This is a genomic window from Bacillus sp. 0102A (genome assembly GCF_036765155.1).
Lineage (GTDB): Bacteria > Bacillota > Bacilli > Bacillales > Bacillaceae > Bacillus > Bacillus subtilis_G.
Window position 1 is genome coordinate 115021 of record NZ_JBAIZW010000006.1, and the last position, 115343, is coordinate 230363.

Here is a 115343-nt window from a genome sequence, read left to right on the forward strand (position 1 = left end):
ATCGAGTGGCTGAAACGCTACCTGCAGGAATACGAGAACGCGTTTATCCTGATTTCCCATGACATTCCGTTCTTAAACAGCGTCATCAACCTGATTTATCATGTTGAAAATCAAGAGCTCACACGCTATGTCGGCGACTACCATCAGTTTATGGAAGTCTACGAGGTGAAGAAACAGCAGCTTGAAGCAGCCTACAAAAAACAGCAGCAGGAAGTCGCAGAGTTGAAGGATTTCGTTGCCCGCAACAAAGCTCGTGTCAGCACGAGAAACATGGCGATGTCCCGCCAAAAGAAACTCGATAAGATGGATATGATCGAGCTTGCTGCAGAAAAGCCAAAGCCGGAATTCCACTTCAAGCCGGCGAGAACGTCAGGCAAGCTGATTTTTGAAACGAAGGATCTGGTGATCGGTTACGATTCCCCGCTGTCACGTCCGCTCAACCTCCGCATGGAGCGCGGCCAAAAAATCGCCCTTTACGGCGCGAACGGGATCGGAAAAACGACCTTGCTGAAAAGCCTGCTTGGCGAAATCCAGCCGCTTGAAGGCTCGGTTGAACGCGGCGAGCACCTTTTTACCGGCTATTTCGAGCAAGAGGTCAAGGAATCAAACAACAATACGTGCATTGAAGAGGTATGGAGCGAATTCCCTTCTTATACGCAATACGAAATCCGGGCCGCTCTGGCAAAATGCGGACTGACGACAAAACATATCGAAAGCCGCGTATCCGTATTAAGCGGGGGCGAAAAAGCGAAAGTCAGATTGTGCAAGCTGATCAATTCAGAAACAAACCTGCTGGTGCTCGATGAGCCGACAAACCACTTGGATGTCGACGCGAAGGAAGAGCTCAAGCGCGCGCTCAAAGAATACAAAGGCTCCATTCTGCTCATCTCCCACGAGCCAGAGTTTTATATGGATATCGCGACAGAAACGTGGAACTGCGAGTCTTGGACGACGAAAGTGCTTTAAATCGAAGAAAACCCGCCTGCTGAAGTGCGGGTTTTTTACTGCCATTTTTTCTGAACGATTCTCAAATGCTCTCTGTCTTTTAAAATGAGCTGCAATGGCGATGTAAATTCATCAAGTGTCAGCTCTCTTCTGGCAGACAGCTCAAAGTCCTCCTCATCAGCCCAAGCGGTGAACCACTCGACAGAAAAGCTGTTTTTCATGACGCTGTGTATGTATTGATACAGTGCCTGTAAACACTTCTGATCATATTCGTGAGGCTGTGCCTTATCCATAACAAACGTCCCCTCTACAGCATGGACCATCACTTGATATGGCAATCGTAAATGAACGGATACATTCTCAGCTTCTTCAAAATAAATCCCCGCCGCGTCGATGCCTGACCGAAGCGGATGCCCTTTCCGCGAATGCCGTTCTTGCTGCCTGAAAAAACCGGTTTCTAAAGGCGTTTTAGCCGTTAAATAGTAAAATTGTGTCATAAAGGCTGTCCTTTCCTGCACCATTTCGATTATGATGCCATTATAACGAATAACACATACTGACAGTAAAGGGGTATAACATGATCATCGAAAAAAAGAATTCAATGTAAATGGGCTTCAGTATACTATTCGATCAGCTCGTGTAGAAGACGCACAAAAGCTGTCTGCCTTAAGGTTGAAGATTGATGGTCAAACGGAATACATGGATCGATAGAAGGGCGAGGATTTTATAGATGAACCGGATTTTGAACAACGGATAAAGGAAGATACTGAGAAAAAGAGAAACTTATTTTTAGTGGCTGAAGTGCAGGAAAGGCTCGCGGGGTTTTCCAGATGTGAGGGAACTGATTTAAAGCGATCCTCTCATAAAGCGGAGTTCGGAGTATGCGTGTTAAAAGAATTTTGGGGCTATGGCATTGGGAAGCATCTTTTACAGCAGACCCTCTCTTGGGTGGATACAAACGGAATGAAAAAAATCTCACTGAATGTTCTAGAAACAAACGAGAGAGCCATTTCACTTTATAAAAAATACGGATTTGAAACAGAAGGAATCTTAAAAAAGGAGAAATTGCTTTCTGACGGAAACGACTACAACACGATTGTAATGGGAAGATTCCACGATTAAAAAAAGACACTGCCTCACGAGCAGTGTCTTTCGTTTTAATGTCCCGTCTTAATTCCGGCAAGATGTTTGCGTCCTATGAAAAGGACAAGCATGCCGACAAAAACGACGATTCCGCCTACTGTATATGGTGTGCTTGCGGTGAAGTGTTCTGAGAGCATTCCCGCAATCCACGGAGCAAGCGCGCCGCCGATGAAGCGGACTGAGCTGTAGGCTGAAGACGCGATTGATCGTTCAACCGGTGCAGCCCCCATCACAGCTGTTGTCATGATGGTGTTGACCATACCGAGGACAGCACCGGCGACAACGATACATGTAATAATCAGTGTCTGATGATCTGTCCATATTCCCATGATCATGAGAATAACCGCAAAGGCGATAAAGAGAACGACGAGCGAACGCACTGTGCCCAGCGCTTTGTGCACGAGCGGCGCCGTAAAGACTGACGTAATCGCCAACAGAAGTCCCCAGCCGAAGAAGACATAACCGAGACCGTGTTCATCTAAATCAAGTACGAACGGAGAATAAGCAAGCAAAATAAAAAAACCAAAGTTGTATAAGAACGCCGATGTCGCCATCGTCAGCAGGCCTTTATATTTGAGCGCCTTCATCGCATCAAACATACCGACTCGTTTCGCCGGTTTCGGCAATTTCGGCAGCATCAAAGAAATCGCGATTAACGCAATAAACATCAGGACAGATACGCCGAAGAACGGTGCGCGCCATGAGATGCTTCCGAGTTCTCCGCCTGCAAGCGGCCCGACTGAAATCCCGAGTCCGAGCGCCGCCTCATACAAAATAATCGCTTGAGCGCTGCCCCCGACAGACACACCGACAATAACCGAAAGCGCTGTTGAAATAAACAATGCGTTTCCTAATCCCCAGCCGCCGCGATAGCCGACTAGCTGAGCAATTGAGCTTGAGCTGCCGCCAAGCCCCGCAAACACAATAATAAAAATAAGTCCGAGAATTAACGTCCATTTCGCGCCGATACGGCTGGAAATGGCTCCTGAGAAAAACATCATAAATCCGGTTACAAGCAAATAACTTGTAAACAAGAGTGATACTTCACTAGGTGAAGCATGTAATTGTGCGGCAATTGCCGGAAGAATTGGATCGACCAGCCCGATTCCCATAAAGGAAATCACACAGGCGAACGCGACAGCCCATACCGCTTTCGGCTGGCTGAGCAAGCCCGGCTTCTGATTCACTTGTGTTGTCTTATCCATTTGACTTGACCTCCATTTTTATTCCATTAAAAGAAACGCTACAAAATAGCGTTTGGAATTTTTTTATTCGATTGATTGAATGGCACGTTCCGCCTTATTTTTCATGCCCTGCAGGCGTTCTTTAAAGCTTTGGAATGTACGGATTTTCTCATCAATCAAATCCAGCTGGTGATTCAGGCTTTCCTGAATTTCCTCCAGTTTTTCTTTCCGTTCCTTAGGATCCAGTGACAGCAAATACCCCTCTTTGTTTAACTCTAACTGGCGGCTGGTTTCCATGAAATGCTGAAGCTCCTGAAGGGAAAACCCGAGCACCTCTTTTGTGCTGATGACTTTTTCAAGCTCCTCCATATCATCCTCTGAATATAGCCTTACGCCGCCGTCTGTCCGTTTCGGCGCGGGAATCAAGCCGATTTCTTCATAAAATCGGATGGTACGCTTAGTCAGCCCGCTTCTTTTGGCTACTTGATCAATCTTCATCCATTCCAAGGTAAATCCCCCTTCGCCGTTTCTGTTACCATTATACACCTTTCAAACCTTAACGTAAACGTTAAGGTTTGAAAATCAATAAAAAAACGAGTGCATAAAGCACCCGTCTTTCACTGTCCTGTTTAAGCTAAACTTTCTGTCACTGATAGAGACTGCTTTTGAAGGCTATCAGAAAGCAATTGATACGCAATGACTTTCTTCTTGTACTGTTTCACGACGTCGATATGGTCGTCATAGCTATATACAAACATCTTCACATCTTTTTTGCCTTTTTTCATATCTATCACCAGCGGCGTGCCGCCGTTTTCCGGGTATAAATAACGCTCTTCGTCACCTGGGTAGATATAATATTTTTCCAGGAAGACAGCTTCGTTGAATTGGGCAATCACTTTCTGTTTCTCTTCATCTTCGAGACGTTTTCCATCTAGAGAGAGAACGGCATTTTCGTCACTCAGCTTGGCGTGCACTGCGAATTTGCTGAGCAGCCATTCCATGACGCCTGTTGGAAGACAGGTTAATACGATTTTCACCAGACTCATGAGGATTAACATCACGATCGTCCATGTCATACTTCATCATCTCCGTTGGTTTTCCGTGTGCCGCTGACACACAATTCCATCCTATCATAAGCTGGCCGGTTCGTTTTTGTACATTATGTGAAAAAAGCGCGGCACTGCGCGCCGCACTTTTTTCAGCTTTCCAGCTCTTCTATCATGAGGGACAATTCTGTCCACCGGTCCATGGCAGCCTCAAGCTCTTCCGCTGTTTTTGCTTGCTCGGCCATCAGCTCTTGGATTTTTCCAAAATCGCTTCCTGCTGCGGCGATGTCAACTTCGAGCTGCTCATGCTTTTCTTCTAGCTGGGCAATTTTATCTTCAATGCCGTCCCATTCAAGCTGATCTTTGTAAGAAAGCTTTTTTCGTTTTTTCTTCGGCTCGGCTTCAGCAGGTTTTGCTTCAGCAGCCGGTTTTTCAGCTGTTTTTTTCGTTTTTGACTCCTCCATATAATCGCTGTAGGAGCCTTGGAAGCGGGATATGACGCCATTTCCTTCAAACACAATCAAACGATCGACGACACGGTCAAGGAAGTAGCGATCATGGGATACAGTGATGACGACACCGGGGAACTGGTCAATATAATCCTCGAGAACGCTTAATGTTTCAGTATCCAAATCGTTCGTCGGCTCATCGAGAAACAGAACATTCGGCTCCTGCATGAGAACCTGAAGCAAGTATAAACGGCGTTTTTCTCCGCCGGACAGCTTGCGGATATACGTCTGCTGCATCGAACGCGGGAAGAGGAAACGCTCGAGCATTTGTTCAGCTGTAATGATATCACCTTCCGCTGTTTTGACGACTTCCGCCGTTGCTTTTATATATTCAATGACCTTTATCTCGCCTTTCATTTCACTATGATCCTGCGTATAGTAGCCGATTCTGACCGTCTGTCCGATCGTAATATGGCCGCTGTCAGGAGTATGCCGGCCGGCAAGGGTGTTTAACAGCGTCGTTTTTCCGATGCCGTTCGGCCCGATAATCCCAATCCGCTCACCCGGTATGACCAGTTCATGAAAGCGGTCGACAAGCTTGCGGCCGTCATAAGCGATCATCACGTTCTCCGCTTCAATGACCTGTTTGCCAAGACGATGGGAGCCAATCGCAAAGTCGAGTGAGCCCGATGACTGAGTGCCTTTCTGCTCCTTAAGCGCCTCCACTCGGTCAATTCTTGCCTTTTGTTTTGTGGAACGGGCTTTCGCTCCCCGTCTCAGCCAAGCCAGTTCGCGGCGCAGCAGGTTTTGGCGCTTCGTTTCCTTTTGCTCAGCCTGCGCTTCCCGTTCCGCGCGTTTTTCTAAAAACACTTCATAGTTGCCTTTGTACGTGTAGAGGCTGCCTCGTTCGAGCTCATAAATGCGGTTCGTGACACGATTTAAGAAATACCTGTCGTGCGTCACCAGCATGACAGAGCCGGGATATTGACTTAAATATCCTTCAAGCCACTCAATTGTTTCATTATCCAAATGGTTCGTCGGCTCGTCTAAAATGAGCAGATCAGCGGGCTGAATTAAGTTTTTGGCAATGGCCACCCGTTTTTTCTGACCGCCTGAAAGCTCGTTGACCAGCTTTGTTACGTCGTTGACGCCCAGCTTAGACAATACGGTTTTCGCCAGGGTGTTTGCATCCCACGCGTTGTTCGCGTCCATTTTTGCCTGCGCCGCCAGCAGGTGCTTCTGGCGCTGTTCATTTTCCGGATCTTCCCCCAGTTTATACAGCGCTTTTTCATATTCACGCAAGGTTTTCATCACAGCCGATTCACCGGAATAGATATGCTCCAGCACAGTTTGTCCCGCAGGCAGCTCCGGGTCTTGATGAAGAAATTCGACGTGCACGCTGCCGGATTTCGTGATGTCTCCCTCTTCGATAGATTCCAAGCCGGCGATCACTTTCAGCAGCGTTGATTTTCCTGTTCCGTTCGGTCCGATCAATCCGATTCTCTCATTCTCTTCAATATGAAAGGAGATACGGTCAAATAATGTTTTATCTCCGTATGTTTTATACAGATTTTCCGCTTTTAATATACTCATGATTCCTATCAATCCTCACGTAAGTTCATGTGTACATTTTAAATCAGCCGCTGGAATAAAACTAGTAAAACGTCAGACAAATTTCATGGAAATGCAGGATAGAAAAAGACCGGGGACGTTTGTCCCCGGTCTCTTATTCTTCCTCAAGCGCGTTTTCTGCCATTTTTGCGAGATGCTGCGCGCTTCCTGAAATCTCCTGCATCGTGGCGGAAATTTGTTCAACGGCAGCAGCTTGTCCATCTGTATGCTGATTAATCGACTCAATTGATTCCTCCAGCCCTTTCAGCAGGCTGTGGATTTTTTTCGTGATCTGGTCAATCTGGCCGACATTTTCTTTCGAATGCGTTGCGAGCTTTCTGATCTCATCTGCGACGACAGAAAAGCCTTTTCCGTACTCGCCCGCTCTCGCCGCTTCGATCGCGGCGTTTAAGCCGAGCAGATTGCTTTGGTCAGAGATGCCTTTCACGGTTACTGAAATATCGGCGATTTCACCCGCGCTTTCGCTGACCTTTTTCGCCTGGGAGGAAATCCCCGTCATTTGAGATGAAAATCCGTTGATTGAATCAGAAATATCGGAAATGGCTGCGGCTGTTTGTTCAACAATGGCTGATAAGCTTTCCGCCACATCATGCAGCTTAGACGACTCCTCAAGGCTCGTTCCGAGGCCGACGCCCCCAATCACTCTTCCATTTTCGTCGTGGAGCGGGATGGCGCGTGCGATCAATGGAAATCCGAACAATTCTTTCGGAACCATGCTCGTCTTCTTCTGATTGCTGCGGATGGCGTCTGTGATAATATCCCCTTCCTGCAGTGGATCACCGGCTTTTACGTTTAGAGAAAAGGTTTTGGCCGGTATATTCACGAGCAGTTTTTCCGTATCGTAAATGCCGATTGTGATATCATCCTGTATCAGGCTGTTTAAATATGGGGCTACTTTGACAAACGCGTCCAGAAGGTCTGCGGTTTCTTTTTCCGTTCTTATGCTCAATTCCATTCACTCCTTTTCTTAATAAGGGAAGCTGCGTTTTTCGTGCTGGACCGAGATCCATTTCAGTGTCGTAAATTCTTCAAGGCTCCATTCTCCGTTCAAACGGCCGAGACCGGATTGCTTTTCACCGCCGAAGGCCACATTCGGTTCATCATTGATGGTCGTGTCATTGACATGAATCATGCCTGTTTCAACTCGCTTCGCAAAAGCCACGCCGCGCTCAAGATTTGATGTATGTACAGCACCGCTCAAGCCAAACGGGGTTTCGTTTGCGATATCCACCGCTTCATCTTCTGAATCAAACTTCATAAAGGAGACGACAGGTCCGAACAGCTCTTCCTTGGCGATGCTCATGAACGGTTTCACGTCTTTTAAGATCGTCGGCTCCACGATCGTCCCGTTAAATCCGCCAAGTTTCACTGGAACAGCGCCTTCTTCAATCGCTTGCTCCACAGATTTCATCAGCCCGTCCGTCTGTCTGCTGTTGATTAATGGTCCAATAATCGTGTCAGGGTCCATCGGGTCGCCGACTTTCAGCGATTCTACTTTTGCCTGATACAGCTCTAGGAATTTGTCATAAATAGAAGAATGAACAAGCACGCGGTTGGCTGACATGCAAATCTGTCCTTGGTGTGTAAATCGGCTGAACACCGCCGCATTGACCGCATATTCAATATCAGCATCCTCAAGCACGATGAAGGCGCTGTTGCCGCCGAGTTCAAGAAGCGGCTTTTTAAAATGCTTCATCGCAAGCTGGCCGATGTAGCTGCCGACTTTCGTAGAACCTGTAAATGAGATGATACGCGGCACGGGGTGTTCGACAAAGCTGTCTCCGATTTCTGCAATGTCGGTGACAACGACATTCAGCAGCCCCTCTGGAATTCCTGCGTTCTCAAAGATTTTTGCAATCAGCGTACCGCCGCAAATCGGAGTTTCCTCATGCGGCTTTAACACGACGCCATTGCCGGCTCCGAGTGCGGGCGCCACTGATTTCATAGATAAAAAGAATGGGAAGTTAAATGGACTGATGACGCCGACAACACCTGCCGGCACGCGATATAATCTATTTTCCTTGCCATCTATTGTTGACGGAAGAATTTTCCCTTCCATACGGACAGGGAACGTTGCCGCTTCTTTCATGATGTTTTTGACAAGCCCGATTTCAAAGGCCGCTTTAAGCCTTGTTCCGCCAAGCTCTTCCATAATTAAATAAATGATGGCTTCTTCGTTCTCTTCAATATACGTGACGGCTTTTTCTAAAATGGTTCTTTTCTCGAACGGATTCACCGCATCCCATTTTTTCTTCGCCAGCGCCGCTGCCCGATACGCTTCATCTACATCGTCAGCAGTCGCTTTTTTGAAGGCTGTGAATGTTTTTTGAGTATAAGGATTTTTGTTTTCCAATACATTTGGGCTGCTGCCTTCCTGCCATTTCCCGCCGATAAACTGTTTATTCAACTCTTCATATTGAAACATGGTCAGCATCTCCTTTTTAACCGCAAGTCAAAATATGGGCGAATCTATTGTTTCTATCGGTTCAGCCTGCATAAAATTGAATATCTAATTAGTAAAAATCACTATCCTGCGATACACCAACGCTTTTTCGCTTCTATCTTTTAAAGTGGAAAAATATTTTATTGACTGCGCCAAATTTCGACAATATAATACAACAAGAATTGGATATAATGATTAGAATATTTCGAATTTTCTGGGAGGAACTTTTGATGAGTTCATTATTTAGAAAAAAAACGCTCGAAACATTGAGTGCGCAGAGCAAGTCAAAAAGCCTTGCTCGTACGTTAAGCGCATTTGATTTAACCTTGCTCGGTATCGGTTGTGTCATCGGTACAGGGATTTTTGTCATAACAGGAACAGTGGCCGCGACCGGCGCAGGTCCCGCCCTCATCATATCGTTTATTTTAGCGGGGCTCGCCTGCGCGCTCGCTGCCTTCTGCTATGCTGAGTTTTCGTCTTCGATTCCGATTTCGGGAAGCGTGTACTCATACTCCTACGTGACACTCGGAGAGCTGCTTGCCTTTTTGATCGGATGGGATCTCATGCTTGAATATGTCATTGCGCTATCGGCTGTTGCCACCGGCTGGTCTTCATACTTTCAATCACTGCTTGCCGGCTTCAACCTTCATATTCCGGCCGCATTGGCAGGGGCGCCGGGGAGCACGCCGGGCGCCGTGTTTAATCTTCCGGCCGCAGTGATCATTCTCATCATCACTGCGATTGTCAGCCGAGGCGTCAAAGAAAGCACACGGTTTAACAACGTCATCGTGCTGATGAAAATCGGGATCATTTTATTGTTCATTATTGTCGGCATCGGTTATGTCAAACCGGATAACTGGTCTCCTTTTATGCCGTTCGGGATGAAAGGCGTCATTGTCAGCGCGGCAACTGTATTCTTCGCGTATCTCGGATTTGACGCGGTTTCTAACGCTTCAGAAGAAGTGAAAAACCCGCAAAAAAACATGCCCGTCGGCATTATTTCAGCTCTTGCCGTCTGTACGGTTCTATACATCACGGTATCGCTTGTGCTGACAGGCATGATGCCTTATACCAAATTGGATGTCGGAGATCCGGTTTCCTTTGCGCTTAAATTCGTCGGCCAAGATGCTGTTGCAGGAATTATTTCTGTCGGTGCCATTATCGGGATTACGACGGTTATGCTCGCTTTGCTGTACGCTCAGGTCCGCTTGACATTTGCCATGAGCAGAGACGGCCTTCTGCCTGGGTTGTTCGCAAAGGTTCATCCGTCGTTTAAAACCCCGTTCCGCAACACATGGCTGACAGGTATCGTTGCGGCGGGAATCGCCGGCTTTATCAACCTCGGAACGCTGGCTCATCTGGTGAACATGGGAACGCTGGCCGCGTTTACGGTCATTTCCGTCGCTGTCATCGTATTAAGAAAAAAACATCCGGAAATTAAAGCATCCTTCAGAGTGCCGTTCGTTCCGGTTGTACCAATTATCAGCGCTGGCATCTGCCTATGGTTCATGTACAGCCTTCCCGGCGTCACATGGCTTTCATTTGCCATCTGGATCGCAGTTGGAACGCTGGTTTACTTCCTGTATTCGAGAAAACATAGTTTATTAAACAAATAATCTCTTTTCAGCCGGCGGTGCCTCACCAGCCGGCTTTTTCCTTTTTTTATGTGCTATACTTTGAAGGATATATGCAGAAAGGGAGACAAACCGATGAAACAATACCGCACTTTATTATTTGATGTAGATGATACCATCCTTGATTTTAGAGCGGCAGAAGCATTAGCGCTGCGTTTGCTGTTTGAAGATCAGAATATTCCTTTAACAGATGAAATGAAGACACAGTATAAAACAATCAATCAAGGTCTCTGGAGAGCCTTTGAAGAAGGAAAAATGACACGGGATGAAGTCGTGAACACCCGTTTTGCCGCTTTGTTCAAGGAATACAGTTATGAGGCGGACGGCGCCTTGCTTGAGCAAAAATACCGTAGCTTTCTTGAAGAAGGGCATCAGCTTGTTGACGGCGCCTATGATCTCATCTCAAACCTGCAGCATCAGTTTGATTTGTATATCGTGACAAACGGCGTGTCTAAGACGCAGTACAAGCGTCTCCGTGATTCAGGATTATTTCCGTTTTTCAAAGATATTTTCGTATCTGAAGACACAGGCTACCAAAAGCCAATGAAGGAATATTTCGATTACGTGTTTGAACGGATTCCCTCATTTTCAGCAGAGCACGCATTAATTATCGGTGATTCGCTGACTGCCGATATCAAAGGCGGACAGCTCGCCGGGCTTGATACTTGCTGGATTAACCCTGACATGAAGCCGAATAAGTCAGAAACAGTGCCAACTTATGAGATTCGTAAGCTTGCAGAGCTGTATCACATTTTGCATATCAAAAATAACGTCAGCTGCTCATTAGGCTGATGTTTTTCTTTTTAGAAGAGTCTTTTTACCTCTTGATAAATTCTTCACCTTATGAATAATATGGTGATATGCTTTGGTTATATATGTAAGGAGGAGACTCAATTGGCTATCGCCGCCCCGTTAAAAGAAAAAACCGTTCAAAAACCAGGCACCACGGTGTATCCGATTTTGGTGATCATTGGAATCTGCCATATGCTCAACGATTCGCTGCAAGCCGTGATTCCGGCTATGTTCCCTATTTTGGAACGCTCCATGAGCCTGACGTTTACACAGCTCGGCATCATCGCTTTCACATTAAACATGGTGTCATCTGTGATGCAGCCTGTCGTCGGCTGGTATACCGATAAACGGCCGCTGCCTTACGCACTGCCAATCGGCCTGACCGCCAGCATGCTCGGCATTTTAGGCCTTGCATTCGCCCCCTCATTCATCACGATCTTATGCTGTGTGTTTTTCATCGGATTAGGTTCGGCCATTTTCCATCCGGAAGGCTCCCGTGTGGCGTATATGGCCGCCGGCACAAAACGCGGGCTCGCCCAATCGATCTATCAGGTGGGCGGAAACTCAGGCCAGGCGATGGCGCCCCTGATCACCGCGCTGATCCTTGTGCCTCTCGGGCAATTCGGCGCCGTTTGGTTCACGCTTGTCGCCGCGCTCGCTGTTATGTTTCTGCTGTATATTGCGAAATGGTACGCCGCACGTCTCGGAAGCCTTGCCCAAAAGTCAGGCAAACAAAGGAAAACAGCTGAAAACATAGCTATTACCAAGTCTGTCATTTCTGCTCTTATCATGATTATCTTTCTCATTTTTGCGCGTTCTTGGTATATGAGTGCGATTGGCAATTTTTACACGTTTTACGCGATGGATACATATCACGTAAGCATTCAGCAGGCACAAAGCTATATTTTTGTCTTTTTGCTGTTCGGCGCTGTCGGCACGTTTCTCGGCGGCCCGCTCGCAGACCGTTTCGGAAAACGCTTTGTGATCCTCTGTTCACTGCTGTGCTCGGCGCCGCTGGCGATTTTTCTTCCATTTGCAGGACCTGTGCTCGCCTATGGCGTGCTCGCATTGATCGGCTTTGTGCTGATGTCGAGCTTTTCCGTAACGGTTGTCTACGCACAGGAGCTAGTTCCCGGAAAAATCGGCACAATGTCCGGTTTGACTGTCGGGCTCGCCTTCGGGATGGGCGCGATTGGCGCTGTAGCGCTGGGCGCTCTGATTGACGCCGCGGGACTGACCCCGACGATGATTGCCACCGCCTTTCTCCCTGTGCTCGGCATCCTAGCCTTCCTATTGCCGAGCGATCAGAAGCTGAGAGAATGGCACCACTAAAGAAACCCTGCCGCTGGGCAGGGTTTTTAATCGAGCTGTACAAAATGAGTATCCGGCACCGCGTGCTTCGGAATAAAACCGTCCGCAAAGTCCGGGAACGCGGCCTGAATTTCGTCAATCCATCTTTTCAGGTTTAACACATACGGCATATAAATCATTTCAACTGCCGCTTCGTCTTCAATCCGATAATACCAGCAAAGATTAAACTCTTTTTCCGTCACCAATGTAAACCCGGAGAAATGATAGAACACCAGCGGCGTTTCATCGACATACACGCGGCCGTCCTTTTGCCCGACCTTATAGTTTTCGATATTCCAAAGCGCTGTATTGGCCCCGATTGATTTGACAACATGCACATCCTTATACTGCGACGGCCACTTCTCCACATACCTTTGGTCACCGTATGTCTTTCGTTCCGTATTCATTTCTACTGTACAAAATGCAATGCAGTCCTGTCTCCACTGCCACACCGCTTCATATGCTTCTTTCGTATTCGCGGCACCGACAAAGCCTGTGTTAAAGCGGCCGGTCCGCTCATAGTAGGACAGGAACCGCGGCGAGTTCCGGTGATCAGTCAAATATAGAGAAGCCGCTGGGTTTTCGGCAAAAATACATGCTGGATCAGAAAAGAAAAACAGATCGGTATCCATATGGGCAAAGTATTCCGCATCATTCCATTTGCTCATAACATGGAACAAAAAAGCGGGTTTTAATGTCCAGCAATATTCGTGAAACGTTCGATTGCTTTTCGCTTTCAGCAGCTCAGGGTCTTCCATTTCATGCAGCTGCACAAAGGTCACATGCTCCCATGGCACGTGCTGAAGCAACTCATACGCTTTTTGATCGACACACAGCACATACAAATGAAAATCATCGCAATGCTCATGGAGCGAATGAATCATCGGCATGAGCTTAAAGATATGCGTCCTTGACACTATTGTTGAAAAATGAAATGTACTCACCATACCACATCCAATTATCTAAGATCCACGTGCAGCAAATCGTTGACAAGCGCATACAGCGCGTTGGCGAAATCATTTACGCCAAGCTTTTTCTTCGCTTTTGGCAGAAGCTTACGGACAGTTTGTAAATCAAAGTTTTTCGCCGTCACCCTAGGGGCTTTCTTTTGCCAATCCGGGTCAATGTTACGTTCTTTGACAACATGAAGCAGCTCAAGAAACAGACTCAGCAGCATGTCGTATTTGCGAGCTTCCAAAAGCTTTTGAATATCAGCCATGATGCCGTTCGTCATGTCAGGCGGGAACGGCCCGTTAAAAGCGAGATGAACGTCTAAGGAGCGGATGTTGTTGTATTTATCGCACATGTAGGCAATATTTGCCCGAATATCGTCTACCGACTTACAATTGCTCGGGTGCTCTTGATGAACACTGACAATATCGCGATGCAGCCTGAACGTCAGTCCGGCCTGATGAAGCCTGATTCCGAGGTCATAATCCTCAAATCCGTACCGTACAATGCCTTCATCAAATAAACCGAGGTCAGTCACATGCTTGCGTTTGACAGAGGAATTATTCGTGATAAAAAAGCGCCATGGCATATGGTAGCCTTTCAGGTCATCGCCGTACTCATCTAAAATCCGCTTGAGCACGTCAATAAAGTCGGTATCAAGGTCGAAGCTTTTGTCCAGAAAGCTTCCGTTTTTGATGTCCTCTTCCTTCAACAGCTTTTGTTTGTCTTTCTTCGGCATTTCGTCTACGAGCTTTGCGAGCTGTTTCTTATGTTCAGCTTCAAAGCGTTCATAATAAAAACTGTAGATCCGTTTCCAAAACAAACCGCACACCACAAGATTCTCTTCGTTCTCATGGGCTTTAATATGCTTTGCCACAAGGTCCTTTGCCGCAAGCATATCGCTGTCATGAAAAATCAGGATATCTCCTCTGGCGTTGCGAAGCGCTTGATTTCGTCCATACGCAATGCCCCTGTTTTCTTTAATCCGTGTAAAGATCAGCGGAAAATCTGCTTGAAATGTCTCAAGCATTGGGAGCGTCCCGTCCTCAGAGCCATTGTCTGCTACAATGACTTCAAATTCTTCATCGCACTCCTGCTGGTTTAATGACAGAAGGCTGTTATAGAGACGCTCCTTTGAATTATATGCAGGAATAATAACGCTTGCTTTCACTTCATTTTCACTTCCTGTATTTAATCATTTATTTGTTATCATCTTTTGAAGCAAAACCGTTAAATTCAGGGTCTAACGTATTGATGTGCTGAATGATATGCGGCAGTGTTTCTTGATACAGCTCATGCACAAACGGCAGGTCTGTGCGTGTTGTTTCATGAATCTGTTTGATTTCATTGATGCTGACGATTCGGTATCCGCTGAAATGGTAAAAAATCAGCGGGCTGCCATCCTCCAGCACGATACGTCCATCCTCCCAGGAAAACGTATGCTGCCCGTAGTTCCAGTGGCCGACGTTGACACCGGGTGTCGTGATGTCACATACGTTCGGAAACAGCCCAGACATATAATCCAAATAGCCTTGATCACCGAATTTCCCTTCACCCGGGGCATTTTTGCACTCCTCAAGACAGCGTTCCTTCCACCATTCCAAGCAGTCCGTGCCGTCATCATCACGCTTGAAGCTGATAAAGCCGGAGTTATATCTGCCTAAAAGGCGCTGCAGCATGACAATCTGCTCTTTTTCGAAGGAAGGGATGACGATATCACCCCGCGAAAGCAGCACCGAGCAGTCCGGCTGGTTTTCAAAAATCGGAAATGGATCGGCATAGAAAAAGAGATCCCCGTCAATATACGTCACACGCTCCAGCTCGGGATTGCTGTTCAGCACAGCTTGCAGGAAGATCGGCTTCATCGTCCAGCAGTACTCGCTTTGATCTCTTGTTTCCTTGAGCTTCAGAAGCCGTTCATTTTCGAGCGCGGCCACCGGCACAAGGTTCAGCTGCTTCATCTTCAGTTTCTGTAAGACACGGTGCGTATCTTCATCCATGCATAATGTAAATATAGGGCTGTTTGGATCAACTTGCTCCAACGACTTAAATAAGGCGACTGCCTGATATAATCTCCCTTTTGATAAAACGGTGCAATATGCGCTGGTCACAGTCATGTTCACCTCGTTTCATATTACTTTTTGAAGAATTCCGTATACCACTCAATCGTTTTTTCAAGTCCCTCATCAATGGTGTAGACCGGTGTCCAATGCAGCAGCTTTCTCGCTTTTTCCGCGGATAAATATTGATGTTTGATTTCATTGCTTCCCTGATTCAGCACCTTTGGCTTCAGGCTGCTGCTCATTTTCTTCAATATTTTTTCTACCAGTTCAAGTACGGTCAGCTGAATCTCATTGCTGAAGTTAAAGGCCTCTCCGGCAAGATTGTTTTCTTCCATTTTTTCTGCCAGAAGCAAATAAGCCTGAACGGCATCTTCGATATAAAAGTAGTCGCGGACAAATGTGCCGTCGCTGCGGATTTCCGGCGCTTCCCCGTTCAGCACAAGCTGAATCGTTTGCGGAATGATGCGGTTGAAGTTCAAATCTCCGCCGCCGTACAGGTTTCCGCAGCGCGTGATGCAGACCGGAACCCCGTATGTGTGATAATACGTGTGGCTGATCAGATCTGCGCAGCTTTTCGAGACGTCGTACGGATGTTTGCCTTGCAGCGGCATATTTTCATCGTACGGAAGGTTCTCTTGGTCGCCGTAAGCTTTATCACTTGAAGCGACAATGACCCGCTTGATTAATGGGTGCTTCCGGCAGGCTTCGAGAACATTCCACGTACCAAGGATATTCGCTTCAAACGTGGAAATCGGGTTGCGGTTTGCCACGCCGACAATCGCTTGTGCGGCGAGGTGAAAGACTGTGTCAATTTCATACTCGCCAAGCGCGCGTTCAATCACAGGCAAGTCTTCAAGAGAGCCCCGCACGATGTTCATTTTCTTGATATGTTCTCCCTGATAAAGATTGGATTGCGGCACATGATCTCTAACAAGCCCCGTCACGTTGGCGCCCTGTTCGATCAGTTCTTTCACCAAATAGCTTCCTAAAAGACCTGTACACCCCGTGACAAATACGTTTTTATTTTTCCAGAAACTCAAATCAGTTCACCATACCTTCCATACTTGTTGTCCTTGATCCCACAGTTTGTTGACTTCTAAGAGATTTTTATACGTATCGATGGCCGTCCAAAATCCGTAATGGCGGTACACGGCAAGTTCTCCGTCTTTGGCAAGGTTCTTCAGCGGTTCATCTTCGAACATCATGTTCCCGTCCTTCGGCAAATAATCGAAAACCTTGGGACTGAGAACAAAGAATCCGCCGTTGATGATTCCGTCACTCGATGTTTTCTCAGAAAATGTTTTCGCCATGCCGTCTTCAACCGTCAAGGTGCCGAACTGCGAGACTTTGTCAATGCCGGTGACAGTCGCGGCAGCACCTTTTGCCTGATGATAGCTGATGAGATGGAAAAGATTGATATTGGCCAGCCCGTCCCCATAGGTGAGCAGAAACGTTTCATCGCCGATATAGTCTTTTGCCTGCAAAATTCTTCCGGCTGTCAGCGTGTCTTCCCCTGTCTCCAAAAACGTAATTTTCCACGTTTCAGGCTGCCCCAGCATCTGCACCTCTCCCGTAGAGCTGTCGAGAGTCAGGCTGTTGTGCTTCCATTCATAATCGAGAAAGTATTCTTTGATTTTTTCTCCTTTATAGCCCAAAAGCAGAATAAACTCGTTTACTCCGTAGTACTGATAGATTTTCATAATATGCCATAGAATCGGTTTGCCGCCTATCATGGCGAGCGGTTTAGGAATGTCGTTCGTGACTTCACTCATTCTCGTTCCTTTTCCGCCGCAGAGAATGACCGCTTTCATCTCTACCCCTCATCTCTATGAATATTGAGTTCGAAACCTGGTAATCTTTACAATCTACCAAGGCGTTTCCCCGATAATTTGTCCACTTCAATACCGGTTTCAAATTCTACTGTAATGATATGAGAGAAAGCCGGCCTTGGTGACCAAATGGAATCTATTTTTTTCAAGTTGGTTATGTAACCAAAAAAAGAGCCTTGAGCGAAGGCAATGTGCCCGCTCAAGGCTCTTTCTCGTCTTATTTGATTTCTTTTTCCTTGCCGTAATGATAGTCAGATGGATCAACGGCTTTGAAATCACTCAGTTTGTGGAATCTCAGCAAGTCTTTGTACAGGACACTGTCTGAAAGGCTCAGCTGCTGGCTCACTCTTGTTTTCAGATTCTTCGTTTCTTCATTCGCTTCCAGTTTTTCACCTGTCTTCGTATCGTAAATGATATTGTCGACTGATGTGTACTTCGGCGTCACGAAGTCGCCGTTTCTGAACGCCACTGTATCATCGTGGTCTTTAGACAATAAATCAGTGCCGAAGTTGATATATTTCTGCGAATCAATACCTTGCAAGTGCAGAAGTGTCGGCATAACGTCAATTTCGCCGCCATACGTATGGTTCACTCCGCCTTTTTTGCCAGGCACGCGGATCATCAGAGGCACGCGCTGGTTCTGCGCGTTTTGGTAATCTGTAATTTCTTTTCCGAGAATCTCTTTCATCGCGCGGTTATGGTTTTCAGAAATACCGTTATGGTCACCGTAAAGCATAATGACTGAATTGTCATAAAGGCCGGCTTCCTTCAGTTCCTTGAAGAATTGCTCAAGCGACTCGTCAAGGTAACGGGCTGTCTGGAAGTAATTATCAACTGTTTTATCACCCGTTGTCGCTTTCTTAATGGTTGCATCTTTTTCATCCAGGTTAAACGGATAATGGTGTGTCAACGTAATCAAATGCGCATAAAACGGCTGTTTAAGAGATTCAAGTTTTGGAATCGATTCTGTAAAGAACGGCTTATCCTTGAGTCCCATATTCACGAGGTTTTCTTCAGACATGTCATAACTGCTTGCGTCGAAGAACTCGTCATACCCAATATGTTTATAAACCTGGTCACGGTTCCAGAATGATTTGTAGTCACCATGCATAACAGCGCTTGTGTAGCCTTCCTTCTGGTCTAAAATCGCCGGAAGCGACTGGTATGTGTTTTCGCCCTTCGTCACAAACGCGGAGCCTTCAGGAAGGCCGAAGATGGAGTTGTCCATTGTCAGCTCGGCATCGGATGTTTTTCCCTGGCCGGTCTGATGGAAAAAGTTATCAAAATACATCATATCTTCTGCGCCGTGTGCGAGTTTATTTAAGAAAGGCGTCACCTCTTCACCGTTCAGCTTATAATCAATCAGGAATGTCTGGAAGCTTTCCAGGTGAAGCTTAATAATATTTTTGCCTTTGGCAGAACCGAAGTACTCGGCATTCGGTTTCGCATAATGAGACGTCGTGTAATTCTCGACACTTGTTAAATCATCGCTGCTCGCGTAGGCTCTTTGCGATTCCGTTTGAGCCGTCTGCACACCGTCATAAATGGTGTAATTGTAAAGACCTAAATATTTCACGATATAATTGCGGTCAAACGTTCTTGTCAGCAGCTGCGGGCGGTCTTTTTCCGCATAGTGCAGGTTGATGAAAAACAGTGCGACCCCGGAAAGGATCACCAAAGACGCAAAGCGTTTTTTCATTTTGTATTCTTTTAATTCAGGTCTCCAGATCAATACCGCAATCAAAATCATAATATCTAAGAAATAGAAAATATCATGAGCGGCCATGATGCTGAAAATCCCGTCTCCCATGTTTCCGACGTTGCCGGACTGTTTAATGTTCGGGAACGTCAAGAAATCGTCAAAGAAACGATAGAATAAAATATTCGCGTATAACACAAATGTCATCACAAAATCGATTATCAGCATGATAATGGCTGATTTGCGCCCTTTCGCAAGCAAAGCCAGTCCTAAAAAGAAGACAGCGCTTGAGAACGGGTTAAATACCAGGAGGATCTCCTGGGTTGTGCCTTTTACCCCTAGGTTAAACTCTGCCTTGTAGGATAAATACGTTTTTGCCCAAAACAGTATAACAGCCAGCACAAAAAAGCTAAGTTTGTAAGAGAAAAGTTTCTTCATAGCAACCTCTACTTTCTTAAACACTTTAAGTCTTTATTCATATTTACCTGCTCTTTATCCTGTCTTCCAATTCCTTCTTTCCAAACAAAATCAAGGCATCACACAACAAATAAATACACCGTGGTAAGACCGGAATATTTATGTTTTGCACCATACCATTTTTATTGCACCTATTTCAGACCAACCATTGGACGAACGAAGCCTTCGTTTCGTTTCACATTTTTTCTCGGAAATAAAAAAGACTTCTTTTGCCATGTGTGCCTTTTAAAAAAGAAATAGATACCGAGTATAAGAATAACATAAACTAGCAAAAACGAAAAATAGGTCTTACGGACAGCCCGCCCTTCAGACGGGCTGTGGTGATTGTATGCGCGATCACAATTTTTTTACAAGGGCGAAAAAAGACTGGATGTCTCCAGTCTTCATGATCTATATCCCTGACCAGACATCTTTAGCATACGCGCCTGTATCCTGCAGATGTTTCAGCCAGTTTTGCGCTTCTTGTTCGCCGGTGCCATGAACAGCCTGATACGCTATTTGCAGTGCGGCCTCCACATCTGGGGCCATTTTGCTGCCGTCGCCGCATACGTAGAGCCTGCCTCCGCGATCAAGAATTGAAATTAATGTTTCTGCATGATCAGCCATGAGATGCTGAACATACGTTTTCGGCATGCCTTCTTTTCTGGAAAAGGCTGTGTGGACAGTGGCGATTCCGTCTTTTTCAAACTGCTCAAGCTCATCCCGGTAAATAAAATCACGATCGTTCCTGCATCCAAAATAGAGATGAGCTTCGCCGAGCGTTTTTCCCTCTCGCTTTAAAGCTGCGCGCGCTTGGAGAAAACCGCGGAATGGCGCTACCCCTGTGCCCGGACCGACCATAATGATCGGGGTTTCCGGGTCTTCCGGAAGCTGAAACCGGGATTCCGGTGTGCGGATAAACATCACGACATCATCACCCGTATGGCGCTCAGCTAAGTCATTTGAAGCCACGCCCCTGTACTCGCCAAGGCCGCTCCATGCAGGACCGCGCACAACACCGACTGTAATGGATGCTTGCTCCGGATTCACCCTTGGCGAGCTTGAAATCGAGTAATATCTTGGTTTTAATGGCCGTAAAAGCTCTAAAAATCGTTCAAACGGCATGTCGCACGCTTCATATTGTTCAAGCAGATCTAGCATGGAAATCCGTTTTTTCAATATGTGTTCCTGGTAGACACCCTCTGCCGCCAGTTCTTCCAATTCGCGTTTATGAGGCGGACAGACAGTAAACGCCGCCAGCTCCCGGATTTGCGCCCTAGTGGCGGCTTCCTGCACCTCGACGCTGTAGCTAAGAAGGTCTTGCAGGCTGACAGGTCGGCCTAAAGGCAAATGCCCCGCACTGCGCCCGCTTGCCGACAGTGTCACTTGGTCGGTTCCCTTCAGACCGAAGCGGTAAAGAATCCGGCTGACATTGGTTTGGCTGTTCCTCGGCAATACGCCAAGATGATCCCCCTCACGATATTCAACCTCCGGCGGCAATGCGATTTCGATATGGCGAGTGCTGCGATCGCTGTCCGCGGACTGGAGTTCACGATTTTCGGCGATGGATGCGTGAACCGCTTCGTACGATCGGGCCAGCGGGGACTCTCCAAGCTCTCTGACAAACTGGAGGCTCAGCGTGCTTCGTTCCTTATCGGCGTTTTCATTAAGCTCCAGTCCGAATGCTTTGATGGCGTCCGCCCACATGCTTTTTTTCCACTCGTCAAGCTGCCCTTCAAAATCACCGCTTACATCACCCTCTCCGCGCGCAGAAAACCGAGTCGCGCCTTTCTCCGCAAGCTGCTCATCAATGAATCTCGGCACGTCCTGATACGTGCTCGCCCAGTTATGATCACCGCAGCCAAATACCGCGTAACGGACGCCCTCAAGCTCACCCGGTTTGATTTCTTGAAGCCACTGCACAAACTGCCTCGCATTGTTTGGCGGTTTTCCGTTATAGGAAGAGGTCACAATGACTACCGCTCCATCTTTCGGGAGCTTTCCAATCTGGTCATTCAGAGGCGCCACTTCAGTTCTTACGCCGTGAAGACTGGCTGTATCGGCAAGCTCCCGGGCGACGCCTTCCGCGGTGCCGGTATCAGAGCCATACAGAACGAGAAGCGGCCGGTTATTTAGGCCGATGACCGATGCGCCCTTTGCTTCCGCTTTCTCTTTTTGCTCATCAGACGCCGCCTTGTCAGCTGCCGGGACGTCGGCATGAATGGCTTCCTGGTTCCGTGTTTGAACCCCGATACGAAAATCGCCCGGCTTGAGTGTCAAGGTTTGCTTGATATCAAGCTCATAATTCTCATGATCAATCAACGTGAAATATTTTAATATCATGCCCAGCACAAGTGTGGCTTCATGAAGGGCAAACTGCATGCCGATACAGGCCCGCTGTCCATTTCCGAACGGTTTGTACGCATGATGGGGCACTTGGTCCTGCTGTTCGAACCGTTCTGGACGGAATTCCTCGGCATCCTCTCCCCAAGCGTCTCGATCTCGGTGAAGCTGCGGAATCAGCACAGAAATTCTGTCTTTCGTCGTAATCGGGTACTTTCCGCCAATGACTGTGTCTTCCTTTGGATAAAGGCTGAAAGCCGGGGCTGTCGGCCATAAACGCAAGGATTCATTTAATATCATCCGGATGTATTTCAGCTCAAGCACTTGTTTGTAGGTCGGCGCTGCATCTGTCAGCACCCGGTCGACCTCTTCATACGCCTTTTTCAGTTTGTCGGGATGATTCAATAAAAAGTAGATCGCAAAGGATAGCAGGCCGCTCGTTGTTTCGTGCCCTGCAATTAAAAACGTAATGATCTGAAAACGGATATTTTCATCGTCAAGCTTTTCTCCGGTCTCAGGATCTTCCACCTTCAGCATGCGGGCGAGCAAATCTTTTTCATCCTGATCCCCATCCGCCTTGCGCTCCGCAATAATGCTGTCGACTAACGAAAACATCGTTTGAATATCATGATGAAATTGTCGCTTTGTCCTCACCATGAGCTTATCTTGAAAATCAAGCCGCTGCATCTGGTGCATCGCTTCATCAAGCGCGCGCGTCATGCTGTTGATAAACGGATGGGGCGTTTCTCTGTAGTAGCTGTTAAAGCGATAGTTAAATCCGCACAGCCCAATCGTGTCCAGCGTCAGCCGCGTCATATCAGCGGGGACATCGACTGCTTCATTCGGATTGAGCCTGGCCCACTTTTGGATGAGCTGAACAGCGATATCGACCATTTTTTCATGATAATCCTTCATGGCCCGCTGGCTGAACGTCGGCATCAGAATGTTGTGCGCTTTTCTCCAGTTAGGCTCATGCGTCCAGCTTGTAAACAATCCGTCACCCGAAAACGCGCGAACCTTCTCCAAGGCGCCTTCAATGCTTTTATCAAATCGCTCTTCATCACAAACCTCCTTCACCAATTCATGACCGGACACCACAATGGTCGTGCCCGCAGGTGTGTGCATTTGAAAAATTGGGCCCTGCTCTTCCGCCAGTTTGATCAGCGAAATCGTCGGTTTGTCTTTATCAATTAAAGGCAGGTTGCCAAGCGGCCCAAACGTCTTCGGCTGAGGAATCGGACTTGTTTCCTTCATCGAACCATTCCTTTCCGTATGAAATGCCTTCTATTTGACTACATTTCCCTTTCATGGTGATGATTATTCCATTCCTCTGATTGACGTATGAACATCGTTTTTTCTATACTTGAGAAGCTGTACAATACGCGAATAAGGTGAGTTCATTTATGGATTTTGAAATTCGATTTTTATCCTTTTATGTCATACAGGTGGAAGGCAAGGATGAGCAGGCGAACAAGCAGTTCAAGCACTTCCAGACCCTTGATACGGGTGAATTTGAAGAAAGCGAGCTGAAGGACTTTCTAGACGGAGAGCTGAAAAAAATCGTCAAACGGAAAGCCGACCGCCATCCGCAGTCTGAGCAGGTGCCGACGAAAATCGGCCATTTTATCGTCGAACCCGGCCACGAGCTTGATTCCAACCCGAACTACAACATGTTCAACCGGGCGCGCCTGGCGGAAACAAAAGAAGACTTTAACGAGCTGAGCGAGCAGTTCGTCCGCACGTACCTCGACACGAGCGCGGTCCGCGGCGGCGTGTTCCTTGTGGCTTCGGCCGTTCCGAGAAAATACTTCGACGAGTCGTTTGTCTTTATTATGAAATGTGATTTCGAGCCGAAAGTCGCTCGCATTTCAGACGCGTCTTCTCTCATTAAAAAAGTCGAAATGGCGATTACGACAAAAAACATGAAAAGCATCCAATACCCGTACATGCCGGAGGAAGGAATGATCGAGGAAGGCGAGCTGAAAATCCACCAATCCTCGCACGCCCGCTATTTCGAGGACTTTCTCAAATTCGTCGAGTACGGCGAATCAATGCCGGAAATTATGAAAAACCAGGTCATGAACATGGTGCAGGAGCACGTCTACGAGACTTTTGAAGACAACAGCGAAGAGCTGAAGCAATTTGAACAAGACATCGAAATTTGGGAAGCAAGCGAAAAACGCGAAATCCAAGAGCGCCTCGACACCCATCAGGTCATCGAAGCCTCCGCCCAAATCATCGAGCACACACCGGAAGCCCAGCTGAAAATGAAAGTCGGAGATACCGAGATTAAGGGATTGCTAGCGGATTTTGGCGAGTCGATTCATCTCGCAAAAGTGAACGGGCGCTATGTCGCGCTGATTGAAGCCGAGACGATTTCGTTTGAGAAGGGCAGTTCCCCGGTGGAGTTTTATAAGCCTGAGGGGCTGCATGAGGTGATTGAGCGGATACGGAGGAACACAGAACAGCAATGATATAAATCTATCAAATTATTTAAAGAAAACATTTTCTATCAAAGATCTATTAAAAAAGGCCGTTAATAATATTTGTTTAATACTTTAAAAGTTAGAAATACTGAATATTTTAGTATAACGCTGCCAGCATTAAAAATGCAGGCAGCGTTATACTTTATCGTTTGACTATAAAAGCTGGGGTTTTAATGTTAAATTTTGCTCCAGAGGCTCTATCAGTGGCTATAAGTCTTACTCTGGCACTATTTTTCCCCTTTTTTAATGACTTCTGATTTTTCAACTTAAACACCTTTGCCGGCGTTGAGTGACTAAAGTAACCCTTTTTCACTTCATTTACAACCCAATCATGACCATTCCACACTTCTACTCTCATTGAGTAGTCAAATGTCGCAATTGAACCTCCACCATATGATGCTACACAATCAATAGATGTTGCCCTCTCTGAATAAGAATCGGCATCTGTACAAATTTTTAGCACATAATCTGCATAATAAGTATTACACGGCATACAAATTTCCCCTTCCTAAGATTATAATTCCACAGCACTACTAATGTATAAATAAATACTGTGTTCATCTATAAGTGGCAAACGTATGACAATTCTAATACCCTTCCCTCAACACCGCATAGCACTCCCCCATCAGCTCTTCCGCTCCCGGCTCTCCTTTCAGCCCGCGGCGGACGATTTCTGAGGATAGGTTCTGGACTTTGAGCGCTCTGGGAGCTCTTCTTTCGTAGTACGCCTGAAATGCGGTTTCGTGGTCGGCGTTGTTTTTGAGTTCTTCGGCGAGGACGATCGCATCCTCGATGGCCATTGCCGCTCCTTGCGCCAAGGTCGGCGCTCCGGCGTGGGCGGCGTCTCCTCCGATGACGACGCGGCCTTTGTACCACGGGTCCTGTACTGCGACCTGCTCCAGCTTGTTAAACATAACAGGATGCTCTTTTGACATATGCTTCGTGACAAAATCCAGCCCCGGAAAGCCAGAGAGAATCTCTTTGACTCTATCAAACCGGGTGTCTTCCTCATCCCAATAATCGCTCGCGCAAGGCTGGAGGACGAAAATATAGCCGGCATGTTCCCCCAAAGGCACAACGCCGATTTGTGTCTCTCCGCTTCTGTACATCAATGTCGCGTCCTCAAATGTGTCATCGGGAAGTTCGATATAAAAGCGGCACGCCCCCATGCCGAGAAACTCTTTTTCTATTTCTTTTTGCAGCATGGCATCCCGTACAATGGAATGAATGCCGTCAAAGCCCGCCAGAATGTCGGCCTGCATCTTTTCTCCATCATCAAATACAGCGGTAACCGCTTCAGGCGTTTCTTCATAAGCCACAATCTTTTTCCCCCACAAGATCCTTGCACCCGAAGCTTCGGCATGCTTGATGAGAATGTCATTTAACGTTTTTCTCAGAATATTATTGCGGCCCGGAAGCTTATCATCTAAGAAAGACTCACTGACTTTGAATAATAGATCCCCCTGCTTATCGAATGTTTTAAACCATGCTGTTTGAAATCCATGCTCGCAGCACTCTTCAAATACGCCCAGCTCCTTTAACACCGCCAGTGCGTTTTGCGGCTGGAGAATCCCTGCGCCGGTCTTGCGGTTTTCTGCAGCCGCTTCACATAAGGTGACGGAAAAACCTGCTTTCCCGAGGGAAATTGCCGCTGACAATCCGCCAATTCCGCCTCCCGCTATCAAAATATGTTTCATATGAATAACCACCTTTTCAGCTCTATATATGTAGTTAGGCACCTAACCATATTACCTTACTATGCCCCAAGAAAATCTGTCAATCATCTCCAAGCCAAGTTGCGTTATGATTTTTCCTCCTATATAATCGTGTCACAACGAATGTACGGGAGCTTATTGTGATGGAATTAAAACATTTACCGAAATATAAGCATATAACAGAACATGCCGAGACGTATGCCCATATAGACGCCGGTTCTCTTGAATTGTTTTTATCTCTTTTTGACATCTCCAAAAAAATGAATCATGTGATGGAGCATTACTTCGCGGGCAGCGGGCTGTCTGAAGGAAAATTTAAAATCCTGATGCTTTTGTTCGACGCAAAGGACCACACGTTAAGCCCGACGGAGCTCGCCAAGCAATCAAACGTCACGAAAGCTACGATTACCGGCTTGCTTGACGGACTGGCCAGGGACGGATTTGTCCGCCGCAGGCATCACACCGAGGATAAACGAAAAATGAGTATCGAGCTGACAAAGGAAGGCAAAGAACGGCTGGAGCAATTTCTGCCCGGCCATTTCAGCAAGATTTCCGCTGTCATGGAAAACTACAGCGACGAGGAAAAAGACATGTTCATGAAGATGCTGGGTGATCTGTTTGAAAAGCTGAGCGTGTTTAAAGACTAAAAAACCCGTCCGACCGGACAGGCTACAGCGTCTTTTCTTTTGAAGCCGGATACGTATCCGGCTGTTTTTTCTTTATGACCGTAACAAATATGCCGCTGATGACACATACAATGCCGATCAGATGCACTAGCTCAAACGGCTCCTTCAATATCACACCTGACAAAATGACAGCGGAGACTGGAAGAACGGATGTGAAAATGCCCGATACCCCCGCCGTCACCTTCGTCACTCCGCTATACCATAAGTAAAACGCCAAAACGGTGACAAAAAGCGCGTAATACAGCACATACGACCACTCCAAAACTGACGGAACGCTGAAATCAAATGAAGAGGCCTCAACCAAAGCAAACGGGAGAAAAAACAGGAAGCCGAAGAGCGATACGAAGGTTGAAATCGCCAATGCCGAAATATGCGGAGACAGCAGCTTGGCCATCAATGTAAACAACGCTTCGCCTATGACTGCAGCAATGATCAGCATGTTGCCAAATAAGGCGTGCGGCGTCCCGTCTTGGCTCCCTGTCCCAAACAGATTAATCGCCATTACGCCGCAAACAGCCAGAAAAATGCCGATCAACGTCTTTTTCTCTATTTTTTCTCTCAGGAGGAAAAAGGATAAAATACCGATTACCATCGGTGTTGTGCTTGTCAAAATGCCGCTTTCCGTTCCAGTCGTATATTGAACCCCATACAGCAGGAAAATACTGAACAAAAACACGCCTGTGAATGATTGCACCAGCAATACAAGCACATCTTTTTTCGTCAAAGCCGGAAACCCTTTTTCAATGCAAAACAGCAGCGTCAGCAATACGATATCAGCCAGCAAAAAACGCAGCCCCGAGGATAGAAAGACCGGAATGCGCTCGACCATCAGCTTGCCGACGACGACAGAGCTGCCGACGATTGCCATGGCTGCTGCCAAGGAGACATAAGCGCCTAGTTGTTTTTTCATCATCACTTCACCTGCCTTTTTGATGTATGGAAAAAGCGCCAATCAATGACAGGCGCTCTCTGATTAATCATCGCTGCTCAAAATGCCGAAGAAGCGAAGCAGGTTGATGAATAGATTGATAAAGTCAAGGTACAGCGATAATGCCATAACCGGAATTAAGTCTTCCGTAATATGGCGGTGTTTGATTTGGTTCAAATCATACAAAATGTAAAGGGAAAAGACGATGGTTCCGATCACGGAATACGCCATCATCGCCGCTGAGTTTAACGGACTGAAAATGTTGAAAATGCCGACCGCTACAAGTGCGAGCACGGCAACCAGCAGAAATGACGACAGGAAGGATAAATCCTTCTTCATTTTCGCGCCGATTGTGCCCAGAACAGCAAAAATGACAAATGTAGAACCAAAGGCTTCAAGCACGACATAGGCGCCGGCGATGGAAGCGTAGTGGCTGACGATCGGAAATAAGGTAATGCCGGAAACAAACGCGAATGTATATACAAACGCATACCCAACCGCTTTTTTTCTGCGCATCCAGAAGGCCAGAATAATCATTCCCACTTCAAGAATAGAAAGCGGCAGCATCAAAGCGGCAGGAACAAATTGGCCGATAAAAAGACCGACAGTCGCGATTAATAATGTGAAAACAAAGACTGTCAAAATACGCTGCATGATCGATTGCTTACTCTCGTGAACCGTAGCTTGCATGTCAAAAATCCTCCCAAAATATGATCTTAAAGGTCTATTATATAAAAATTGGATGAAATATGTATGTGTTTTAAGGAAAATTTAAAGAAACCAAACGCCTTTACGCCAAGACTTCCTTCTTTCCTTTTCAGCGAAAAACAGTGCTTTTGATTCGAATTTAGAGAATTATGCTGTAACATTGCCAAAATCGAGCGCCTCCATCGGGCTGATGATTTTTTGCACTCCTTTCGGATCAATGGTTGATTTTGAAAGCCAAAAGGCATATGATCATCCGTTGGCGGACAATCATATGCCTGAACAACTTCCTATTTGTTTTCTTCTAATTGCTCCACAATACAGCGGACGCCCATGTTTTCTAATGCCTGCTTCAGCGTGCCGTACGTTTCGTATTCACTGAAATCAAGCCCCAATTGAATCGATGTCTGGGCCACATCCGGGCGAATCCCTGAAAATACAGCTTTTACGCCTAGTAAGAAAAGTGTTTTTGACAAGTTGTACAGCTGCTGCGCCACCATGGTATCCACAATCGGAACACCCGAAAGATCAACGACAAGGCTTGTGATTTTTCTCTCGATACAGCTGACCGGCACTGTTTCTAAAATGACCTGTGCCCGTTTTGTATCAATCGAGCCGATAAGCGGCAATATCCCGATTCCATCAGCAATGGAAATCACCGGGCAGCCCAGCTCAGAAATCAGTTCCTGCTGAGACGTGAGCCTCAGCAGCATAAATTTTTGATACTGCTCGGAAAACTCAATAATCAGCTTATCGAACGACTGATTCACAATCCGGTTCCATCGGTCGGCATCCTGATTTGTGACGATATCCGGATTCTCTTTTATAAACGAAACGACTGCGCCCCAGAATGAGACTCTGGAGTTTGAGATGGCTTCTACAACCTCATGCACCTGAACATCTTGCTCTACCCTGTTTTTCGCAACGGTTAGCGCCCATTTTGCCAGATTTTTTTGAAACTCGGTTTGATCCTCCAAAAACGCGCTTGCGATTGTGATATTGGTAAACGTATGCTGCTCGGTTAACTGCTTTTTCATTTCTTCACTTAAATTGTCGGCGGAATATAGCTCACCTTTCAGCTGACATCGTAAACTGAACCATTTCTCAGTAATATCCGCAGTGTTGTCTATGATATATTGATATAATAATTGATCGATATTCACGGTCTGTCTCCTTTTTCATAGTAGAAGCTCTTTTATTATAAAAGTATAAATCGGAATTGTGAATGGGACTAGGGAAAAATGATATGATTCTACTCCCGGAGCGCATTCCAATTTTATCCATAGGCGAATGCACCAATCTAAGTCCGCATGCATAAACTGCAAATGTACAGTTTACAATGAGAAAGGACGTTATCACATGTATTATACTGATCCTTATATGTTTGCCGGGCATTTTTATGAACCTTGGCCTGTTTTTGAATATGAATACCGTTATCCAGATGGTTATCCATGGTCTGGCATTGGCGGGGGCTCCGTTCCCGGCATTGGCGGCGGTGCTGTGCCTGGTATCGGCGGTGGCTCCGTTCCCGGCATTGGCGGCGGTGCTGTGCCTGGTATCGGCGGCGGCTCCGTTCCTGGCATTGGCGGTGGTGCTGTGCCTGGTATCGGCGCCGCGCCGCAGGGTCCCCCCCCTTCAAAAAAGCCGGCGAAACCGAAAAAGCCGCAGAGCGCTCAAGTAGGCACTTATTTAGTTGAGCCCGTTGCCATTCAGCCATGCCTCTTCCGGTTTACCTATGTTTGGTTAACCAACGGCAGCTCATTCTGGTTCTACCCGATTATCCTTGGCAGAAGATCCGTCGGCGGCTTTTATTGGGATTCTTACCGGCGGCGCTGGATTTATTTCGCCTTAGATACAAATTTAATAGATGTTGTAAGCTGCTCGTATTAATCGAAAAATCAGCCTGTTTTGCCGGCTGATTTTTTATGTTGTTCATCTGGTAACAGGTATCGTATAACGATCTTACAAATGAGAGGTTTCCCTATGATCAAACAACTGTATATGTTGAAGACCGCAAAAGGCGAAGCAAATTTTGGCGGAGAAGGTTGGCTTCGATATGGCGGCGGACCACCCGATGCAAACTGGCTTGAAAGAATAGCGATGCGGCGGGGGTTCTATTCGGCCGTGCTCTTTCTTTGACATTGAGAATGAATTTCATTTACAATCATTCATATATGAGAATGATTGGAGAGAGACAGATGTTTGTTCAGTTGAGAAAAATGACGGTAAAAGAAGGCCATGCAGACAAAGTAATCGAACGTTTCAGTGCTGAAGGAATCATTGAAAAACAAGAAGGTATAATTGATGTAACAGTGCTTGAGAAAAACGTCCGCCGCGGTGATGAGGAAGTTGTTGTCATGATTCGCTGGGAATCTGAGGATCACTGGAAGCAATGGGAAAAAAGCGATGCGCATATCGCCGGCCATAAAGCGAACAAGGGCAAACCAAAGCCTGATTATCTGATCAGCACTGAAGTGAGCATGTATCATGTAAGAGCTGTTAAACAAGGGACTCATGAATAATGAAAAAAGCTTGCACGAGCTGCAAGCTCTTTTTTACGGTCATGACGAACTGCCTTCTCTATATGTGGTGACATAAAGCGGCTGGTCGGCTTGCCACTCCGCGTATAGGACGTCCTCAGCCTTTTCAACTCCTTGCTTTTGCAGCGATTGCTTCAGCCATTGTTCATCCACGCCTGCTTCCGCCAGGTTATCATACACAATCTCCCCATCAAGAATTAACGTAATCGGCAAAGACACTTCCTTTATCGGAAGGTTCATATCTTTTCTGGTCGGTTTACCGAAATCGGCTTTCGGGAGTACACTGATCATTCCGTTTGTTTCCAGAATCGCATATTCCACTTCCTGAATCGAAAAACAGCCTTCCTGCCTCAGAAGGCTTTGCAGCTGGTTAATATCGAGCTTGTTTTTCTTCAGCATCTTGTATTTCACTTTTCCTTTATGAATCACAATATTCGGTTCGCCTTCCAGAAACTTTCTGGTTCCTTTTAGTTTTTGTGTAATCAATTCAATTAAATAGATAAGAAAGCCCCATAGGAGTGAAGCAAAAATAATTTCTTTAATTTTGATTTCATGATCATAGACGGCATTTCCGACCAGTTCCCCTAAAATTAAAGCGGAAATAAAGTCAAACGGGGTGAGTTGAGAGAATTGGGTTTTCCCAAGAAACTTCAAGATGACAAATAAAATACCGAGACCGCAAACTAATTCTATTGCTACATCTAAATAATCTCCCACTGTTGATAGCACCTACTTCTTAAAAGCTACTACCATTATAGTCAAGTGCCATCTTTCTAAACCGGAACTGCTGATTTCGATAAAAAAATCAACCCATTCGCTGGCTGACGTTTTTCACATTATTTGGTGCTTTTCCAGCATGTTATCAAAAAGCTGTTCTGCATCACTGCGGTCAATCGTGACAAGCGGGTCATTGAGAAAGGCCTGGAAAGCAAGCGCGCGATTCCTTGTTAAACCGGCTTCCGCCACCGCCTCCTGATTGGATACGTGCCTCGTCGCAATCATTTTCACACCCTTTGGCAGCGCTCCAGAGAAAATCGGCTGGACGCTGTTGCGGGTAATCAAGGCGTTCGTTTCGACAATCGCTTGTAAAGGCAGATTGGAAACTTGGCCTTGGTTCGGCGCATTTACATTCGTGACAAGTTCACCCAATCCGAGAAGAGCCGCTACGATGTTCACCCCTTCTTCTCCCGAGGCCTTCCCGTTAACGCCCCGTTTTTGCGCGATCAATCGTTCTGTTTCTTTTCGTTTCTCCTCTCTGTCTTGTTTTCTGAATGATATAGGTGTGAGATGAAATTTCCATGACTCAGGCTGTTTGAGGTAAGGGCCGGGAAGAAATTCCGCCAGATGCCTATCACCCGCAGCAGGGATGGCGCCATACGTTTCAAATAAATCAAACGCCACACGGTGCGCCGACCGAAAGACGCTATCCCTCCAGCTTTCCCCCTCCAGCTCATATCCTGATTCTCCATAATGTGCGCTGAATTCATGAAATATAGGCAGCAGGTCAATATGGCGGTAAGAAGCTTCCGTGATCCATGTGAAATGGTTAATGCCCAGGACATTGACGCGGATATCTTCACGCCGCAGCACCTCTACTCCGAGCCTTTCTTTGACCATTTCCGCCAGCAGCTTTTGCGTGCCAAATACCTCGTGACAGCAGCCAATCGCTTTGATGCCGGGAAACACTTTATACAGCACTCTTGTACAGACAGACATTGGGTTTGTATAATTTATGACCCATGATTCTGGCGCGTAGTCTCTTATTGCCCGGGCAATTTCCGCAAACATCGGAACAGCCCGCAAGCCTCTGATAATCCCGCCCGGCCCGACAGTATCTCCGACAGACTGATAAATGTCGCAGCGCTCAGGCAAGTGGACATCGATTTCCATATCATTCAGTGAACCCGGCAAAATCGAAATCATGACGATATCCGCGCCCGATAACGCCTTTTTCAAAGTGGAAACCGCTTCGTACCTCCATCTGCCGTCTCCACTGTGATTGCCGATCACTTCATTTTTCTGAGCCGCTTCAAAATCAAGGTCATAAAGCGCCACCGTGCCTGACATCCGTTCATCAATCGACAGATCACTCATCAGGCTTCTGGCCCAGCCTTGGGATCCCCCGCCGATATAGGCGATTTTAATTTGATCTAACGTACTGATAGGAAACACTCCCTTTCTCAACCTTTCACCGAACCAATCAGCATTCCTTTTGCAAAGTGTTTTTGTAAGAATGGGTAGACCGCCAAAATCGGAAGTGTCGCAATGACAATGACGGCGAGTTTAATCCCCTGCTCCGGCGGGACGGTATTTTGCATCGTATCGCCATTGGTCGCCGTTAAATCCGATAAGATTGTGACTTGGCGAAGCACCATTTGCAGCGGCCATTTTGCACTGTCATTGATATATAAGAGGGCGTGGAAGAAATCATTCCAAATCCCGACCGCATAAAACAGCGCAAAAGTCGCAATAACCGGCTTTGACAGCGGCAGGGCGATCCGCCAAAAAACGCCGATTTCTGAACAGCCGTCCATTTTTGCCGATTCCTCCAGCTCGCGCGGCAGCTGCTGAAAGAAGTTTTTAATAATAATAAGGTTGAACGGATTAATCGCCATCGGCAGAATCAATGCCCAATACGTATCCAAAAGGCCAAGTGATTTCACAACAAGGTACGTCGGAATCATGCCGCCGGAAAAGAGCATAGAAAAGATCACCAGGTTCAACAGCAGATTCCGCCCCTTCACATGCCGCTTCGCCAGCGGATACGCCATCGTAAAGGTGAAAAACAGCTGCACAGCCGTCCCGACCACGGTGATGAAGATGGAGACGCCCATGCTTCGGATGAACGTCGGTGTCGAAAACACATACTTGTAAGCATCAAGTGTAAAGGTTTTCGGGAAAATAAAGAAGCTGCGCTGGGCGAGTTCCGCTTCTGTCGCAAAGGAACCGGCGATAATATACAAAAACGGCAAAATGGTAATCGCGCCGACTCCGCCGAGAAACAGATAGTTGCAGACGTCAAACACCCGTCCGGCTTTTGTGTTGTGCATCGTGTGAATGTCAGTCATACCTCTCCCTCCTTTAAAACAATCCTTCCTGATCAAACTTTTTCGCAATGTAATTGGCGCCGAAAATCAAGATAATCCCGACAACCGATTTAAACAAACCAACCGCCGTGCTGTAGCTGTACGCGCCTTGGGTAATCCCCATCATGTACACGTACGTGTCAAAAATGTCAGCCACGCTCCGGTTGAGCGAGTTCGTCATCAAATATACCTGTTCAAAGCCGAGATTCAAAAAGCTGCCGATTCTTAAAATTAACAGAACGATAATGGTGCTTCTGATCGCCGGCAGCGTAATATGCCACATTCTCCTGAACCGGCCCGCTCCGTCCATAATGGCGGCTTCATACTGCTCCTGATCAACTGTCGCCAGCGCGGCCAGAAATAAAATCGTACCCCAGCCCGTCTCCTTCCAGATGCTTTGCATCACAATCATCGGCCGGAACCAGTCCGCATCCGATAAGAAGGAAATCTGCGCACCTGTCAGGCCCATGATAAATTTGTTGATCACACCTGTATCGACAGTAAAGAAAACAAAGGTGATGCTGACCACAATTGTCCATGACACAAAATGAGGCACGTAAATAAAAGTTTGGATGCACCTTTTATACACGGCCTTCCTCACCTCATTCAAAAGCAAGGCCAAAATGAGAGGCGCGGGAAAGGCAAACAAAAGATCCAGGCTCGCCAGCATAAGAGTATTGCGCAGCAGCCGGAAAAAATCCGGATTCATAAAAAAGTCTTTGAAATAATCAAAGCCGACCCATTCGCTTTTCCAGAAGCCGAGATAAGGCGAATAGTCTTTAAATGCGATCAGTACACCCCACATCGGCAAGTATTTGAATATCAAAAAATAAAGCAGGCCGGGAATAAGCAGAAGATAAAGCCATTTGTCCCGTTTGAACGCAGCCATCCAGCTGATGCCTTTTCCAGCAGTGAGAACAGGTGAATCTTCCTTCTTCGGCACAGTTTCCATATCTGTTCTCCTTTCGTGATACCGGCGCTCCCGCCGAACGGCAGGCGCATCGGTTTATTTTGTCGATTGATACAATTTGTTCAAGTCCTTCATCAGTTCATTGCCGCCGCTTTTTTCCCAAAGCTCCACCGCATCCCCGAACCCTTTTTCATCAATTTCTCCGATGATAAATTGCGTTCTCGCGTCGAGAATGATGTTGTCAAGCTGGGCTCCTTTTTGGGTATAGACATCAGATACAAGCGACTCAGCCGGATTAAAGACGGCTATTTTTTCTCCTTCGGTTATAATGTCCTTGCGATGCTGGAAGAGCTTTGTTTTCTGGTCTTCGATGTAATACTCGCTTTTCGGAATCGACATGCTGAACTGCGCCAAGCCTTCATGCTCATAAAGAAGGGATTTGTTGTTTTTTTCAAGCGAGGTGAATACGCCGTCCTTGAGCTCATAATTGCGGCCTTCCACTCCGTTGTTCGTGAGAATCTGCGCTTTCTTATCATTCATTTTATCGAGGAAGGACAGCACCTCTTTCAGCTCTTTTTCGGTTTTGACGCTTGATTTTGGTATCGTGATCATCCCTGAATAGCCGGATGTCGGGAAGGTGCGCTTGCCATTCGGTCCCTCAAGCGAGCCGACAATATCAATCACATCCTTGTTCGACTCATCTGCCTCCTCCATCGCGCTTTGAATTTGAGATGCTCTGGAGCCGGTATCAACGATGACACCCGCTTTTCCTTTCACAACCGGATCATTCCACTTCGCTGAATCCATGACCGCAAAGTCCTTATTGATTAAACCATCATCATAAAGCTTTTTAAAAAACTTGAGCGCATCCATGTATTCCTTCGTTGCAAAATCAGGAATCAGCTTTCCGTTTTCAACGCCGTAGCGGTTCGGAGCGCCGAACCAGATTTGCAGAACATCCCACGGGCTTCCGTTGCCGAGCCCCATCCATTTCGGCACGGTCATGCCGTACGTATCATCCTTGCCGTTTCCGTCGGGATCTTTTTCCTTAAAGGCTTTCAGCACTTCATAAAAATCATCAAGCGTTTCCGGCATTTCCAAACCGACATTTTCAAGCCAGTCGGTTCTGATGATCATACACGCTCTGATCAGGTCCCTCGTTCGGTAGATTCCGTACACCTCGCCGTTCACCGAGCTGTTCTTCAAAATCTTTTCATCTGCCTGACTTAAATTCTTGTAGTCTTTTAAATAAGGAGACAGCTCCCAAAATGCCCCTGCTTTGACAGACTTGATAAAGCCGGCTGACTTATCTTTAATCACAATCGCATGAGGCATCTCTCCGGAGGCCATGACGATGTTGAACTTGTCGTTGTAGGATGAATCAGGCACCCACGTGACCTTAATCTCTTTGCCTGTGTATTTTTCGAGCGCTTTTAATGAAGGGCTCTTTTCACTCGGGCTTTCCGGCGATAAGAGCGGTGCCATAATTTTAATCGTGTCTTTCGTACCGCCTGCTGAACTGGATGTTTCCGAATTGCTGCATCCGGCGATCATCATGGCAGCGAGCGGCAAGGCCAGCCATTTTTTTCGCATTCTATTTTTCATGATGCGTAAGTCCCCCTTTTTTCCATTTTGCATTTCCCCTTTGCCCTTCTTAATATAAAGCGCTTACATTAATACTTGCAATCTTCATTTTTTGCATCATTTCTCCTATGAAATTCCGGCTGTTATCCTTTTTTGCCGAATGTATCTTTTTTTGCGGGAAGGGAATCTCCAAGCAGTTCCAGCGCCGCTATGACGTTTAAACACCATTGAGAGACGGTGTTGGTTGTCACCCACGGGAGCTCCTCCAGCTGCGTCCATGTCTCAATGCACTCTGGTTTGATCGGAAGCGGCGTATGGCTCAGCTTATCATCAAGCAAAAGATTCCACGCCTTGGCGGCGAGATTCTGATCCTGTTTGTTTCTCGCCGCATAGGCTGTCATGGCAGCGGCGAACATCGGCCAGTGAAAATGCCCGTCATGAAGCGCGCCTCCGCTTTGTTTCCGTTTTTCTTCATCACTGAGTGTGTAAAATTCGCCGAATTCACTCAGCATTTCCTCCCATTCCCGGTCATCAAGAAGTTCAGCCAGCTCCATCCACACTTGCGGCGCGCCGAAGGCAATGATCATATGATATCCGCCCGCTATGCCGTCGCCCATATGATGAAGCATCGAGGTCGCCGGATCATATTTAAATGTCGGGCCGGATAATAAGCGGAGCGGCAGCCGCTTCAGACAGCTGATGCCCGTTTGGATTTTCTTGAGATAATCTGGATTCCCGGTTCGCTCCCATTCCGCCAGCCAGTTCGAGCAAAACGCTGCCCAGTCAGGTCCCGTTCTGGCGTGGGTCGGATGCTTGCCTTTCTCGTAAAAAGCGCGCATCGGATCGGTTTTGACGAGGGCGTAATCGGCGTCCTTCACTTCTGTCAACAAATCTCCCGTCCGCTCATCTCCTGTCAGATAATAATAGAATTTATAAAGCCCAGCCATGCTGATCCTCGCTTCCTTGCAGCCGCATCCCCAATGCACAACGTTATGCCGTGAGCCAAGACCCGCGTATTCACCGAGGTGAAAGCTGTCCGTTTCGCTCGTGTGGCGGGTCATGGCTTCTGCCATGCGGTAGATATCCTCACTGCCTGAGCGGAAAAACGCCTGCCACAGCCATAAGGTCGGAACGAGCTCATTGTTTTGCCATGCGTATCCGCCGAGATCATAGCGCCACATATGCCGGATCGGATCATACGTATGCATGACATCGCCATAATGCCAAAACCCGTACCACCTGCGCTGCTCGACTTCCTTTTTGTAAAATCGAAAGGCGGCGTCGAGCTGTTCTTCCAGTTCTTTTTTGAGCGGATGGGAGGTGTCGATGACACTCCAAACCCCTAGCGCTTTTGACTCGTAATAGACGTCCGGCTCGCATACAAGCAGCGGCGGCGCCTGCCATTTGTCAGCGAGCGCATTGAGGGCATCCTCAGACGGCATGCGCGAAAAACACGACAGGCTGATTTCATTTGTGTTGGCAATGCCGGTCGGGTCAGAACGCATTTCATCAAAGCCTTCATACGCGTTGGCCACATGGGTGTTTCCTGTATAATGCCGTAAATCCATCGCTTCTCCGTCCGGGGGCCAAAGCCAGACGGTCATTTTTGGATGGCCGCTGGCGAGACCTTTAATTTCCAGTGATGACGGATATTTTTCAAAAAAATACCGCAGGCCGAGAGCCATGCCGCCATTTTCGCCGCCCGCATAGAAGAGCCCCTTCGCCCGGCTGCCATGCAGCATGCCGACCCACGCATAGTCTTTTCCGGTCCGTTTTGACAGGCTGCAATGATCGCTGGAATCCTGAACGATTTTGACATCATTCCAAACCGCGTTCTGTGTGCCGTGAGCAAACCATTCTTTATGCTCTTCACTTGGTAACAGCGTTTTGCCATTGATTTGCTTTTGATAAAGCGGATACCGTTCATTAAATTTACGTGTGCCAAACAGCTGGGCGGGTTCTTTGTACATCCCTTTCTCTCCCGCAAAACGGAAATGGCGGTTGTACGGCTCCCCTTCCAGAAAAAGATCAAACACGATGCCGAGCCCTTTAATGAATTCTTGTTTGCCATTCCTGTCGATCAGCTGCGTGTGCACGATGCCGATCTCAGAAAGCCCGGCATAAAACGTCAATCTGACCACAAACGGCAGCCATTCCTCATTTGTTTTTTGAAGGATATGCACACCCTCTATTTTGATCACCGCTTTGACAGGGCCTTGCTTCTCAAACACCGCACGTTTGATGAGGCTGACAGACGTTTCCTGAAAAAGAACCGTTTCCGCCGCCGACTCCCGTCTTGTTTCTCTTATGGCAACGAGCCTCCCGCCTGCGGCGATCGGCTTTCCGTTGATCTGCAATGATTGAATGAGATCCGAGCCTGTTTTATGAATGGTACAGACGAGCGTTCCTGTATCCACTTGGATGTCATGCTCTGACTCATTGATGCTGAGCATTTCGTCCGGCTCCGGGCCTTCTCCTTTTTGCACTGTAAAGCTTTGATGTTCCTGTCCACCGAACACCGCCGCGTGCTTCGTCCACTTGATGCTCCCGTCCGGCCAATAGGCCGACGGTTCGCTTTGCACAAATTGGCTTTCCGCCTTTTCATTCACAAGCGCCAGAGGGTCATCTTTTTCCAATTCTCCTTTTTTCCATGGCACGCCCCATGTTACACCGCTTGTCACCTTCGGCTGTTTTGATAACCATTTGATCTTTTTCATCAGTTCCCTCCCTCCATAGAAAAAAGCTGATTCGATGCAAAGAATCAGCTGTGATTGTCAAACTGAATCACACGGTATTCATGCGGTCCGATCGCCAGCCTCCCCGCTTTCGCCGAACGGTTCGTCAACAGATCCGTTCCCGCTTCAGGCAATGTCACGCTTCCTCCTTTTCCATCCATATTGACGATGATCCACACAAGGCCGTGATCGCCTTTGCGCGGGGCAACGATCGTGCCGGGTGTCACATCCGACCGAACGGAGATGGCTGCTTCCGCCGCGTAATGCCTGACGAGCGCTTCCAGCATCGCATCCCCTTCTTGACCGGATGGAAGCGATCCAAGCATGACGATTTTCCCTTTGCCGTGTTTCCGTTCTGTCAGAAACGCATGGCCTGCTCCCGGTCCTGATTCAACCGTGCCAAGCGTGTTTCCGCTCTCTGTATCAAACACCGCGCTCCACAGCCCGAGCGGCGCAGTGATGCCAAACGCTTTTCCTGTATTCACGTTCTCGTTCATTGGAAAGGTATATAGCGTTTTGATCCCGGCTGTTTTCTCAAGTTCTCCAAGCCCGCAATCCGTATGAATCGTATGCTCACTTGTGCGCCCGCCTGTCAGCGGCCCGGCGATCCAGATGCCTCCCGCTTCAGCGAATGCCGAAGCTTTGTTGATAAATTCGGAAGACAGATACGGCACAAATGGCGTAAACAGCAGGCGGTAGCCGTCCAGCGGAGCGCCTTCCGGAATGAGGTCACGGTGAATACCCGTGTGGAGAATGCGTTCATAAAAGTGCGTCACAAGCGAACGGTGCTGGAGTCCCCGATGAGGCTCTGTTTTGATAAAAGCTTTTGCTCTGTCGGAGTATGTCATCGCCGCCTCGGCTTGAACAGGTTCGGTCGATAGAATGATTGATTCGATTTCCTTTCTTGCCCGCTCGACCGCCAGCACATTTTGGTAGCCAACGGTCGGTTCACCCCAAGCACTCAGAACCGAACCGTGTGAAATCTCGCTGCCTGAACGCTGCTGGCGCCACAGCCAATAGCAAAAACCCTCGCTTCCTAAGGCGTAGGAAGATACGGCTTCGGCCTGTAAATATCCGTCAGCATGCGGAAAAGCGGAGCTTTCAAGCGAGGCAGCATACGACGGACTCGTTTCCAAAATCCAAAACGGGCGACCTTGTTTCAAATTCCTCCACAAATCACAGTTCAATAAAAAGGCAGAGGCGTTTTCCTGCGAAGCGTACGTATCATAAGAGGCAAAATCGAGATTCTGAAAGATCCGCTCATTGTCCACGCTGAACATGACAGAGCCGTTATGCGTGATCGGCGCATCCGAATAGCAGCGGATCATTTTGGCCTGTTCATCCGCAAATAAAGCGATCATCTCCATCGAAAACAGCTGATACATTGTGCGCAAGGAGGCGTGATGCAGAAACGGGGCCGGCCCCGGCTGCGGCACTTGCTCAAACGTCTGGTACGTTTCGCTCCACACATCGGTTCCCCACGCTTCGTTTAACCGCTCAATCACGCCGTAACGGTTTCTGAGCCAGTCATGCCATAAACGCAAGCACGTCTCACACATACATTCTGCGACATGGCATTTAAACTCATTGTCCAGCTGCCAGCTGATCAGTCCCGGGAGCTCGCCAAGCTCCTTGGCGATGCTTGTGGTGATGATGGCGGTTTTTTTTCGGAAATACGGGTTGTTCGTACAAGCATGCTGACGGGAGCCGTGCCCCATGACCTCCCTTTTTTCGTTTACATGCATACGCTCCGGCCGGCCGTGCGACAGCCAAATCGGCGGTGTAGGCGTCGGCGTGCACATGATCGTTTCAATTCCGTTATCATACAACCGGGTGATGATCTCTTTGAAAAAACTGACGTCAATTTTTCCTTCTTCCGGTTCCATGACGGACCAGGCAAATTCGCCGATCCGCACAACATTCACGCCAACTTCACGCATGATGTCAATGTCCTGCCGGATCGTCTCTTCATCCCATAATTCCGGATAATAGCAAGCACCGTGATACAGTTTTCTCCTCACATTTTTCACCCTTCTTTGATGATCGATTCTGTCAGTGGCAGGCCGAGCTCCTTTATGCCTTTTGCCACAAGTTTCGCCATTTCATTTGCGCCTTTTTTTGTAAAGTGCGTGTAATCGTTAATTCCTTCTGACACCATAAAATAGGTGTACACTTTTTCCTCGCCCTTCTCGGTAAAGAAAGCGAGGCTTTTGGCCATCAGATCAATGAGTTGGACATTCTCCTCAGCAGCCGTCTGCTTCATGGCAATGCAATAATCAGGAAAGTCGTTCAAAAACACGCCGTTTTCGTAATGAAAGCGGGCCACAGGGGTAATGAGAAGCGGATGGGCGCCTTTTTCCCTTGCGCCGGCGATATACTGCTTTAAATATTCTTTGTAGGTGGTATAGGGCTCGGTGTAGCGCTCCGGCTTATTTTTCGACGCGTCATTATGGCCCATCTGCACAAAAAGCCAGTCATCAGGCTCGATCACATCAAGGATCGCCTGAAGCCTGCCCTCTTCCACAAATGTTTTTGAGCTTCTTCCCCCGATCGCTCTGTTGATCACTTGAATATGCTCCGGCAGATGTGAGCCGAGAAACTGCCCCCAGCCCCCTTGATTGGTGCTGTCTCCATACCTTTGAACCGTCGAATCGCCGGCAAGATAGATATGATTTGCCATTTTCTCATTCCCCCTCGTTTTTTTCGTTTTAATATGATTTCGATTATGGTCAGAAAACCGGTGCGTGCAACGCCTGAACCTGCCCGTACGCCATCCTTTCAAAGCGACCAGCTTTTGCTTTGTATACGATACGTTCTTCCTATAGCCGCGTCTCCGTTTTGCTTCCCGCTGTGTACAGGGCGGGCTTCGGCGGTTTTTTCATTCCCGTTCCAAGATAAAAACCCGTGTGCGGCGGCTGGTTGTAGGCGGTGTTCTGCCAAGCGATGCCGAGCCTGTAAACCGGATCATGCATCAGCGTGTAAAAACGATGGCGGGTGAGATGTGTCGTTGTATAGATGCGGAGCGCGCTGCTGTCTTCCGTTCTCCATATCACTTCTTCCCGCCAGTCTCCGAACAGGTTGGCTTGAAGAACAGGATTTCCCTTTGTGCCGTTGTTAGACAGCACGCCGTCCGGCTGAAAAATTGTTTTCAGACAGCGGTTTTCAGCATCCCATTTTTCAATCTTCGGCTTGCCGATTGTTCCGTCCCAGTCATGATCGAGCAGTTCCCTGACCAAGTCGCCGTCCCACCAGATGGCAAAATTGGCTGAGGCGGGCGCTTTGTCGCTGATTTTTTCTCCTTTGCTCGTAAAAAGCCCATATGACATTCCGTCATTGCCCGGCGGATCAATTCCCCAGACGAGCGATCCTTTGTAGTTTGGATCAATATGGGCCGCCATGCCTCTGCCGACATCTGTCCCGGCATGAACGCCCCACAAAATCTCGCCGGTTCCGGCATCACGCAACGACAGTCCATACGGCTTCGAGGCATCCTCATGCACCTGAAACACTTCAAGCCCTTTTCGGGACGGATCCAGATCCCCTACATGCATCGCGTCTCCGTGTCCAAGCCCCGTTGTGTACAGGCCTGTGCCTTCATGATCAACCGCCATGGCGCCGTAAATGATTTCATCCTTTCCGTCTCCGTCGACGTCCGCCACACTCAAGCTGTGGTTCCCCTGCCCTGCGTACGCTTCATGGCCCGGCTGATTGGAGTCAAATATCCAGCGTTTTTTCAGCCTTCCGTTTCTGAAATCGTATGCTGCGAGCACCGCTCTCGTATAGTAGCCGCGCGCTATCACGAGGCTCGGCCGCTCCCCGTCCAAATAAGCGATTCCGGCGAGAAAACGGTCCATCCGGTTGCCGTACCCGTCTCCCCAATCTTCCAGCTTGCCGCGGGGCGGTTCATATTCCACGGTCGTGATCGCTTCACCGGTTTCTCCTTTAAACACCGTCAAATATTCCGGACCGGACAGGATTCTGCCCTGTTCGTTCCTAAAATCGGCATGTTCATCGCCAATGACGTTTCCTTTCCCGTCTGTTGTGCCGTCGGCTGTTTTCATGGCGATTTCTGCTTTTCCATCACCGTCCAGGTCATAGACCATAAACTGGGTATAATGCGCGCCCGCTCTAATGTTTCTGCCGAGGTCGATGCGCCACAAAAAGGTGCCGTCCAGTTTATAGGCATCTATGAGAACATCCCCGGTATATCCGTCATGGGCATTGTCTTTGGAATTGGACGGGTCCCACTTCAAGATGATTTCATATTCTCCATCCCCGTCCACATCCCCGACACTGGCATCATTGGCGCTGTATGTGTACGGCTTTCCGTCCGGCGTCACACCGCCTTCCGGTTTGTTAAGCGGAACCTCTAGGACATTTTCCCGCCAGACCGGAGCTTCTTTGGAACGCTTTTCTTCCCGTCCTTTATTAACAGCCGCGACCTGATAAACAGATTCCTCTATGCCGTTTTGATCGAGAAAATTGGTGCTGCCAGCGATCGGCTCCCGGGTGATCCGCTTTCCATCCCGATATAGGTGAAAAGATGTCGTCTCATGATCCGTTCCAAGAAAACGCCAACTGACAAACACGCCCTGCTCTGTCTTGACCGCAATTAAGCCTCTTGTCAAGTATTCCATTTGCCTCTTTTTTGGCTTCATTTTAATGGGAACGGGCTGCGCGCAGCCCGTTCCTTCCCTCCCTTTCTGTTTATGGCGTATACATATTCGGTTTTGGCTGTTCCGCCATGCCGTGTCCTAAAAAGAAACTTGTGTGCGGCGGCTGGTTATACGCGACATTTTGCCAGGCGATGCCAAGCCGGTACACAGGATCATGCATTAGCGTGTACAGCCTGTGCTCAGTCGGAATGGTCGTCGTGTAAATGCGCAGCGCACTGCTGTCCTCCGTTCTCCACACGACTTCCTCACGCCAGTCCCCAAGCAGATCAGCCTGCAGCGCCGGTGTTGCTTTTGTTCCATTGTTGGAGGCTGCGCCTGATGCAGTCAGCACATTTTTTGATACGCCGTTTTGATAATCCCACTTATCGATTCGGTTACTGTCCAGCTGTTCCCGCAGCAAATCGCCGTCCCACCAAATGCCGAAGTTGGTCGAGGACGGAGCACTGCTTCCGATTTTGACCCCTTTCGCTGTGTAAAGAGAGCCGTTCGCCCACACTTCCTGTCCCGGATAACGCGGGTCGATATCGGCAGCCATGCCCCGGCCTACATCCTTGCCTGCATGAACGCCCCAAAGGATTTTTCCGGTTGCCGCATCACGGAAGGATAAACCGTATTTTGCGTTTTTGTCCTCATGAACTTGAAATACCTCAAGACCCGGCCGACTTGGATCAAGATCCCCAGTATGGAGGGCATCCCCGTGGCCCAAGCCAGTCGAATATATGCCTTTGCCGTCATGATCTACAGCCATTGAGCCGAAGATGATTTCATCCTTACCGTCTCCGTCAACATCCGCAATGCTCAGGCTGTGATTCCCCTGTCCGGCAAACGCTTCATTTCCCGGCTGTGAGGAATCAAATGTCCACAGTTTTGAAAGCTTACCGCCTCTGAAGTTATAGGCAACAATCATGGACTTGGCATAATACCCTCTAGTCATAATCAGACTCGGCCGCTGTCCGTCGAGGTAGGCAATCCCAGCTAGAAACCGGTCCACCCGGTTGCCGTAGCTGTCTCCCCAATCCGACACATTGCCGCGGGCCGGTTCAAAATTTGTTGTGACAAGCTCTTTCCCGGTTGCACCTTGAAACACAGTGAGATATTCAGGGCCTGAAAGCACACGCCCCTGTTCATTTCTGTAATCAGCATTGGCATTTCCAATCACTTTGCCCGTGCCGTCTTTTGTCCCGTCAGCCGTTTTCATCGCCACTTCCGCTTTTCCGTCACCATCAAGGTCATACACCATAAACTGGGTGTAGTGCGCTCCCGCTCTGATGTTTTTGCCGAGATTAATCCGCCATAATTTCGTTCCGTCCAGTTTATACGCGTCAATCAGCACGTCACCCGTATAGCCATCCTGTGAGTTGTCCTTTGAATTAGACGGGTCCCATTTCAGGATCAGCTCGTATTGCCCGTCGCCATCCACATCGCCAACACTGGCGTCATTGGCGCTGTACGTGTAAGCTTCACCCTTTGGCGACGTGCCGCCAGTCGGTTTATCCAGCGGGACGGAATGATACGGTTGCGCCCATACGGGGGCTTTTTCAGAAGCCGCCTGTTCGGTTCCGTTTACGATAGCCCGAACCGTATACGTTGAGGCCGCCGATCCGTTTTTATCTACATAGTTCGTGCTTTTGACAGGTACGGCATTCAGCTTTTGCCCGGCTCTGTACACATTGAACGAAACAGATGCGTTTTCAGTGCCAAGAAACCGCCAGCTGACAAAAATGCCGCCGTCCGTCTTGACTGCCACAAGCCCCCGGTTCAGCTCTTCCATCTGCCGCGCTGCCCCTTCAGCTTTCACAGGACATACAGAGGCCCCCATCACCAACAAGACCAGCAACATCACAGCGGTAAACATGCGTTTCCTTCGAGTAATCATCAGACAGCTCCTTCTCATTTATTTGTAAGCGCTTACTTAAATTGGATTTTATGCGCTTTGTGAGCGGTCTTCAATTACACTTTTTTGCATCTGCCTTTTTCAGACACTGCACTTTTTTGCGCGATTGTCATTTTTTTGTTACCCAGCTTGACGGTGCTCGGCTTCCGTCTTTTGAAACCCCCTGAAAGCAAAAAACATCGACACAAGCCCAAATAAACAAGGGCCGTAAAAAGGAATCAGGCCAGGAAGCATATACAGCAAATAAAAGACAAATCCACACCCCATCAGCATACAGCCGGTCGTCAGCGGCCGCATGGCGCCATACAGCAGCGCTTGTGGAATATATTTACGAAGCGGGAGCTGGTAGTGCACATAAAGGGGAAACACATACAGCAGCGCGATGATATACAAAAACCCAGCAAGCAAAGTGCAGCTTGTTACGGCAAACGACAGCCAATCCGTACTGGCATAAAAATAATGATAGTTCGCGGATAATATGAGCAAAAGAGCCGCAAACGCCAATCCGATCGCATTGACCTTGAGAAATTCTTTTTTGTAGGTATCGAGAAATAACGGAAACACCGGGACATCCTTTTGCCCCATCAGCCATTTCCGTATGACGGCACACATCGCGGCTGTACTCGGCGCCCAGCCAAAAAGAACGCCGCCCAAAAGCGTAAACAACAGCCACAGCCCGTTGAGCCACGCGATTTTCACCACCGCTTCGCATCCTGCGTAAAGCGCATCCGTTACCGTCGTCTTCATCTTCTCACCGCTTGATGCACAGCAAAATTTCGATAAGCGGCTTTCATGGGCGCCATCTGCCGGAGCCCGATTTTCCCTTTTGTTAACACAGGCCCATGTGCGCTGCCGTCGTCCGTCCACTCAAGAATGGGCAGATCATTGATTGAAAAGTGCACATAGCCTTTGTCTTTGATGAGCTTCATCTGATACGGAGAATCAGCGTCGTCTGGAGAAGGCAGCGGGTCAGCTCCCATCGCGGCGAGGTGGAAACCGCGGCTTTTTCTTAAATTGCAGGTGCGGAACGCTCTTTCTTCCGCGTATTTTCTGCGGAAATACGACAGGTGGAGCGCGTTGATGTCTCCTGAATGATATTCAGGGTACTTTCCCGTTCTTTTCTTGAGACTTGGATCAAACAAATCCTCGCCTCCAATCCCCGCGGCGGAAAAAAACAGCATACACAGTCCAGGCTGCTCAATCGGCGAGAAGTCCCACGTCACAATGATGCCGTCCGGAAAGGTTTCCGGGCACCAATAGACAAAGTGTGCTTCGTCCTGAACATGCGACAGGTGCAAGCGGTGATCGTCAAATGAAATCTGTCCGCCTCCCTCCATACGCCAGTCCTTCACATCGCTCGCTGACCGGAGCGGGTTACGGTACAGGCACGCACCTTCCTTATACATCTTCTTTTCCCTCCCGGCTCACGAGATGGTCCTTCAGCGGAAGGCAGAGTTCCTCAATGCCTTCTGCCACAAGCTTCGCAACCTCCATTGCCCCTTCTTCCGAAAAATGCGTATTGTCCGCAATGCCTTCCGGATAATTCGGATGTTCATTCGGCTGAAGCCAAACGAACAATCGCTTCGACTCCTCCGGCCCGTATGCTTCATACAGCACCTTTGTTTTCTCTAGCAGATCGATCACTGGCACAGCAAGCTCCTTTGCCAGTGCTTTCATCGCATCAGGATATTCGCCAAGCGTATGCTCGATCCGCCCGTTTTCATTAAAGCTGCGGCGCTGCACTGATGTGACGAACACAGGATGCGCTCCCTTTTCGCGTGCCGTATCTGCAAACAGGGTGAGAAATTGCTGAAACGTAGAGTACGGCTGCGTCCCCCGTGGTTTCTGGTCATTGTGGCCGAATTGAATAAACAAATAATCGCCCTGTGTGATGCGCTCGGCAATCGCCTGAAGTCTTCCTTCCTCCACAAAAGAATTGGTGCTCGCCCCTCCTTTGGCGTGATTGCGCACCTTTACATCTTCGGAAAACAATTGCCCGAATACCTGCCCCCACCCCGCCATCGGCGCTTCATGAGGCGGGCAGTCACTCACGGTGGAATCACCCGCTAAAAACACTTGAATCGGTTTCTCCATCACATGTCCTCTCCTTTCACGGCGTTTCCTGATACATTTGCCTGAAGACACCCGGCGGCACGCCGACCTGTTTTTTAAAAATCCGGTTAAAGTAATTGTGTCGGTAGCCGACTTCTTCTGACACGTCAAGAATTTTCTTATTCGTATTCACCAGCAGCTCTTTCGCCTTTTCAATTCTGATTTGGGTCACATATTCAATAAAATTAATGCCGGTTACTTGCTTAAATGCCTTGCTTAACGTGTATGAATTCATGCCAAGCGCATCGGCACAGCTTTCCAGCGAAAGATCCGCCATATACTGTTCATGAATCATGGCCATCACACGTTCCGCCAGCTGCTTTTCTTGTCTGTTTTTTCTGCCCTCAAGCTTGGAAAGGTATGGTGTAACGACAGCATCCATCATCCAGGCCGCCGCTTCACCAGGTTCGCGCAATTCTGAAATCTCCAGAAGCAGATCCCGATGCTGAAACAGTTCGCTCGGATTGAGCCCGGAATGCAGAATATCCTCCTGAATGCGGGAAAACACTTGAATCAGGGCGGAGTGCACCTGTCTGTCTATGCCCGCCTTTTCCGCCAGTTCCTCCATGCAGACACGTATCAGGTCCTCGGCTTCCTGTTTTCTTTCCAGCCGGATGGCCCGAACAATTTGTTTTTCCAGCTCAAAAGGGTAATAAGGGGCGGACTGCTCATCCTGAGGGAAGCCGGCCTGTAAATCAATCACCTGATGCCGGTTGGCAAACCGCCTGTGGGATTTTCCGCTTTTCACATCCTGATATAAAGAACAGATTTCCGCGACGAGCTCCGTCTTCCTGCTCATCGTCCCGGTCAGGTGTAATCCGGTAAGATCGTCAAATTGGTGTGCAAGCTCCGTTACGTACGCCCTCAGATCATCTCTGTTTGTTTTCATCACAAGCACGGTGACGGAAAGCCGGCCGATATCAAGAATGGAGGGCTGAAAACAGTGTTTTTCCGCAAGCTCCTCGGCCAGATTGGTCAGGGTAAATACAGCGAGCTGTTCATCACCGGCGCGGAAGATGCTTGTTTCGCAGCGGAGCCCTGTCACCTGAAGATCAAGCACCTGAAACACGCTTTCTCCGATGTTCCATCCAGCCTCCTCCATTCGTGATCTGAGACTTGCCTCATTGTCATAGTAAAAATCGCCCTGCAAGAGGTGCTGCAAAAAACTCTTTTTCATATGGGGAGTCTGCCGCAGGAGCTGCTCTTGAAGCTTCCGGCTTTCAAGGGATAGGTCATGCCATCGCTTTTCAATCCACTTGAATTCATCCTGCCCGGACACCTGCCATGTTTTCTTCTCTCCCCCGGTAAACAAGCCAAGCAAATGCTGAATGGGGCGATAGATTTTTTTTGCTGCGTACCACGTCATGCACACCGCTAAGCCGATGCAAATGACAAGCATGACGATGATCACTTTTGATAAAAACACCATCGGCGCTGTAATGGCTGAAAGAGGCGCCGCTGACACAAAGGTCCACTGCTGATGCATGCGGTTCATTTCTCCAAAGGAGACGGAATACAACGTGCCGCCCCATTCCATCTGAAAATGCCCTTTCTCGTCCGGCTGTTTTTTTATCTCTTCCATTAAAGTCTTTTCTAAATCCTTTTTTCCTTCCTGAAAAAGCACTTCCCGATTTTGGTCCAGAAGCAGCGCACTGCCCTCAGGATAAGGGGACAAGCTTTGCAGGATCGACTCCATTTCTAACGGATCAACCGTCAGCATGATCGCGCCGAACGGTTTCTCCGCCAAACCCGGAATGAGCTGGATCAGCATCGCTTGATTTCCGGATCGGTTCCAATAAATACTGTTGTCCGAGGCAAGCAGCGAGCGATACTTGCGAAGCGTCTCCTGTTCTGTCAAAGCGCTGTATTCAGGGCTCAGCACAAGAGGCCGGGGGCTGTTCAGAAAGATGGAAGCCTGCTCGATCAGCGGCTGCTGGTCCCGTAAAAGAAACAGCTTTTTCGTTAATTGATAGGAGAACGTATAATCTTTCTCCAAATCCTTCTCTGCCAATCCATTCATCAGCGAAGAATCGTATGCCATCTGGGTGAGAGTCAGCTCCAGCACTCCCAGCTTTTCATCCATCCGGCTAACTTCCCGCGCCACCTGTGTTTCATGCGACCTCTGCAGTTCCTTCTCCACCTTGTCGATCGAAAGAAAATAGATAGCGCCGCCAGTCAGCAATCCGGGAATACAGGCAATCAGCAAAATGAAGACAAAGTTTCTTTTGAAATACGTTCCCTTCCAGCGTGAAACCCGTTCCTTCTGTTGAGGCTGTTTTTTCATCCCTTTCCCCCCGCCGCCGCTTTACTGATACACTCGTTTTTTCGTTCTTAGCACATCAGCAAGAAAAGTCAGCGCTAGTCCCTGTCCCCATCCTTGTATTCGTTTGTAAGGCACCTGTTTGTATCCTTCGGCATTTTTCATGACGGCTGTTCCGGCCGATACCTTGCTGACCCGTCCGTCCTCTTCCACCGCATCCAAAATGGCGGCAAGCGATTTCTGCGCGTATTTTGTATACAGCTTTCCGTTCGGCAAAAGAGCAGATGCAATGCCCGCCGATGCCGAAACCTCAAGATACGAATCCGGATCATCCAAAATGGTATGCCAGAGGCCTGATTCATCCTGCAGCCGGACGAGCGCGCTCAGCTGGTCTCTGAGAGAGCCGTCAATGATCATAAAAGAAGGATGCGTCACCTCAATGAGGGGAAGCGCCTTCGCCATCGTGAGTGCGGCCCAGCCGTTCGCCCTGCCCCAATAAATCCCCGACAGATGATTTTGCGCTTTGTTGTCCCAGGCGTGATAGTACAAATTTGTGACAGGATCTTGAAGCACATCTTCATGTCCGTGGAACTGGCGCAGACCGTCTTCAAAATAATCCTCACGCTCCATCACCCGCCCGATTCTCAGCATAAACAGCCCTGCCATCATCAGCGTGTCCGCCCATGCTTGCTCAGGAAACACGTATTCCGTCGAATTAACCGTATGCTGAAGGATCCCCTCGCCAAAGCGCGGCGCCTTATGCAGCACATATTCCGCCATCTCACCCGCCGTTTCCAAATACACGTGATCACCCGTCACCTTGTGGAGAAACAAAAGCGTATGGCCGATGGAAACTCCGTTGATCGAAAGCGGCGGCAGCCCATCCTCAAGCTGTTCATCAACCCATGTTTTTAACAGATTGATATACTCCTCGTTTTCCGTCGCTTCATACGCCTCCGCCACGCCGTAAAATGCCACGCCGCCCGGCCAATCCCATGCAAAATCCATTTGGAATGTCCTTTTCACAATCCGGTCAATGACGGATGTGACCTTTTCTTCATCAAAGATAAGCTGTGCCATCTGCAACACTCCTTTTTATTTTAATCCGGTCGTACTAATGCCCTGAACGATATACTTCTGAAACAAAAAGAAGACAAGAATCACAGGCAATAACGAGACAGCCGACATGGCAAACATCGCACCCCAGTTCGAAGCTGATTCCGTATCGAGGAAAAGCTTCAGCGCGAGTGAAACAGGGTAAAGCTCAGGTTTATTCAAGTACAAAAGCGGCTGAATCAGCTCCTCCCACTTCCAATAGAAGGAGAAAATCGCAGACGTCGCAAGCGCCGGGGCAATCAGCGGCAGAATAATCCGCCAAAAGCAGGCAAAACGCCCGCATCCATCGATTCTCGCCGCTTCATCCAGCTCCTCGGGAATCGTCCGGATAAACTGGATCATCAGAAAAATAAAAAACGCATGCCCGAAAAATGGCGGAACGACAATCGGTTTAAAAGAATTCAGCCAGCCTAATTTCGCAAACAAAATATACTGCGGAATCATCAGCACTTCATGCGGCAGCATTAACGTCCCCATCATGCAGACGAACCAAAACGCTTTTCCTTTAAACGGGATGCGCGCAAATCCGTACGCAATGACAGCCGATGACAGGACGGCGCCGATTGTGGACAGCCCGACAATGATCGCCGAGTTTTTAATAAAGGTCAGAAACGGCTGCCCCGCAATGCCCTTCCATCCTTCCGCATAGTTGCTGAGAATAAAAGGGTCGGGAATGAGAGAATGAGAGGTTGTAAAAATACTGGAGCTTTCCTTAAACGAGCTGACAAACAGCCAAATGACCGGGTACAGCAATAACACCGCCAGCGATGCCGTAAAAACATGAAACAGTATGCGCTTGAGCCTGAAGCGTCCGGCTTTTTTTCTCTCAACAACCGGGGCTTCTCTGACAGGCTGGTTGACCGGCTCCATCCGTCATTCCTCCTTTGACTCGTAATGAACCCAATAGGCCGAAGTTTTAAACAAAATCAGCGTAATCAGCCCGACAATGATCAGCATGACCCACGCCATCGCCGATGCGTAGCCCATTTGAAAATAGTTAAACGCCCGCTGGAACAAATAAAGCGAATACAAAAGCGTCCCGTCAAGCGGCCCGCCCTCGCCCTTTGAAATGATATAGGCAGGTGTAAACGTCATAAAAGCAGAAATCGTCTGCATCACTAGATTAAAGAAGATAATCGGCGTGAGAATCGGAAGCGTAATTTGAAAGAAACGCTGCACCCGATTTGCCCCGTCCACACTGGCCGCTTCCAAATACGAAGACGGAATGTTTTTCAGGCCGGCCAGAAAAATCAGCATCGATGACCCGAACTGCCAGACGGACAGCAAAATCAGTGTCCACAGCGCGCTTGTCGGGTCCTGATACCAAAGAATTTTTTGATCAATCCCCACAAAAAACAGCAACGCATTGATGACCCCGTCATTGCCAAAAATATTGCGCCACATAATCGCCACGGCCACGCTTCCGCCGATGATCGAAGGCAGATAAAAGAGCGTTCTGTAAATGGCCGTTCCTTTTGATGCATTGTTTAAAATGACAGCGATAAAAAGCGCGAAGCCGAGGCGGAGCGGAACCCCGGCAAGCACATACGTAAACGTCACCTTCAGCGACTGCCAATACTTTTCGTCACCCGTAAACATTTCCTTGTAGTTATTGAGCCCGATCCATTTCGGCGCCGTAAACAAGTCATAGCTTGTGAAGGACAGAAACAGGGACGCTCCCATCGGAATCACCGTAAAACAAAGGAACCCGATAATAAACGGAGAAATAAAAGCATATCCCGCCAGATTGTCTTTTCTCATACTCCGGCTTTTTTTCATTGCGTCAGCCCCATTTCTCGTCAATTATTCCTCTCTAAAATTTCATTGGCCTGCTTCCGGAACGTTTTGGCGGCTTTTTCCGGCGATACCTTCTGAAACAGAATTTGATCAGACGTATCCTTCAGCAGCTTGATGACCTCCGCGCTTCCCACAGGCTCCGGCGGATCGGCTTTGCTGATGTGTTTTGAAGCGGTTTCTACATATTCCACAATGTTGGCCTCTTCCTCAGTCAGCTTCGGTTTAATCTCGTCCGCCACCTTGTCGGATACCGGTACGCCCCGCTCGCCTTTGATCAGCTGGTTCGCTTCTTCATTATTCACGAAGAAATCAATAAACTTCGCGGCCTCTTTTTTATGCTCAGAGCTTTTTGGAATCGAAAACAGCATACTCGGCTTCAGCGTCAGCGCCTTTTCCTTCATTTGCTCCGGCGGCAGATAAAGAGACAGCGGCGAGTCTGTCAGCTGGGCAAACCCCAAATATTGATTGGAGTAGTTCCACGTAATCGCCGACTTGCCTTTGACGATAAAGTCGTCCTCCATCCCTTTAATCTGTGCGCTTTCATCGGGCGTTGGAGATGTTTTCGCTTTCACCAGCCTCAGCTGCCGTTCAAAATAATCGACAAACAGCTGATCATCCTGATACGCGAGGCCTGTGCCGTCTTCTTTATAAAAACGCTCACCCTTCGTGCGCAAATAATAAGGGAAGAAAATATCAGGCGGATGCATGCCGTTGGAGCCGTAGACGCCGGCTTGTTCGTGAAGATCATACGCCAGCTTCTCGTAATCCTCCCACGTCCAGTTTTCCTGATTGACGGACGCACCGGCTTTCTTCAGCAAATCATCATTCGCAATCACAGACAGCACGTTGACGCCCAGCGTAAACCCATAAAGCTTATTGTCAATTTTTCCGCCCGACAGCATATTCTCGTCGATTGAACTGACATCAATCGTTCCATCCTTTGTATACGGCGTTAAATCTTCCAGCTGGTTCTTCTTGCCGTATTGTGCCAAATAAGCGGTATCCATTTGAATGACATCGGGAAGCTGGCCGGCGGCAGACATCGGCGCGAGCTTTTTCCAGTAGTCATCCCAGTTCGCAAATTCTGCGTCAATATGGACGTGCGGATTCTTTTTTTCGTAAAGTTCAATTACCTTCGTTGTATAATCATGCCTTGGCTGCCCGCCCCACCATGCGATTCTGAGCGTAATGTCTTCTTTTTTCCCCGATGCCTCTTCACCCGCAGAACATCCGCTGAAAAAAAAGACGCAGACAAGCGACAGCAGCACGTAACAAATCTTCTTCAAACCAATCCCCCCTTTAATGTAAGTGCTTACATTTTATTTTAAAGCGTTCAGATAGGGAGAAACACTCAAAAAACAGTGGGGAAAGTAAAAAAAACAGAGATGGCTATCCTGCGGAAGCGCCTCCCTGTTTTTTTCTGAATTCTGACGGTGTCAGACCGGTATATTTTTTAAAGACGAGACTGAAATACTTCGGATTATCGCCAAACCCGATTTCTTCCGCGATTTCTGAGACACTCGCGTCCCGCCTGATTTTCATCTGCTTCATCGCATGCTCAAGACGCACTCGCGTCACGTATTGGGAAAATTTCTCGCCTTTTTCCTGTTTAAATAATTTTCCCAGATAATCAGGATTCATAAACAGCATATCCTTCGCCGCCCATTTTAAGGACAGATTCGGATTTCCGAGCTCATCGGCAACAAGCCTGATCATTTTCGAAATCACTGCGCTCCCGTGCAGGTCACCAGACGTTTCGACGGTGTCCCGAAACAGCTGCCCCGCGTGCCGGAGTTCCCCCGCCTGGCTGATTGCCATCCGATAGTCCCCGAAAACGTCCGCCGCCTTTTCAGCGGCGTTTTCCTCCACGGCGAGCACCGTCCATTCCCCGCTGCTGCAAACGGCTGTCAGCGCCGAACCGAATGCCTCTCTAGCCGCAGCATCAACAGATTGTTCCCCTTTTAAAATCAGGAGGCGGACCTTTTTTCCGACAAGTGAAGGCAGCGGTGACAACTGGGCTACACCGGCGATCAAGCCCTCCAAGTATTGATCGGCGGCAAAGGAACGGATATGATCGAGCTCATGCTTCAGATGAGCGGTTCTCTTTTTCCGCACATCGAACTGCTTCAGCTCGGCCATGATCTCTTCCAGCGAGCTGATAATCTGCTGTTCATTGCAGGGCTTCAGCAAATAATGCTTTACCCCGTATTTCATGGCTTCCTTCGCGTACTCAAACTCTCCAAACCCGGATAAGACGATAAATTGAACCGACGGACTGACGGCTGACACCTTCTTAATCAGCTCAAGCCCGTCCATACCGGGCATTTTCACGTCTGTGATGACAATATGCGGCTTTTTGCTTAAGATTTTGTCATACGCTTCATTCCCGTTCTGCGCTTTGCCGATCAATGAAGCGCCAAGCGCCTCCCACTCAATGATTCCCGCCATTCCGTCAAGAATAATCCTCTCATCATCAGCCAGCAGTATCTTATACATCACGCCACCTCATTTCGGCACGGTATTGTGATCACAATCCTCGTTCCCTTGTCTTGCTCACTATAAATGCGCAAGCCGTACGGCTCTCCGAATGTCAGCTTGATGCGTTCACGAATATTCCAAAGCCCGATTCCTCTTCCGCTCGATGTTTCGAGAATCTGTTCATCCATGCCGGGACCGTTATCTTCGACCGTAATACAGGCACAGTTCTTCATTTTTTTCGCCTGAAGGCGGATGGCGCACGGCCTGGTGAAGGGCTCAAGCGCGTATTGAATCGCATTTTCGACCAGCGGCTGAAGCGTCAGTTTCGGAATAAGGCAATGCTTTACTTCTTCGTCGATATCCAAAGTGAAATTCAGGCGCTCTTCAAATCGAAACCGCTGAATGGTCATATAGTGAAGAACGATGTCCGCCTCCTCCTGAATGGTCACTGTATCTTTTTTCATATGAATGCTGTTTCGCAGCAGAAAGCCGAGCGATTCCACCATTTTTGAAATTTGTTTTTGCTGATTCGCCTTTGCCAGCCAATTGATGGACTCGAGCGTATTATATAAAAAGTGCGGGTTGATCTGGGCTTGCAGTGCCTTCAATTCGGTTTCTTTAATGATGAGCTGCTTTTCCACATTTTCTTCCATAAGCTCGTTAATCCGTTTCATCATGACAGTAAAATGGCGGTTCAGCATGCCGGCCTCATCCTGTGTATGTTCCGGCAGAGAAAGCGATACCCCAGCCTCAATGCCGCCGTCCTGCACCGATTTCATAGCGGACACAAGCTGCTCAATCGGCTCCGTGATGCTGTTGGCGATTTTTCTTCCGAAAAGCAACACCGCACAGAAAAACAGGAGAAAACACGTGCCGATCACCGTTTTCATAAAGGAAATTTTTTCGAACATCTGATCAAAGGGGATGACGTTATAGTAGCTCCAATTTTGATAGGATGATTGAAGGAAAGAAATAAAGTAACGTTTGCCATTCTTTTTTATCAGGTCATAACCAGGGTGCTTCAGCGTCTCCTTTGCCGCCTCAGACGCCAACACCGAAGCATGTGCCGAGTACACCAAATTCCCGCCTTGGTCGGCGATCATGATGTCTCCGACCGCATCGCCCCAATCCTTTGGCAAATCACGAATCATCTGTTTCACATTGACTTGAATCAGCACCATGCCCAAACCGTTCAAACTCAGCTGATGATAGGATCTGATCTGCCGCGCTGAAATGAGGACAGGATCTGAACCGCCGAGCGTCATCCAAAGATTTCTTCCATTTTTCGCTTTGGCTCGTGTAAACACCTCTTTCTGCTGCTGCTTCAAAAGATCTGAGGAACTGCTTCCGGCTGAATACTCTGAGCCGCGGGCGTCAATCAAATGAATGGAATCGATGTACTTTTCATCGCCGGCATATTCCGCCAGCTGATCCCACAGCTCCTGCTTCATTTGATACTGATCGTACGTATCATCACGATTTTGCGTCATCAGGATGCGCTGAATCTGTTCGTTCGTAATGATTTCATATGACACATCCTCTATCTTTTTCAGTTCGTCTTCGATCCTTTCAGAAGACATCCGCAGCACCTCCGACGACTTGCGGTAAATCTGCTCATCATACACATGAAAGGCGTACTGCACCCCGCTGTATACAAACAGAAAGGACACGGCCATAATCATAGATAGAAACACAAACAGCTTATCCCTAATCTTCATCCGCCTGTACCAGCCAGCAGCTCTTTTTTTCATGCCGCCTTTTCTTTCTCCTGACGCTGATCCATTGACCGAAACGCTTTAAAAGATAGCTTCGTTAAGATCAGGCTAAGTAAACTCCCGCTGAAAAACAGCAGAAACACAACGTGAAAAAGCACGAGAAACAACACACCGACAGCGCCCGCCGCCATCATGAGCGTCACCGCCGGACGGCTGAAGGCAATCAAAAAACTGATGCTCAGCACTTCTCTGATTTTCACATCAAAATGAGAAAACACCGGAAACACGTACAGCACAACAAACGCGAAAATCAAGCTGATGCTCAGGAACACATTGACGAGCAAAGGCTGATTCATCTGAGCCGCAATCCGCATATCCGCAAACAGAAACAGGCCGGACGTCACAAGCATGAGCCCGAGGAGCTGCGCTGCCCTCCACTCCTTTTGAAACGCCCGAAAAAAGACAGAAAACACCGGTGCATCCGTGTTCCCCTTCGCCCATTCTCTCGCCACTGAAAACATCGCGGCAGTAGCGGGCATCAATCCAAACACAACCAGACCCGCAAGAGAAAACAAGAGCCAAAGCACATTCAAATAGGCCAGTCTCATCACCCACGTACAAAAACGATTCAGCCCATTCGTCACACTGTGTATCATTAACATCACCTTCCTGATCCAGAAAACGCTTTCATTTTAAAGTAATATGTATTTCTCTTTTCGAAAGAAAATTCCTGCCGCCTCGTGAAAAATTCGACATCTTTTGAGACAGCAGACGCCCTTATCTTTTCCTGTATCGCCGAATGGCCTTTTCGATCAAATATCCAGCAATAGCTCCGCAAATGACCTGAAATCCAAGCATGCCGAGCGCAGCCCCCTCCCAGCCGCGTACATACACGAGGCTGTACCAGATCGCAAGCACACCAAGGACAATCAGCCCGGCCAATATCCATTCCGGCCACCTTTTGTCAGGAAGCTTCCCCCGTACAAAAACGGATACGCTAGCGAACAGACAAGCGGTTACGATCCCTATCACAAAAACAAGTAACCACACTCCATGTCCCCCCTTTTTAGAAAAAGACAAAAAAGCCTCCTGTAAAGGACGCTTATTCTGCCGCAAGCTCTTTCTCAAATAAATGATAACCGGATGCATCAGCACCCATGAACTCATATCCCATACGCCGATAAAACGAGTGTAAGGCGTCATTATCAGCAACACAGTCAAGCCGAATCCGTGTTTTCCCCGGATAGTCAATAGCCGTCTCCGCCCAATGAAGAACGCGCGCCCCAAGTCCTTGTCCCGCAAACCGGCGGCTGACCGCCAGACGATGCAAATAAATGGACGCCTCATGCCCATCGTCTCCCCAAAGCGTCTGATCCCACTCGCTCGCTTCCGGCAACAGCATCACGACAGCCGCAAGCTCTTCACCTTTTTTAAACACAAACACATGTCCATTTTCAATTGAACCCATGATATCGTGTGTATCTTGCCCTTCCAGCAGTCCGCTCCATTGGTTAGAGCCCCGGTCCCGGAGCCATTCAGCTGTTCGGACAAGCAGTCCAGTAATCGACTCTGCATCCTCATACACGGCCGGACACGCACAAATTCCATCAGCTAGTGTTTCATTCGTAATCTTAAAAGATGACATAAAGGCCTCCCAATCCAAAAGTAAGCTTGCACACACCTTGATTATAATGCAGACCTTCCAGCAAAAACAGACATTTTCTCTGTATGTAAAAGGGGTGCATGAAAGAGAGGCCCGGCTGCCCGTTAGAAAAACTTCTTTTTATCCCGCTCTTCTTTTAAAATTTCAACCGCTTCTCTGAAGCGCATGGAATGCACAATTTCACGCTCACGCAAAAAACGCAGGGAATCATTCAAATCAGGATCATCGGAGATATCTATCAGCCATTGATACGTCGCCCGCGCTTTTTCTTCTGCCGCAATGTCTTCGTATAAATCGGCAATCGGATCGCCCTTCGCCTGAATATAAGTCGCTGTAAACGGCACACCCGCCGCATTATGATAAAACAGCGCGCTGTCATGATTCACGTAATGTTCGCCAAGTCCCGCTTCACGCAGCTGCTCCGGTGTCGCATCTTTCGTCAGTTTATACACCATGGTCGCGATCATTTCCAAATGGGCAAACTCCTCCGTGCCGATATCCGTTAAAAGGCCGATGACTTTATCAGGAATCGTATACCGCTGGTTCAAATAACGGAGAGCCGCGGCCAGCTCGCCGTCCGCTCCGCCATACTGCTCAATCAAATATTTCGCCAGCGTCGGATTGCACGTACTGACCTTAACAGGGTATTGCAACTTCTTTTCATACACCCACATTCAGGCATTCCTCCTTATACTTGCCACGGCCAAGGCCCTTGATTCCAATCCCAATCCTCGCCCGCGGGGCTGTTGCCGTACTGCAAAAGCGGTCCGTAAGAGGATTCGAACTTTCTTTTTAAGTGCCTTGAATAACCGGAATATTGATTGAATTGCTTCAGCGCGTCTTCATCATGAGGATGTGTATCTAAATAAAGGCTCAGCTCAACAAGCACAAAATCTGCAGCTTGAATTTGCTCAAGCTGACGGTAATACTCGGCATCAACCTTTTTTGCCATGGGCGTCTCCCCCTCGATAAGGGTTTTCATAAAAATCATAGAGATCCTTCCAAAGGGTGCCTTTCCTTAAAGCCTCCATCGGCGAAAACTGCTCCATATGCTCAGGCTGAAAGGTCATATAGAGATTAGGCGGCGTTCTGTAATATTTCTTCCCTATGGGCGGACAGGGATCAAAACGGCTGTGAAAGGGCGTGTATGATTTAACAGGCGTAAACGGCTGCATATCCTTCATTCCCGCTCCTCCTTTCTAAAATACAATGACCTTAATAGGTATGAGGCAGGAGGTATGATTATGACCGAAAACGCGGCTGAGCTTTTTCATTTCAATTAAAAGATAAAAAACACCCTTGGTCTGCAAGAGTGTCCCTTTTTACATCATCTTTATTTATAGCCGTCTTTTCCCCAGTGGCCCATATGGTGGTGATTATCTTTTCCTTCATGATAATGGGGATTATCCTCTTGATGATGTGGATTCCCATCATTCTCATGGTACATGCCATAGCTCGGGTAGCCTCCGCTTTGCATGCCGTAGCCCGGGTAACCTCCGCCTTGCATGCCGTAGCCCGGGTAGCCCCCGCCTTGCATGCCGTAGCCCGGATAGCCTCCGTCTTGCATGCCGTAGCCCGGGTAGCCCCCGCCTTGCATGCCGTAACCCGGGTAACCTCCGTCTTGCATGCCGTAGCCCGGGTAGCCTCCGCTTTGCATGCCGTAGCCCGGGTAGCCTCCGCTTTGCATGCCGTAGCCCGGGTAGCCTCCGCTTTGCATGCCGTAACCCGGGTAGCCTCCGCTTTGCATGCCGTAACCCGGGTAGCCTCCGCTTTGCATGCCGTAACCCGGGTAGCCTCCGCTTTGCATGCCGTAACCCGGGTAGCCTAGTCCTCCGTACATGTTAACCCCCGGACGGCCGATACCATAGCCTGGAGAAACACCAAAACCAGGTCCGCCATAGATCTGTCTTGTATCAGTATCAGTCATATTCACTCTCTCCTTCACATAGGTTACAGTCCAGAATATGAGAATACCTTACAGATCGTATAGGCGGCCGCCCATATACAGCTCATACAAATTCAGGGGACAAGAAAAAAGCAGGCCATCACAGCCTGCTTTTTTCTCATTCTCCTAAATCAACGTTGTGGTACACCTGCTGAACATCTTCCAAATCCTCTAATACATCAATCAATTTTTCAAATTGTTCCTTCGCATCATCCGGAAGCGTCACTTCACTTTGCGCAAGCATCGTCAGCTCGGCAACAGTAAATTCCTCAACGCCCGCGTTTTTAAACGCCTCCTGCACCGCATGGAATTGATCCGGCTCCGCATATACGATGACGCTCTCATCTTCTTCTAAAATGTCACGGACATCGACATCGGCATCCATCAGAATTTCAAGCGCTTCATCAGCTGTTTTGCCATCCACACCGATAACTGCTGTCGCGTCAAACATGTAAGCGACAGATCCGCTTACACCCATATTTCCGCCGTTTTTCCCGAACGCCGCACGCACTTCCGGCGCCGTACGGTTTACATTATTCGTCAGCGCATCAACGATGATCATTGATCCGTTCGGTCCGAAGCCCTCATAACGAAGCTCATCGAAATTCTCTTCCGCTCCGCCCTTCGCTTTCTCAATCGCACGCTCAATAATATTTTTCGGCACGCTGTACGTCTTCGCGCGCTCAAGCACAACTTTCAGCGCCTGATTGGATTCCGGATCAGGCTCGCCCTGCTTCGCCGCCACATAAATCTCACGGCCAAACTTTGCATAAATCCGGCTCGTATTCGCGTCTTTAGACGCCTTCTTCTCTTTAATATTGTTCCACTTACGGCCCATGATGCTCCACTCTCTTTCATATATATCTATCTACATATTGTTATTCACTTTATCCATTATACCTCAAATGGTTTGGTTGTTTCGAGTGTCTTGCGTTAGAAATAGAAGGAATGCCGCGGTGTAAAAGGATGAACTTCTTCCGTAAAGCAAGAAAAAAGCCCTAGCTAAGGGCTTTCTTCTCCTGATCAGCAATACTATTTTGAGGGGAATGATCGATATACGTCGTGTTTCGATCCGTTGATTCCTTAAAATCGCCGGGCTTTGTCAGGAAAGGAACCGAGATACTTCCGCAAATCAGGGTAACAGCAAGGCACATCATCACTTTTTTCTTAATAAGCATATAAACACTCTCCTTTTTGAATATCTTCTTGGGCTTTCAGCACTTTTCGATAAAACGCGGCAGCGTGTTCAAAATGACAGCGGCTCTCAAAAACAGCGGCAGCACTTCGGGCACATGCTTCAATGTAAGCGTGCAGGTTCTTTTTTTCAAAATAGTTTAAAAGATCATGAATTTTGCTTTCATCAACAGCCTCTTTGTACACGGCCTGCAAGAACGTATATAATTCTTTATAGAATTTATAAGACGTCAGTTGCGGATATGTTGTGATTTGTGCTAATCCTTCTTCTATTGACTGAAACGCCTCTTGTATCCGGCCAGCTTTACATCGTGTCCAGCTTAAACCTAACAAGACTTTCGGAAGCAGATCAGGTACCGTTTTTCTGATTACTTTCGCCGCTTTTTGATAGTGTTCTATCGCCATATGATAGTTTCCTGATCTGTCATAGCTGTTCGCGATGTTCAACAAAGAAATGGCGATAAACCGGTCGTTTTGGATGTCCATTGCTAATCCCAGCGCCGCTTCTAAATGCGGGAGCGCTCTGTCATAATGCTTGAAGTCATCATAGTTGCCGGCGATCACAAACAAGCTTTGTATGGTTCTAACACTGTATAGAGGATGTTTTTGATAAATGTCTAAAGCTTGAAGGATATGATGCATCGACACATGGGTTTGCTTCATATGGTAATACGCTTCCGCCACTTTAAAATGGAATTCCGCTTTCTCGATTTCATCTGACACAAACGGCAGCTCGTTCTCCGCCTCGCGATAAAACCCGATCGCTTCCACATATTCTTTTTGATCAAATTCATACATGCCGCGGAAAAACAAAGAGTAGTATTTCAAAAGGCCTGTGAGTTTTTTCTGAGGAGTTTCAATCGTTTCCCGAAGCTCTGTCACTGTAGGGCGATTCCCGTATGTTTGTCCCGGCTCCAAATAATCCAGCATCAGCTGGTGCCGAAAACACATGAGAGAATAATAGATCAGCAAATCCTGATCCTCTTCCATCTGCTGAATGTCCTGCTCCACCTCCGCTTTGAGAATCTCAGCATCCGGCACACTAAATTGACGAATCATCTTGTACCATTCATTAATCTTAACACCAACACGCGAAGACGGTATGGCTTGACTCAACGACTTCCCTCCCTCTATGTAAGATATGTCATATTTTATCAATCCAAAAATTTGAAAACAATACAAAAGGAATAAATTGTTTTTTCATCCTGTCAATTCGTTTTTTCCAAACAATAGTGCCTGACAGAGAAATCGTACCGGATTCTGTTTCCATGTCACAGCAAAATGTTTTTGCTTCCGGCACCTGCAGTCCGATAAAACAACCTGTGCTGCCCAATCTGAATTTCTTTTTGAAGCATGTCCAAGCAATAGCACCTCCTGAAAAATAACTCATCATCTGGTGTTCCCTTTTATGTATGTTTTACTCAAAAAAGCCTTTCCTTTTGATTGTTTGGAAAAGCTTTCGCCTACGGTTCACTCATTCCCGACATGCTGATAGCGTTGCAGTGTCAGCCGCTGCATTTGCTCACTGGCTATCGGAACAAATTCACTATTTCCTCTTCTGATAAGACGGGTGTAGAGCATTTGCAGCGCGGCATCTTGGAAAGACATTTGAAGATGAATATTCCTCACGTTAGGATGTTTCATCATTAATGCAGAATTAAAATTATCGCTTCCCATGAGTTTTGCGGTCGACCTAGCCTCAAGAGCGATATCTTTTTCAGCAGCCGAAAGAGCCCCTGAATGCTGGTGAAAATGAACATACGGCATTTCAGGCAAATGCACCTCACTCGTTTGATCCGGATTGATCAGCGCCAACATCGCCGTAACATGAGTTCTTAACAGATTCGCATGCAGGTGGAGCAAATCCCTCAAATCGCGATGCCGAACAGCAGATCCGTATGCTTTCAGCTTAGAAATCACACCTTCATGGGTGCTCAAATGCTCTGCCATTATCCCCAGATCTGCGGCAGGAAGTTTCATATGAAAATCCCTCCTTTATTGTCTGTATAGGCTATGAACGATTGAAAAAATGGTGCATTGTTTTCCCAAAAAATGATGAAAATAAAAAACATATGAATCGAATCTATATAAAAGGAGCTTTCGCCAATGCCTATTCCTCAACTGATCATTAGGCTGATTATCGCCTTTATCACCTTGTTGGTATTAACAAGACTGATGGGCAGAAAAGAAATCGCCCAGCTGACCTTTTTCAACTTTGTTTCAGCCATTTCCATTGGAACCATCGGAGCATCGCTTGCCATTAACTCCACCATCAGCATCAGAAATGGATTCATCGCCCTGATTGCCTGGACCGTTTTTACACTCATCGTCGGATTTCTGGATATTAAGTTCCCTGCAATTCGGTATGCGGTTGAAGGGCAGCCGGTCATCTTAATAAGAAAAGGTAAAATAATGGATAAGCAGTTAAGAAGCGTCCGTCTTGATCTCGATGCTTTACAAACCTTACTGCGCAAAAAAAATATATTTTCCTTAGCCGATGTCGATTATGCCATTTTTGAAACGGACGGCAGTCTATCCGTCCTGAAAAAGGAAGCAAAACAAAACGTGACGAAAAAGGATATGAACGTTCAAGGAGAAAATGCGAAGGTTTCCCATCCCGCTTCAGTCATAGCCGATGGGAAAGTGAGAGAAGACAACCTGAAAAAATTGAATCTGAACAAACAATGGCTGATGGACCGGCTAAAAGAATACGGCATCCAACATCCTAAAGAAGTATTTTACGCAGAAGTTCAAACAGACGGCACTCTGTATATTGATAAAAAAGAAAATTCTCCATCTGAATAAAAAAGGCTTGAAACAGTCTAATCTAACTGTTTCAAGCCCTTGTTCATACCCTCATTGTTAAACCGCCTGTTTACAAGCCTCGGCACAGGAAAAACAAGCCTCGGCGCAATCCTGACAATGCTCTTTGTCATGCTTTTTGCATTCATTTCCGCAAGCCTCACAAATCGCCGCACAAGCCTGTGTCAGCTCAGAAACAAACGGCGTGCCTCTTACAATCGCTTGCGCAACATACGCACAAATATCAGCACATTCCCGGTCCAGCCGAATGCAATCCGCCATCATATTTTCATTTTCTTCTTTTAAACAGGCGTCATAGCAATGGTTGCATGCCACCATGCAGTCGTGCAGCGTCTCGACCAGCGATTGATATTGTTCATATGCCATTCGTAAACCTCCTCAAGAATGATTTCATTTATACCATATCCGTTCCCCCTGCCTGTAAAACATGACTCCCTTATCAACAAAAAAGACCTATGTCCGCAACACTGGTACGTTGCGGCATAGGCCCCTCGTTTTATTTCATATAAGTATTTACCAGTTCGTAACAGCGTTCTTTCGCCGCATTTCCAATTCCATCACCTTATTGACGCGTACTAATGAACCGCCTTCTTCTTTTATGCTGATCTGCCGCCGCATCTCTATCCTTTATACATTGGCGCTGCTCCATGCGCAAAGTATCCATTTCTGAATCAGAAAGCTACTTTTGCAGCACACGGTAAATCTCATTTAGCAATGCATCCCACATATGATAATTATAGCCTTGGTCCTATACCATCTGATAATCACTTTGTTTTTCTTTCTACTCCCCGCATAGTAGCTTTCTTATTTTATAAATACATTTCATTTTTACAGAAGGAAAAAAAGACTGAATGAGCTTAATCAACCACAACAAAATCCTGAACCTTCACCTGTTCCTCAGGCAAATCAAACTGATAAAGCTTCTTCTTAGATTTAATATCAAACACACTCACGTACCCGCCAATGCCCTTCTTATGCTCTTCCTGGGCAACTATATACAGTTGATTCCCCTTAAACTTCGCCTCCATGTAAGGGAATTTCAAGCCGTATGTCCGAAAAGAAAAATCCTTCCCATATTCCAGCAAGTTAGCCTCACCCTCTTTGTCTTCATACGTCACGTAAAAATGGCCGCTTTCTTTGTCATAGTACACGGTATCAGCGTATTCAAGATCATCAGGATACGGAATATATGTCGTCTTCCATGTCCCTTTTTCAATAACACTCAGTTTGTGCTCCGAGCTCGCGACAATAAACTCGGCTGAATCTGCAAATTGATCTGCATTCGAGGCTAAACCCAGAGTCTTAACAATTTCCTCTGTTTTTCTATCGATCACATAAAGAGACATGCTTTGGATGATATAAATATAGTTCTCATCATTAGAACCCATCGTGACAAGCGAAGGCAAGGTAAGACTATATTCCTTTTCCGTTTTTCTATCGTTTATATGTATCTCATTCCCCGTCGTATCAACGTTATACGCCTTAACAGAGACATCCTTCCCCTCATACCAAAACGCAAATGGATCTGATAGCGGATGCTCTTTGATCACATCCTCCTCCAGCGTGTAATAATAGGACTCGTGTTCCGCTAATAATACAATGTCTTTTGATGAACAAGATTTCGTTTGAATGTAAGGCACATCCGCCACCTTGAACATGCGCCTATTAAACCTGTCGCCTGTTGAAGTCGAAAGCAGCGTGCTTTCTTTGATGAAAGGATTGGAGTAAATAAAAAAGATGCGGTCTTCTTCGGGGTGTATGGCGGAAGACTGGACAGGATGCGTATTCTTATTTTGAAAATAAATATATACAGCCAACATAAAAACACTTGCGCACAAGCCCAATAGTATAAAACGCTTTTTCATACAAACAACTCCCAGTATATGGTTCAGAACTCTATATCGTTTTCAACATACTCTGTACATTTCCCTTGTAACCCCGTAAAAAAAGAACTCCTCAATGGAAGCCCTCACTTATTTTGCTCATAGGATTGCTTGATCAATCCCATGATATATTCAATGTTTTCGTCGTCCTTTATGAAAATCTCATAGTCGCCATTTCCCCAGTGGCCGGTCTCAGAAACATCGCGCATTCTCTTTTCCGGATCGTGCAATTCTCCCTTTTTCATATTCACCCACACCTTAAGTCCGCTTTTTAAAAGAGAAATATCCACGAAGTTCCGCTTATTTGACGTAAACGCGATATAAATCTTCGTCGGTTTGATTGAAATATGATCGTCCAAATTTAAAATGAACTCCTTTAGCTGCTGATAAAGCTCTGTGGTGTCAAACGGCTTATCTGCAAGGTGTTCCTCTTCAGAAAACACTTTAATTTCTTTACTGACCTCTTGAATGGTCTCACTTTGCCGCGAAATGGTCTTAATCGACTCGGATACGCCATCCGCTTTCATTTGGTTCATATGAATCAGATCATTTTCGTATCTTTTCATCTCCCACAATTCAATTGGCAGATCTTTAAAATGGATGGATTGCTTTTGATACACCGTAAAAACAGGTGAAATAAAAATGACCTTCGACTGCGACCAGTCCACATCATCCCGCTTTAACGGACGATCATGATTCTCATTGTATTCAAGAATAAAATCAGCTTTATGATTAAGCATCGCCGCTAAATAAGCATACCCCTGGTCGACAACACTAAAGTTCTTCGTATTTTTATACTCGATAATCACAAAAGCATTCGTCTCATCATCAAACGCCAACGTATCAATGCGGAAAGTGCTGATCTTGAATTCGGATTTCACAAACCTGAGACCCAACATCTGCTGAAGATTGGCTTCACATAAATCCTGAATCTCTTTTTCTTTTTTAAACGGTTTCTCACGAATATCTTCGATTTGGTTTTGATTGTTTACTTTATAGAGATACATAGGGCTGCTCCTTTACTCAATCTAACTATGCTAACACTTCTTCGCTACAAAAAGTTTACCATATGAAATAGAATCCACGCACAAAGACACGGATCAAAAGTCTCATTTTTCTCAAAAAACAAGTTCCGACAGCCGTTCTCATCCTGCTCCGTGGTAAAATTTTGATATCGAGCGAATAAAAGAAGGGAAATGGTCATGAAAGTATTTGAAGCGAAAACACTGCTTTCGGAAGCGACAGACCGTGCAAAAGAGTACAAAGAACTAAGAACGCAAATGATTAACTTGAGAAAAGCGTTAAAAAGCGTCGCTGATCTTAGCGACAGCGAATTCTCAGGAAAAGGCGCCAGCAACATCAAAGCCTTCTACCACGACCACGTCGGTGTCACCGACCAATGGCTTGACTACATCGACATGAAAATCTCATTTTTCAACAGCATCGCCGGAGCCGCGGAGGACAAAGGCATCTCTGATGCATACATCGAAGAATCCTTTCTGGAGCACGAACTGGCAAACGCCCATAAAACATCAAAGTCCATCATGTCCGAACAGAAAAAAGCAATGAAAGACATCTTAAACGATATCGACGACATCATCCCGCTCGACCTGTTTTCAACAGAAACCTTCAAAGACGAGCTGGCCGATGCCAACGACAAACGCAAAAAAACACTGGAAAAATTGGATGCCTTGGACGAAGACCTGAAGACAGAATACGCCCTGTCAGAACCAAACGAACAATTTATCAAGTCCGACTTCCAAAAGCTCCAAGAGGCAACAGGCAAAGGCAAAAACGCCACACCTATCCACTACAACGCCAAGGCATATCGTGAGAGTGACATACATAAGAAAAAAGGCGACATTGAAAAGCGGACGGATGCTTACTTGAAGGTTAAGAAAGAGGAAGCGAAGGAACGCGAGATTGAAGAATTAAAGAAAAAACTTGCGGATGGTGTGTCCGATCCTGATGAGTATTTAGAAATTACGAAGAAGATTGGGTATGAGAATCTTGAGCCTTATCAACAACAGTATGTGATACAATTAGAAACTGCTAAGCAGGATGCTAAAATTTTAAAAGGAATTGGTGAGGGATTATACGATTTTGGAAAAGACACTGCGCTGGGTGTGAAAGATATGATCTTAAATGCACCAGAGACAATTAACAGTGTATACAAATTTTTAAATTCCTCTCCCACGCAACAACTCGCAACAGTTACGTTTACGGGAATTAATATATGGGCAGCGTTATCTGATTCATGGAAGCGTGATATGGTAAACGGAGACGCAGAGTCAAGATCGCGTTGGATCACCTATTCCTTGGCCACTGTTGTAACAGCACTTATTGGAACAAAGGGTATAGATAAAGTTGGAAAGCTAGGAACACTCACAGCAAAAAAAACCATTACAAAAAGTAATGAAGCACTTGTTACTACATCTGGAATGTTTAGTAACATGCTTACTAATAGAACAAATCAATTTGCTTTTGCGAGCGACTTTCAAAAAATACAAGATGTCCATAATGTACTAAACACTGAACGTCTTAGAGATGTATCAAAAAAAGAAAGTGTATTATTTCAATCAAATAGTGGGAGATCATCTACGAGCAGTAGTACTTTAGATGTTACATCTTTTGAAAAGAAAATGTATAGCATGAACGTCAATGAAAAAATTGCTTTTATAAGAGAAACCGCAGCCCCGATTGCTAAACAGAATGGCTGGAAAAAAGATTCTAAACTATCCACAATTAATAAACGAGATGTATACTACGATTCAAAAAGTAAAACATATTATGCTTTAGATACACAACATGGGCGATTTGAAGTCCTAAATAAAAGAGGGAAACATCAAGGGGAAGTCGATTTTAACCTTAATCCCACTAAAGAAGCGGACAAATCAGGCGGACATGATTTAAGAATGAAATAGATATTTTTGGAGGTACCCTTATGGATAAATTGATTGCTGATGCCATTAATAAATTCTACAATAAAGAGTTTGCACAAGAAGAGTATCTATCTTTATGTAAACAAGAAATTATCCTCTCTGAGTCATTAAAGTCTTATTTAAAAACAGAAAAAATAAGTTATGAAAATACAAACGAGGATGAAATTTGGCCTTCTGCTACATTTCGATTCGAATTTGAACCCTTTGAAAAAAATGATTTTCATATAAGCTATAGCAGCAAATTAATGATTTCTAAGTTGGCTCCTGTCTTTTACATACAACATGAATTTGAGTTAGAAAACATTGATCCAAAAAGAACAACTCCAATCCTAGATGGTTTTAGTACACAAACGTATTCTATGCCTCAACAGGAATTTGACACAAAAGTGAATCAAATTTTAAAAGATATGGGATATAACGCACTAGATTACCAAGAAATGAACGAAGTCATTTGTGATCTTGATATAAAAACAGAGCCTTTATTCGGCCCCCAAGTCACGGTAGAACTGGCATTATTTCATGATTTGCTTGAGCTTTGTCCGGAGTAGCAATGCTGGAAGATGAGTATTTTTTGGTGAATAAACTAAATGCATTATATAAAAGCATAGCTGAAAACGTTATCGAAATGATACCAGAACCCTGAGAGAAATTTTTGTACTATGCTCAGGATTCAGAGACAGGCGGAGGCACTTAATTTTTTATAATTCTCAAAATGAACCTAATCATTTTAAGGACAGTCTCGAAATTCCGTTTGAATTTGATATTGATGAAAATGAATTCAAAATTTAATGTAGTAAAGGTTGGTATCCTTTCACCTCTGCTTAATAAACCTAAAGCCCTCTTAATTGAGGGCTTTAGGTTTATCTCATCTCACTTTATAAAAGGAGCATCATCTTGACAGTTAGAAAAGAATTAATAGAAGCAAAAGCCTTTATCCAACATTCATCTAAGGAACAATTTGAAGAAGGCTTATCTAAAATTAGAAATAAATTAGACACTCTTACAAGAGCATACCTAGAATCAGCTAACGACTACATGAATCCTATGCTCAAAGAAATGCATAAGACAGAAAAACTGCTAAAAGAGTACGACGAAACTGCTCAGTCGTAATAACCGCAACCCAAAGTCCAAAAATTGAGATTGTGCTACTTCCATAAAACCAAATCTAACGCGAAACACCCAAACTACCATTTGCGGACTGCACCGAAAATTTCTTTTGCGGTCTCTCAACCCCTTCCTATTAAATTTCAGTATTGATAAAATTTACATAATTAGTGAGAAGAGGAAGGGTGAGGAGTTTGGGCATGATTTCGTCTCCGCACGTCGGGATGAAAATTAATGAGTGGAACCGACATATCCAAAAGTTTAATGTGACAGATGCTGAAATGCTTAAAGCTGAGATCGAACGGGACATTGATATCATGGAAGAAGACCAAGACCTCTTGATTTACTATCAGCTCATTGCATTTCGTCATCAGCTTATGATCGACTATGTGATTCCATCTGAAGGAAACCAAATGAAGTTATCAGAATATTTAAAGAGAATTGAAGGCAGCAACAGGAAGATGGAGAAACTCGTTGAACACTACTATTACTTTTTTCAAGGAATGTATGAATTCAAACAAGGCAATTTCTTGACTGCCATTACATTGTATCAAAAAGCGGAAAACACAATACCTTATATTTCGGATGAAATTGAGCGGGCGGAATTTTATTTTAAAATGGCTGAAGTGTTTTATCATATGAAACAAACCCACGTATCCATGCACTATTCTTCTCAGGCGTATCACATCTATAAAACGCACGACCTTTACTCAGTCCGCCGCATACAATGCCATTTTGTGATCGCAGGTAACTACGACGATTTAGAAAGTCATGAAAAGGCGCTCCCTCACCTCGAACAGGCACTAAAAGGCGCACGGCTGCTTGAAAGCAAAAACAAGCGAATTTACGGCCAAGCTTTATTCAATATCGGAAATTGTTATCTTAAGATGGGTGAATTGACGAAAGCAGCAAAATACATGGAGAAATCGATACTCCAATTTAAAAAATCAAATTTCAACAACTTAACACAAGCTTACCACGATTTAGCCTTAATTTATTTTCTTCAACATAAACAAGGCCAAGCAATGGATTGTTTCAGAAAAGGCGTACGCTTCGCATGTAAATTCGACGATGACCTCTTTAAAATCATGTTTGAAGGATTACAGGCGTTGTTTATCAAAAAAGGAGAAGCGTCCATTTTATTAAATGTTTTCAACAAATTAGAGACATCCCAAGGATATCCTTATATGGAAGAGTTGGCATTATTAGCCGCAAAGTTTTATACTGAAATTGGGCAGATGGATGATTCTGTTATCTGTTTCAAAAAGATGGTTCATGCCCGCAAACAAATTCAGAGAGGGGATTGTTTGTATGAAATTTAAACTGACTTTGTGCGCTGTAATTGCTTTGATCGGTGTAAGCTTTATCGGTACTGCCTTAGGAAATGAAGTAAACGTGGCTTCCAGAAACATGACAAGCAAAGCTGCAAACGATTCAACGAACTCCCTAGCAGACAAAGCCATCTTTGACAAGGAAATGACGATTGCAGAAAACGGAACGCTTTGTTAAGGACAAGACGCAGCTTAGGCTGTGTCTCTTTTTCTGAAGAAATACGATGATAAAGGATAGAATGTTTTATGTTCAAACTCTCATATGCAAAAGATCGAGAGTTATTTCATATCTACTGATCATTTCCATGAACTAAGAAAAATAAGACACGATCTGGATTTTAACTATATAAACGGAGCTATTCAATTAAAATATGGGGATCAGTATTTGCTGGACATTACACATCAGGATCTGGCGTTTTTTGAATCGGTGGACAAAGTTTATGATTATCACTGCCACTACGAATTAAACAAAAGAAAAGACTTAAAAAACAAGATAGGTGGAAGCAATGTATAACCAATTAAGAGAAATTGCAAACCTCTTAGAAAAGATAAATAACAATGGTCAAACAAATATACTGCCTGTTGAAGAACTCAAAGAACAACAAGACAATCTAAATGACTTATCTGTATTATTAACCGATATGGACAGACTTCTAAAGAAGAGTAAACACATTGATCTTAACAATGTTCAAGATGTTGATAAACTCCTGTTCGAAATCCACAAAATGGTGACCTCATTTGAATGGCATATATCTGAAATTAGTGATTTAAATTTAAAATGTTTTAGTCATTCCATTTATAACAATTAAAAAGGCAACCACCCCAAAGGGTTAGTTGCCTTCTCTAAGTTCCAGCACAGCCACACACTCCACATGATTCGTATGCGGAAACATATCCACAGGCTGCACTTCGAGCGTCGCATACCCGCCATCCTCAAGCACCCGCAGGTCTCTCGCAAGCGTGCCAGGATTACAGGACACGTACACCACCCGCTTCGGTTTCATCTCCACAATCGTCCGCAGGAGGGCTTCGTCGCAGCCTTTTCTTGGCGGGTCGACGACTAGCGTATCGGCCGTGATGCCTTCTTCATACCACTTTGGAATCACGGTTTCCGCTTCTCCAACCGCGAATTCTGCGTTTGTGATGCCGTTGAGCTCAGCGTTTCGTTTCGCATCTTCAATTGCTTCTGGCACAATCTCTACGCCGTACACTTTTTCCGCCTGTTTCGCCAAGAAGAGAGAAATCGTTCCGATGCCGCAGTAGGCGTCGATGACGGTTTCCTCGCCCTTCAGCTCCGCATACTCAAGCGCTTTGTCGTAGAGTACTTTTGTTTGCTCTGGATTGACTTGGTAGAACGATCTGGCGGAGATGGCGAATTTGACGTCTCCGATGAGGTCGTAGATGTATTCTTCGCCCCAGATGACGTTTGTTTCGTTGCCGAAGATCACATTTGTTTTGTTCGGATTAATGTTTTGCACGATTGATTTAACGTGCGGGAATTGCGCTGTGATGTCTTCGATGATCTTTGCTTTGTGCGGGAAGTCGTTCGTTCTTGTAATGAAGACGATCATCATTTCGCCTGTAACGACGCCGTATCTGACCATGATGTGACGGAGCCAGCCTTTGTGGCGTTCTTCGTTGTAGGCTTTGACCCCGTAGTTTGCGCAAATGTCTTTGACGGCTTGGACGGCTTCGTCGTTTTTGGATTGCTGGATCAGGCAGGCGCTCATGTCGATGATGTCATGGCTTCTTTGCTGATAAAATCCGGCGACGAGTCCGCCTTCCCGTTCTCCTACAGGCACCTGTGCTTTGTTTCTGTAGTTCCATGGGTCTTCCATTCCGAGTGTCGGGTGCACGGTGACGTTTGACAGGTCCAGCTTGCCGATGCGTTCTAAGACGTCTTTGACTTGTTTTTGTTTAAACAAGAGCTGGCCTTCGTAGGTCATGTGCTGAAGCTGGCAGCCGCCGCATTGCTTGTAGATCGGGCAAGGAGCATCCGTTCTGTGCGGGCTTTCTTCCTTCATCTCGATCAGGCGGCCGAAAGCGAAGCCTTTTTTGACGCGTGTCACTTTGATTTGGGCTTTTTCTTCCGGCAGGGCGTTTGGCACGAAGATCGGGAAGCCCTGCACCTTTGCGACGCCCGCTCCTTCGTGGGTCAAATCCTCAAATGTCACGTCGTAGTATTCATTTTTTTCTACTGGGGGTTTCATTTTCATGTATAATCACCTCTAGTTTTAAGCGAAAGAAAAACTTGGCCTATTCAAGCCAAGTTTTAGTCATCCAGCTGTTCCGCTTTCTCTTCCGGCATGATGACGTGAATGTGTCGGTACAGATTCACGAATTCGCCCGGCAGCATGCCGCCGTATTCGCCGTCCAGGTTCAGCTGCATCTTTTCTGATACATTGACTTTCACGCGGTTCGCTTTTGTATAAATAATGTGCTGGTCGTTGATGTGTTCGCCGCGGAGCGCCATCGTTGCGACTCTGATAAATTCAGCAAGGTTTGCTTTCTTTAGTATCATCAAATCAAACATGCCGTCATTCAGGCTGGAATCCGGTGCGAGCTTTTCGAACCCGCCGACGGAATTTGTCAGCGTGACCAAAAACAGCATGATTTCACCTTGAAACAGCTTGCCGTCATATTCAATCTCGACTTCTGTCGGTCGAAGTGAAGGCAGCATTTCCATTCCCTTTAAATAATAAGCAAGCTGGCCGAGCATCGTTTTGAGTTTGCTTGGCACGTCGTACGTCAGCTCCGTCAGGCGGCCTCCTCCGGCGATATTGATAAAATACTGGCCGTTGACCTGTCCGATATCAATTGGGCGGGCAGCGCCGTTAATGACCGTATCTGCCGCTTTTAAAATATCCTCGCGCGGAATATTGAGCGCTCTGGCAAAGTCGTTCGTTGTGCCGACAGGAATCACACCGAGTGTCGGACGGTTGTCTAAAGGCGCAAGCCCGTTGACGACCTCGTTGATCGTTCCGTCTCCGCCCGCTGCAACAATTAAGTCAAACTCACGCATTGCCGCTTCCTTGGCGGCGTGCGTTGCGTCTCCTGCGCATGTTGTGGCATGGGTAGAGGTTTCATAACCGGCTTGTTCAAATTTTTGCAGGACCTGGGCCAGATGCTTTTTAAAGATCTCCCGTCCTGAAGTCGGATTGTATATTATGCGTGCACGTTTCATTATCTCATCATCCTACTTAAGAGTATCCGATCCATTTTTACACTAACAACCTTTAATTATACTATGAGTTAAAAAAATCGCAACAAAATGTACATAATCTTACAGGTGAAAACGCACAAAAGCCTCAGCAGAGCTGAGGCTTTCACATTTTTACTCTTCTTCTGTTCCCGGTTTTTTCTTGCGGAACTTCGCCAATACTTCGTATACGATTGGCACGATCAAGAGCGTCAGAAGCGTTGAACTGATTAAACCGCCGATAACCGTGACGCCGAGTCCTTTTGAAATGACCTGGCTTCCGCCTTCGAAGCCGAGTGCCAATGGAATCAAGGCGCCGATGGTCGCAATGGCTGTCATCAGGATCGGACGGAGTCGTGTAGAGCCGGCTTCTAGAAGCGCTTCTCTCGTAGACAGTCCTTCCGCTTCCTTATGAATGACGCGGTCAATTAAGACAATAGCATTCGTAACAACGATACCAATCAGCATGAGCATACCGATCATTGCGTTCAGACTGATCGTTTCACCTGATACATATAGTCCGACCAGGGCACCGATGACTGTGAACGGCAATGAGAACAGAATCGCAAATGGCGCTAGGGCTCCGCCGAATGTAATCACAAGCACGAGGTAGACGATCGCTATTGCGGCCAGCATCGCTAAACCGAGCTTCGTGAAGGAATCAGCAATATCTGCGGATACGCCGCCTGTATCAATTGATACGTTATCAGGAAGATCAAGCTTATCAATTTTCTTCTGGACATTAGCTGATACAGCTGTGACGTTGTCTGTTGTCACTTCACCTGTGACATCTGCATAGACTTTTCCATCACGTTTTGAAACCGTATCAGATGTTGATCCTTCTTTCACTTTTGCGACATCGCCGATTTTGACTTCCTGGCCAGTCGCAGAAGTGATCTTTTTATTCTCTAAATCTTTCACACTCTTATACTCGTCTTTTTCCGTCTTAATGTTCACATCAAGCTCTTTGCCGTCTTTTTTCACGGTTGTGAGTGGCTCTTGTGATGTTTGTGTCATTAAGGCCTGAGAAATTTGAGACGCGGTTAAACCGAGTTTACTTAATTTTTCTTGGTCAGCGACAAATGTGTACTCATCATATGTGCTTGAAAGGCCTGAGCTTACGTTTTTCAGATCCTTTTCATCTTTCATGATTTTTTCAATGTCTTTGACCGTGTCTTTAATATCGTTTTCTGAATCGCCATACACATAATATGTTAATTCATTGTTATTGCCTGAAGAGCTGAAGTCCTGTGACTTCCATTCTCCGCGATCTGACTGATCTTGGATTTTCTTTAGCACGTTGTCTTTTTCTTTATCAAAATCAGGCGTGTCGCTTTCATATTTGATATAGAACAACGCACCGTTTGAATCTCCTCCGGCAAGCGGGCTGCCAGAGCCTAATGAATACTGGACCGTATCGACATGCTTGCGGTCAAGCAGAATTTTTTCCGCTTTTTCAGCTTCAGCTTCGGCTTCTTTTTTCGTTTCCCCCGGCTCAGGGCTGTATGTGAGCTGCATCGTTTTTTCTTCTTGGGACGGCAGGTAGCTGGCACCGATTAACGGTACGAGGAACAAGCTTCCCAGCAGCATTAGAACAGCGATGATAGACGTGATCCATTTGTGGCTCAGCGCCCAGTTCAGAACTTTTTTATAGAAGCCTGCCAGTCTGCTAGGTTTATGTTCTTTCGCTTTGACCGGCGCGCCCGATAATGATTTTTTGAACAGGCTGTGCGCGAGCATCGGCACAAGCGTGATCGAAATCAACAGGGATGCGGCAAGCGCAAATACGATTGTTAAAGCAAATGGAAGAAACAATTCACCGATTTGTCCGCCTACAAGTGCGAGCGGCAGGAACACCGCGATTGTCACGATCGTCGATGACATGATCGGTTTAAACATTTCCTTCGTCGCTTCACGGACCAAGGCTTTTCCGCGGAGCGGTTCATCTTTGAGTCTCATGCGGCGGTAAATATTTTCAATAACAACGATCGAGTCATCGACTACACGTCCGATGGCCACGGTCATTGCGCCTAGCGTCATGATATTCAGTGTGATATCCAGCTGGTTCAGCACAAGAAGCGCGATCAGCAGTGATAATGGAATAGAAATTATTGAAATTAATGTTGATTTGATATCTCTTAAGAATAAGAGAATAATCACAATCGCGAAAATAGCACCGAAAACGGCTTTGCTTAACATCGTTTCAACTGACTGTGTGATTGGCTCTGCCATGTCAAGTGTTGCGCTGTAATCGAAGCCTTTATGGTCTTCTTTGAACTGCTTCAACTCATCTTTGACATTGTCTGCAACCTCTACTGTATTCGCATCGTTTGCTTTAACGACGTTGATGCCGATGCTGTTTTTGCCATTTGTGCGTGAAACAGATTCAGCTTTTTTCACATCTTTCATTGTGGCAATGTCAGAAAGCTTGACCGTCGGCACATCTGTGCTCGCGCTTTGCGGCGCCTGCGTTGCCGCTTGTGCACTTTGGACCGCCGCTTGAGACGCCGCGCTGCTGCCTGCATTTGAAGCAGATGCCGTCGGGATTCTCATATTCTTCAAATCTTTAATGGTTTCAATATCGCCGCTGACGACGACAGATTTCTCTTGATTTCCGAATGTGTACAATCCAAGCGGAGTTGTCACATCTGAACCTTGAATCACTTGTTTGACTGTATCTTCATCAAGGCCGTAATCTTTCAGTTTGTCTTCTTTGAAAGAAAATTCAACTTCTTCAACCTGCTGCCCTGATACTTGGACTGAAGCAACGCCTTCTATACCTTCAAGCTTCGTAACGAGGCTGTCCTCCACTTTTTTCGTCAGCTCTTGCAGATTGTCTTTATCGCTGGACACGCTCAGCGTCAGAATCGGGAAGGAGTTCAAGCTGTAGCGTGAAATTTCCGGATCCTTCGCGTCATCAGGCAGGCTGGCGTTTTCTAATGCCTCAGCCGCTTCTGTTTTGGCTTTGTCCATATCTTTCTCATAGTCATATTCAATCATGACCGACGATGCGTTTTCATAGGAGGTCGAAGTCACAACACTGACCCCGTCCAGATTCTGCACCGCTTGTTCAACCGGTTTGGTCACCTCATCAGCCACTTGGCTTGGCGTCGCGCCCGGATATGTGGTGCTGATCGTCAAGTAAGGCATGTTCACGTCAGGAATGGATTCTTGCTTCATATTCATACCCGCATACAATCCGGCTGCCGTTACAATAATCGTCATCAGCCATACGGCGAATTTGTTTTTCAGAACGAAATTAATAACGTGATTCATCATATCCTCCATTACATTTTTTATTGACTGACTGGTCATTCTATATAATACTAAACGTTATATTGCAACAACGTCAACTCATATACCAGAAAATTTTACTAAATTTTTCAAGGATTAAGGGGAAGCACGTCATGAATGAAAAAAAAGAAAGAATCATAAAAACCAGCATTCATTTATTTGCGACAAAAGGATTCACAGCTACGACAATCCAGGAAATCGCCAATGAATGCGACATCTCGAAGGGCGCTTTTTATTTGCATTTCAAATCGAAAGAAGCGCTGCTGTTATCAGCCTGCGAATATTACATCGGCATGTCTATGAAAAAAATGAAACATATAGAAGAGGATCTCGCCGAAAAATCGCCTAAGGAAGTGCTGAAAAAGCAAATCGGCGCTCAATTTGAAGATTTCCGGGATCATAGAGATTTTATTGTTCTTTTGCTTACCGAAAATATCATTCCGGAGAATCAAGAGATCAAGCAATACTTTTACAAAATAACCGCGGAGACGGATAAACTGTACCGGAACGCCTTGCTGGCGTCTTATGGCGAGGGAATCGAACGGTACGTCGCAGACCTTTCCATCATGGCAAGAGGCATTGTGCATTCCTATATGAATGTCATGATATTTAACGGTGAGCTCAGCATCGATGCAGAAGAAATCTCAGCCTTTATCATCGAAAGACTGGATGACCTTGTACAGGGACTGAGTCGTTCAACTCTCAATCCGATTGTGCCAAAAGACATTTTCAGACTGATGCCCGCGGGCAAAGAACAGCTGCTTGAGGACATTCAGAAAGTGAAAGAAAACAGCACGCTGCCCGAGGATATCACCGTGTCGCTTGATGTCATCGCGGAAGAACTGTCTCAGGATAAACCGCGCAAGCCGATTATGAAAGGCATGCTGTCCAATTTAACCGGAACCACCGACAAAGAAGTTGAAAAGCTTCGGACTCTGATCTCTGTCTTCATCTCCATTTGACCATAAAAAAGCAGCCCCCTCTCTCAAGAGGCAGGCTGCTTTTTTTATATTAGCGTTTTTTAATTTCTTCAAGCAGGATTTTGTTGACCATCGGCGGGTTGGCTTGTCCTTTGGACGCTTTCATAATCTGTCCGACAAGGAAACCGATCGCACGGTCTTTCCCGTTTTTAAAGTCTTCGATTGATTGAGGATTGTTGTCAAGCGCCTCTGTGACAAGCTTTAGAAGCACGCCTTCGTCAGAAATCTGAACGAGGCCTTTCTCTTTGACAATCTTCTCAGCGTCGCCGCCTTTTTCAATCAATTCCTTAAACACTTTCTTCGCGATCTTAGAAGAAATGGTTCCTTTTTCAATCAATTTGATCATGCCGGCAAGGCCTTCAGGTGTCAGCGCAACGTCGGCAAGCTCTTTTTGCTCAGCGTTCAGATAGGCTGATACCTCACCCATCAGCCAGTTAGACGCTTGTTTAACTTCAGCGCCTTTTTGAACGGTTTCTTCAAAGAAATCAGCCATTTCTTTTGTCAGCGTCAGAACCATCGCGTCATATGCAGGCAAGCCAAGCTCTTCAATGTAACGCTTGCGGCGCTCATCCGGAAGCTCAGGAATGCTTGCTTTTACGCGCTCCTTCCACTCATCGTCAATGTAGAGCTCGACAAGGTCTGGCTCCGGGAAGTAACGGTAATCGTCAGATCCCTCTTTGACACGCATAAGAATGGTTTTCTTCGTTGCTTCGTCGTAACGGCGTGTTTCCTGCTGGATGACGCCGCCGGAGAGAAGAACCTGCTCCTGGCGTTTTTCTTCATGCTCAAGGCCTTTTTGAACAAACGCGAAGGAGTTCAAGTTTTTCAATTCTGTTTTTGTGCCGAATTCCTCTTGGCCGATCGGACGAAGAGAGATATTGGCATCACAGCGAAGCGAGCCTTCTTCCATTTTACAGTCAGAAACGCCTGTGTATTGGATGATGGACTTCAGTTTTTCAAGATACGCGTACGCTTCTTCCGGCGTACGGATATCCGGCTCTGATACGATCTCAACTAGCGGCGTTCCCTGGCGGTTGTAGTCAACAAGCGAATAGCCGTCGCCTGTATGCGTCAGTTTTCCGGCATCTTCTTCAAGGTGAAGACGTGTGATGCCGATGCGTTTTGTTTTTCCGTCGACTTCAATTTCGATCCAGCCGTTTTCGCCGATTGGCTTATCAAATTGAGAAATTTGGTACGCTTTCGGGTTGTCCGGATAGAAATAGTTTTTGCGGTCAAACTTCGTATCTGTTGCGACCTCACAGTTGAGCGCCATAGCGGCTTTCATTGCGAATTCAACGGCTTCTTTGTTCAGAACAGGCAGGACGCCCGGGTATCCGAGGTCAATGACGCTTGTCTGTGTATTCGCCTCCGCGCCGAATGGCGTTGGAGAGCTTGAGAAAATTTTTGATTTTGTTTTTAACTCGACGTGGACTTCAAGTCCGATTACCGTTTCAAAGTTCAATTCTTTTCACCCCTTACAGTTCAGGTTTTGCTTTATGATGGTCTGTCGCTTGTTCAAAAGCATGAGCAACGCGGTATACAGTGCTTTCATCAAAGTGTTTTCCGATGATTTGCAGGCCGAGCGGAAGTCCGTCTGCTAAACCGCATGGCACGCTGATTCCCGGTACGCCGGCAAGGTTGACCGGAATCGTTAAGATATCGTTTGCGTACATTGTGAGCGGATCTTTCGTGTTTTCACCGATTTTAAACGCAGGTGTCGGTGTCGTCGGTCCGACAATCACATCATATTTCTCAAATACGTCTTCGAAGTCTTTCTTAATCAACGTACGCACTTTTTGCGCCTTTTTGTAGTACGCATCGTAGTAGCCTGAGCTTAAAGCGAACGTTCCGAGCATGATGCGGCGTTTGACTTCATTTCCGAAACCTTCAGCGCGCGTTTGCTTGTAAAGGTCGATCAGGTTGTCCGCGTTGTCTGTGCGGTAGCCGTAGCGGATGCCGTCAAAGCGTGCAAGGTTGGCTGACGCTTCAGATGATGACAGCAGGTAATATGTCGCAAGCGCATATTTGCTGTGCGGAAGAGACACTTCTTCCCATGTAGCGCCGAGGCCTTCAAGAACTTTCAGCGCGGCAAGAACAGATTCTCTCGCTTCTTTGCCGACACCTTCACCGAGATACTCTTTCGGAACCGCGATTTTCAGTCCTTTAATATCGCCAGTTAATGAAGAAAGAAAATCAGGAACATCCACATTTGCGCTTGTGGCGTCCATTTTGTCTGCGCCGGAAATCGCTTGAAGCAAAAATGCGTTGTCCTCAACCGTGCGAGTAATCGGCCCGATTTGGTCTAATGATGAGGCAAATGCGACCAAGCCGTAACGGGGTACACGTCCGTATGTTGGCTTTAATCCGACAACGCCGCAGAAGGATGCCGGCTGGCGGATGGAGCCGCCTGTGTCAGATCCAAGAGAAAACGGAACTTCTCCCGCAGCAACCGCAGCCGCTGAACCGCCGCTTGAACCGCCGGGAACTGTATCCAAGTTCCAAGGGTTTTTCGTCAGCTTGTAAGCTGAGTTTTCGGTAGATGAGCCCATGGCGAATTCGTCCATGTTCAATTTTCCGATTGTGACTGCTTCAGCATCTTGAAGGCGCTGAACAACAGTAGCATCGTAAATCGGATCAAAGTTTTCGAGAATTTTGCTCGAGCATGTTGTGCGCAGCCCTTTTGTTACGATATTATCTTTTACGCCGATCGGCATACCAAAAAGAAGACCGTGCTCAGAACGGCCGTCAACCGCTTCATCAAGCTCCTTGGCGTACGCTCGCGCTCTTTCTTCATCTAATGCCAAAAAGGCTTGTACCTTATCATCAACCGCTTGGATGCGTTTATAAGATTCGTCAACCAGATCAGAAATCTTAATCTCTTTTTTATGTATGAGCTGTTTTAATTCTGTGATTTTATGGTCAAATAATGACATTCTTGTGTCCCTCCTTTAGTCCAGAATTGATGGCACACGAATATAGCCGTCTTTATGGTCAGGCGCATTTTTCATAACGTCCTCAACCGGAAGGCCTTTACCCGCTTCATCTTCTCTCATGACATTTTTCATTTGAAGCACGTGAGTTGTAGGCTCTACATTGTCTGTGTTAACCTTCTTAAGCTCCTCGGCAAATGAAATGATGCTGTCAAGCTGTTCAGTGAACATTTTTGCTTCTTCTTCTGTAATCGCAAGTCTCGCAAGGTGCGCAACGTGCTTTACTTCTTCTATTGAAATTCGTGACATCTGATCCACCTCCACATATTTCTCCGTTAAGTCATATAATACTGATCATATCAAAAACAAGCCCTTTAAAGCAACAAAACGCCTTGGAACAGGCTTGGGTTTTCGAGACAATACCTCATATATTTTATACTAAAAAGAGTCGAAGGAGAAACAAAATATTTTTCTGAATATTTTTAATTTTGTTCATTTATGAAAGCGCTTTATCTCTTAGTCCCTTCTAGGTTTTCAGCGGTATTTCTTACTGCTGCTGAAAGTTTCATCGCTTGAATGGCCGGGAATACTTTGTTAGGTTAAGTTAACAAGTGCACCAAAATAGGTCACACTTGCGCCAGACTTAACTGGCACCATCAATTGGAGAGGTGATGTCACATTTATAGGATTGAAGAGAGGGTAAAACGTGAGTATTGAAATTATTATATCGTTAGGAATTTACTTTACTGCCATGCTGTTAATCGGCTGGTATTCATTTAGGAAAACAACTGATATCAACGATTACATGCTTGGGGGAAGAGGACTCGGCCCGTTTGTCACTGCTTTGTCTGCCGGTGCGGCGGATATGAGCGGATGGATGCTGATGGGAATTCCGGGGGCCATGTTCGCCACAGGTTTGTCGACATTATGGCTTGCACTCGGCTTGACAATCGGTGCGTATTCGAATTATCTTCTTTTGGCTCCGCGTCTTAGAGCGTATACGGAAGCGGCGGATGACGCGATTACAATTCCCGATTTCTTTGATAAAAGATTCCAGCATTCTTCCTCAGTGCTTAAAATTGTATCAGCTTTGATCATTATGATCTTTTTCACATTGTATACGTCTTCTGGTATGGTATCAGGCGGAAGATTATTTGAATCTGCTTTTGGAGCCGATTATACACTTGGACTCCTGCTGACTGCGGGCGTTGTCGTGTTATACACACTGTTTGGCGGTTTCCTTGCTGTCAGTCTGACTGACTTTGTACAGGGTGCGATCATGTTTGCAGCACTAGTGCTTGTGCCGATCGTTGCTTTTACCCAGCTGGGCGGCGTCTCTCCTGCTTTACATGAGATTTCAGCCGTGGACCCGAAGCTATTGGATATTTTTAAAGGCGCGAGCGTCATTAGCATTATTTCTTATTTGGCCTGGGGTTTAGGCTACTATGGCCAGCCTCATATCATCATCCGTTTTATGGCGATTAAGCATATCAAAGATTTAAAACCCGCGCGCAGAATCGGGATGAGCTGGATGGTGATCTCCATTCTCGGTTCAACTTTAACGGGTTTGGTCGGTGTGGCTTACGCACATAAATTCGGAGTTGTTGTAAGTGATCCTGAAACGATTTTCATTATTTTTTCTAAAATATTGTTCCATCCATTGATTACGGGATTTTTGCTGTCTGCTATTTTAGCAGCGATTATGAGTTCGATCTCTTCTCAGCTTCTGGTCACAGCGAGCGCAATGACAGAGGATTTATACCGGACATTTTTCAGACGTGAAGCATCAGATAAAGAACTAGTCATGACCGGCCGTCTGTCAGTGCTCATTATCGCAGTCATTGCGATTCTGATGTCCTTGAATCCAAGCAGTACGATTCTAGATTTGGTTGGTTACGCGTGGGCCGGATTCGGTTCTGCTTTCGGGCCTGCGATTCTTCTGAGTCTGTATTGGAAACGGATGACTGAATGGGGCGCTCTTTCAGCCATGGTTGTGGGAGCTGCGACAGTATTAATTTGGATTACAACTGGTTTAGCTGACTCTACAGGTCTCTATGAAATGATACCGGGATTTTTCCTGAGTATGATCGCGGGTATTATCGGCAGCTTGATCACTAAACGTCCTGCAAAAGCCTCGTACCGATTATTCGGCGTCATGGAAAAGCTGTTAAAACGCAAAAAGTAAGCAATAAGCCATCAAGCGCCGCTTGGTGGCTTTTGTGCTCTTGTTTTGCTATAAATACTGTGAGAAAATCATATTTATTTAAAAACACCTTAGAGAAGGGGGAAGTTGCTGTTGAGCTGGTATATTGATCCTGATATTTTATTAAAATTGGGCATTGCCACATTGATTGGCATGGTCATCGGGCTTGAGCGCGAATTAAAAAATAAGCCGCTCGGATTAAAAACTTGTATCGTTATCGCCGTCAGCTCATGCATGCTCACGATCGTCAGTATTAATGCGGCATATCATTTCCCTAAATACTACCGCATCATGATGGACCCGCTGCGTCTCCCGGCCCAAATTATCTCCGGCGTCGGATTTATCGGTGCCGGTGTCATCTTGCGAAAAAGCAACGATGTCATTTCCGGCCTGACAACATCAGCTATGATCTGGGGTGCAGCGGGGCTTGGGCTGGCAACCGGAGCCGGGTTTTATAAAGAAGCCTTTGCCAGTCTTCTGTTCATCCTGATCAGCGTGGAATTTTTACCGTGGGCGATCAGAAAAATCGGTCCCGACCGCCTGCAGGAAAAAGACATCCGCATCAGAATGTCGCTTTCGGATAAAGACAAAATGACAGATATTTTAAAAGAAATGAAAAGAAAAGATATTAAAACGCACTCCGTCCGGATCGATGACCTGGGTGAAAAGGAATTCCCAATCATGGAAGTCAAGGTCCGCGTTCATAAAAACAGGTACACGACCGATGTCTACTATGACATTAAAGACATTGAAGGCGTAGTCGGCGTAAAATGTGATACATTATAAAAGCCAATGGGGTAGATTCCCTATTGGCTTTTCGCTGTTATCGAAAAAAGCATTGAAGTCTCTACCATTTTCAAATAAAATACATATTAGTAAATAAACACAATAAGGGAGATGTTTCTTATTACCAAAGCGCGTTTTACAGTAACTGTCACCCTCATTTTGACTGCTTTCTTAAGTGTTTTTGCCATAACAGAATTCATATCCTCTCCTCATTCTCAATCATCCAAGACCAGCAGCAAGAACCCTAAAAATGTGATCTTAATCATCGGAGATGGAATGGGTATGCCGATGATTAACAGCTATAGGACATTAAAAAGCGAAAAGCTGAATACTCCCGTCCAAACAGCATGGGACCCTTATTTAACAGGCATGCAGATGACACATCCTAACGATCCCAGAGACAATATTACTGATTCTTCGGCTGCTGCAACCGCCATGGCAACCGGAACGAAAACATATAATGATGCGATTGCAGTAGACAACAAACATCAGCAGCTCAAAAGCGTAACAGAAGCTGCCAAAGAGAACAAGATGTCCGTGGGCTTCGTCGTGACTTCGGACTTAACCGACGCCACCCCCGCTGCTTTCGGTGTACATAACGTCTCACGGAAAAACTACACTGAAATTGCGGACCAATTCTATGATGAACGTATTAATGGTTCTCATAAGGTTGATGTTTTACTCGGAGGCGGAGCGAAATATTTCATTCGCAAAGACCGAAATCTTGCTGAAGAATTCCAAAAAGACGGCTATCATTATGTGAACACAAAGCAAGACTTGAAAAAAAATCAGCACGATAAGCTGATCGGACTGTTTGGAGAAGTTGAATTAGATAAAGCGATTGACAGAGAGAACAGCACACCTTCTCTAAAAGACATGACAGAAGCGGCACTCACCCAATTACAGAAGAACGAAAACGGTTTTTTTATGCTTCTGGAAGGAAGCAATATAGACAATGCAGCCCACGAAAATGACGTGGTAGGCGCTTTGAGCGAAATGGAAGATTTCGAGAAAGGTGTTCAATCTGCTCTGGATTTTGCGAAAAAAGATAAAGAAACACTGGTTATTATTACAGCTGATCACTCTACAGGCGGTTTCTCTTACGGTGCAGAGGGAATGACGCGCGAGACCGGCTATAAATGGGATCCTTCACTAATCATCGCCGCTAAAAAAACGCCGGGCTATATGGCAGAGAAGATCGCTGAAGGCCAAGATGCCGAAAAGGTGCTCAGCACTTATATTAATATGAAGCTGACGGAAAATGAGATAAATCAGGTTAAAAACGCAGCCTCACAATCAAATACAGCTGCTGTCCAAAAAAGCATTCAATTGATTTTTGATAAACGGTCTTTTTCAGGCTGGACAACGTTAGCCCACACCGGTGAAGACGTACCGGTTTATGCTTACGGTCCGGGAAAGGGAAAATGGAAGGGGCTCATCGACAATACGCAGCAGGCAAAAAACATTTTTGCTATTTTAGAACAAAAATAAAAAACTCCGGCTCACAGCCGGAGTTTTTTAATAAGGGGATCGGCGCAAATTTCTTACGCTAACTTCGAAAAGTCAAATTCGGTTATCGGCGTTTGATTTTCGATATCGTTTCTGAATCCCTTAAGCATTTCTTTTTCTTCTTCTCCTATTGAATCAAGGTCAAACATTTGATGCAGCAATCCATAAATCAGCATATGGCGCAGACGGAGGAAATCCGGGATTTTCTTGAGCCACTCGGCGGCAATTTCATTTTCCTCCCTGTATCCCTTTATAAAATGCGTCATAAATTCTTCTGTAAAGGCTGCTTTATTTTCATATGGGACGACCGGATACCATAGGACATTGTAAAGGAGAATGCTGATATCATTCACAAACCAGTTGTACCCAATATCATCAAAATCAAATGTAGTGATCTTACCATGATCCCAGTTAAAATTACCATGGTGAAGATCTGCGTGAACAAGGCCGTAGCTGTCACGGTTTTTTGGCAGTTGACGCAACTCATTCATTAAATCGTCCGCCTCTTGAAAAACCTTTGTCTGATCTTCGGGGACATATTTTCTGAGCTTTAATTGCTCTTCTTCATCCCACTCCTGTCTTTTAAATCTAGGATTGCTCAGTTTATAGCTTTTTGTCAGGCTGTGCATCTTCCCTGTATATCTGCCAAGCTCGAAAAATAGGGTTTCGTTCCACTCAGATTCGTCTACTTTATGACCCGGCGCCTTTTCATAGACTCTCAATAAAAATGCTCCGCCGTTTCCGTCCGGCACTTCCTCAACATCTTTACCGGTTAACGACGGAATTGGTTTGGCGACTGAAAGCCCGCCTTCAGCAAGATGGTGGAGCCATTCCATCTCTCCCATTATATAATCCGGCGACCGGCGAATCGTGTGTGTAATCTTTAAAATATAAGATTCATTGTCTTTGGCAAACTCATACACATAGTTTTCCGCATCCGCTAAAAACTGTACTTGATCTCTAGTAAATCCATATATAACGGCAGCTTCTGCCAAAACCTTATCTTCATCAAAAATTGCTTTAATATCTTTATGCATGCTGATTCTCCCTCTTCATATATTTAGATAATTCCCTTATCGTGTGTTTTTTCGCATGATTCAACTCATCAACATACCAGCCTTTCTTTTCCATCTCTACTTCCATTTTGACAGCGAGCAACGAATTTCCTCCCAAATCAAAGAAATCGTTGTCAATTCCTACATAATCTAAGTGGAGGATCTCCTTCCAAATAGCCACAAGTATTTTTTGCTGTTCTGTTTTCGGCACGCTTTCTTCTGCTCCGGCTTCTATATGTTCTTTCATTAATATAGATCGCAAATGCTCTGGCCGGTTTGTATCTAAGGCCATTAAATATGGAGAATGCAGGGAGTGTTCAGCATGCAGCACCTCCCAATGTGCGTTTGTGTTTTCAATCAAAGCTTCCGGCAATGCATCACTGGCAGCCGCTCTCTCCGTTTTGTCCGGCCCAGGTTGCAGAGAGGATACCCATTCAATATGCCCGCTTCGATCCTCAACATCATGCACAGAGATTTGACAAACTGTTTTTAACGGACCCGCTTCTTCCTCAAAACGATGTGCAGCCAAGAACTCAGAAAAGGCGCGGTTTCTGCCTGAATCCTTAAACTCCAAGGACAACGTCGCTAGCTGTTCATCCCTTGCATATGAAGCAAGACCCGACAGCAATTTATGTTCAATTCCTTTGCCTAGTGCGCGACAGCTGAGAAGAAAAGTATCTAACTTTAATGAATCTTCTGTTCGAATTCCCATAATTGCACCGACGATGCCTTCATCACTGAATCTGTCCGCTGCTTCAACGATCCAGCCGATATGGCCGTCCGTACTGAGCCGCTGGGCAAGCTGCTCCTCACGATAGACTGACGGATTCATATTGAACTGATTAATTCTCGCACTCATTTGAGCAACTCGCGGCAAATGCTCTTCTGTCATCTCAGTCAAGGCGATACGCAGGTGTAAGCCGGAAAGAAATTCTTCAAGCGAACGAGACGTATTCAAATCTATTTTTCTTTCTTGCGCGGCCAAATATCGTTCCGTGCGCTTTTGATCAGCTTCTGTCACTCTGAATCTGTCAAATGCCCAGACATGTTCTAAGAACATCGGAATAGAATCTGTATCAGACGGCAGAAGCAAGGTCAGAACCTCTGGCAGGCGTTCGTTCATTTCCAGGCATTGAGCCGGATCATCATCTAAGAATATGAACCGATCCACTGAAATGTTCAGCTCATCGGCCATTTCTTTCATGTTTCTGGCTTTCTCTTTCCAATTAATGCGTGACAGGACAAAGTCCTCTTTCTTCAAAATCATATCTGGATGACGTTCAAACACATTCCAGACGTCTTCTTCATTATTTCTGCTTGAAAGCACAAGGAGCAGACCCTCTTCTTGTTTCTTCTTTAAAAATTGCTGCAGCGCTCGGTGGGCAGGAGTAATAATGACTCCTTCCGCACCAGCTTCAGACACGGTACCGCTCCACAAAGTGCCGTCACAATCGATGGCGGCCGCTTTAAATGGCGGTTTGAGCCATGCTGCAAACTCACGTGCCACCCGTGTTCCCATCGCCGCATAAAATTCTTCAGTAAACGGTATTCTTGCCGCTCTTTCACTTTGCGGGTCAAATATGGCATCAAGCTGGTATGTTTGATGCAGCTGGCGGAGATCAATCAAATGTATATCCGTTTCTCCAGCAAGCTGCGCGATCCAATTCTGCTGGGATTGCACAAGGATGTCCCGGAGCTCCTGCTCTTTCACATTTTCCAGCGGCAGCAAGCCAATGAAATAAGGCACTTCTTTTTTCTTTTGTTTCATGATGGCGAGCAGTTCATCTGAATTATATTGAACGTGGGCCATTCTTTCTTCCAAAGAAAGGCCTGAATCCCCCGCCAAATCCTCAAGGCGAATCAACAGCAGATTGGCACCGTCTTTTTGCCGTGACAGCAAGCTTTCTTCATTAAGCAATTCTTGAAACACTTGCCCGTAAGGAGACAGCTTTATATCTAGATTGATATCAAACTGTTCGCCCCACCATTTGAGGTAAGGCACAATCGGATCAGCCGTAAAATTGGAACAAATGGTTAATGGGCACGAGATGACTCGGTTTGACTCTCTCTCCCTTTTCCGCTCGGCCTCTTCCTGCTCTTTTTGGCTCAGCACCGGAATGTCCTTTATGCGTTTTTCAGGCTCTTCTGCAGCTTTTTCAGCAAGAGAGATAAAATGAGAAACAAATGCCTTCATGGATTCATGAGTGAAAAGCGACCGGTTGTATTGAAGCACACATTTAAGCTCTCCCGTCACTTCCTTCACGGCGTCCATTTTCATATCAAGCTTTGAAATGCCCTTTGCGAATTCGTATGTTTCAAATGTTAATCCGCCAGCCTCTATTTTTATATTCGGGTCATACTCATTATGATAGATCAGCATGGTATCAAAGAAAGGGTTGCGGTTTGGCTTGATCACCGGCTGCAGCGCTTCTGCCATTTGATCGTATGGATAATCCTGATGGTCATAAGCTTCAAGCAGAGTTTGTTTTGTGTGTTGAAGGTTGCCGGCAAACGACTCTTCAGGATTCAAATGAATTTTGATCGGCAAAAAGTTTGTAAACATGCCGATCGTATTCTCAATATCCGCATGACGCCGGCCTGCCACCAATGACCCAATCATCAACTCCTGCTGTTTTGTATAGCTGGACAAAAGCATGGCATAGAGCTGAAACAGCATGACATTGTTGGTCAGCTGCTGCGCCTCTCCGATTTTTTCAAGCTTTTCTAAAACGCGCGGCGGGATTGTAAACTTAATTGCCCTGCCTAAAAAGCTTTGTTCTTTTCGTTCATAATCAAGAGGCATATTCAGCACAGGCACTTCACCCTCAAGCTGCTTCAGCCAATACTCTTTTTGGCGTTTAAACATGTCACTATTAAAAAATGTCTGCTGCCACTCCGCATAATCTTTATACTGAATGATTTTTTCCGGGAGCTGTTCCCCTCTATATAATTGGGTAAATTCTTTTATAAAAATATTCATCGAGGCGCCGTCCGCCACAATATTATGCATATCAACAAGCAACGCATGTTTTTCTTCCTCAATTTTGACGAATTTCACCCGAATTAATGGTGAGACCTTAAGATCAAATGGCCGTATAAATGAACTGATTTCGTCATCGAGCTCATCCATTCTCGCTTCGGTTTGTTCAATCGAAAAATCAAAGTTCTGATGGATTCTCTGCACAGGTTCTCCATCCTTAATTTCAAACGTTGTACGCAGTGTTTCATGCCTTTCGATCAGCTTTTTGAATGTATCCTCGAAGCGGGCGGCATCAATTTTTCCGAAGCACAAAAGAGCCATCGGCATGTTATATGTGGTGACTTGCCCGATTCTCTGATGAATCAAATACGTTCTCCGCTGTGCCGCTGAAAGCCTGTACACGTCTTTTATTTCTGAAGGCTGAATGGATGTATATTGATTTCGGTCAGAACGCTCAATAAGTGCGGCAAGCGCACGGATTGTCGGGTGCTGGAACACGTCGCTTAGCGTAAGCTCCGCTCCAAATTCCTTGTGAATGCGGGAAATCAGACCAGTGGCGTTCAATGAATGCCCGCCTGTTTCAAAAAAATGGGTATCTAATGTGACACGTTTGACTCCGAGAATGTCCTTCCACATAGCAGCCAAGACCGCCTCTGTCTCATTAAATTGAACATCTGATTCTGTATCCGCTGTCTGCCCGTCATTTGCTTGCTCAGGAACCAAAAGCTGAAAATTTTCTGCCACCGGTGTTCTCGACTGTTCATTTGTCCGGCCAATCCAATATCTTTCTCTTTCGAAAGGATACGTTGGAAGCGGAATAAGCTGGCATTGCTCCTGCTCATAAAAAGCTTTCCAGTCGATCGGAACCCCGTGCAGCCACATATCTCCCAGCCTGCTCAGCAAATACCGATAATCGGAGGCTGACTCCTTCGGGTGCCTTAACAGCTGGATCGCGTGTGGCTGATCCTCCGCCTGATACAGCTTGCTGACAAACGATCGCAAAGCGTTTCCAGGGCCAACCTCTATAAAAATCGGATTTAATTCTTCTTTTAAACGTTTTGCGCAGTCCATAAATCTGACGGTCCCACGTAAATGGTGAGCCCAATATGCCGGATCTCCGGCTTCTTCGTCTGTGATCCAATTCCCTGTTACATTTGAAACAAACGGAATCTTTTGATTTTCAAATTGATAGGCAGAGAGTTTATGTTTCATGCTCTCTAAAACCGGTTCCATCATATGTGAATGGAAGGCATGAGATGTATGGAGTTTTCTGCAGCTATGCCCCTCGGCGCTCAACTTCCTTTCCAATGCCTCAATCTCGTCTAGTTCCCCTGAGACAACACATGAATTTGGCGCATTCACCGCAGCGATTGAAACGGTTTCGTCTGTATACGGTTTGATGTCTGCTTCGCTTAAGGATACGCTAAGCATAGATCCGGACGGCAGATTTTGGAGCGCTGCCCCTCGAAAGCTGACGATGTCAAGAGCATCTTCCAATGAGAGCACACCCGATATGGCTGCAGCCGTATATTCACCGATGCTGTGTCCCGCCATTGCTTTCGGCTTAATTCCCCAATCGATCAGCATTTTAGCAAGTGAATATTCGATACAGAACAGAAGAGGCTGCGTATATTCAGTTTGGTTAATCAGTTTCGCATCATGCTGCTTATTGTCAGAGAAAAGCACCGTACGCGGATCTGTGTCCATATGATTTTTTAATATGTCAAAACAGGCATCGAGCTCTTCCTTAAAAATCGGTACAGTATCGTAAAGCCCTTTAGCCATATCAACATACTGCGCCCCCTGTCCCGGAAAAAGAAAGACAACGGGCCGGCTTGCTGATTGAGAGCTGCCGGTTTTAACAGACTCATAGTCATTTTCATGAATAGCCTGAAGAAGCTCAGGCACATCCGCTGCCACAATCGCTTTTTTATAAGGAAACGAATGACGCCCTACTTTGAGGGTATATGCCGCGGCTGCCAAATTGGCCTGCGGATTTTTCACAAAATAGTTTGACAGCCGGTCTGTCATGTTGTTTAAAGCGGCCGGTGTTTTGGCTGACAGCAATAAGAGTTCCGCGTCGTGTCTTTTCGCTGCCTTGTGATGCGCCGGTGCTTCCTCTAATATGACATGGCCATTTGTTCCTCCTATGCCAAAAGAACTAACGCCCGCTCTGCGCGGGAATTCGTTTTCTTCCCAAGGGGTAAGTTCCGTGTTGACGACAAATGGTGATTGCTCAAAATCGATTTTGGCGTTTGGCTTTTCGAAACTCAGAGTCGGCGGAATCATTTTATGCTTTAAGCTTAGAACTGCTTTCATAAATCCAGCCACACCTGACGCATCATTTAAATGACCAATGTTGGATTTGACAGAACCAATTCTGCAGTATCCGCGACGATCTGTTTGATAAGCTTGTTTTAACGCTTCTATTTCTATCGGGTCACCGAGTGTCGTCCCTGTGCCGTGAGCCTCGACATACGTAATGGTTTCAGGCTCCACCTCTGCCATGTGCAGGGCTGTTTTGATAGCTGTTACCTGGCCTTTGGTGCTCGGCGCTGTATATCCAACCTTTCTGCTGCCGTCATTATTGATTGCAGTACCTTTTATAACAGCATAAATATGATCTCCATCTGCTTCGGCATCTTCTAGCGTTTTTAAAATGACCGCTCCTGCCCCGTCTCCAAATACTGTGCCCGCCGCCTCATCATCAAAGACGCGGCAATGCCCATCTGGAGAATGGATCATACCTTCTTGGTAGAGATACCCGGATTTTTGCGGCAGGCGGATAGAGACTCCGCCTGCCACCGCCATATGGCAGTCTCCATTTAACAAAGCCTGGGCAGCAAGGTGAATAGAAACCATCGAGGTTGAGCAAGCAGTCTGCACCATCATGCTCGGCCCTTTCAGGTTAAGTTTATAAGAGATAAGTGTTGCCATATAATCTCTCATATTCAAAACAGCTGTTTCCAGTGTCTTTGAGTCTTCTCCATGTTTTGCCCCCTGAAGAGCCCTCAGCACCCATTCTGCATTGAGGCCGGCTCCTGTATAAAGGCCGATCTGCCCTTTGTAAGTGAAGGGATCATATCCAGCGTCTTCCAACGCGGTCCACACACATTCATGAAAGATACGGAACTGCGGATCCATCATGGCAGCTTCCTTCGGCGTATAATCAAAGAAGCCGGCATCAAACAGATCTACATCCTCCACAATTCCTTTTGCTTTGACAAATCGCGGATCATTCAGCAGCTCTTCATCCACGCCTTCTTCTCTCAGTTCCTCATCAGTGAAAAAAGAAATCGTCTCTTTCGCATTTATCAAATTGCTCCAAAACTCCTGCATGTTTTTCGCACCCGGAAATCGGCCTGCCATTCCGATAACAGCAATTTCAGCTCCGTGATTCGAATTGTTAGAATTACTCATTCTATTCGCCGCCTCTCAATCTTTTATCTCGCTGATTGCGTAACCGCGTTTTTCTCCGCACGCTGGATACAGCCGCCATTTCCTCTGTCTCCTCTTCACTTTCTTCTTGATCAGGACTGATAAATTGCGCTAAAGCAGCCACTGACGGGTATGTGAATAAAGTCACCACTGCCTCATTCGTTCCCAATTCCTTATTTAAGCGGTTTGTCACTTGTACGATATCTAAAGAGCTGGCCCCAAGATCAAAAAAGTTATCATGTATGCCGACTTGCTCCAAACCCATAAAATCCTGCCAGATGCCGCAAATAACTTGTTCTGTTTTACTGCGCGGAGCGACATATGGATTATTCAATTCAGGTCTTGTGTGTACGGCGGCTGCTTTTTTCTTCTCACCCGCTGCGCTTTCTGTATTCATGGATATCCATTGCTTGATTCTACGGCCCAAATCACCTGTTGAAACCAATAGGTGGCGATTGTGGATATCAGACAGCACATATTGAAAAAGCTCGGCCCCTTCTTCGGGCAAAATCGCAAGATCAGCAATGGATTCACCAATTGTAGATTCAAGCTGTCCCCAGAAGTTCCAGGCATCCCAATTGACGCATATCCAAGGAATCTCGCTGCGCTGATTCATCCTCGCGGAAAAGGCATCCATATAAATATTTGCTGCAGAATAAGCGGAAAAGCCGAGACCGCCGAGTAAAGCACTAATCGATGAAAATAAGAAGCAGAAATCTATTTTTTCGTTTTCCAATAACGATTCAAGCACTTCCAGGCCCCTTACTTTAGACTTGAATTGGTCCTCTCCGCCTTCAATTGCTCCGGGTATATCTTTAATAGCCCGGAATGATGAACTACCCGGGAGACCAGCGGCGTGAAAGACGCCGTTCAGCTGTCCGAATTCAGCATGAATCTCTCTCATAACAGATTGCATATCTGATAGGCTTCCTGCATCCGCCTGAAGAGCTGTCACCTTTGCGCCCAGATGCTCCAATTCTTGTATTTTTCGGATTTTCGCAGTCATCGGATCATCTTCCTGATGTTTTTTGCACCAGCTTTCCCACTGGTTTGGCGGCGGAAGTTCACTTCTTCCTGTCAGAATCAGACGGACATTCCCTTCTTGCGCAAGCATCTTAGATAAAATAAAACCGATTCCGCCCAATCCCCCAGTGATAAGATATACGCCATTAGGGCGGATCATCTCCGGTAAGGCGGATGCTTTATTTAACTGTACAGGCTGATACGCCTGCACCCATCTGCGGCGGCTTCGGTATGCGATAATCTGATCTGGGTCTGGGTCTTCGGCTTCCTCAAGGATTTGGTCGATCAGCTCCTCTTCTTTCCATGTCAAATTGTCCGGCAAAGGAGGGATATCGATGTTCCAGCACTTCATATGGTTGTATTCTTGCGGAATCACTTTCAATGGCCCTAAAACCGGAGACTTTTCTGCATCGATTTGCTCTTCTCCCGTCACCTCATGAATGCCGCTTGTCAGCACAAATATGTCACATTGGTTCATTTGTTTTTGATTGGCTGCTGCCTGTGCAGTAAAAATCAAACTGTAATAGCCGCTTTCACTGTAAGCACTGAAAGATTGCTGAGATTCACTTTGTTCAGAAACGCTCCAGAGATGCATGATTCGGTTTGGAAGAAGTCCGTCTGAAGCAAGTGAAGAAAACAAACGCTCATAATGCGTGCTGTCAGCCGGATTGATGATATACAATCCGCTGTTCACCTTTTCAAATTGCCGGCCCCTCGTGACAACTGCCGCTTCACGTCCATGACGGCGTATCGATTGCACAAGCCGGTCTCCAAAGGCTGTTCCTTCATGAAATACAAGCGTTTTTCCGCTTTCAGCCGGCTGTTCTTCTTTTCGGACATTCGCGGACTTGATCTTTCTTTCCCATGATGGAAGGTAGAACCATTGATCCATCTGCTTCTTTTTATTTGGCTCATCAGCGGAGGCGATAGCAGTAGCCGCATTGTCAGCCGCTTCTATCCAATAGCGTTTTCTCTCAAAAGGATAAGGCGGCAGCGGTACGAGGCGCTTAGGCTTATCAACGCTATACTGATTCCAGTCAATCTCATAACCGCATACCCAAATCTGGCCTAGTTTCTTCAAGAAATAAGCATGGTCATCAGCCGGTTCTTGAGCATGTCGGACTGTATGAACAATGTCATGCCGGTTTGATCGCTTCTTGTGCCTTTTGGCAAATGTACTGAGTGTGCTGCCGGGCCCGACTTCGATCAACAGCACGTTTTCATCATTTAGAATTTGCTCTAATCCTTTATGAAAACGCACTGTGCCTCTTAAGTGCTGAGACCAATAAGCCGGATCTTGTGCTTGTTCCGGCAGTATCCATGTTCCTGTGACATTGGAGACAAAAGGGATGCGAGGAATATGCATATCCATCTGCTTCACAAGCGCTTCAAATTCCGCAAGAATCGGCTCCATCATATAAGAATGAAAAGCGTGAGAAGTATGCAGCTGCCGTCCGGCAATGCCCTTCTCTTCAAGGAAAACGGCTAACGCCTCAATCTCCTCACTTTTTCCTGAGACTACGCATAAGTCATGAGCATTGACAGCCGCAAGTGACAGACCGTTCGTTAGCAGCGGCTGCAGCTCTTCCTCTGATAGCTGAACACTTATCATTGCTCCAGATTCCAGCTGCTGCATCAATCGTCCCCGCTCCATGACGAGCGTTAAAGCCGTGTCTAATGAAAACACGCCTGACAAGCATGCAGCAGTGTATTCACCAATGCTGTGTCCAATCATATAATCCGGCGAGATGCCTGCACTTTGCAGCAGCTTTGCGAGCGCGTATTCAAAGATGAACAGCAGCGGCTGCACAACAGCGGTCTCCGTCAGCTTCGCCCCATCATTTGAATCTGGGAAGACGATCGCCTTCAAATCAATTTGATGTGACTTCTGTGCGAAGGCAAAACAGCGGTCCGCTTCTTTCTGAAATACAGGTTCAGCTTCATATAAATCTTTCATCATATCAATATACTGAGAGCCTTGCCCGGAGAACATAAAGGCAGCCGGGCGCCCGCTGTGTCTTTGATAGGCTGTGAGCTCTGCACCGCTTTCCCATTCCGTTGATTTTGACAGCACGACCGCTTTTCGGTATGAAAATTGTTTTCTGCCGACTTGCAAGGTGTATGCCACATCTTCTAATGGAATGTTTGGATGCGTTCGAAGAAATTCCTTCAATCGATTTGTCATTCGCTCTAAGGCTGTATCTGTTTTTGCGGACAAAACAAGCAAATGCCGATGGCTTTCGGAAGCTTCTCTGCCTGACTCCGGCTCTTCTTCCAGTACTATGTGCGCATTTGTGCCGCCAATTCCGAAGGAGCTGACACCCGCCCGCCTAGGATTATCGGATTCCTTCCAGTAAGTCGCCTCGGTATTGACATAAAAAGGCGTCCGGTCAAAATGAATATGCGGATTAGGTGTTGTGTAGTTCAAGCTTGGCAAAATTGTTTTATGTTTTATCGATAAAACGGCCTTAAAGAGGCCGGCAATGCCGGAAGCGCTGTTCAAATGTCCGACATTGCTTTTCACTGACCCGATTGGAATTGACATTGGCTTGTCACTTTTAAAAACCTGGCTCAGCGCTTCTATTTCAATTGGATCACCCATTTTTGTGCCGGTTCCGTGAGCTTCGATATACCCTACTGTGTTCGGATCAATACCTGCATTCTCGTATGCATTCTTTAACACTTCGGTCTGGCCTTCTACGCTCGGGGCGGTAAAACCGACTTTTCGGCTTCCGTCATTATTCATTCCGACCCCTTTTATGACCGTATAAATGGTATGCCCTTCTTTAACGGCGTCCTCATATCTTTTTAAAACGACAATTCCCGCGCCATCGCCAAAAACTGTACCGCCCGCTTCCTCATCAAATGGCCGGCAATGCCCATCCGGTGATTGAATCATGCCATCCTGATAAACATAACCTGACCGCAAAGGCGTGCTGACGGTTACGCCTCCTGCAAGCGCTGCGTCACATGCTCCGTTTTGCAGCGCTTGGCATGCCGCTCCAATATTCACTAGAGAAGTGGAGCAGGCTGTTTGCATTGTGATGCTCGGCCCATGCAGGTTTAATTTATAAGCAAGCTGGGTGCTGAAAAATTCTCTGTCATTTAACAGCATGGAGCTGAACTGTTCAGTCCCGTCCAGTTTTCCTGCAAAACGTGTGATCCATTCGAGGTTCGGACTTGTCCCAGTGTAGACGCCAATTTTCCCTGTTGTCCGCTCAGGGTCACAGCCCGCATCTTCTAAAGCCTCCCATGCACATTCATGTAAAAGCCTGAATTGCGGATCCATCAATTCTGCTTCTCTTGAGGAATATTGAAAAAAATCAGCATCAAACCTATCAGGATCTTCGAGGATTCCCTTCGCTTTTACATAATTGGGGTGCTTCAAGAGCTGATCATCCATACCTGACGCTTTTAATTCTTCATCCGTAAAGAAGCTGATAGATTCTTTGCCGTTTACGAGATTATTCCAAAACTCATCCAAATTGCCAGCTCCCGGAAAACGCCCTGCCATACCGATAATCGCGATATCCGATCCCCGGCCATTCGAACGGGTTTGAGGCACCTTTTGATGCTGCATCATTTCCGGCTGGCCGGCCACCGTTTGAACCTGTTGATGAAGATGCTTCGCCAGGCTGCGAACTGTGGCAAATTGATAAAGCACAACTGGCTCCACTTTCCATTTCAAATGATCTGTGAATTTTGCCGCTAATTGAGAGATATCAAGCGATGTAGCCCCCAGTTCAAAAAACGGCACCTCATCGTCCAGTTCATGGAATCCAAAATGTTTTAGGACAATTTCTCCGATTGTCTTTTCAACAGCTGATAACGTCAATGCCGGCAATTCGGGATGTGTATCCGCCAGTTGCCGAGGCGCTTCTTCCTCCCTATCCTGCGCTGAATTGTCAGACAGCGGGAAATGCTGCTTTGTAAAAGGGTAAGTCGGCAGGGCTAACCTTTTATTATCCTGAGGTTCGTGCAGGACGCTGAAATCAATCTCAGCCCCGAGACTCCACAACGCTCCGTATATATGTAACTTTAAAACGTCTGTGTGTCCTTGTGTGCCGAGTTTATCTGTCACGCCAACTGAACGGTGCTCTGTAAATACTGATGCACCCTGAGTCAAACGCAGATCTATGCAAACAGCAGGTTCCTCCCGCAAACAAGACGAGATATGTTCAAAAAATCGTATCGGCTTGCAGATTTGGCCGGCCCAATAGCTGGGATCCGCTGCTTCGGAATCTGCTATAACTTTTCCAGTGACAGATGAAACGACTGGAATGTCTGGTGATTTCATGTCCAGCGTGCCAAGGAAGTGCATGAATTCTTCGGCCGCGTCAACCAGCAGATCCGATTGATACGCGATCTCCACATCAAATAATTCAGCAGCTATCCCTTCTTGTTCAAGCCGCTCCTTCAGCTGATACACATCCTCTGGCAAACCGGAGACGGCACAATACCTCTCATCAATCAGCGCCAAGGATAATGATTTTTCTAAGTATTGAACGATATTCGGTTCTGACAGGCTGACACCGAGCATTTTTCCTGCCGGCGACATACTGATTAACTCTCCGCGTTTATATGCAGCAACAGCCCCTTCTTCAAAGGAGAACATTCCTGCCGCACAGGCCGCCGTAAACTCCCCGAATCCCCGCCCGATAAAGCGGTCCGGTGTAATGCCGATGTGTTGTAAATAACGGACTGCGGCGTATTCCATGATGAATGACAACGTATGGACCAATCCCAGATCTTTCTCTTCCCGGTATGTGTTTGGAGCAGAAATGCACACTTTAAAGAAACCGAGAACATCCTGCTGAAAAGCGTTATGCACCTTTTCAAGACAAACATCAACTTCTTTTTTGAACAGGTTCTCTGTACGGTATAGTTCCGCATATCGGTCAAAGCCCTCTTGAACGTCTCCCGCAAATACAAACATGGTGCTGCTTGATACAGCCGCCGATTCGCTGATTTGTTTCTCATGCCGATGATCAGAAAGCTGATCAAGCAGATCCTTTTGATCTGAGGCAACAAAAGCGACTCTGTACTGAAATTGCTTTCTGCCAAGCTGTAACGTGCGAGCTATGGCTGGCAGCGGCGATTCCGGATTCCGGCGAAGAAAATCAGCCATTTGATCCATTGAGCGGGTCAGCTCCTGTCTTGTTCTCGCAGAAAGAACAACTAACTCAGGACCGCCGGCTGGCATTTCATCAGTAAGAGATGGGGGCTCTTCAAGAACAACGTGTGCATTAGCGCCGCCGATTCCAAAGGCGCTCACGCCGGCTCTTCTCGGCCCTTGCAGAGATTCCCATTCAGTCAGCTCTGTATTGACAAAAAACGGCGTGTTCTCAAACTTGATGCGCGGGTTCGATTTTTGATAGTGAAAAGCGGGCGGCAGTTTTTTATGATGGAGCATCATAACGGTTTTGATAAATCCCGCTACCCCGGAGGCGGCGTCCAGGTGCCCGATATTCGCTTTGACAGAACCAATGCGGCAGTATGCTTTTTTATCTGTATTGAAAGCACGGGTCAGCGCCTCAATTTCAATCGGATCTCCGACAGGCGTTCCTGTCCCGTGGGCCTCAACATAACCAATGGTTTCCGGTTCCGTTTCTGCCATCTCCATAGCTGTAGCAATGACATTCGCCTGGCCTTCAGCACTTGGAGCCGTATACCCAGCCTTATTGTTTCCATCATTATTAATTGCAGAGCCTTTAATGACGGCATAAATCGCATCGCCGTCAGCTTGTGCGTCTTTCAATCGCTTTAACGCCACCACTCCGGCTCCTTCACCAAAAATGGTTCCGTTCGCCTCTTCATCAAACGGACGGCAATGACCATCTGATGAATAGATCATTCCTTCCTGATAAAGGTACCCAGATATATGCGGCAGGCTCAGGGTAACACCTCCGGCTAATGCAAGGTCACATTCTCCCCCAATCAAGCCCTGGCACGCCATATGTATCGCGACAAGAGAAGTCGAGCAAGCGGTTTGAACTGATACACTCGGCCCTTTTAAATTAAGTTTATAAGCGATTCGTGATGCGAACGACGAATCATTTAAATGCATGATTTGAAAAGCGTCTTCATTCTTATGAAGAGAAGACATATGACGGCCCATCCAGGACAAATTGCTGGAAGCACCAGCATACAGCCCGATCAGCCCGTTAAACCGTTCAGGGTCACAGCCCGCATGCTCAAGCGCTTCCCAGGTACATTCATGCATGAGTCTGATTTGCGGATCCATTAAGGCAGCTTCTCTCGGTGAATAGCCGAAAAACTCCGCATCAAAGTCAGAAACTTCATCAATGATCGGTTTTGATTTTACATACGCATCTTGGCGAAGCAGCGCCTCATCCACTCCGGCTTTGATTAATTCTTCATCGGTAAATTGAGTGACCGATTCTATTCCTTTTGAAATGTTGCTCCAATACTCATCAATATTTGCCGCACCTGGAAACTTGCCCGCCATACCGACTACCGCTATTTCCAGTCCTGTTTCTGTCCATTGTTTCTCGTCAGCCATGGAAATCAGCCTCCCATCTATTTTCGTCTCATTCGCTGTTTTCGCCGGTTTTTCCCTTCATTTATGGCTTTTTGGCGATCTGGCTCTATTCCTTTTATGTGTAAGTCATCACCGCTTTGCTGTGCTTTGACGGCTTGGGTTAATGCTGCAACCGTCGGGTGGGCATACATCATCACAACCGGGATATCCACGCCAAGCTCGTTTTTGATTCTCCCGCTCACCTGAAGCAGATCAAGTGAAGAGGCTCCTAATTCAAAGAAATTCATATTTACATCTGTCTCAGAATGAAAATAATCTTTGAAAATATTCATTAACCTTTCTTCAAGTGTGTCCAAGCGGTCTTTTGTCAGCACATGCGCTGCGGTTTGTCTATCCTCTTTCACATAGCTGTCTTTCATTCGTTTGTTTACATCCTGCAGCGAAATCAGGACTTGCGGGTAGCGCAGCTGCAAAGCTCTCATAAACGCTTTCGCTCCTTGAGCCGGCAGGATTCCTTGGTGTTGCTCCTCTTTGTCCGCTATCTTCGAAAGAATGGCTGCCGTTTCTGATTCATATGCCATCCCTACTTGTTCCCAACGGTCCCAGTTAACCGTCACCATGTTTTCACCTTCTTTTCGGCATGCGTGAGCATAACTGTCCAAGAATGCGTTTGATGCAGCGTAGCCGACTTGGCCCCCCGCTCCTAAAAATGAAACTAGAGAGGAACAAATGAAGAAGAAGTCCGGCTGTTTGTTTCTAAGCGCTTTTCTTAACAGAGCGGTTCCTGTTATTTTGGCCTTAGCCATATGCCTCTCATCGTCTGGTGTCCTTGCGTGAATCACTTTGCCATCAGGAATGCCCGCTGCATGAATAACGCCATGAATGGCTTGTCCGAAACGAGATTCTGCCGTTTGCAAGGCTTTTTGAAGCTCTGTTTCATCAGAAATATCCGCCTGTAATACCAGCACCTCAGCCCCAGCCTTCTCGAGTTCTTCCACAGCATTGAGTTTTTTTGCTTTATCGTCTGCTCTTAGTTGATCGGTCAGTCCTGTCCGGCTTAGCAGCACAATCTTTGCTTGAACTGTTTCAGCTAAATGAGATGCAAGAGATAATCCGATCCCGCCAAGGCCGCCTGTAATGATATAAACTCCTTTATGCCTGAGTTTGCTGGTCATATTCATCTCATCTTGCCTGGCCGGCTGCTTCGCCTGCCGAATCCATCTGCTGTTTCCGCGATAAGCCACAATAGGCTCATCATCTTCTTTTTTCAGTTCATAAGAAATCATTTCAGGCCAGCTTGATTGGTCGCGTCTCGGATCCGGATAAAGATCAACCGCTTTACAGCTGATCTGCTTATACTCTTGCGGAATGGTCAAACAGACTCCAGTCAGCGCAGCCTGATGAGGCTGAAGTTCCTCCGTTCCCGTCACATCGTGGGCTTGATTGGTCACTGCGGTTATGTTGAATCTTTTATTGCTCTCTGTTCCAAGTAAACGGACAAGATCAAGAAGAGGGAGATAACCGGCTATTGTGTGCTCCGCAATGTCTCCATCACAGCAATCACAGTCTTGCAGCCACATCCAGATGATTTCATCAGGGACAAACCCTCTTGAATTGAGTTCATCCAGCAGCTTCCGAAAGTGGGACGTATCCCCGCGGTTTACCGTAAACGTATTGCTATCTGTTTCCGCAAAGCAATCACCCGGCAGGACAGACACTGCCTCCGCTTGCTGTTTTATGAGATGTTGGCTGACATCACTGTTTTCTTCAAAAACAAGTATCCTCTTTCCTTGATGAGTGAATGTCTCATTGACTGGTTCCATTCGTTCCCAGAATGGAACGGAAAACCACTTATCAAAAGGAAGCTGTTTTTCACTTGAAGCAATGTTTAATTTCAATTCGTTTTTGATCTTTTCTTCCATTCCGCCCTGAGATATTTGCGGGTCGGGAAATACTTGATGCTCAAAAGGATAAGTCGGAAGCGGAACCCTTTCGTATGAGCCTCCCTTGCGAAATTGCTCCCAGTTCATGTTTACACCATGCGTCCAAAGCCTGCCGATGCTGTTTAACAGATAGACACGATCAGATGATACTTCCTTTGGATGCCTGATGATATTTACCGCGGCATGCCGCTCTGTCATAAAACCCTTATGCTTTCTCACAAACTGCGTTAAAGTGTTCCCTGGCCCGATCTCAACGAATACAACATTGCCCATTTGTAAAAGTGTGTTCAGCCCTGAATGAAAATCAACCTTTTCTATGATTTGAGAAGCCCAATACTCCGGATCTGACGCCTGCTCTCTTTGTATCCAATCGCCTGTCACATTCGAAATAAACGGAAGGTCAGGTACTTGGAATTCCATGTTTTTCAAAATATCAGCAAAACGAGAGGCTGCCGGCTTCATCATGCTTGAATGAAACGCATGGGACGTTTTTAAGTGCTGAATTGGCACTCCTTTGGACTGAAGGCGCGTGGCAAAAGCATTGATTGGCTCCATAAGACCGGATACAACGGTTAAATCAGAGCTGTTTGAAGCCGAAAGCTCAACGCCCTCCGTCAATTCCATTTCTATCTCTCTGCCAGACAGCCCGACGCTCAACATTTCTCCCTCTGGCATCTCCTGCATCAATCGGCCTCTCACCACAACCATATGAAGCGCGTCTTCCAATGAACAAATGCCTGACAGACAGGCTGCCGTTACTTCTCCTATGCTGTGGCCTATCATGTATTGCGGTTTTAAACCTTTTTTGATCAAGAAGGACGCCAGCGCATATTCAAAAGAAAATAAAATAGGCTGTGTATATGAAGTTTCATGGATAAGCCGTTCGGCTTCTTTACTTTCTGCTTCATTAGCCGGAAACATGATGCTTCTAATATTAAGTCCTTCCTCAGCTTGCAGAATGGCAAAACAGCGGTGCAGCTCCTCCTGGAATATGGGCTCCATTTCATACAGTTGTTTCCCCATATTGACGTATTGAGAACCTTGACCGGAAAACATAAAGACAACCGCCGGCTTTTCCAGCGCTATTGAAGAAGTTGCCTTATCGCTTGTTATTCCTAAAGGACCCGCCGTAAATGCCTGACGATACTGAAAATGCCTGCGGCCCTCTTGCAACGTGTATGAAATGTCTTGGAGCGGTACCTCTTCATGCTCTTTTATAAATTGCTTGACTTGATCCGCAGCCTTAGTTGCAGCTTTTTCAGACCGGGCAGAAATAAGCATAAGGCAGTCTTCATGATCCTCTTTATGGCGTCTTTCCTTCATCGGCGGCTCCTCCATGACAACATGAACATTCGTGCCGCCGATCCCAAAGGAACTGACCCCCGCCCGAAACACACGGTCAGATGCTGTCCATTGCTTTGCTGATGTGCTGACATAAAAAGGACTGTTTTCAAAATCAATTTTAGGATTGGGCTTTTTGTAATGAAGGATTGGCGGCAGGATTCTCGCTTTGAGACTCAGCGCCGTCTTAATAAACCCCGCAATTCCCGCGGCGGAATCCAAATGACCGATATTTGTTTTAACAGAGCCGATCGCGCAGTATTGCTTCTTTTCTGTTTGAAACGCTTGTTTAAGCGCCTCTATTTCAACTGGATCTCCTAGCGAAGTCCCCGTGCCATGCGCTTCGACATAAGAAATACTTTCGGGCTCTACACGGCTGATGTTCAGTGCTTTTCTAATGACATCTGCCTGCCCTTCGATACTTGGCGCGGTGTAACCGACTTTACGGCTGCCGTCATTGTTATATGCTGATCCCTTAATGACAGCGTAAATATGGTCTTGATCCTTCAGCGCCTGCTTTAAGGTTTTGAGCACTACAACACCGCAGCCCTCGCCCCCGACTGTCCCTTTTGCTTCCGCATCAAATGCACGGCAGCGGCCGTCTGGCGACATAATCATCCCTTCTTGATACATATAACCCTTTTTGTGGGGACAAGTTACCGTTACACCTCCGGCCAGCGCCATTTTACAGTCGCCGGTAAGCAAAGCTCTGGATGCGAGATGCACAGCGGTCAGAGAAGAAGAACAAGCTGTATCCACTGCGATACTCGGCCCTTTCAAATTTAATTTGTAAGAAATTTGCGTATTCATAAAGTCCTTGTCCGTCAACTGCACAGCAGCAAACTGCTCAGAAGAACTGCTGCTTCTCAGCAGCATTGAACTTGCCTGCCAGTACAAATTCGCAGACGCAGCGCCGAATAAGCCTATAGGCTGGGAATAGTTTTCGGGATTGTACCCGGCGTTTTCAAGGGATTCCCACGCGACTTCATGAAACATGCGCACTTGCGGGTCCATTACCTCTGCTTCGCGCTGTGAGTAGCCGAAAAACGCTGCGTCAAAGTGGTCATGCCGGTCTACTTTTCCTTTGGCCCTGACATAATTCTTATGATCGAGCTGCTCTTTAGGCACACCAGCTTCCATAAGCTCTTCTTTTGAGAAAAATGTAATGGATTCCGTGCCCGTTTTGATATTCTCCCAAAACTCTTCAATATTTTTGGCACCTGGGAAACGGCAAGCCATTCCGATAACCGCGATTTCCAAGCCTGTTGTTTTACTCATCAGAGATCCCGCCTAACAGTTGTGAGACATTTTCTAAATCTTCCGCTGCCTCTTCCGCTCTCTCAGCGTTTGCCTGAGAACCCTCAGACTCCGTTTGCCGGCTGAGCTGGGCAGCTATTGCTGAAACGGATGTATATTGAAACAGCTGAACAACTGACAGCTCTTGTCCAAACTGCTCTTTCAATTTGTTCGATAGTTCTACGATGTGAAATGAGTTTCCGCCGATATCAAAAAAGTTATCTTCCATGCTGATTTCAGATTCAGGTATATTCAAAATGCCAGCAAAAATGGAAACCAGCTTTTTCTCTGATTCATTGTGCGGTTTTATGACCTGCTCGTCAGATTCAGGCTCTTCCAAAGGATCTGGAAGAGCCTTGATATCAAGCTTTCCTGACAGGTTCATCGGAAACGAATCTATGCGAATGAATCGTCTTGGAATCATATAAGCCGGCAGCTTTGCTGCTAAAAATTCTCTCATTTTTCGAGTTTTCAACTTTTGATCGGAAATGAGATACGCCACAAGAAACTGGTCATCCGATTCCTTTTGAACTGGAATAATCACCACGTCATGAATGATTTGTCCGGACTCACTGTAATCAAGCAAGGCTTTTCTAATCTCATCCAGCTCTACTCTGAATCCTCTTATTTTCACTTGATCATCATATCTGCCAAAAAATTCGATTAAGCCGTCAGAACGCCATCTCGCCAAGTCACCGGTATGATAAAGCTTGCTGGCGGGGATATGCTGCGGTTCTGTAAACTTTTCAGCCGTCAGCTCAGGCTGGCCGATATATCCTCTTGCCACACCGTCGCCGGCAATGCATAATTCTCCGTACAAGCCAATGGGCACAGGCTGGCCGCAATGATCCAGAATAAAAATCTGCTCATTTGGCATCGGCCTGCCGATCGGCACGGCAGCTTCATTCCAAGGCTCAGGAATAATAAAAGCCGCTGACTGTACAGCGCATTCCGTCGGGCCGTAATTATTTGTCATCACCGGCTTGTCGGCTTGAAACGTTTGTAAAAACTGGCGAACCAATTGGGGCGGAAGAACTTCGCCGCCTGCCAATATTAACTTCAATTCGTTAACGTGGTGCGGTTCTTTCTCAGCGGCTTTGATCATTAGGCGCAAATGAGAGGGGGTCGCATCTGAAATATGAATGCGGTTCTCCTCATAAAAAGACCACAGCTGCTTTCCATCCATCCTTGCATGATCCGGTGCAATATATAAGGTGTGTCCGAGAAGCACTGCAGGAAATAACGTTTGCACAGATGCGTCAAAAATATGAGATGCAAGCATGCCAACGCGGAGATGCACTTGTGAAAACGGCTGAAAATGAAGGCTGTCTATGCCATATACTAAATTGATGACTTGACGATGCTCCACCATCACGCCTTTCGGTTTGCCTGTTGTCCCGGATGTATACAGCACATAAGCGAGATTTTCAGGAGAGGGCAGACGCCCATGCTCCGCCGTGCCTTCAAATTTCATCATTTCCTCTATCAATAAGCTTTTTGTATCCCCAGCAGAAATGTCATGATCCTCGTTCGTGATCACAAACCGCGAACCGCTGTTTCTCAGCATATAATCCATCCGTCCGGACGGCATCTTTACATCTATCGGCAAATAAGGACAGCCGGCTTTTAATATGCCTAATATGCCGATAACCATCTCTGCCGAACGATGAACCATCAGCCCAACAGGCTCCTCATGACGAACACCCTCTTTTATCAAAAAAGCAGCGATCCTGTCTGACAATTCATCAGCCTCACTGTATGTGAAGCTGACATCTTCATAAACAATCGCAGGCTGATCCGGCTTGCGATCGGCCTGTTCTTTGAATAGATCGACAATTGATTTGTTTTTCGGATATGGCTGATTTGTTTGGTTAAATGTCATGGTGATTTTCTCTCTCTCTTCTTGAGAAAGAAATTGCAACTCAGTAACTGGCGTCTCTGGCGCTGACATCGCCTGCTCTGCCAGCTTGCAAAAATGGCCTGCTATCCGTTCAGCCGTTTCAAAGGTGTAATGCCTTAAATTCCAGCTCACCTTACCAGTCAGTATTCCTTCGTCACGTTGAATGGAAATCAACAAATCGGTGTCCATCTCTTTCAATGAGGCGGGCTGCTGAAGGTCAGCCATTGCCACAGAAATGCCGAAGCGGGGACCCCCTTTTATATGCAAAGGATAGAGCTCATCCAACAGAATTTTCACAGGATAATTTTGATGGGCATACGCTTGTTGAAAAGACTGTTTCACGCGCTCAAGGCAGTCTCTGAAACTCATAGAAGGGTTTATGTTCACCGGCAGCGGAAGAAGATCATTGATCACCGGCTGTGTTTCCCGCTGTTTCATCACTGGGGCCGACGCCACGATATCCGTTCTTCCGCTGTACCTGTGCAGCAATGTGACTGCCACAGTCATAAAAATGATAAACATACGCAAATCTGAAGCTCCGGATGCCTTTAAGATGGCCTTTTCCAGCTGAACCGGAAATGAAAAAGTTAATGAAGCTTCTTCATCAGTTTGATCAAGCTGCTTTGAATCATAAGGAAAACGGCAGTCCGACGAAATTTGAGTTAATAGAGAAGTCCAAAATTGCCGCTCCTTCACTTTTTCAAGAGCCGCGGTTTTCAATTGAAAGACATCGGTTTGATTCATTGTTATTCACCTATTTCTGCTAGATTTTCAGATCGTCTAGTTCCAGCAACGATACCTTTTCTAAATCATTGATGCCTGAAGTCAGGTCAATATCCTGGAGAGCGGTTTGCTTACAATCAATCACGGCTGACAGCACCTTTTTAATCCCTTTCGCAATGCTTTCAATGGTTTCTCTTGTAAACAGCTCAGTACTGTATTCAATGACAGAAGATAAACCGTTTTCGTCTTCTGAAGCGATCCAAAGCAAATCAAACCGGGAAACCGCTGTTTCATATTCATAGTCGGTTAATGTGATCCCGTCTACCTCTAAAGCAGGCTGGCTTAGATTCTGCAGTGCAAAAACAGTATCAAAAATATGATTCCTATTTAACGTCCTATCTAACTTCAAATCTTGAACCATATGTTCATACTGATAATCTTGATGATCAAAGTCATCAATCACCAGCTGCTTGACATGGTGCAGAAATTGAGTGAACGTCATCTCTTTTTTCGGATAAAACCGAAGCGGAAGCATATTAACGAATATACCGATGATCCGCTGCAGTTCCTCCTGCCTTCTCCCCGCGACCGGAACGCCGACTACAATGTCGGACTGTCCAGTGAGCTTGTGCAGCAGGATTTGATAGATTGATAAGAGCCCCATAAACAGCGTCGCATCCTCATCGGCCATAATGGCTTTGAACGCCTCCAGCTCTTTTTTGCTTATATAAAAACGATAATGGGCGCCGGCAAAACTTTTGACAACAGGTCTCTGATAATCAGCCGGCAGCTGAAGCTCACTAAATCCATCAAGCCGTTTCAGCCAATATGTTTTCACCTCATTCAGGTCATCAGACTGAAGCATCTGATTCTGCCATTCTGAGAAATCTTTATATTGCAGTTCAAGCGGCGCAAGCTCCTTGCCGTCATACAGATCCATAAATTCGCTGACCAAGATATCCTGAGATAAACCGTCAGAAATAATATGGTGCATATCGAGCATCAGAATATACTCGTTTTCAGAGTTCTTCATAACACCAGCTCTCATCAGTGGAGCCTGATCAAGCTGGAACGGCTTTAAAAAGCTGCTGATGACTTCTTGTTCTTTTTGATTTTGCCCTTCCTGGCCTGCCACATTTGATAGGTCAAAAAAGTCCGCATGAAATTCGGCATGCTCAGCTATGCACTGCATAGGAACACCGTCTATTGCTTTAAAGGATGTTCTTAAACTCTCATGACGTATAATCAATTGCTTGAACACATTCTCAAGCCTTTGCATGTCAAGCTTTCCTGCAATCTTGCCGGCAGTGAACTCGTTGTAGCCTGTGCTTGTTGGATCTAACTGCTGTACAAGATAAAGCCGTTTTTGTGCTGAGGATAACGGATAATAATCCCTTTTCGCAGCTTTTTCTATCTTTCTGTAAATCTTCTTGTCGGCTTGGCTAATAAATTCGGCCATCTGCCTGATCGTCGGAATGTTAAAGAAATCCGGCAGCGCAATCTCCACATTGAATGCTTGATGAATAATGGAAATGAACGTAATCGCCTTTAACGAATCCCCGCCCATTTCAAAGAAATCATCGTCTATGCCGATTTGATCAATCTTGAAAAACGACTGCCATTGAACAAGAAGTTCTTTTTCCATATCAGTCACCGGTTCGGCATATTCAGCGGTAAGTTCCGGCCGGCCGTACAGCGAAACTTCCTCTTGCTCTTCACCGTTAGGCTTCTGCAGACGGTTCACATATTTTTGTATCCTTTCCTGCAGATCCGTGGCAGACACTACAATCTGATCCATATGATCAAATGTAAAAATCTTCTCAAAGATCTCTCTGCCCTCATGCGTACGAATCAGGGTATTTTCTAAATCCCCTCCGATTGGAATATCCGGTTTTTTGCCGTCTTCAAATTCCCAGCCGTCTAAATTTAGGGCTGTCCACTGAACAGGATGCTGCGCATTATGTTTATATACAAAGGCATCAACAAACTGGTTAACGGCAGTATAGGCGGTAAATCCAAGTCCTCCTAATATTGGAGACAAGGACGAAATCAAAAAGCAGAAATCAAGCGGTCGGTCAGCCAGCACTTTTTCTAATACCGCAACGCCCGTCATTTTTGCTTGAAAGTGAGCATCCGAGAAACTTTTATCCGTTTGTTCCATCATTCTGAATGATTGTTCGCCTGTTATTCCAGCTGCATAAATTACACCGTGGATGGAGCCGTACTTACGTTCAGCCATATGAACCAGTTCAGACATATCCGCTTCACAGCTTGCATCCGCAGCAACGGCAGTGACTTCTGCGCCTGTTTTTTCTATCTCATATATTGATTTTATTTTTTTAACGGTTGGATCATCCTCAGCATGCGTGCTGATTAAGGACTCCCATTCACTCCGCGGCGGTAGGCCAGAACGGCTTGTCAGAATAAGTTTTCCTTTTGTTTTCTCAGCAATGGTTTTTGCAGCATGTAAACCGATGAAGCCCAGCCCGCCAATCAGAATATATACACCTCCGGGACGAAGGTGCCCCTGCGATGATTCTGCAGGCACTGCTTTGTGAATAAAATTCCTAGTGTACCGTTTATTATTTCTGTAAACCGTTAGGAGATTACCAGATTCGGTCATCAGCTCTGATCTGATGAGTCCCAGCAGCTTGTCTTCTTTCCAGGAATCTTCTTTCTGTCTGTCTATATCTATCACTCGATAGCGAAGGAGCGGTGTTTCCTGAGAAATGACCATACTCGGCCCCAGATGTACCGCTTTCTCTGGATACAGCATGTCTTCTCCGCCAAGCTGATACGTAAGGGACGATAACACAAAGATCGAAATTTCCTGCTTTGTTCCTTTCTTTTTCAATGCTTGCCCTAAGTAAAGCAAAGAGTAATAGGATTCGCTTTGCATCTGCTCAATCCACTCGGCAGCAGCTGATTCATTCTTCTCTGCCAGCCCCCAGAGGTGCAAAATCCGGCTGTACTGGATGTTTTCCTTCTCCAACACTTCAAAGAGACGGCAGTAATCTTCCGCAGAGTCCGGACGGAGTGTGTACACTCCTTTTTCAATCTGCTGAAAGCTATGCCCTTTTTTAATGATGACACAAGAAGCACAGGCTGGTTGAAGCCCCCGAATAAGCTTATGGCCAAAATCACTATCCTCCATGAAGACAAGCAAACTTTGTTCCGTCGCTTCAATCTCGCGAGAAATCGGCAGGATTTCTTTCTCCCATTGCGGCAGATAAAACCAATCCTGAACCGGGAGCTTTCCTTCGAAATGTTTTTTGCCTTTTCCGCTGGCAGTATGTTTCTGTTTGTACCAGAAGGATTCCTTTTCAAAAGGATATTGAGGCATAGAGACCTTTTCAGGATTTCTGCCCTCCTGCATCCCGCGCCAATCAATGTTCGCACCATACATCCATAGCGTGCCAATTCTGCTAAGTAAAAATTGGACATCTGACATACTCTGTCTGCTGTGTTTCAGCACATTGCAAGCATGCTGGCGCAGCTCATCGTTAATCGATCTCTTCACCAGCACACTTAAATCTTGTCCCGGGCCGATTTCGATAAAAATAGCATCTTCCTGCTTCGTTAACACGCCAATACCCTCGGCAAAGCGAACAGTCTCAGTCATATGCCGCTTCCAATAGTCATAGTCCGCGGCTTCTTCATCCGCTATCCAGTCTCCCGTTAAATTCGAAAAGAAAGGAACATCCGGTTTTTGATAAGAAATGCGCTTAGCCGTATTTCCAAATCGTTCAGCTGCGGAAGCCATGACATGCGAATGAGCAGCAATTGAACCTTTTACTCTCATACAAAGCACTTTTTTGGCTTTTAACTGTTCTTCAAATACCGAAATGTCAGACTCAATCCCTGACACTATACAAGAAGCGTCATTAACAACAGCCAAGGAAATGCAATCAGGGAGAATCGGTTTCAATTCTTCCTCTGGCAATGGGACGCTTAGCATGATGCCTGACGGCGCTTCGTGCATAACTTGTCCACGTAAGCTGATTAGCTTGATGGCGTCACTGAGCGTAAACACTCCCGATACCGCGGCAGCCGTTAGTTCACCAAAGCTGTAGCCGATCATAGCCCATGGCCGCAGCCCCCACTTCATCAGCAAAAGTGACAGCGCATATTCCAGCATAAAAATAGCAGGCTGGGCATATTTCGTCTCTTGAAGCTTTTTCGCGGCAGCGTCTTCATCCTGCTGGTCAGGGTATAGAATATCCTCAAGCCTCTCGCCGGTCGCTTCATAGAATTCTAGAAAACAATGATCCATCGTCTCTTTGAAAAACGGCTCCTCCGTATACAAATCCCGGCCCATGTTCACATATTGACTGCCTTGGCCCGAGAACATGAAAATCAATTTTTTATCCTTTTTCTCCTGAATCCGCGACATTCGGCTGAGTCCTCTGTCCTTTTTCTCGGAAAGCAGGCGGATGACATCCTGTCTGTCCTTCGCCACAAACATTTGCCTATAATCAAAGTGCTGTCTCCCGGCCTGCAGCGTATAAGCGGCGTCAGCTGCATTAAGCTCTGTGTTCCTTTCCATGTGCTCGAGCAAAAGGTCTTTCGTTTTTTCTAAAGCATTCATCGTTTTTGCTGAAAGCGGAAACAGCTGATACGAACGCGAATGTTGTTCACGTTCACTGACAGGCGCTTCCTCCAGAATCACATGGGCATTGGTGCCGCCCATACCGAATGAGCTCACGCCTGCTCGTCTTGGGGTATTTGTTTCCTTCCACATTCGGAGCTTGTCATTCACAAGGAAAGGACTGTTTTCAAAATCAATATTCGGATTCGCTTCCTTAAAATGAAGACTAGGCACAAATTGTTGATGCTTCAGAGAGAGAACTGTTTTAATGAGACCCGCCGCTCCAGCAGCAGCATCAAGGTGCCCAATATTCGTTTTTACGGAACCAATCCTGCAAAACGCGGTCTTATTCGTTTGAAACGCTTTTGTTAAGGCTTCAATTTCAATTGGATCTCCGAGAGCTGTGCCTGTTCCGTGAGTTTCCACATAGCTGATGGTTTCCGGTTCAATCCCCGCGTCAGCAATCGCATCTCTTATGACCTCTGTCTGGCCTTCCACACTCGGCGCATTAAAGCCTACCTTTTGGTCACCGTCATTGTTGACCGCAGACCCTTTTACAACCGCATAGATCCTATCGCCGTCAGCCAAAGCGCGGCTCAACGATTTCACTGCGACAAATCCGACTCCATCGCCTCCTACAGTGCCTTTCGCGTCTTTATCAAAGGCTCGGCAGTGACCGTCTGGTGATTTCACCATATTCTCTTGGTAGATGTAGCCTGACTTAACCGGATGGAGAATGGATACACCGCCTGCGAGAGCCACATCAGATTCTCCATTCAGCACTGATTTGCAAGCCAAATGCAACGCCACCAAGGAGGTTGAACAAGCTGTCTGCAGTGTAATGGCTGGACCTTTTAAATTAAGTTTATGAGCAACTCGCGTGCTGATCGTATAGGTATCATTTAAAGAGCCGATTTCAAACAGCTCTGACATCCTGCCGTCTAATGAATCAGCGAAATGCTGGAGCCATTGAAAATTTGAGGTTGTTCCAGTAAACAAACCGATTTTCCCTTCATATTCAGCTGAAACACACCCGGCATCCTCAAGTGTTTTCCATACATACTCATGAAGAAGACGGATTTGCGGGTCCATGACCTCTGCCTGTCCCGGTGAATAGCCGAAGAAGGAGGCATCAAATAAATCGGGGCCGTCGATGATTCCTTTCGCCCTTACATAATCAGTTCTCGTAAATGTTTGTTCATCAATGCCTGCCGTAAACAGCTCTTCATCAGTGAAAAAAGAGATAGATTCCTTGCCATTTTGCAGGTTATGCCAAAACTCATCTATGTTTTCAGCTCCAGGGAAACGCCCGGCCATACCGATGATGGCGATGTTTTCATCTGATGGTGCCTTCCACTTTGATGTTAATTGTGTTTTCTTTTTTGA

At 46.5% G+C, this 115343-nt stretch carries 79 protein-coding genes and 7 pseudogenes (2 of these 86 only partly in view); 21 read left to right on the top strand and 65 right to left on the bottom strand.

Annotated features, from left to right (window positions below):
• Positions 1–966: the 3' portion of an ABC-F family ATP-binding cassette domain-containing protein gene (locus tag V6D41_RS14815; RefSeq protein WP_003223006.1), read on the top strand. 591 nt of this gene lie to the left of the window's left edge; only the last 966 of its 1557 coding nucleotides appear in the window; its start codon lies off the left edge, out of view; its stop codon occupies positions 964–966.
• Positions 967–1084: 118 nt separating this feature from the next.
• Here V6D41_RS14815 and V6D41_RS14820 read toward each other — a convergent pair.
• A pseudogene (locus V6D41_RS14820) lies at positions 1085–1238 on the bottom strand (hypothetical protein).
• A 331-nt stretch (positions 1239–1569) separates the two neighbouring features.
• Between V6D41_RS14820 and V6D41_RS14825 the strand changes: the two are divergent.
• Positions 1570–2067 (top strand): annotated as a pseudogene (locus V6D41_RS14825) (GNAT family N-acetyltransferase).
• Between the two features lie 35 nt (positions 2068–2102).
• On the opposite strand, the gene V6D41_RS14830 reads toward V6D41_RS14825, so the two are convergent.
• The 6 genes and pseudogenes from V6D41_RS14830 to yfmT form a co-directional block, all read right to left on the bottom strand.
• On the bottom strand, positions 2103–3293 hold the full coding sequence (locus V6D41_RS14830) for an MFS transporter (protein WP_333518716.1): 1191 nt from the start codon (positions 3291–3293) through the stop codon (positions 2103–2105).
• A gap of 63 nt (positions 3294–3356) precedes the next feature.
• Positions 3357–3779, bottom strand: coding sequence for a MerR family transcriptional regulator (locus V6D41_RS14835; RefSeq protein ID WP_010330336.1), 423 nt, complete (start codon positions 3777–3779; stop codon positions 3357–3359).
• A 122-nt stretch (positions 3780–3901) separates the two neighbouring features.
• Positions 3902–4348 (bottom strand): YfmQ family protein, encoded by a 447-nt coding sequence (locus V6D41_RS14840; protein WP_333518717.1) that lies wholly within the window; start codon positions 4346–4348, stop codon positions 3902–3904.
• A 122-nt stretch (positions 4349–4470) separates the two neighbouring features.
• A complete protein-coding gene (locus tag V6D41_RS14845) occupies positions 4471–6360 on the bottom strand; it encodes an ABC-F family ATP-binding cassette domain-containing protein (RefSeq protein WP_333518718.1) in 1890 nt (629 codons plus the stop codon).
• Between the two features lie 133 nt (positions 6361–6493).
• Positions 6494–6859, bottom strand: a pseudogene (locus V6D41_RS21545) (methyl-accepting chemotaxis protein); the annotation flags it as partial.
• Positions 6860–7366: 507 nt separating this feature from the next.
• Entirely contained in the window at positions 7367–8824 is a 1458-nt protein-coding gene (yfmT, locus tag V6D41_RS14855) for a benzaldehyde dehydrogenase (RefSeq protein WP_333518720.1), read from the bottom strand.
• A 248-nt stretch (positions 8825–9072) separates the two neighbouring features.
• Between yfmT and V6D41_RS14860 the strand changes: the two genes are divergently transcribed.
• From V6D41_RS14860 to V6D41_RS14870, 3 genes are all read left to right on the top strand, one after another.
• Positions 9073–10458, top strand: a complete 1386-nt coding sequence (locus V6D41_RS14860; RefSeq protein WP_333518721.1) for an amino acid permease — start codon at positions 9073–9075, stop codon at positions 10456–10458.
• A 93-nt stretch (positions 10459–10551) separates the two neighbouring features.
• Positions 10552–11268, top strand: a complete 717-nt coding sequence (locus tag V6D41_RS14865; protein ID WP_333518722.1) for a YjjG family noncanonical pyrimidine nucleotidase — start codon at positions 10552–10554, stop codon at positions 11266–11268.
• A gap of 102 nt (positions 11269–11370) precedes the next feature.
• Positions 11371–12600: an MFS transporter gene (locus V6D41_RS14870; protein ID WP_333518723.1), complete on the top strand. Its 1230-nt coding sequence runs from the start codon at positions 11371–11373 to the stop codon at positions 12598–12600.
• Between the two features lie 26 nt (positions 12601–12626).
• Here V6D41_RS14870 and V6D41_RS14875 read toward each other — a convergent pair whose 3' ends face one another.
• From V6D41_RS14875 to cypD, 7 genes are all read right to left on the bottom strand, one after another.
• A complete protein-coding gene (locus V6D41_RS14875; RefSeq protein WP_333518724.1) occupies positions 12627–13562 on the bottom strand; it encodes a hypothetical protein in 936 nt (311 codons plus the stop codon).
• Positions 13563–13576: 14 nt separating this feature from the next.
• Positions 13577–14740 carry a glycosyltransferase family 2 protein gene (locus tag V6D41_RS14880; RefSeq protein ID WP_333518725.1) on the bottom strand — a complete coding sequence of 388 codons (1164 nt, stop codon included), beginning with the start codon at positions 14738–14740 and terminating at the stop codon, positions 13577–13579.
• A gap of 28 nt (positions 14741–14768) precedes the next feature.
• Positions 14769–15680: a putative nucleotide-diphospho-sugar transferase gene (locus tag V6D41_RS14885; protein WP_333518835.1), complete on the bottom strand. Its 912-nt coding sequence runs from the start codon at positions 15678–15680 to the stop codon at positions 14769–14771.
• Positions 15681–15703: 23 nt separating this feature from the next.
• Complete coding sequence (locus V6D41_RS14890) at positions 15704–16672, bottom strand: GDP-mannose 4,6-dehydratase (protein ID WP_148963571.1); 969 nt, start codon at positions 16670–16672, stop codon at positions 15704–15706.
• 6 nt (positions 16673–16678) lie between these two features.
• Positions 16679–17443: a glucose-1-phosphate cytidylyltransferase gene (locus V6D41_RS14895; RefSeq protein ID WP_333518726.1), complete on the bottom strand. Its 765-nt coding sequence runs from the start codon at positions 17441–17443 to the stop codon at positions 16679–16681.
• Between the two features lie 235 nt (positions 17444–17678).
• Positions 17679–19598 (bottom strand): lipoteichoic acid synthase LtaS1, encoded by a 1920-nt coding sequence (ltaS1, locus tag V6D41_RS14900; protein WP_333518727.1) that lies wholly within the window; start codon positions 19596–19598, stop codon positions 17679–17681.
• A 429-nt stretch (positions 19599–20027) separates the two neighbouring features.
• A complete protein-coding gene (cypD, locus tag V6D41_RS14905) occupies positions 20028–23213 on the bottom strand; it encodes a bifunctional P-450/NADPH--P450 reductase (protein ID WP_333518728.1) in 3186 nt (1061 codons plus the stop codon).
• A gap of 149 nt (positions 23214–23362) precedes the next feature.
• On the opposite strand from cypD, the gene V6D41_RS14910 reads away from it, so the two are divergent.
• Positions 23363–24433: a DUF3900 domain-containing protein gene (locus V6D41_RS14910; RefSeq protein WP_333518729.1), complete on the top strand. Its 1071-nt coding sequence runs from the start codon at positions 23363–23365 to the stop codon at positions 24431–24433.
• Positions 24434–24587: 154 nt separating this feature from the next.
• On the opposite strand, the gene V6D41_RS14915 is transcribed toward V6D41_RS14910, so the two are convergent.
• Together V6D41_RS14915 and V6D41_RS14920 are read right to left on the bottom strand one after the other, a co-directional pair.
• Positions 24588–24938, bottom strand: coding sequence for a hypothetical protein (locus tag V6D41_RS14915; RefSeq protein WP_148963566.1), 351 nt, complete (start codon positions 24936–24938; stop codon positions 24588–24590).
• Between the two features lie 94 nt (positions 24939–25032).
• Positions 25033–26142, bottom strand: coding sequence for an FAD-dependent oxidoreductase (locus tag V6D41_RS14920; protein ID WP_333518730.1), 1110 nt, complete (start codon positions 26140–26142; stop codon positions 25033–25035).
• Between the two features lie 161 nt (positions 26143–26303).
• On the opposite strand from V6D41_RS14920, the gene yetL reads away from it, so the two are divergent.
• Positions 26304–26807, top strand: coding sequence for a transcriptional regulator YetL (gene yetL, locus V6D41_RS14925; protein ID WP_333518731.1), 504 nt, complete (start codon positions 26304–26306; stop codon positions 26805–26807).
• A 22-nt stretch (positions 26808–26829) separates the two neighbouring features.
• Here the strand turns inward: yetL and V6D41_RS14930 are convergent.
• The 3 genes and pseudogenes from V6D41_RS14930 to V6D41_RS14940 form a co-directional block, all read right to left on the bottom strand.
• Positions 26830–27820, bottom strand: a pseudogene (locus V6D41_RS14930) (DMT family transporter).
• The gene (locus tag V6D41_RS14935; protein ID WP_087992502.1) at positions 27820–28464 is read right to left on the bottom strand and encodes a Bax inhibitor-1/YccA family protein; all 645 of its coding nucleotides are present in this window, start codon (positions 28462–28464) and stop codon (positions 27820–27822) included. Before V6D41_RS14935 ends, V6D41_RS14930 begins: the two are co-directional and overlap by 1 nt.
• A 305-nt stretch (positions 28465–28769) precedes the next feature.
• Positions 28770–29642, bottom strand: coding sequence for an STAS domain-containing protein (locus tag V6D41_RS14940; protein WP_333518732.1), 873 nt, complete (start codon positions 29640–29642; stop codon positions 28770–28772).
• Between the two features lie 196 nt (positions 29643–29838).
• Here V6D41_RS14940 and V6D41_RS14945 point away from each other — a divergent pair, with 196 nt between their 5' ends.
• The 3 genes and pseudogenes from V6D41_RS14945 (at position 29839) to hmoA (ending at position 31001) form a co-directional block, all read left to right on the top strand.
• The gene (locus tag V6D41_RS14945) at positions 29839–30369 is read left to right on the top strand and encodes a hypothetical protein (RefSeq protein WP_333518733.1); all 531 of its coding nucleotides are present in this window, start codon (positions 29839–29841) and stop codon (positions 30367–30369) included.
• Between the two features lie 107 nt (positions 30370–30476).
• Positions 30477–30556 (top strand): annotated as a pseudogene (locus V6D41_RS14950) (VOC family protein); the annotation flags it as partial.
• Between the two features lie 121 nt (positions 30557–30677).
• The gene (hmoA, locus tag V6D41_RS14955; RefSeq protein WP_148963560.1) at positions 30678–31001 is read left to right on the top strand and encodes a heme-degrading oxygenase HmoA; all 324 of its coding nucleotides are present in this window, start codon (positions 30678–30680) and stop codon (positions 30999–31001) included.
• A gap of 39 nt (positions 31002–31040) precedes the next feature.
• Here hmoA and V6D41_RS14960 read toward each other — a convergent pair whose 3' ends face one another.
• The 31 genes from V6D41_RS14960 to V6D41_RS15110 form a co-directional block, all read right to left on the bottom strand.
• Positions 31041–31736 carry a DUF421 domain-containing protein gene (locus tag V6D41_RS14960; RefSeq protein ID WP_333518734.1) on the bottom strand — a complete coding sequence of 232 codons (696 nt, stop codon included), beginning with the start codon at positions 31734–31736 and terminating at the stop codon, positions 31041–31043.
• Between the two features lie 114 nt (positions 31737–31850).
• Entirely contained in the window at positions 31851–33191 is a 1341-nt protein-coding gene (gene lplD, locus V6D41_RS14965) for an alpha-galacturonidase LplD (RefSeq protein ID WP_333518735.1), read from the bottom strand.
• A gap of 8 nt (positions 33192–33199) precedes the next feature.
• Positions 33200–34087: a carbohydrate ABC transporter permease gene (locus V6D41_RS14970; RefSeq protein WP_333518736.1), complete on the bottom strand. Its 888-nt coding sequence runs from the start codon at positions 34085–34087 to the stop codon at positions 33200–33202.
• 13 nt (positions 34088–34100) lie between these two features.
• Positions 34101–35057 carry an ABC transporter permease gene (locus V6D41_RS14975; protein ID WP_333518737.1) on the bottom strand — a complete coding sequence of 319 codons (957 nt, stop codon included), beginning with the start codon at positions 35055–35057 and terminating at the stop codon, positions 34101–34103.
• Positions 35058–35111: 54 nt separating this feature from the next.
• Positions 35112–36620, bottom strand: coding sequence for an extracellular solute-binding protein (locus tag V6D41_RS14980; protein WP_333518738.1), 1509 nt, complete (start codon positions 36618–36620; stop codon positions 35112–35114).
• A gap of 122 nt (positions 36621–36742) precedes the next feature.
• A complete protein-coding gene (locus tag V6D41_RS14985) occupies positions 36743–39316 on the bottom strand; it encodes an exo-rhamnogalacturonan lyase family protein (protein ID WP_333518739.1) in 2574 nt (857 codons plus the stop codon).
• A 44-nt stretch (positions 39317–39360) separates the two neighbouring features.
• Positions 39361–41355 (bottom strand): beta-galactosidase, encoded by a 1995-nt coding sequence (locus V6D41_RS14990; RefSeq protein ID WP_333518740.1) that lies wholly within the window; start codon positions 41353–41355, stop codon positions 39361–39363.
• A gap of 5 nt (positions 41356–41360) precedes the next feature.
• Positions 41361–42014, bottom strand: a complete 654-nt coding sequence (locus V6D41_RS14995; protein WP_333518741.1) for a rhamnogalacturonan acetylesterase — start codon at positions 42012–42014, stop codon at positions 41361–41363.
• A 139-nt stretch (positions 42015–42153) separates the two neighbouring features.
• A complete protein-coding gene (locus V6D41_RS15000; protein ID WP_333518742.1) occupies positions 42154–43992 on the bottom strand; it encodes a rhamnogalacturonan lyase in 1839 nt (612 codons plus the stop codon).
• Positions 43993–44041: 49 nt separating this feature from the next.
• A complete protein-coding gene (rhgW, locus tag V6D41_RS15005) occupies positions 44042–45886 on the bottom strand; it encodes a rhamnogalacturonan lyase (protein WP_442893068.1) in 1845 nt (614 codons plus the stop codon).
• Positions 45887–46024: 138 nt separating this feature from the next.
• Positions 46025–46651 carry a YesL family protein gene (locus V6D41_RS15010; protein WP_333518744.1) on the bottom strand — a complete coding sequence of 209 codons (627 nt, stop codon included), beginning with the start codon at positions 46649–46651 and terminating at the stop codon, positions 46025–46027.
• Complete coding sequence (locus V6D41_RS15015; protein WP_148963548.1) at positions 46648–47310, bottom strand: YesU family protein; 663 nt, start codon at positions 47308–47310, stop codon at positions 46648–46650. Before V6D41_RS15015 ends, V6D41_RS15010 begins: the two co-directional genes overlap by 4 nt.
• Positions 47303–48001 (bottom strand): rhamnogalacturonan acetylesterase, encoded by a 699-nt coding sequence (locus V6D41_RS15020; RefSeq protein WP_333518745.1) that lies wholly within the window; start codon positions 47999–48001, stop codon positions 47303–47305. The genes V6D41_RS15015 and V6D41_RS15020 overlap by 8 nt, the downstream gene beginning before the upstream one ends.
• Before the next feature lie 13 nt (positions 48002–48014).
• A complete protein-coding gene (locus tag V6D41_RS15025) occupies positions 48015–50300 on the bottom strand; it encodes a helix-turn-helix domain-containing protein (RefSeq protein ID WP_333518746.1) in 2286 nt (761 codons plus the stop codon).
• Between the two features lie 21 nt (positions 50301–50321).
• A complete protein-coding gene (yesR, locus tag V6D41_RS15030) occupies positions 50322–51356 on the bottom strand; it encodes a rhamnogalacturonyl hydrolase YesR (RefSeq protein WP_148963545.1) in 1035 nt (344 codons plus the stop codon).
• 15 nt (positions 51357–51371) lie between these two features.
• Positions 51372–52262 carry a carbohydrate ABC transporter permease gene (locus tag V6D41_RS15035; RefSeq protein WP_333518747.1) on the bottom strand — a complete coding sequence of 297 codons (891 nt, stop codon included), beginning with the start codon at positions 52260–52262 and terminating at the stop codon, positions 51372–51374.
• 3 nt (positions 52263–52265) lie between these two features.
• Positions 52266–53195 (bottom strand): carbohydrate ABC transporter permease, encoded by a 930-nt coding sequence (locus tag V6D41_RS15040; RefSeq protein ID WP_333518748.1) that lies wholly within the window; start codon positions 53193–53195, stop codon positions 52266–52268.
• Entirely contained in the window at positions 53192–54475 is a 1284-nt protein-coding gene (locus V6D41_RS15045) for an ABC transporter substrate-binding protein (protein WP_333518749.1), read from the bottom strand. The genes V6D41_RS15040 and V6D41_RS15045 overlap by 4 nt, the downstream gene beginning before the upstream one ends.
• Positions 54476–54578: 103 nt before the next feature.
• A complete protein-coding gene (locus tag V6D41_RS15050; protein WP_333518750.1) occupies positions 54579–55685 on the bottom strand; it encodes a response regulator transcription factor in 1107 nt (368 codons plus the stop codon).
• Positions 55685–57418, bottom strand: a complete 1734-nt coding sequence (locus V6D41_RS15055) for a cache domain-containing sensor histidine kinase (protein WP_333518751.1) — start codon at positions 57416–57418, stop codon at positions 55685–55687. The genes V6D41_RS15050 and V6D41_RS15055 overlap by 1 nt, the downstream gene beginning before the upstream one ends.
• A complete protein-coding gene (locus tag V6D41_RS15060; RefSeq protein WP_333518752.1) occupies positions 57415–58044 on the bottom strand; it encodes a YesL family protein in 630 nt (209 codons plus the stop codon). Before V6D41_RS15060 ends, V6D41_RS15055 begins: the two co-directional genes overlap by 4 nt.
• A gap of 115 nt (positions 58045–58159) precedes the next feature.
• A complete protein-coding gene (locus V6D41_RS15065; protein WP_333518753.1) occupies positions 58160–58462 on the bottom strand; it encodes a YesK-like family protein in 303 nt (100 codons plus the stop codon).
• Between the two features lie 22 nt (positions 58463–58484).
• A complete protein-coding gene (locus tag V6D41_RS15070; RefSeq protein WP_148963538.1) occupies positions 58485–59027 on the bottom strand; it encodes a GNAT family N-acetyltransferase in 543 nt (180 codons plus the stop codon).
• Positions 59028–59149: 122 nt separating this feature from the next.
• Positions 59150–59719: a spore coat protein CotJC gene (gene cotJC, locus V6D41_RS15075; RefSeq protein ID WP_087992477.1), complete on the bottom strand. Its 570-nt coding sequence runs from the start codon at positions 59717–59719 to the stop codon at positions 59150–59152.
• A 14-nt stretch (positions 59720–59733) separates the two neighbouring features.
• Positions 59734–59997 (bottom strand): spore coat protein CotJB, encoded by a 264-nt coding sequence (gene cotJB / locus V6D41_RS15080; protein ID WP_010329138.1) that lies wholly within the window; start codon positions 59995–59997, stop codon positions 59734–59736.
• Complete coding sequence (gene cotJA / locus V6D41_RS15085) at positions 59981–60229, bottom strand: spore coat-associated protein CotJA (RefSeq protein ID WP_003219489.1); 249 nt, start codon at positions 60227–60229, stop codon at positions 59981–59983. Before cotJA ends, cotJB begins: the two co-directional genes overlap by 17 nt.
• Before the next feature lie 149 nt (positions 60230–60378).
• Positions 60379–60972: a spore coat protein gene (locus tag V6D41_RS15090; RefSeq protein WP_442893069.1), complete on the bottom strand. Its 594-nt coding sequence runs from the start codon at positions 60970–60972 to the stop codon at positions 60379–60381.
• A 136-nt stretch (positions 60973–61108) separates the two neighbouring features.
• Positions 61109–61828, bottom strand: a complete 720-nt coding sequence (locus V6D41_RS15095; RefSeq protein ID WP_333518754.1) for a YebC/PmpR family DNA-binding transcriptional regulator — start codon at positions 61826–61828, stop codon at positions 61109–61111.
• Between the two features lie 160 nt (positions 61829–61988).
• Positions 61989–62168, bottom strand: a complete 180-nt coding sequence (locus tag V6D41_RS15100; RefSeq protein WP_333518755.1) for a phosphatase RapH inhibitor — start codon at positions 62166–62168, stop codon at positions 61989–61991.
• Positions 62158–63300 (bottom strand): Rap family tetratricopeptide repeat protein, encoded by a 1143-nt coding sequence (locus tag V6D41_RS15105; RefSeq protein ID WP_333518756.1) that lies wholly within the window; start codon positions 63298–63300, stop codon positions 62158–62160. Before V6D41_RS15105 ends, V6D41_RS15100 begins: the two co-directional genes overlap by 11 nt.
• Positions 63301–63654: 354 nt before the next feature.
• The gene (locus V6D41_RS15110; protein WP_333518757.1) at positions 63655–64164 is read right to left on the bottom strand and encodes a hypothetical protein; all 510 of its coding nucleotides are present in this window, start codon (positions 64162–64164) and stop codon (positions 63655–63657) included.
• Positions 64165–64290: 126 nt separating this feature from the next.
• On the opposite strand from V6D41_RS15110, the gene V6D41_RS15115 reads away from it, so the two are divergent.
• Positions 64291–64989 carry a DUF421 domain-containing protein gene (locus tag V6D41_RS15115; RefSeq protein WP_333518758.1) on the top strand — a complete coding sequence of 233 codons (699 nt, stop codon included), beginning with the start codon at positions 64291–64293 and terminating at the stop codon, positions 64987–64989.
• 57 nt (positions 64990–65046) lie between these two features.
• Here the strand turns inward: V6D41_RS15115 and V6D41_RS15120 are convergent, their stop codons facing one another.
• The 3 genes from V6D41_RS15120 to V6D41_RS15130 form a co-directional block, all read right to left on the bottom strand.
• Complete coding sequence (locus V6D41_RS15120) at positions 65047–65373, bottom strand: four-helix bundle copper-binding protein (RefSeq protein ID WP_087992471.1); 327 nt, start codon at positions 65371–65373, stop codon at positions 65047–65049.
• 491 nt (positions 65374–65864) lie between these two features.
• Positions 65865–66872 (bottom strand): hypothetical protein, encoded by a 1008-nt coding sequence (locus V6D41_RS15125; protein ID WP_333518759.1) that lies wholly within the window; start codon positions 66870–66872, stop codon positions 65865–65867.
• Between the two features lie 104 nt (positions 66873–66976).
• Positions 66977–67897 carry a DUF5655 domain-containing protein gene (locus V6D41_RS15130; protein WP_333518760.1) on the bottom strand — a complete coding sequence of 307 codons (921 nt, stop codon included), beginning with the start codon at positions 67895–67897 and terminating at the stop codon, positions 66977–66979.
• 195 nt (positions 67898–68092) lie between these two features.
• Here V6D41_RS15130 and V6D41_RS15135 point away from each other — a divergent pair, with 195 nt between their 5' ends.
• From V6D41_RS15135 to V6D41_RS15165, 6 genes and pseudogenes are all read left to right on the top strand, one after another.
• The gene (locus V6D41_RS15135) at positions 68093–69814 is read left to right on the top strand and encodes a T7SS effector LXG polymorphic toxin (RefSeq protein ID WP_442893070.1); all 1722 of its coding nucleotides are present in this window, start codon (positions 68093–68095) and stop codon (positions 69812–69814) included.
• Between the two features lie 20 nt (positions 69815–69834).
• The gene (locus V6D41_RS15145) at positions 69835–70380 is read left to right on the top strand and encodes a hypothetical protein (RefSeq protein ID WP_333518761.1); all 546 of its coding nucleotides are present in this window, start codon (positions 69835–69837) and stop codon (positions 70378–70380) included.
• Positions 70381–70744: 364 nt separating this feature from the next.
• Positions 70745–70942 (top strand): annotated as a pseudogene (locus V6D41_RS15150) (hypothetical protein); the annotation flags it as partial.
• A gap of 194 nt (positions 70943–71136) precedes the next feature.
• Positions 71137–72258, top strand: a complete 1122-nt coding sequence (locus tag V6D41_RS15155) for a response regulator aspartate phosphatase (protein ID WP_442893071.1) — start codon at positions 71137–71139, stop codon at positions 72256–72258.
• Positions 72248–72445 (top strand): hypothetical protein, encoded by a 198-nt coding sequence (locus tag V6D41_RS15160; protein WP_333518763.1) that lies wholly within the window; start codon positions 72248–72250, stop codon positions 72443–72445. The genes V6D41_RS15155 and V6D41_RS15160 overlap by 11 nt, the downstream gene beginning before the upstream one ends.
• Before the next feature lie 328 nt (positions 72446–72773).
• Positions 72774–73076 carry a hypothetical protein gene (locus tag V6D41_RS15165; RefSeq protein ID WP_333518764.1) on the top strand — a complete coding sequence of 101 codons (303 nt, stop codon included), beginning with the start codon at positions 72774–72776 and terminating at the stop codon, positions 73074–73076.
• Positions 73077–73097: 21 nt separating this feature from the next.
• Here the strand turns inward: V6D41_RS15165 and rlmD are convergent, their stop codons facing one another.
• The 3 genes from rlmD to srfP form a co-directional block, all read right to left on the bottom strand.
• Positions 73098–74483: a 23S rRNA (uracil(1939)-C(5))-methyltransferase RlmD gene (gene rlmD / locus V6D41_RS15170; protein WP_333518765.1), complete on the bottom strand. Its 1386-nt coding sequence runs from the start codon at positions 74481–74483 to the stop codon at positions 73098–73100.
• Between the two features lie 56 nt (positions 74484–74539).
• Complete coding sequence (locus V6D41_RS15175; RefSeq protein WP_333518766.1) at positions 74540–75451, bottom strand: diacylglycerol kinase; 912 nt, start codon at positions 75449–75451, stop codon at positions 74540–74542.
• Between the two features lie 150 nt (positions 75452–75601).
• Positions 75602–78742, bottom strand: a complete 3141-nt coding sequence (gene srfP, locus V6D41_RS15180) for a surfactin resistance protein SrfP (RefSeq protein ID WP_333518767.1) — start codon at positions 78740–78742, stop codon at positions 75602–75604.
• 131 nt (positions 78743–78873) lie between these two features.
• Between srfP and V6D41_RS15185 the strand changes: the two are divergent.
• Positions 78874–79738 (top strand): annotated as a pseudogene (locus V6D41_RS15185) (TetR/AcrR family transcriptional regulator); the annotation flags it as partial.
• 33 nt (positions 79739–79771) lie between these two features.
• Here V6D41_RS15185 and gatB read toward each other — a convergent pair.
• Genes gatB through gatC form a run of 3 tightly spaced genes read right to left on the bottom strand, consistent with a single transcriptional unit; the run spans position 79772 to position 82979 of the window.
• Positions 79772–81202: an Asp-tRNA(Asn)/Glu-tRNA(Gln) amidotransferase subunit GatB gene (gene gatB, locus V6D41_RS15190; protein ID WP_333518768.1), complete on the bottom strand. Its 1431-nt coding sequence runs from the start codon at positions 81200–81202 to the stop codon at positions 79772–79774.
• A gap of 13 nt (positions 81203–81215) precedes the next feature.
• Entirely contained in the window at positions 81216–82673 is a 1458-nt protein-coding gene (gatA, locus tag V6D41_RS15195; protein WP_148963520.1) for an Asp-tRNA(Asn)/Glu-tRNA(Gln) amidotransferase subunit GatA, read from the bottom strand.
• Positions 82674–82688: 15 nt separating this feature from the next.
• Entirely contained in the window at positions 82689–82979 is a 291-nt protein-coding gene (gatC, locus tag V6D41_RS15200; protein WP_333518769.1) for an Asp-tRNA(Asn)/Glu-tRNA(Gln) amidotransferase subunit GatC, read from the bottom strand.
• Positions 82980–83376: 397 nt separating this feature from the next.
• Here gatC and putP point away from each other — a divergent pair, with 397 nt between their 5' ends.
• From putP to V6D41_RS15215, 3 genes are all read left to right on the top strand, one after another.
• The gene (putP, locus tag V6D41_RS15205; RefSeq protein ID WP_148963519.1) at positions 83377–84855 is read left to right on the top strand and encodes a sodium/proline symporter PutP; all 1479 of its coding nucleotides are present in this window, start codon (positions 83377–83379) and stop codon (positions 84853–84855) included.
• 105 nt (positions 84856–84960) lie between these two features.
• Complete coding sequence (locus V6D41_RS15210; RefSeq protein WP_087991375.1) at positions 84961–85659, top strand: MgtC/SapB family protein; 699 nt, start codon at positions 84961–84963, stop codon at positions 85657–85659.
• Between the two features lie 111 nt (positions 85660–85770).
• On the top strand, positions 85771–87150 hold the full coding sequence (locus tag V6D41_RS15215) for an alkaline phosphatase (RefSeq protein WP_333518770.1): 1380 nt from the start codon (positions 85771–85773) through the stop codon (positions 87148–87150).
• Positions 87151–87203: 53 nt separating this feature from the next.
• On the opposite strand, the gene V6D41_RS15220 is transcribed toward V6D41_RS15215, so the two are convergent.
• The 6 genes in view from V6D41_RS15220 to V6D41_RS15245 are tightly spaced (at most 19 nt apart) and all read right to left on the bottom strand, a layout consistent with a single transcriptional unit that may run on beyond the window.
• On the bottom strand, positions 87204–88205 hold the full coding sequence (locus tag V6D41_RS15220) for a phosphotransferase enzyme family protein (protein ID WP_333518771.1): 1002 nt from the start codon (positions 88203–88205) through the stop codon (positions 87204–87206).
• On the bottom strand, positions 88198–94623 hold the full coding sequence (locus tag V6D41_RS15225) for an HAD-IIIC family phosphatase (RefSeq protein ID WP_333518772.1): 6426 nt from the start codon (positions 94621–94623) through the stop codon (positions 88198–88200). Before V6D41_RS15225 ends, V6D41_RS15220 begins: the two co-directional genes overlap by 8 nt.
• Position 94624: 1 nt before the next feature.
• Complete coding sequence (locus V6D41_RS15230; protein ID WP_333518773.1) at positions 94625–102187, bottom strand: type I polyketide synthase; 7563 nt, start codon at positions 102185–102187, stop codon at positions 94625–94627.
• Between the two features lie 17 nt (positions 102188–102204).
• Positions 102205–106728 carry a type I polyketide synthase gene (locus tag V6D41_RS15235; protein WP_333518774.1) on the bottom strand — a complete coding sequence of 1508 codons (4524 nt, stop codon included), beginning with the start codon at positions 106726–106728 and terminating at the stop codon, positions 102205–102207.
• Entirely contained in the window at positions 106721–109390 is a 2670-nt protein-coding gene (locus V6D41_RS15240) for a non-ribosomal peptide synthetase (RefSeq protein WP_333518775.1), read from the bottom strand. The genes V6D41_RS15235 and V6D41_RS15240 overlap by 8 nt, the downstream gene beginning before the upstream one ends.
• A gap of 19 nt (positions 109391–109409) precedes the next feature.
• On the bottom strand, positions 109410–115343 hold the 3' portion of the coding sequence (locus tag V6D41_RS15245) for a non-ribosomal peptide synthetase/type I polyketide synthase (RefSeq protein ID WP_333518776.1). The gene runs 3162 nt beyond the window's last position; 5934 of the gene's 9096 nt are visible here — the last part of the coding sequence; the start codon falls outside the window, past its right edge; it ends in the stop codon at positions 109410–109412.

Bases quoted from the DNA above. Each gene is read 5' to 3' on its own strand.
- V6D41_RS14830 (WP_333518716.1), bottom strand. From the start codon at position 3,293: ATGGATAAGACAACACAAGTGAATCAGAAGCCGGGCTTGCTCAGCCAG.
- V6D41_RS14840 (WP_333518717.1), bottom strand. From the start codon at position 4,348: ATGACATGGACGATCGTGATGTTAATCCTCATGAGTCTGGTGAAAATC.
- V6D41_RS14845 (WP_333518718.1), bottom strand. From the start codon at position 6,360: ATGAGTATATTAAAAGCGGAAAATCTGTATAAAACATACGGAGATAAA.
- yfmT (WP_333518720.1), bottom strand. From the start codon at position 8,824: ATGTTTCAATATGAAGAGTTGAATAAACAGTTTATCGGCGGGAAATGG.
- V6D41_RS14860 (WP_333518721.1), top strand. From the start codon at position 9,073: ATGAGTTCATTATTTAGAAAAAAAACGCTCGAAACATTGAGTGCGCAG.
- V6D41_RS14865 (WP_333518722.1), top strand. From the start codon at position 10,552: ATGAAACAATACCGCACTTTATTATTTGATGTAGATGATACCATCCTT.
- V6D41_RS14895 (WP_333518726.1), bottom strand. From the start codon at position 17,443: ATGAAAGCGGTCATTCTCTGCGGCGGAAAAGGAACGAGAATGAGTGAA.
- ltaS1 (WP_333518727.1), bottom strand. From the start codon at position 19,598: ATGAAGAAACTTTTCTCTTACAAACTTAGCTTTTTTGTGCTGGCTGTT.
- cypD (WP_333518728.1), bottom strand. From the start codon at position 23,213: ATGAAGGAAACAAGTCCGATTCCTCAGCCGAAGACGTTTGGGCCGCTT.
- V6D41_RS14910 (WP_333518729.1), top strand. From the start codon at position 23,363: ATGGATTTTGAAATTCGATTTTTATCCTTTTATGTCATACAGGTGGAA.
- V6D41_RS14915 (WP_148963566.1), bottom strand. From the start codon at position 24,938: ATGCCGTGTAATACTTATTATGCAGATTATGTGCTAAAAATTTGTACA.
- V6D41_RS14920 (WP_333518730.1), bottom strand. From the start codon at position 26,142: ATGAAACATATTTTGATAGCGGGAGGCGGAATTGGCGGATTGTCAGCG.
- yetL (WP_333518731.1), top strand. From the start codon at position 26,304: ATGGAATTAAAACATTTACCGAAATATAAGCATATAACAGAACATGCC.
- V6D41_RS14935 (WP_087992502.1), bottom strand. From the start codon at position 28,464: ATGCAAGCTACGGTTCACGAGAGTAAGCAATCGATCATGCAGCGTATT.
- V6D41_RS14945 (WP_333518733.1), top strand. From the start codon at position 29,839: ATGTATTATACTGATCCTTATATGTTTGCCGGGCATTTTTATGAACCT.
- hmoA (WP_148963560.1), top strand. From the start codon at position 30,678: ATGTTTGTTCAGTTGAGAAAAATGACGGTAAAAGAAGGCCATGCAGAC.
- V6D41_RS14970 (WP_333518736.1), bottom strand. From the start codon at position 34,087: ATGACTGACATTCACACGATGCACAACACAAAAGCCGGACGGGTGTTT.
- V6D41_RS14975 (WP_333518737.1), bottom strand. From the start codon at position 35,057: ATGGAAACTGTGCCGAAGAAGGAAGATTCACCTGTTCTCACTGCTGGA.
- V6D41_RS14980 (WP_333518738.1), bottom strand. From the start codon at position 36,620: ATGAAAAATAGAATGCGAAAAAAATGGCTGGCCTTGCCGCTCGCTGCC.
- V6D41_RS14985 (WP_333518739.1), bottom strand. From the start codon at position 39,316: ATGAAAAAGATCAAATGGTTATCAAAACAGCCGAAGGTGACAAGCGGT.
- V6D41_RS14995 (WP_333518741.1), bottom strand. From the start codon at position 42,014: ATGGCAAATCATATCTATCTTGCCGGCGATTCGACGGTTCAAAGGTAT.
- V6D41_RS15000 (WP_333518742.1), bottom strand. From the start codon at position 43,992: ATGAAGCCAAAAAAGAGGCAAATGGAATACTTGACAAGAGGCTTAATT.
- rhgW (WP_442893068.1), bottom strand. From the start codon at position 45,886: ATGATTACTCGAAGGAAACGCATGTTTACCGCTGTGATGTTGCTGGTC.
- V6D41_RS15010 (WP_333518744.1), bottom strand. From the start codon at position 46,651: ATGAAGACGACGGTAACGGATGCGCTTTACGCAGGATGCGAAGCGGTG.
- V6D41_RS15015 (WP_148963548.1), bottom strand. From the start codon at position 47,310: ATGTATAAGGAAGGTGCGTGCCTGTACCGTAACCCGCTCCGGTCAGCG.
- V6D41_RS15025 (WP_333518746.1), bottom strand. From the start codon at position 50,300: ATGAAAAAACAGCCTCAACAGAAGGAACGGGTTTCACGCTGGAAGGGA.
- yesR (WP_148963545.1), bottom strand. From the start codon at position 51,356: ATGGCACAGCTTATCTTTGATGAAGAAAAGGTCACATCCGTCATTGAC.
- V6D41_RS15035 (WP_333518747.1), bottom strand. From the start codon at position 52,262: ATGGAGCCGGTCAACCAGCCTGTCAGAGAAGCCCCGGTTGTTGAGAGA.
- V6D41_RS15050 (WP_333518750.1), bottom strand. From the start codon at position 55,685: ATGTATAAGATACTGCTGGCTGATGATGAGAGGATTATTCTTGACGGA.
- V6D41_RS15055 (WP_333518751.1), bottom strand. From the start codon at position 57,418: ATGAAAAAAAGAGCTGCTGGCTGGTACAGGCGGATGAAGATTAGGGAT.
- V6D41_RS15060 (WP_333518752.1), bottom strand. From the start codon at position 58,044: ATGTTAATGATACACAGTGTGACGAATGGGCTGAATCGTTTTTGTACG.
- V6D41_RS15070 (WP_148963538.1), bottom strand. From the start codon at position 59,027: ATGTCATCTTTTAAGATTACGAATGAAACACTAGCTGATGGAATTTGT.
- cotJC (WP_087992477.1), bottom strand. From the start codon at position 59,719: ATGTGGGTGTATGAAAAGAAGTTGCAATACCCTGTTAAGGTCAGTACG.
- cotJB (WP_010329138.1), bottom strand. From the start codon at position 59,997: ATGGCAAAAAAGGTTGATGCCGAGTATTACCGTCAGCTTGAGCAAATT.
- cotJA (WP_003219489.1), bottom strand. From the start codon at position 60,229: ATGAAGGATATGCAGCCGTTTACGCCTGTTAAATCATACACGCCCTTT.
- V6D41_RS15090 (WP_442893069.1), bottom strand. From the start codon at position 60,972: ATGACTGATACTGATACAAGACAGATCTATGGCGGACCTGGTTTTGGT.
- V6D41_RS15095 (WP_333518754.1), bottom strand. From the start codon at position 61,828: ATGGGCCGTAAGTGGAACAATATTAAAGAGAAGAAGGCGTCTAAAGAC.
- V6D41_RS15100 (WP_333518755.1), bottom strand. From the start codon at position 62,168: ATGCTTATTAAGAAAAAAGTGATGATGTGCCTTGCTGTTACCCTGATT.
- V6D41_RS15110 (WP_333518757.1), bottom strand. From the start codon at position 64,164: ATGAAACTTCCTGCCGCAGATCTGGGGATAATGGCAGAGCATTTGAGC.
- V6D41_RS15115 (WP_333518758.1), top strand. From the start codon at position 64,291: ATGCCTATTCCTCAACTGATCATTAGGCTGATTATCGCCTTTATCACC.
- V6D41_RS15120 (WP_087992471.1), bottom strand. From the start codon at position 65,373: ATGGCATATGAACAATATCAATCGCTGGTCGAGACGCTGCACGACTGC.
- V6D41_RS15125 (WP_333518759.1), bottom strand. From the start codon at position 66,872: ATGAAAAAGCGTTTTATACTATTGGGCTTGTGCGCAAGTGTTTTTATG.
- V6D41_RS15130 (WP_333518760.1), bottom strand. From the start codon at position 67,897: ATGTATCTCTATAAAGTAAACAATCAAAACCAAATCGAAGATATTCGT.
- V6D41_RS15135 (WP_442893070.1), top strand. From the start codon at position 68,093: ATGAAAGTATTTGAAGCGAAAACACTGCTTTCGGAAGCGACAGACCGT.
- V6D41_RS15145 (WP_333518761.1), top strand. From the start codon at position 69,835: ATGGATAAATTGATTGCTGATGCCATTAATAAATTCTACAATAAAGAG.
- V6D41_RS15155 (WP_442893071.1), top strand. From the start codon at position 71,137: ATGATTTCGTCTCCGCACGTCGGGATGAAAATTAATGAGTGGAACCGA.
- V6D41_RS15160 (WP_333518763.1), top strand. From the start codon at position 72,248: ATGAAATTTAAACTGACTTTGTGCGCTGTAATTGCTTTGATCGGTGTA.
- V6D41_RS15165 (WP_333518764.1), top strand. From the start codon at position 72,774: ATGTATAACCAATTAAGAGAAATTGCAAACCTCTTAGAAAAGATAAAT.
- rlmD (WP_333518765.1), bottom strand. From the start codon at position 74,483: ATGAAAATGAAACCCCCAGTAGAAAAAAATGAATACTACGACGTGACA.
- V6D41_RS15175 (WP_333518766.1), bottom strand. From the start codon at position 75,451: ATGAAACGTGCACGCATAATATACAATCCGACTTCAGGACGGGAGATC.
- srfP (WP_333518767.1), bottom strand. From the start codon at position 78,742: ATGAATCACGTTATTAATTTCGTTCTGAAAAACAAATTCGCCGTATGG.
- gatA (WP_148963520.1), bottom strand. From the start codon at position 82,673: ATGTCATTATTTGACCATAAAATCACAGAATTAAAACAGCTCATACAT.
- gatC (WP_333518769.1), bottom strand. From the start codon at position 82,979: ATGTCACGAATTTCAATAGAAGAAGTAAAGCACGTTGCGCACCTTGCG.
- V6D41_RS15215 (WP_333518770.1), top strand. From the start codon at position 85,771: ATGTTTCTTATTACCAAAGCGCGTTTTACAGTAACTGTCACCCTCATT.
- V6D41_RS15220 (WP_333518771.1), bottom strand. From the start codon at position 88,205: ATGCATAAAGATATTAAAGCAATTTTTGATGAAGATAAGGTTTTGGCA.
- V6D41_RS15225 (WP_333518772.1), bottom strand. From the start codon at position 94,623: ATGAGTAATTCTAACAATTCGAATCACGGAGCTGAAATTGCTGTTATC.
- V6D41_RS15230 (WP_333518773.1), bottom strand. From the start codon at position 102,187: ATGGCTGACGAGAAACAATGGACAGAAACAGGACTGGAAATAGCGGTA.
- V6D41_RS15235 (WP_333518774.1), bottom strand. From the start codon at position 106,728: ATGAGTAAAACAACAGGCTTGGAAATCGCGGTTATCGGAATGGCTTGC.
- V6D41_RS15240 (WP_333518775.1), bottom strand. From the start codon at position 109,390: ATGAATCAAACCGATGTCTTTCAATTGAAAACCGCGGCTCTTGAAAAA.